The sequence below is a fragment of the Paenibacillus sp. 01T443 genome (genome assembly GCF_056398325.1).
Map to the genome: position 1 here is coordinate 576714 of NZ_JBFTPE010000005.1, position 115343 is coordinate 692056.

104 protein-coding genes (2 of these 104 cut by a window edge) are annotated in these 115343 nt (G+C 47.8%); 34 read left to right on the forward strand and 70 right to left on the reverse strand.

Features of this window, described 5'->3' with window-relative positions:
* Positions 1-824: the 5' portion of an amino acid permease gene (locus AC1DLI_RS10195; RefSeq protein ID WP_477602377.1), read on the reverse strand. Its footprint begins 631 nt before the window's first position; the window shows 824 of its 1455 coding nt (coding positions 1-824); it begins with the start codon at positions 822-824; its stop codon lies off the left edge, out of view.
* 174 nt (positions 825-998) lie between these two features.
* Here AC1DLI_RS10195 and AC1DLI_RS10200 point away from each other — a divergent pair, with 174 nt between their 5' ends.
* From AC1DLI_RS10200 to AC1DLI_RS10215, 4 genes are all read left to right on the forward strand, one after another.
* Complete coding sequence (locus tag AC1DLI_RS10200) at positions 999-1613, forward strand: PH domain-containing protein (protein ID WP_477602075.1); 615 nt, start codon at positions 999-1001, stop codon at positions 1611-1613.
* A 186-nt stretch (positions 1614-1799) separates the two neighbouring features.
* Entirely contained in the window at positions 1800-2516 is a 717-nt protein-coding gene (locus AC1DLI_RS10205) for a winged helix-turn-helix domain-containing protein (protein ID WP_477602077.1), read from the forward strand.
* Positions 2494-4659 carry a sensor histidine kinase gene (locus tag AC1DLI_RS10210; protein WP_477602079.1) on the forward strand — a complete coding sequence of 722 codons (2166 nt, stop codon included), beginning with the start codon at positions 2494-2496 and terminating at the stop codon, positions 4657-4659. Before AC1DLI_RS10205 ends, AC1DLI_RS10210 begins: the two co-directional genes overlap by 23 nt.
* A gap of 373 nt (positions 4660-5032) precedes the next feature.
* Complete coding sequence (locus AC1DLI_RS10215) at positions 5033-5899, forward strand: hypothetical protein (RefSeq protein WP_477602081.1); 867 nt, start codon at positions 5033-5035, stop codon at positions 5897-5899.
* Between the two features lie 115 nt (positions 5900-6014).
* Here the strand turns inward: AC1DLI_RS10215 and AC1DLI_RS10220 are convergent, their stop codons facing one another.
* From AC1DLI_RS10220 to AC1DLI_RS10255, 8 genes are all read right to left on the reverse strand, one after another.
* Positions 6015-8021: a copper amine oxidase gene (locus AC1DLI_RS10220; RefSeq protein WP_477602083.1), complete on the reverse strand. Its 2007-nt coding sequence runs from the start codon at positions 8019-8021 to the stop codon at positions 6015-6017.
* A gap of 261 nt (positions 8022-8282) precedes the next feature.
* Complete coding sequence (locus tag AC1DLI_RS10225) at positions 8283-9158, reverse strand: hypothetical protein (RefSeq protein WP_477602085.1); 876 nt, start codon at positions 9156-9158, stop codon at positions 8283-8285.
* Positions 9159-9266: 108 nt separating this feature from the next.
* Positions 9267-10490 carry a pyridoxal-phosphate-dependent aminotransferase family protein gene (locus tag AC1DLI_RS10230; protein ID WP_477602087.1) on the reverse strand — a complete coding sequence of 408 codons (1224 nt, stop codon included), beginning with the start codon at positions 10488-10490 and terminating at the stop codon, positions 9267-9269.
* Complete coding sequence (allC, locus tag AC1DLI_RS10235; RefSeq protein WP_477602089.1) at positions 10487-11773, reverse strand: allantoate deiminase; 1287 nt, start codon at positions 11771-11773, stop codon at positions 10487-10489. The genes AC1DLI_RS10230 and allC overlap by 4 nt, the downstream gene beginning before the upstream one ends.
* 29 nt (positions 11774-11802) lie before the next feature.
* A complete protein-coding gene (allB, locus tag AC1DLI_RS10240) occupies positions 11803-13173 on the reverse strand; it encodes an allantoinase AllB (RefSeq protein ID WP_477602091.1) in 1371 nt (456 codons plus the stop codon).
* 346 nt (positions 13174-13519) lie between these two features.
* Positions 13520-14605: an ABC transporter substrate-binding protein gene (locus tag AC1DLI_RS10245; protein WP_477602093.1), complete on the reverse strand. Its 1086-nt coding sequence runs from the start codon at positions 14603-14605 to the stop codon at positions 13520-13522.
* A 104-nt stretch (positions 14606-14709) separates the two neighbouring features.
* Positions 14710-15606 (reverse strand): ABC transporter permease, encoded by an 897-nt coding sequence (locus tag AC1DLI_RS10250; RefSeq protein WP_477602095.1) that lies wholly within the window; start codon positions 15604-15606, stop codon positions 14710-14712.
* Positions 15606-16367, reverse strand: a complete 762-nt coding sequence (locus AC1DLI_RS10255; RefSeq protein ID WP_477602097.1) for an ABC transporter ATP-binding protein — start codon at positions 16365-16367, stop codon at positions 15606-15608. The genes AC1DLI_RS10250 and AC1DLI_RS10255 overlap by 1 nt, the downstream gene beginning before the upstream one ends.
* A gap of 223 nt (positions 16368-16590) precedes the next feature.
* On the opposite strand from AC1DLI_RS10255, the gene AC1DLI_RS10260 reads away from it, so the two are divergent.
* Positions 16591-18261, forward strand: coding sequence for a PucR family transcriptional regulator (locus tag AC1DLI_RS10260; protein WP_477602099.1), 1671 nt, complete (start codon positions 16591-16593; stop codon positions 18259-18261).
* Positions 18262-18372: 111 nt separating this feature from the next.
* On the opposite strand, the gene AC1DLI_RS10265 is transcribed toward AC1DLI_RS10260, so the two are convergent.
* A complete protein-coding gene (locus AC1DLI_RS10265) occupies positions 18373-19215 on the reverse strand; it encodes a YheC/YheD family protein (RefSeq protein WP_477602101.1) in 843 nt (280 codons plus the stop codon).
* Between the two features lie 154 nt (positions 19216-19369).
* Here AC1DLI_RS10265 and AC1DLI_RS10270 point away from each other — a divergent pair, with 154 nt between their 5' ends.
* Genes AC1DLI_RS10270 through AC1DLI_RS10280 form a run of 3 tightly spaced genes read left to right on the forward strand, consistent with a single transcriptional unit; the run spans position 19370 to position 22590 of the window.
* A complete protein-coding gene (locus AC1DLI_RS10270) occupies positions 19370-20614 on the forward strand; it encodes a phenylacetate--CoA ligase family protein (protein ID WP_477602103.1) in 1245 nt (414 codons plus the stop codon).
* Positions 20615-20628: 14 nt separating this feature from the next.
* Positions 20629-21576, forward strand: coding sequence for a 2,3-diaminopropionate biosynthesis protein SbnA (gene sbnA / locus AC1DLI_RS10275; protein WP_477602105.1), 948 nt, complete (start codon positions 20629-20631; stop codon positions 21574-21576).
* A gap of 24 nt (positions 21577-21600) precedes the next feature.
* Complete coding sequence (locus AC1DLI_RS10280) at positions 21601-22590, forward strand: 2,3-diaminopropionate biosynthesis protein SbnB (RefSeq protein WP_477602107.1); 990 nt, start codon at positions 21601-21603, stop codon at positions 22588-22590.
* 124 nt (positions 22591-22714) lie between these two features.
* Here the strand turns inward: AC1DLI_RS10280 and AC1DLI_RS10285 are convergent, their stop codons facing one another.
* A complete protein-coding gene (locus AC1DLI_RS10285; RefSeq protein WP_477602109.1) occupies positions 22715-23080 on the reverse strand; it encodes an IDEAL domain-containing protein in 366 nt (121 codons plus the stop codon).
* A 258-nt stretch (positions 23081-23338) separates the two neighbouring features.
* Between AC1DLI_RS10285 and AC1DLI_RS10290 the strand changes: the two genes are divergently transcribed.
* Positions 23339-23746: a DUF1761 domain-containing protein gene (locus tag AC1DLI_RS10290; protein ID WP_308996101.1), complete on the forward strand. Its 408-nt coding sequence runs from the start codon at positions 23339-23341 to the stop codon at positions 23744-23746.
* 105 nt (positions 23747-23851) lie between these two features.
* On the opposite strand, the gene AC1DLI_RS10295 is transcribed toward AC1DLI_RS10290, so the two are convergent.
* Complete coding sequence (locus AC1DLI_RS10295; protein ID WP_477602112.1) at positions 23852-24088, reverse strand: DUF6953 family protein; 237 nt, start codon at positions 24086-24088, stop codon at positions 23852-23854.
* A gap of 199 nt (positions 24089-24287) precedes the next feature.
* Between AC1DLI_RS10295 and AC1DLI_RS10300 the strand changes: the two genes are divergently transcribed.
* From AC1DLI_RS10300 to AC1DLI_RS10315, 4 genes are all read left to right on the forward strand, one after another.
* A complete protein-coding gene (locus tag AC1DLI_RS10300) occupies positions 24288-24737 on the forward strand; it encodes a MarR family winged helix-turn-helix transcriptional regulator (protein ID WP_477602114.1) in 450 nt (149 codons plus the stop codon).
* A gap of 62 nt (positions 24738-24799) precedes the next feature.
* A complete protein-coding gene (locus AC1DLI_RS10305; protein WP_477602116.1) occupies positions 24800-25780 on the forward strand; it encodes an aldo/keto reductase in 981 nt (326 codons plus the stop codon).
* A gap of 134 nt (positions 25781-25914) precedes the next feature.
* Positions 25915-26406, forward strand: coding sequence for a hypothetical protein (locus AC1DLI_RS10310; RefSeq protein ID WP_477602118.1), 492 nt, complete (start codon positions 25915-25917; stop codon positions 26404-26406).
* A gap of 139 nt (positions 26407-26545) precedes the next feature.
* Positions 26546-27040 carry a glutathione peroxidase gene (locus tag AC1DLI_RS10315; protein ID WP_477602120.1) on the forward strand — a complete coding sequence of 165 codons (495 nt, stop codon included), beginning with the start codon at positions 26546-26548 and terminating at the stop codon, positions 27038-27040.
* A 99-nt stretch (positions 27041-27139) separates the two neighbouring features.
* Here the strand turns inward: AC1DLI_RS10315 and AC1DLI_RS10320 are convergent, their stop codons facing one another.
* The 5 genes from AC1DLI_RS10320 to AC1DLI_RS10340 all read right to left on the reverse strand — a co-directional run bounded on the left by AC1DLI_RS10320 (position 27140) and on the right by AC1DLI_RS10340 (position 33766).
* Complete coding sequence (locus AC1DLI_RS10320; RefSeq protein ID WP_477602122.1) at positions 27140-27589, reverse strand: SRPBCC family protein; 450 nt, start codon at positions 27587-27589, stop codon at positions 27140-27142.
* Entirely contained in the window at positions 27586-27930 is a 345-nt protein-coding gene (locus tag AC1DLI_RS10325; protein WP_308996107.1) for a MerR family transcriptional regulator, read from the reverse strand. Before AC1DLI_RS10325 ends, AC1DLI_RS10320 begins: the two co-directional genes overlap by 4 nt.
* A 95-nt stretch (positions 27931-28025) precedes the next feature.
* Positions 28026-28367 carry a His/Gly/Thr/Pro-type tRNA ligase C-terminal domain-containing protein gene (locus AC1DLI_RS10330; protein WP_477602124.1) on the reverse strand — a complete coding sequence of 114 codons (342 nt, stop codon included), beginning with the start codon at positions 28365-28367 and terminating at the stop codon, positions 28026-28028.
* A gap of 273 nt (positions 28368-28640) precedes the next feature.
* The gene (locus tag AC1DLI_RS10335; RefSeq protein ID WP_477602126.1) at positions 28641-29423 is read right to left on the reverse strand and encodes a CPBP family intramembrane glutamic endopeptidase; all 783 of its coding nucleotides are present in this window, start codon (positions 29421-29423) and stop codon (positions 28641-28643) included.
* Between the two features lie 209 nt (positions 29424-29632).
* Positions 29633-33766, reverse strand: a complete 4134-nt coding sequence (locus AC1DLI_RS10340) for a glycosyl hydrolase (protein WP_477602128.1) — start codon at positions 33764-33766, stop codon at positions 29633-29635.
* A 392-nt stretch (positions 33767-34158) separates the two neighbouring features.
* Here AC1DLI_RS10340 and AC1DLI_RS10345 point away from each other — a divergent pair, with 392 nt between their 5' ends.
* The 3 genes from AC1DLI_RS10345 to AC1DLI_RS10355 all read left to right on the forward strand — a co-directional run bounded on the left by AC1DLI_RS10345 (position 34159) and on the right by AC1DLI_RS10355 (position 37138).
* Positions 34159-34866, forward strand: coding sequence for a peptidylprolyl isomerase (locus AC1DLI_RS10345; RefSeq protein WP_477602130.1), 708 nt, complete (start codon positions 34159-34161; stop codon positions 34864-34866).
* Between the two features lie 113 nt (positions 34867-34979).
* Complete coding sequence (locus AC1DLI_RS10350; protein ID WP_477602132.1) at positions 34980-36500, forward strand: glycoside hydrolase family 43 protein; 1521 nt, start codon at positions 34980-34982, stop codon at positions 36498-36500.
* The gene (locus AC1DLI_RS10355) at positions 36473-37138 is read left to right on the forward strand and encodes a DUF6143 family protein (protein ID WP_477602134.1); all 666 of its coding nucleotides are present in this window, start codon (positions 36473-36475) and stop codon (positions 37136-37138) included. Before AC1DLI_RS10350 ends, AC1DLI_RS10355 begins: the two co-directional genes overlap by 28 nt.
* A gap of 923 nt (positions 37139-38061) precedes the next feature.
* On the opposite strand, the gene AC1DLI_RS10360 is transcribed toward AC1DLI_RS10355, so the two are convergent.
* A complete protein-coding gene (locus AC1DLI_RS10360) occupies positions 38062-38694 on the reverse strand; it encodes a hypothetical protein (protein ID WP_477602136.1) in 633 nt (210 codons plus the stop codon).
* A gap of 146 nt (positions 38695-38840) precedes the next feature.
* On the opposite strand from AC1DLI_RS10360, the gene AC1DLI_RS10365 reads away from it, so the two are divergent.
* Both AC1DLI_RS10365 and AC1DLI_RS10370 read left to right on the forward strand, forming a co-directional pair.
* The gene (locus tag AC1DLI_RS10365) at positions 38841-39422 is read left to right on the forward strand and encodes a TetR/AcrR family transcriptional regulator (RefSeq protein ID WP_477602138.1); all 582 of its coding nucleotides are present in this window, start codon (positions 38841-38843) and stop codon (positions 39420-39422) included.
* Between the two features lie 61 nt (positions 39423-39483).
* Complete coding sequence (locus tag AC1DLI_RS10370) at positions 39484-41328, forward strand: alpha/beta fold hydrolase (protein WP_477602141.1); 1845 nt, start codon at positions 39484-39486, stop codon at positions 41326-41328.
* A gap of 81 nt (positions 41329-41409) precedes the next feature.
* On the opposite strand, the gene AC1DLI_RS10375 is transcribed toward AC1DLI_RS10370, so the two are convergent.
* Positions 41410-43590, reverse strand: a complete 2181-nt coding sequence (locus AC1DLI_RS10375) for an asparaginase domain-containing protein (protein WP_477602143.1) — start codon at positions 43588-43590, stop codon at positions 41410-41412.
* Between the two features lie 20 nt (positions 43591-43610).
* Positions 43611-44990: an asparaginase gene (locus AC1DLI_RS10380; RefSeq protein WP_477602145.1), complete on the reverse strand. Its 1380-nt coding sequence runs from the start codon at positions 44988-44990 to the stop codon at positions 43611-43613.
* A gap of 351 nt (positions 44991-45341) precedes the next feature.
* Between AC1DLI_RS10380 and AC1DLI_RS10385 the strand changes: the two genes are divergently transcribed.
* On the forward strand, positions 45342-45536 hold the full coding sequence (locus tag AC1DLI_RS10385; protein WP_477602147.1) for a sporulation protein Cse60: 195 nt from the start codon (positions 45342-45344) through the stop codon (positions 45534-45536).
* A gap of 421 nt (positions 45537-45957) precedes the next feature.
* Here AC1DLI_RS10385 and AC1DLI_RS10390 read toward each other — a convergent pair whose 3' ends face one another.
* Positions 45958-46779: a class I SAM-dependent methyltransferase gene (locus AC1DLI_RS10390; RefSeq protein ID WP_308996122.1), complete on the reverse strand. Its 822-nt coding sequence runs from the start codon at positions 46777-46779 to the stop codon at positions 45958-45960.
* Positions 46780-46989: 210 nt separating this feature from the next.
* On the opposite strand from AC1DLI_RS10390, the gene AC1DLI_RS10395 reads away from it, so the two are divergent.
* A complete protein-coding gene (locus AC1DLI_RS10395; protein ID WP_477602150.1) occupies positions 46990-47415 on the forward strand; it encodes a DUF4395 domain-containing protein in 426 nt (141 codons plus the stop codon).
* A 29-nt stretch (positions 47416-47444) separates the two neighbouring features.
* Here AC1DLI_RS10395 and AC1DLI_RS10400 read toward each other — a convergent pair whose 3' ends face one another.
* From AC1DLI_RS10400 to AC1DLI_RS10450, 11 genes are all read right to left on the reverse strand, one after another.
* Positions 47445-48425 carry a FecCD family ABC transporter permease gene (locus AC1DLI_RS10400; RefSeq protein ID WP_477602379.1) on the reverse strand — a complete coding sequence of 327 codons (981 nt, stop codon included), beginning with the start codon at positions 48423-48425 and terminating at the stop codon, positions 47445-47447.
* Positions 48418-49446, reverse strand: a complete 1029-nt coding sequence (locus AC1DLI_RS10405) for a FecCD family ABC transporter permease (RefSeq protein ID WP_477602152.1) — start codon at positions 49444-49446, stop codon at positions 48418-48420. The genes AC1DLI_RS10400 and AC1DLI_RS10405 overlap by 8 nt, the downstream gene beginning before the upstream one ends.
* 4 nt (positions 49447-49450) lie before the next feature.
* Complete coding sequence (locus AC1DLI_RS10410; RefSeq protein WP_477602154.1) at positions 49451-50428, reverse strand: ABC transporter substrate-binding protein; 978 nt, start codon at positions 50426-50428, stop codon at positions 49451-49453.
* 108 nt (positions 50429-50536) lie between these two features.
* Positions 50537-51343: a helix-turn-helix domain-containing protein gene (locus AC1DLI_RS10415; RefSeq protein WP_477602156.1), complete on the reverse strand. Its 807-nt coding sequence runs from the start codon at positions 51341-51343 to the stop codon at positions 50537-50539.
* A gap of 54 nt (positions 51344-51397) precedes the next feature.
* Positions 51398-52384, reverse strand: a complete 987-nt coding sequence (locus AC1DLI_RS10420; protein WP_477602158.1) for an oxidoreductase — start codon at positions 52382-52384, stop codon at positions 51398-51400.
* Between the two features lie 618 nt (positions 52385-53002).
* Complete coding sequence (locus AC1DLI_RS10425; protein ID WP_477602160.1) at positions 53003-55195, reverse strand: MMPL family transporter; 2193 nt, start codon at positions 55193-55195, stop codon at positions 53003-53005.
* 71 nt (positions 55196-55266) lie between these two features.
* Positions 55267-56643: a sensor histidine kinase gene (locus AC1DLI_RS10430; RefSeq protein WP_477602162.1), complete on the reverse strand. Its 1377-nt coding sequence runs from the start codon at positions 56641-56643 to the stop codon at positions 55267-55269.
* Complete coding sequence (locus tag AC1DLI_RS10435) at positions 56640-57320, reverse strand: response regulator transcription factor (RefSeq protein WP_477602164.1); 681 nt, start codon at positions 57318-57320, stop codon at positions 56640-56642. Before AC1DLI_RS10435 ends, AC1DLI_RS10430 begins: the two co-directional genes overlap by 4 nt.
* A gap of 26 nt (positions 57321-57346) precedes the next feature.
* Positions 57347-58543: a copper amine oxidase N-terminal domain-containing protein gene (locus AC1DLI_RS10440; protein WP_477602166.1), complete on the reverse strand. Its 1197-nt coding sequence runs from the start codon at positions 58541-58543 to the stop codon at positions 57347-57349.
* 162 nt (positions 58544-58705) lie between these two features.
* Entirely contained in the window at positions 58706-59524 is an 819-nt protein-coding gene (locus AC1DLI_RS10445) for a protein-glutamine gamma-glutamyltransferase (protein WP_477602168.1), read from the reverse strand.
* Positions 59525-59676: 152 nt separating this feature from the next.
* Positions 59677-60060, reverse strand: a complete 384-nt coding sequence (locus AC1DLI_RS10450) for a GNAT family N-acetyltransferase (protein WP_477602170.1) — start codon at positions 60058-60060, stop codon at positions 59677-59679.
* Between the two features lie 396 nt (positions 60061-60456).
* Between AC1DLI_RS10450 and AC1DLI_RS10455 the strand changes: the two genes are divergently transcribed.
* Positions 60457-61437, forward strand: a complete 981-nt coding sequence (locus AC1DLI_RS10455) for an aldo/keto reductase (RefSeq protein WP_477602172.1) — start codon at positions 60457-60459, stop codon at positions 61435-61437.
* Positions 61438-61493: 56 nt separating this feature from the next.
* Here AC1DLI_RS10455 and AC1DLI_RS10460 read toward each other — a convergent pair whose 3' ends face one another.
* From AC1DLI_RS10460 to AC1DLI_RS10480, 5 genes are all read right to left on the reverse strand, one after another.
* Positions 61494-62423: a DUF5667 domain-containing protein gene (locus AC1DLI_RS10460; RefSeq protein WP_477602381.1), complete on the reverse strand. Its 930-nt coding sequence runs from the start codon at positions 62421-62423 to the stop codon at positions 61494-61496.
* Between the two features lie 144 nt (positions 62424-62567).
* Positions 62568-63794: an ABC transporter permease gene (locus tag AC1DLI_RS10465; RefSeq protein WP_477602174.1), complete on the reverse strand. Its 1227-nt coding sequence runs from the start codon at positions 63792-63794 to the stop codon at positions 62568-62570.
* Between the two features lie 13 nt (positions 63795-63807).
* A complete protein-coding gene (locus tag AC1DLI_RS10470; RefSeq protein ID WP_477602176.1) occupies positions 63808-64542 on the reverse strand; it encodes an ABC transporter ATP-binding protein in 735 nt (244 codons plus the stop codon).
* 493 nt (positions 64543-65035) lie between these two features.
* Entirely contained in the window at positions 65036-65815 is a 780-nt protein-coding gene (locus AC1DLI_RS10475; RefSeq protein ID WP_477602178.1) for a Cof-type HAD-IIB family hydrolase, read from the reverse strand.
* Between the two features lie 151 nt (positions 65816-65966).
* Entirely contained in the window at positions 65967-66416 is a 450-nt protein-coding gene (locus AC1DLI_RS10480) for an SRPBCC family protein (RefSeq protein WP_477602180.1), read from the reverse strand.
* Positions 66417-66553: 137 nt separating this feature from the next.
* On the opposite strand from AC1DLI_RS10480, the gene AC1DLI_RS10485 reads away from it, so the two are divergent.
* Both AC1DLI_RS10485 and AC1DLI_RS10490 read left to right on the forward strand, forming a co-directional pair.
* Positions 66554-67360, forward strand: a complete 807-nt coding sequence (locus AC1DLI_RS10485) for a DUF6597 domain-containing transcriptional factor (RefSeq protein ID WP_477602182.1) — start codon at positions 66554-66556, stop codon at positions 67358-67360.
* Between the two features lie 163 nt (positions 67361-67523).
* Positions 67524-68345 carry a hypothetical protein gene (locus AC1DLI_RS10490; RefSeq protein WP_477602184.1) on the forward strand — a complete coding sequence of 274 codons (822 nt, stop codon included), beginning with the start codon at positions 67524-67526 and terminating at the stop codon, positions 68343-68345.
* Positions 68346-68580: 235 nt separating this feature from the next.
* On the opposite strand, the gene AC1DLI_RS10495 is transcribed toward AC1DLI_RS10490, so the two are convergent.
* The 4 genes from AC1DLI_RS10495 to AC1DLI_RS10510 all read right to left on the reverse strand — a co-directional run bounded on the left by AC1DLI_RS10495 (position 68581) and on the right by AC1DLI_RS10510 (position 73686).
* Positions 68581-70158 (reverse strand): ATP-binding protein, encoded by a 1578-nt coding sequence (locus tag AC1DLI_RS10495; protein WP_477602186.1) that lies wholly within the window; start codon positions 70156-70158, stop codon positions 68581-68583.
* 213 nt (positions 70159-70371) lie between these two features.
* Positions 70372-71499 carry a copper amine oxidase N-terminal domain-containing protein gene (locus tag AC1DLI_RS10500; protein WP_477602188.1) on the reverse strand — a complete coding sequence of 376 codons (1128 nt, stop codon included), beginning with the start codon at positions 71497-71499 and terminating at the stop codon, positions 70372-70374.
* Positions 71500-71627: 128 nt separating this feature from the next.
* A complete protein-coding gene (locus AC1DLI_RS10505; RefSeq protein ID WP_477602383.1) occupies positions 71628-72761 on the reverse strand; it encodes a bifunctional cystathionine gamma-lyase/homocysteine desulfhydrase in 1134 nt (377 codons plus the stop codon).
* Between the two features lies 1 nt (position 72762).
* Positions 72763-73686, reverse strand: coding sequence for a PLP-dependent cysteine synthase family protein (locus tag AC1DLI_RS10510; RefSeq protein ID WP_477602190.1), 924 nt, complete (start codon positions 73684-73686; stop codon positions 72763-72765).
* Positions 73687-73953: 267 nt separating this feature from the next.
* Between AC1DLI_RS10510 and AC1DLI_RS10515 the strand changes: the two genes are divergently transcribed.
* A complete protein-coding gene (locus AC1DLI_RS10515; protein ID WP_477602192.1) occupies positions 73954-75438 on the forward strand; it encodes an MDR family MFS transporter in 1485 nt (494 codons plus the stop codon).
* Positions 75439-75480: 42 nt separating this feature from the next.
* Here AC1DLI_RS10515 and AC1DLI_RS10520 read toward each other — a convergent pair whose 3' ends face one another.
* The 5 genes from AC1DLI_RS10520 to AC1DLI_RS10540 all read right to left on the reverse strand — a co-directional run bounded on the left by AC1DLI_RS10520 (position 75481) and on the right by AC1DLI_RS10540 (position 81455).
* Complete coding sequence (locus tag AC1DLI_RS10520; protein WP_477602194.1) at positions 75481-76155, reverse strand: methionine ABC transporter permease; 675 nt, start codon at positions 76153-76155, stop codon at positions 75481-75483.
* Positions 76145-77173 carry a methionine ABC transporter ATP-binding protein gene (locus AC1DLI_RS10525; RefSeq protein ID WP_477602196.1) on the reverse strand — a complete coding sequence of 343 codons (1029 nt, stop codon included), beginning with the start codon at positions 77171-77173 and terminating at the stop codon, positions 76145-76147. Before AC1DLI_RS10525 ends, AC1DLI_RS10520 begins: the two co-directional genes overlap by 11 nt.
* A 77-nt stretch (positions 77174-77250) precedes the next feature.
* Positions 77251-78075, reverse strand: coding sequence for a MetQ/NlpA family ABC transporter substrate-binding protein (locus AC1DLI_RS10530; RefSeq protein ID WP_477602197.1), 825 nt, complete (start codon positions 78073-78075; stop codon positions 77251-77253).
* A gap of 295 nt (positions 78076-78370) precedes the next feature.
* Positions 78371-80284 carry a threonine--tRNA ligase gene (gene thrS / locus AC1DLI_RS10535; protein ID WP_477602199.1) on the reverse strand — a complete coding sequence of 638 codons (1914 nt, stop codon included), beginning with the start codon at positions 80282-80284 and terminating at the stop codon, positions 78371-78373.
* 388 nt (positions 80285-80672) lie between these two features.
* Positions 80673-81455 carry an AraC family transcriptional regulator gene (locus AC1DLI_RS10540; protein ID WP_477602201.1) on the reverse strand — a complete coding sequence of 261 codons (783 nt, stop codon included), beginning with the start codon at positions 81453-81455 and terminating at the stop codon, positions 80673-80675.
* 105 nt (positions 81456-81560) lie between these two features.
* Between AC1DLI_RS10540 and pyk the strand changes: the two genes are divergently transcribed.
* From pyk to AC1DLI_RS10555, 3 genes are all read left to right on the forward strand, one after another.
* Positions 81561-82976, forward strand: coding sequence for a pyruvate kinase (gene pyk, locus AC1DLI_RS10545; RefSeq protein ID WP_477602203.1), 1416 nt, complete (start codon positions 81561-81563; stop codon positions 82974-82976).
* Positions 82977-83151: 175 nt separating this feature from the next.
* Positions 83152-83448 (forward strand): hypothetical protein, encoded by a 297-nt coding sequence (locus AC1DLI_RS10550; protein ID WP_477602205.1) that lies wholly within the window; start codon positions 83152-83154, stop codon positions 83446-83448.
* A gap of 154 nt (positions 83449-83602) precedes the next feature.
* A complete protein-coding gene (locus AC1DLI_RS10555; RefSeq protein ID WP_477602207.1) occupies positions 83603-83977 on the forward strand; it encodes a hypothetical protein in 375 nt (124 codons plus the stop codon).
* A 43-nt stretch (positions 83978-84020) separates the two neighbouring features.
* Here the strand turns inward: AC1DLI_RS10555 and AC1DLI_RS10560 are convergent, their stop codons facing one another.
* Together AC1DLI_RS10560 and AC1DLI_RS10565 are read right to left on the reverse strand one after the other, a co-directional pair.
* On the reverse strand, positions 84021-85433 hold the full coding sequence (locus AC1DLI_RS10560; RefSeq protein ID WP_477602209.1) for an MDR family MFS transporter: 1413 nt from the start codon (positions 85431-85433) through the stop codon (positions 84021-84023).
* A gap of 10 nt (positions 85434-85443) precedes the next feature.
* On the reverse strand, positions 85444-85869 hold the full coding sequence (locus AC1DLI_RS10565) for a MerR family transcriptional regulator (RefSeq protein WP_477602211.1): 426 nt from the start codon (positions 85867-85869) through the stop codon (positions 85444-85446).
* Positions 85870-86147: 278 nt separating this feature from the next.
* Between AC1DLI_RS10565 and AC1DLI_RS10570 the strand changes: the two genes are divergently transcribed.
* Entirely contained in the window at positions 86148-86312 is a 165-nt protein-coding gene (locus AC1DLI_RS10570) for a hypothetical protein (protein ID WP_477602213.1), read from the forward strand.
* Positions 86313-86535: 223 nt separating this feature from the next.
* On the opposite strand, the gene AC1DLI_RS10575 is transcribed toward AC1DLI_RS10570, so the two are convergent.
* The 8 genes from AC1DLI_RS10575 to AC1DLI_RS10610 all read right to left on the reverse strand — a co-directional run bounded on the left by AC1DLI_RS10575 (position 86536) and on the right by AC1DLI_RS10610 (position 97043).
* The gene (locus tag AC1DLI_RS10575) at positions 86536-87426 is read right to left on the reverse strand and encodes a carbohydrate ABC transporter permease (RefSeq protein WP_364147555.1); all 891 of its coding nucleotides are present in this window, start codon (positions 87424-87426) and stop codon (positions 86536-86538) included.
* A 12-nt stretch (positions 87427-87438) separates the two neighbouring features.
* Positions 87439-88329: an ABC transporter permease gene (locus AC1DLI_RS10580; RefSeq protein ID WP_477602215.1), complete on the reverse strand. Its 891-nt coding sequence runs from the start codon at positions 88327-88329 to the stop codon at positions 87439-87441.
* A 167-nt stretch (positions 88330-88496) separates the two neighbouring features.
* The gene (locus AC1DLI_RS10585) at positions 88497-90143 is read right to left on the reverse strand and encodes an extracellular solute-binding protein (RefSeq protein WP_477602217.1); all 1647 of its coding nucleotides are present in this window, start codon (positions 90141-90143) and stop codon (positions 88497-88499) included.
* Between the two features lie 254 nt (positions 90144-90397).
* The gene (locus AC1DLI_RS10590; RefSeq protein WP_477602219.1) at positions 90398-91687 is read right to left on the reverse strand and encodes an ABC transporter substrate-binding protein; all 1290 of its coding nucleotides are present in this window, start codon (positions 91685-91687) and stop codon (positions 90398-90400) included.
* A gap of 18 nt (positions 91688-91705) precedes the next feature.
* Complete coding sequence (locus AC1DLI_RS10595) at positions 91706-93475, reverse strand: cache domain-containing sensor histidine kinase (RefSeq protein WP_477602221.1); 1770 nt, start codon at positions 93473-93475, stop codon at positions 91706-91708.
* A gap of 35 nt (positions 93476-93510) precedes the next feature.
* Entirely contained in the window at positions 93511-95121 is a 1611-nt protein-coding gene (locus tag AC1DLI_RS10600) for a response regulator (protein ID WP_477602223.1), read from the reverse strand.
* Between the two features lie 263 nt (positions 95122-95384).
* Complete coding sequence (locus tag AC1DLI_RS10605) at positions 95385-95936, reverse strand: uridine kinase family protein (RefSeq protein WP_477602225.1); 552 nt, start codon at positions 95934-95936, stop codon at positions 95385-95387.
* A 120-nt stretch (positions 95937-96056) separates the two neighbouring features.
* Positions 96057-97043 (reverse strand): cation diffusion facilitator family transporter, encoded by a 987-nt coding sequence (locus tag AC1DLI_RS10610; protein ID WP_477602227.1) that lies wholly within the window; start codon positions 97041-97043, stop codon positions 96057-96059.
* Positions 97044-97274: 231 nt separating this feature from the next.
* Here AC1DLI_RS10610 and AC1DLI_RS10615 point away from each other — a divergent pair, with 231 nt between their 5' ends.
* The 4 genes from AC1DLI_RS10615 (at position 97275) to AC1DLI_RS10630 (ending at position 101316) form a co-directional block, all read left to right on the forward strand.
* Entirely contained in the window at positions 97275-98015 is a 741-nt protein-coding gene (locus tag AC1DLI_RS10615; RefSeq protein ID WP_477602229.1) for an MBL fold metallo-hydrolase, read from the forward strand.
* Positions 98016-98055: 40 nt separating this feature from the next.
* Complete coding sequence (locus AC1DLI_RS10620) at positions 98056-98655, forward strand: CGNR zinc finger domain-containing protein (RefSeq protein ID WP_477602231.1); 600 nt, start codon at positions 98056-98058, stop codon at positions 98653-98655.
* 235 nt (positions 98656-98890) lie between these two features.
* Complete coding sequence (locus AC1DLI_RS10625; protein ID WP_477602233.1) at positions 98891-99292, forward strand: LysM peptidoglycan-binding domain-containing protein; 402 nt, start codon at positions 98891-98893, stop codon at positions 99290-99292.
* Between the two features lie 200 nt (positions 99293-99492).
* Positions 99493-101316 (forward strand): APC family permease, encoded by a 1824-nt coding sequence (locus AC1DLI_RS10630; RefSeq protein WP_477602385.1) that lies wholly within the window; start codon positions 99493-99495, stop codon positions 101314-101316.
* 102 nt (positions 101317-101418) lie between these two features.
* Here AC1DLI_RS10630 and AC1DLI_RS10635 read toward each other — a convergent pair whose 3' ends face one another.
* The 6 genes from AC1DLI_RS10635 to AC1DLI_RS10660 form a co-directional block, all read right to left on the reverse strand.
* Entirely contained in the window at positions 101419-101958 is a 540-nt protein-coding gene (locus AC1DLI_RS10635; protein ID WP_477602235.1) for a MerR family transcriptional regulator, read from the reverse strand.
* A gap of 141 nt (positions 101959-102099) precedes the next feature.
* Complete coding sequence (pyrE, locus tag AC1DLI_RS10640) at positions 102100-102642, reverse strand: orotate phosphoribosyltransferase (protein ID WP_477602237.1); 543 nt, start codon at positions 102640-102642, stop codon at positions 102100-102102.
* Positions 102643-102974: 332 nt separating this feature from the next.
* Positions 102975-103283 (reverse strand): hypothetical protein, encoded by a 309-nt coding sequence (locus AC1DLI_RS10645; RefSeq protein ID WP_477602239.1) that lies wholly within the window; start codon positions 103281-103283, stop codon positions 102975-102977.
* A 192-nt stretch (positions 103284-103475) separates the two neighbouring features.
* Positions 103476-104459, reverse strand: coding sequence for a phosphotransferase (locus AC1DLI_RS10650; protein ID WP_477602241.1), 984 nt, complete (start codon positions 104457-104459; stop codon positions 103476-103478).
* A gap of 482 nt (positions 104460-104941) precedes the next feature.
* Entirely contained in the window at positions 104942-105331 is a 390-nt protein-coding gene (locus AC1DLI_RS10655; protein ID WP_477602243.1) for a hypothetical protein, read from the reverse strand.
* Between the two features lie 212 nt (positions 105332-105543).
* Entirely contained in the window at positions 105544-105843 is a 300-nt protein-coding gene (locus AC1DLI_RS10660) for a hypothetical protein (RefSeq protein WP_477602245.1), read from the reverse strand.
* Positions 105844-106182: 339 nt separating this feature from the next.
* On the opposite strand from AC1DLI_RS10660, the gene AC1DLI_RS10665 reads away from it, so the two are divergent.
* Positions 106183-107049: a phosphodiester glycosidase family protein gene (locus tag AC1DLI_RS10665; RefSeq protein ID WP_477602247.1), complete on the forward strand. Its 867-nt coding sequence runs from the start codon at positions 106183-106185 to the stop codon at positions 107047-107049.
* Between the two features lie 37 nt (positions 107050-107086).
* Complete coding sequence (locus AC1DLI_RS10670) at positions 107087-108097, forward strand: GtrA family protein (protein WP_477602249.1); 1011 nt, start codon at positions 107087-107089, stop codon at positions 108095-108097.
* Between the two features lie 117 nt (positions 108098-108214).
* On the opposite strand, the gene AC1DLI_RS10675 is transcribed toward AC1DLI_RS10670, so the two are convergent.
* The 8 genes from AC1DLI_RS10675 to AC1DLI_RS10710 all read right to left on the reverse strand — a co-directional run.
* Positions 108215-108883: a polysaccharide deacetylase family protein gene (locus AC1DLI_RS10675; RefSeq protein ID WP_477602251.1), complete on the reverse strand. Its 669-nt coding sequence runs from the start codon at positions 108881-108883 to the stop codon at positions 108215-108217.
* A gap of 720 nt (positions 108884-109603) precedes the next feature.
* Entirely contained in the window at positions 109604-109789 is a 186-nt protein-coding gene (locus tag AC1DLI_RS10680; protein ID WP_477602253.1) for a hypothetical protein, read from the reverse strand.
* Between the two features lie 205 nt (positions 109790-109994).
* The gene (locus tag AC1DLI_RS10685; RefSeq protein WP_477602255.1) at positions 109995-111197 is read right to left on the reverse strand and encodes a Ger(x)C family spore germination protein; all 1203 of its coding nucleotides are present in this window, start codon (positions 111195-111197) and stop codon (positions 109995-109997) included.
* The gene (locus AC1DLI_RS10690; protein WP_477602257.1) at positions 111194-112669 is read right to left on the reverse strand and encodes a spore germination protein; all 1476 of its coding nucleotides are present in this window, start codon (positions 112667-112669) and stop codon (positions 111194-111196) included. The genes AC1DLI_RS10685 and AC1DLI_RS10690 overlap by 4 nt, the downstream gene beginning before the upstream one ends.
* Positions 112666-113763: a GerAB/ArcD/ProY family transporter gene (locus AC1DLI_RS10695; protein WP_477602259.1), complete on the reverse strand. Its 1098-nt coding sequence runs from the start codon at positions 113761-113763 to the stop codon at positions 112666-112668. Before AC1DLI_RS10695 ends, AC1DLI_RS10690 begins: the two co-directional genes overlap by 4 nt.
* Complete coding sequence (locus tag AC1DLI_RS10700) at positions 113753-114022, reverse strand: hypothetical protein (RefSeq protein WP_477602261.1); 270 nt, start codon at positions 114020-114022, stop codon at positions 113753-113755. Before AC1DLI_RS10700 ends, AC1DLI_RS10695 begins: the two co-directional genes overlap by 11 nt.
* A gap of 134 nt (positions 114023-114156) precedes the next feature.
* A complete protein-coding gene (locus AC1DLI_RS10705; RefSeq protein ID WP_308996179.1) occupies positions 114157-114387 on the reverse strand; it encodes a DNA-binding protein in 231 nt (76 codons plus the stop codon).
* Between the two features lie 126 nt (positions 114388-114513).
* Positions 114514-115343: the 3' portion of an ATP-binding protein gene (locus AC1DLI_RS10710; RefSeq protein ID WP_477602264.1), read on the reverse strand. Its footprint extends 427 nt past the window's final position; 830 of the gene's 1257 nt are visible here — the last part of the coding sequence; its start codon lies off the right edge, out of view; it ends in the stop codon at positions 114514-114516.

The window sequence follows — 115343 nt, forward strand, 5'->3', positions numbered from 1 at the left end:
TCCCCGCTTGCCAGTTGTTCGTTCGAATACGGGATCAGCATGCCGATCAGCAGGATAGCCAAGATGTAGAATAAGAGGATGCGCCAAAAAATTGAACGGATCGCACGTGGAATATTTTCGCGCGGGTTCTCGCTTTCCCCAGCCGTAACCCCGATCAGCTCCGTCCCTTGAAATGAGAAGCCCGCCGCCATAAACACGCCTAACGTGGCTAGAAAACCTGCGGGAAACGGATTATCCGTCAGATTGCTTATGCCTACGGCTTGTCCGTTCCAAATGCCGATCACCATCAATAAGCCTATCGCGATAAAGATAATAACCGTGATGATCTTGATCATCGCGAACCAATATTCCGACTCTCCATAGCCCTTAACAGATAGGAGGTTAAGGCCCAGCATTAGTAGCAGAAACAGAGCGCTCCACAAAATAGAGGGACTGTTCGGAAACCAAAATTTCATAATAAGCGTAGCAGCCGACAGCTCCGCGGCGATCGTAATCGCCCAGTTGTACCAATAGTTCCAACCTAGCGCAAAGCCAAGCGAGGGGTCGACAAACCGGGTCGCGTAAGTGCTGAAGGTTCCCGATACCGGCATATAGGTAGCCATTTCCCCCAAGCTCGTCATGAGAAAATACACCATGACTCCAATCAGCGCATAGGCAAGCAGCGCGCCTCCCGGCCCCGCGGAGTGAATAGCACCGCCGCTTGCGAGGAAGAGCCCTGTACCGATAGAGCCTCCCAGCGATATCATCGTCATATGCCGAGCCTTTAGCCCCCTGCGCAGCGAGCTCGAGCCTTCCTGTTGTTTACTCAGAGCGCAACACTCCATTCTCCACCATGATTCGAATCGTAAGCACATTTATTCTTTCCTCAGTTTGCTGAAATTTCCGTTTTTTATCCATTTGGTCTAATCGAAATCCTACAATTGTACTAACATAAATGCCAAATTCTAATATATAATGAGTAAGTATGAAATCGATGCGATTATGAAAGGAATGGTACGATGTTTGGAAAATTAGCTGCAGATGCGCTCGGATTAAGCGATATTGGCGCGATTATTAAGCCTGAAGATTTCAGCAAGGCCGATTCTGACGACTATGTCATGCATGAGGATAACGAGAAGATCTATTTTCTGATCAAATCGAAAACCGATGAATATTGCTTTACGAATCTCGCTCTCATCCATTTGGACGGCACAAGCGCACTGAGCAAGAAGCGCACGCTCAAGCGTTATTCATACAGCGCTAATCAGATTTCGCAGGTTGCGCTCGAAACAGCGGGCACCGTCGATCTTGACGTTGAAATCAAGTTCACGATTGGCTCCGTTCCTTTCTCAATCGATGTAAACAAGAAGCATATCGAAGAGCTTAAGGACCTGTACAAAGCACTTATCAAAATTTCCGAAATTACCCGCGAGAATGAAATCTCGCTTGAATATGCAAGACGCAGCCTTGATCTCGCATCCACTACGCTGCAGCAATTCCACAAAGGCGATTTCAATGTTGTCGAGCAATTCGACGGCCTGAACAAATCCGCTTTCAACTGGCTGGTCAACACGCATAAGCAGTATCGCGTGAAGGACTTTGGCGCGATTTTCGAGCGTTATATTAACAACTAATTTTGTCAACGAATAGGAAATACAATTGAAGCAGATCAGCTGTTATAAGCTGGTCTGCTTTTTTATTTGGGCATGGCAGCGTTTTTATGTTATATAACCTGACATTAATATTGCGCAAACCTAACTTTCACGTATATATTAAATGAAAGAGTGACGTTTATATCCCATGCAAAGAGGTGAAGCGACTTGCCAGGAGAACTCATATTAACCGTAGACGATGAAGTTAGAATCGGCGAGCTGGTCGGCATGTATTTGTCCAAGGACGGCTTTCGCCATTTGAATGCAACAAGCGGAAAACAAGCGATCGAGTTAATTGAAAACGAGGAACCCGCGCTCATCGTGCTTGATGTTTTATTGCCCGATATGGAAGGTTATGAGCTTTGCGCCAGGCTGCGCCAAACGACGGATGTCCCCATTGTATTTCTCACCTGCAAGGACACTGAAATCGACAAGGTGGTCGGGCTAAGCGTAGGCGCGGATGATTACGTCAGCAAGCCCTTCAGTCCGATCGAGCTGGTTGCCCGAATTAAAGCACAGCTGCGCCGCAACCGAATCGTCTATAAACGGCAATCCGACGCCATCCCCTCAACGATCATTTCGTCCGCGCATGTACAGCTGCGCATCGACGCGCATGAGGTTTACGTGGATGGCAAGCGAATCGAGCTTTCCGCGAAGGAGTTCCAGCTTCTCGCTTACCTCATGCAAAACGCACGCCAAGTGCTTACGGCCGAGCGCTTACTGACTCATATTTGGGGATACGAAAGCAACCTTGACACCAAAACCCTTCAAGTGCACATCGGGCATTTACGTAAAAAAATAGAGCTAAACCCTTCTTCTCCATCGCGTATCAAAACCATTCGCGGCATTGGATACAAGTTCGATGAACCCATTAAAGAGCATTAGAGCACTTCTTCGGCCGCGCACCTTTGCTTTCCAGATGCTTGCGGCTATGCTGACCGTCTCCCTGATCCCGCTTTTGCTATTATCCGTATTCGCAGGACAAACGGTAACCTCACAGCTCAATCACTTCAATGAGCTGAATACCGCTTTAATCGAAAAAAATTACATAAGCATGTACGAAGCCAATATTGAAGAGCAGGTCCGCGCCATCGATACCGAGCTTCGGCTTGTCGAGGATGCAGTCCTGCTCTCCAAGGCGCTCGCCGAATCTATTTTTTCAGCAGATAGCAGCAAAGATGTACAGCCCATTGCCTTTAGCTATGACCCGGAGAAGAAAAGGTTTACCGAGGCGCATTCCGATGGCATGGGGGTCATTTCCATTCGAACAGATAACCCGCTCCAGTATCCATCGCCAGAGCAGGCTTACGACCTGGCGCTGAGCAAGGCTTTGTTTCCTCTGTTCCAATCGGAATCCTCGCGGAAGCAAAATATCGTGTCCATGTATTATATCCATCCGAAATCAGGTTCCTTTTATTATCCGGAATATACAGGACAGGATTCCGATGCGCTGCCAAAACCTATCAACGAGCTTACATCGTACAACTTCTATTCAGACGCCCTGAACGTTAGGCCAAAAAAGAATCAGGTGGCATGGACAAAGCCGTACCTCGATATCACGCCAAGAGGCTGGATGTTTACCGCGACAACGCCCGTTTATGATGAGAACCGCGTACTCAGAGGCGTGGTTGCCGCCGATGTGACGATTGAACGTTTCGTAAATAATGTGCTCAATACGAGATTCGGAGATGAGGACGGCATCGCGTTGCTGCTCGATACCGATCATGAGCTCATTGCCGCCCAGCAGCATGGCGCGAATGAAATCGAGCAGCTCGATTTAGCCGTCCTCTTCAGCAAGGACACGTTAAACAGCTTCCGCAGCATGCAGCTCGGTGGGCAGCAGAAGGTCGTATTCAGCCGAGCTATCCCGTCTACGAATTGGATACTCGGCTATATCATTCCGGAAAATAAGCTCCTTGAGCCGATTCATTCCGCTACGGAGCAGCTCTCTTCTCAAACAGGAAAGCAGCTCATCATTCAGTTGTCCCTGCTTGGTTTCGTCGCCGTCGCTCTATGCATCCTGCTTTCTTTCTATTTGCGCTCAAAGGTTTCTAGACCCGTCAATCTGCTCGCTGGCGCATTCGCCGAAATGGGCGAGGGCCAGTTCACTTCTGCCCTCAACGATACACGGACGTTGGAATTCAATCAGCTGCTGCGTTCCTTCAATCGTATGTCGCATAAAATTCGCGAGCTCATGGAGCAGCAGACCGAGCTTAACCAACACCTTGAGCATAAGGTAGAGCTGCGCACGGAAGAGCTGCGTGACATGAATAATGAACTGGAAGCGCGCGTAGATGAGCTCCTGCGATTAGAGCATTGGCGAAAGGAGCTGTTCATGAATATTTCGCATGATTTGAAGACGCCGATTACATTAATCCGCGGTTATATAGAGGCGATAAATGACGGGACGATTAGCGGAGAGGATACGGGTATCTTTTTGCGCAGAATCTATGAGGACATCCAAACCATTAATCAGTTCGTTCGCAACCTAAATGAACTGAGCTTATTGGAGACTCGGCAGTTGGAAGCCCAATTTACCGTTTTTGCAGCGGATGTTTTCTTCCATGACATGGCTAAGAAATGGGAGGCTTACATGAAGCTGGAGCAGCGTCCCTTCCAGACGAGGCAGCTCGCAAACGGCGGCCGATTACGGGGAGATCCCCATCTCATCAGCCGAATTATCGACAACCTAATTGATAATGCCATGAAATATTCAGAGGCCGGCAGCCCCATCAACTTCACGCTGGAACTTACAAATCATGCTGCGGTCTTCCGCGTCATTGATAGCGGAGCAGGCATACCGGAGGATGCGCTGCCTTATGTATTCAACTCCTTTTATCGAGTAGATAAGTCAAGAAACAGCGGCATACCGGGGAGCGGACTCGGCTTATCGATCGCCAAGGAAATTGCCGACATTCATGGCGGCCAGCTTACGGTTATGTCGAGTGATCAGAGCGGCCGCGGCTGTATTTTTTCACTAACATTGCCACTAATGGATGATTTACATTCATGTATATCTAATTCGTAATAGCCGCGGATGTCTGATCAAAGATTATATGAATGAAGCTTAGTTACGGTCAATAACCGAACCGCTCAAATGAAGCTCGGTAGCAACTGTCGGATCGTCGAAGTCCATAATCAGCGTAGTGAGTAATGCTATAAACAATAGAAAGAGACTGCCGGCAGCAATGACTCGGCAGTCTTTTTCTATAATGTAAAGTATTTTAAAAAAACAACTGCATTCAAGCTAATAGACACATAACGCCGCTATTGTTCGGGAATGAAAAAAAAACGTTTTGCATCTTATTATAATTTATGGAAACTTTTACCTCGACAACCGCGTCTAAGTATATACTATGCTTTTGGAATTCATGAAGAATATCCATATGGGAGTGAGTGTTATGAATATCATTAAAAAATCGTTAGGCCTAGCCCTCTCCATTTCGATTGTGCTCGCGACGACTGCAGCATTGGCAGCATGCAGCAATGAGGAAATGCCGAGACCATCAATTACGCCCGAGAGCACTGAACCGCAGAAGGTTGCTGAAGAACCAACAGAAACATCATCAATGGAGGAGGCGCCAACCAATGAAGCTCCATCGCTGGAAAACATCGCTACCAAGGATGCAGAGAAGTACCTCGATGCGCTGAAGAAGGAAGACTTACTATTATTGTCCAGCTTGATGGCGCATGCGGAAAATGAATATACCCCTGAAACGATGAAGATCAGCATCGAAGGATTTCGGCTGCATTTCGACAAATTGACGGACCTGAAGCTATCTTTCGAATCCAATGAGCAGAATGAAGATTATTTTATAGAAAATTTCATGATTACCGGCATGAAGAAAGGGGAAGTACGTTCCGTTCCTTTTCAAATAAAGTACTACAAGAATAACGGAACCCCTGCTGCACAAGATGATGATCATCGCGAGCCTTTGTACGTTTCTCCACTGATCAATCAGTACCCACATGTCATTAGTGAAACAGAAAGGTACTTACAAGCCATACTCCAGGAAGATGCGGAGAGTTTAATTTTGCATCTGGGATTATATAATCAAACAGAGGAAGACAAAACCACAGCTCGCAACTTGCTTAAAGCTTATGGAGAACAATTGGACCTAACAACTACGAAGGTCATACCCGTAAATTATAATGAGAAAACGAAGCTATTTCTATTCGACTTTCAGGATAACAAGGAACACTCACACCGCATTCAAGTGGATGCCGATACCTCGACAATCATAGACGACTGGGCTTCAGATCAATGAGTTAACGACTTCTATGAAACATCGCAATAACCACCAGGATGGCTTCAAATCCGAAAAACAGTCCGTTCATCTGCCACAGCGGCAAATAAACGGACTGTTCTTTTAACTACTTCTTTTACTCTACCTTATTCAAATCCAGCGTCGGTGTCTCGTTAAAGAAATTGAACGGTTTAATCATGGCCGTTACCCACTCCGTAGGCATAATCGGGAATTCCTCTGCCCTCATGACATGCGTTGTTCCTGTCGTCAGCCATACGACCGTATCCTTGTTCTCGATGCTGCGGTTTTGCTGCGTCCAGAGCCCAAGCCCGGTATCTTTATTATGCGTGGTATACTTGCCTTCGGAATATTGCTCTTCCTTCTTGTAAGGCGTTACCCAAATATGATTATTAATAAATTCCGCACGCTTTAAGACATAGTCCGTTTTGGTAAACAGCGGCTCTTCCATAAAGGGATGAGTGCCGCCTGCATAAGGCATGACCTGGTATCCCGTTGCATAGCCCAGCTTGTTTTCCTTGCTCGTATTCGTCACGAGAACAATTTTATCCGGGTCAAACTTCTGAATGGCCTCTTGCTCCAGCTTGTAAGTCTTCTCCACCGTAATCATCTCGCTGCGGGCAAATTCCGGATTTTTAACCGTTATGGCTTTCGGCAAAATCTCCCCGACAGAGTTGGACTCGCCGTCCACGTCCAAATCCAATCTGTAGCTGAAAATATGCTGATGCGTCGGTGCGACAATGTTTGCATCCACCAGCTTGCCATTGCGGGTATCACTTACTGCTGTCTTATCATCCATCGTCTTCGTGGTGACGGCTTTGACCTGAGCAAGACCCGTTGCTCCCGCCATAAGCTTAATCGAACCGTTCTGCAGGAATACCCAGTCAAGCACGTAATCATAGTTGCCGATTGTAGCAATTGCGCGCAGCACCAGCTCGCGGCGTTCTCTCGCTTCGCCGTTATGCGACCATTCCGGGTCGGCGTAACGCTCGAACAAGGCAAATGAATTTTTAATGACCTGTGCCTTACCTTCCGTGTTGTTGATGGCTGCATCGAATAAAGTCGCGTTCTTCGGCACATCGGACCCGATATTAAGCGGCCGAGTCGATAAACCGACGCCGTACTCGCCGGCATCCATAAATATTTTGTACAGCCAAGCCGCGTCCGGGTCACCGTAAGGAACCATCATGCCGCCGAGACCGCCTTCATACATGATTTTGCGTTTGTTCCCGTTCTCCGTATAGGAAACGGTCGAAACCATCGGTCCTACGCGGGGATCAAGGCGGAAGTGGAACTTCCAGTTTTGCCAATCAACCATCGTTCCTTTTACCGAGAAGCTTGCGCCCTTCGGCTGGCTGATGATAAGCGGCTTAATCTCGTCCGTCCGCTTCGTCTTGATCACCTTCGTATAATCATTCGGATCGGTTGGAACCGGCGGATTGCCGGATTCGTAAATTTTAACTACTTTTTTGGCATTCAGATCTACTAGGAAGGCTAGACCGTCCATGGGATGCGCGAAGCTGTTAACAGCCCCTTCAATCTTCGGACGCGGAACCGACATGGCGAGCCGCGAGCCCGGCGGCGTCAGCTCTGGGCCGTAGTCGCCTAGCGGTCCATCCGCAAAGGACACTTTGCTAAGATCCGTAATGCCATGCCTTGCGAGAGCGGCTACCGCCTCCTTATCTTTTTCGACGATCGCTTCCGATTGGCCCCATTCCGTATAGAAAGGCCAGCCCTCTTTCACTTCTTTCCAATACACTACTTTATCCGTATCCAGATTCACCGTTCCTTCGTACGGCTTGTTTCCTTTAATGAGCGTGAAAGTCGCTTCCCTTGTAAGCTTAGCACCGCCCGCATCATCCCAAGCCCACACCTTCTGCTTATCCGGCTCCTCCAGCTTAATTTCAGAGAAGTACATATCCTTGCTGCCATATTGCGATTTGCGGATAATAGCGGCCGCTTCTTCGATCTCTTGCGGGCTTAACGGATTAAGCGGATGGTAAACGATCTTGTCGATCTCTGCCGCACTCAATCGGCCTAGCCCAAGCGCACCCGGAAAAATATTAATAGAAGCGATAACGACAGATGCTGCGATAACGGATACGATCAGCTTTTTCTTTCTCATAGTTTCCCTCCAATTATAATTTCTCTCTAAGTCATTTTCCCTTAGTGATGTTATATACTCTAACATGCGAAGGTAATGAAATAAGGCCGAAAAGGTAAAGGCAAATTAATATATTTCCCTGTTTTGGGTAAAGCTTTTGTACCGGCATAACCTAACAATGCTTATAAAAAAATACCTACCCGAGAAAGTAGAGCTCTCCACTTCCCCCAAGGAAGCCGAGACTCACTTTCGCAGATAGGCATTCGCCAATCGCTTATTAAATTAGATTTTAACGACAAACGGCACCACAACCGTCTTACCCTTGTGCTGAAATTGTCCCCAAATTTTATACAGCCCGTTCACCGGGAAGCTTACGCCAAATACCGCTTGCGGACCCTTAGACGCCCAATTAAGCGGATGGATGTGAATGAACTGCCGCATCGATTGATCAATTGCGACGACATGCCCAACTGCGCCGAGGTACAGCTCCAAATCATCTATCGGCTCCCCCGTTTTCGCATCGGTAAAAGTATAGGTCATGCTTAGCTGCGTCTGCGGCAACGGCTCTTCGGCGAATGTAAGCTCCACCTGCACGCCGTCAACCTGGGCAACCAACGTTTCACTCGGCATCAAGATCGACGGTGCAGGCAGCTCGCCCCGTACACTTACCTCGCCTATGCGCGTCAACTCATTCATCCCTTTAGGCAAAAAATCCGCGTACAGCTTATACGCACCACCTGCAGGAAAGACAATCGGAAGCTCGAATATTCCCTGGCCTTTATACACGGGGTGAACATGCTGGAACTGCTGCAGATCCCCGCTTACGACAATGAGATGAAGAAGCTTCTCGTTTGTGACCTCAAAATCCTCGATCAACTCGCCCTTTCCGCTGCTAACTGTCAAGGCAAGCAGCGACGGAGCACCCGCGACCGGCCCGCCTTGCGGCCAAGCCAGCTGTATCCGCACGTCTTTCTCCGCCGCCGATTCCATTCCCGGACCCGCATGCCGATGCGCAAGTGACAAGGCATACGGATCAAGAAAAGGGTCAGACAAATCACCTGAAGCATTCGAGCGGTTCACTCCTTGCAGCAGGAACGCCGCCATTAAAGCAAGCAGCAATAGCGTCATCATAATGGTCCACTTGTACTTTACCAGCATACCTATGCCCCCACCCTAGTAAATTCACTATGAGGTTATTGTAGCGGTCGCGGGTAAAAGTAAAGCAGCAGCAAAGTAAAGTTAAAGTAAAGTCTTTGTGAAATATACCTACATGCCATAGAAATCCATGGCTGCTTGCAGCCCCTTGCCCGCTTCAAGCTTGTGCCCATGGCGCAGCAGCACGGCCTCCAGAGCACCAAGCGTTAGGAGCACATTTCGTTTGCTGCAGCTGTAACCCATTGTGCCAATACGCCATATTCTCCCCTTCAAGGGCCCGAAGGAGCTGGCGATTTCGATGCCGTAATGGTCCAGCAGCATGGAGCGAACCGATTCTCCGTCTACTCCGGCAGGTATTTCAACGCAGGTAACGACGGTCATTTTGCAGGAAGGGTCACCGTATAGCTGCAGGCCCATCGCCTCTAAACCAGCGATCAACGCACCCTCATGTTCGCGGTGCCGGGCAAAACGCGTTTCAAGTCCCTCTTCCAGCACGAGGCGCAGACCCTCGCGCAGCGCATAAAGCATCGAGGTCGCTTCCGTATGATGATTCAACCGCGCTGGGCTCCAATAGTCCTGAAGCTGGCTCAAATCGAGGTAGTTGCTCTGAATCGGGCGAAGCAGCGGATCATCATCATCAGCGAGCAGCAGCCCTCTTTCGATTCTTTTGCGGCTTTGCAGCTTGGCCTCCGCCCGCTTATTGTACGTAATCGGAGCCATGCCTGCCGGTACGGACAAGCATTTCTGCGTGCCGCCGATTACCGCATCAATAAGCAGCCGGTCCGTCGCTACTTCAATTCCGCCAATCGTGGCAACAGCATCCACAACGAACAGCGCATCCGCCTCTCTGCAAGCCTGCCCAATCCCATCGAGCGGCTGCATGCGTCCGGTCGATGTCTCGCCATGAACAAGAGCCACCAGCTTAGGCTGATGCTCCCTTATTGCACTCACAATTTCCTCCGCTGAGAACACGCTGCCCCATTCCTTTTCCAGCGTTACAACGACCGCTCCGCAGCGTTTAGCGATTTCCGTCAATAAATGCCCGAATCTGCCGTAAATAGGCACAAGCACCTTATCCCCCGGCTCAATTAATCCAACGAGTACAGCTTCGATGCCAGATCTCGACGTCCCGTCCACCGGAAATGCCCATTCGTTCTCCGTCTTGAAGAGCAGCCGCAGCATGCTCATAGTTTCATTCATTAAGGCCGTGAATTCCGGATCAAATTGTCCAAGTATCGGATAAGACATCGCCCGCAGCACGCGCGGATCTACTTCAACCGGCCCCGGCGTCATAATCGTGCGCGGCGATGGCGTTAGATCCTTATAAATCTTCATAATTCTTCCCCCTCATAGCCTAGTCGATAAAGCAGCTCCGTCAGAACAAGCACCCCAACCGCAAGCTCTTGCGGCTCCGTATATTCCTCGGGCGAATGCGAAATTCCGCGCCTGCTCGGCACGAACAGCATGGCAGTCGGACAAATATGCTCGAACATCTGGGCATCATGCCCCGCACCGCTGATCATGCGTTTGGAGGAAATAGACAGGCCTCCACATATATCATCCAGATGTCCTTTAAGACTTTCATTCATCGGCACCGGTTCTTCCCGAAACCATTCCGTGCCCTGCAGCTCCAGCTGGCGCTCACCCGCAATTGACGCAAACTCCTGAAGCACCCAGCGGCAAAAGCTATCCAGCGCTTGCTCGTTGGCATGACGCGCATCTACCGTAAAAATCACTTTGCCCGGCACGACATTCGGCACATTAGGCTGCACCTGCAGTCTGCCGACCGTCGCCACAAGCGGTGAGCCCAGACGAATCGTCTCCTGGCGGAGTGCTTGAATCATCATACTCACACCCTCAAGCGCATCTCTTCGCATATGCATCGGGGTCGTTCCCGCATGATTGGATTCACCGATCACCTCAAACTTCAGCCTACGCTGGCCGGCAATCGTGTCGACCACACCGATCGCGATCCCCTCTTTCTCCAGCACGGCCCCTTGCTCAATATGAACTTCGATAAAGGCGCCGATATCATGGCGGCGACTGTCTCTGCCCGTCCCTTCGCCAAAGCCGCAGCGATGCATCGCATCCGCAAAAAAAACTTCATTCAAATCCTGAAGATGGACAATTTGCTCAAAATTCCGTTTGCCGGCAACACTGCCCGAGCCCCAATAAGCCATCGGAAACCGGCTTCCTTCCTCTTCGCAGAGCGACACGATTTCTAGCGTTCGCTTCGGCTTACCGTAAGTCTTCTGCAAATAATCCAGCGCGAGCATGCCCGCCGCAATGCCATAGGCCCCGTCATAAATCCCGCCCTGCACGACGGTATCGATATGAGAGCCCGTTATAATAGAAGGCGCATCCAAATCCTCACCTTGTAATTTCCCAAATAAGTTGCCTACGTTATCAAATTCCGTGGATAACCCATAGCTCGCCATTTTAGCGGAAAGCGCCTGCTGCGTCTCCAGCCATCCTTCCGTATAAAGCAGCCGCGTAATGCCGCCTTCCTCATCCGGACTAAACGAGGCCAGCCAGTTCAAAACCTGCATAACCTGCGTTTCAAAATGCGATAACATCCGCTCCTTCTCTTGCGGTGAGAGACGCAAACCTCGCTCCATAGCTGTTCCTCCTGTCTTGCCTGCAGAATCTACCTCACCCATCGGCCTCGCTTCACTTCAACTAAACCGCCAGCTTCTCCGTATACCTTATGGCCGCGCAAATAAGTTTCTTTTATCCGGCAATGCAGCTCTTCCCCAATATATGGACTGTGCTTATGCTTCTGATACAAATGCTCTTTCTCCAATATATAAGACCGGTTTAAATCAATCAGCACGAGATCGGCATCTGCGCCTATCCGTATCTCACCTTTAGAATCATGAAGACCAAATCGTCTTGCAGGCCCACCCGAGAGCAAGTCGCTGAGCAGCGTAAGCGGCAAGCCGCGCTTTACATGGCCTTCTCCAATAATGAGCTCTACCGAGCTTTGCGCACCGGCAATGCCGCCCCAAGCATCAAAGAAGTTGTCCGCTTCCTTCATGGAGGCGGGACAAGGCGAATGATCCGATGAGATCATATCGACCGCACCCTCCGCAACGACTCCCCAAAGCTTCTCCCGCTCCGCAAAATCCCGCAGCGGCGGCGAGCATTTGGCAACCGCTCCCTTGTCGTCCAAATCAGCCGACGTCAACATCAAATAGTGGGGACAAGTCTCCACCGTCACATTGATCCCACGTTCACGCGCCTGCAAAATAGAGCGAACGCCCGCCTCGCTGCTTATATGCACGAAATGAAGCGCACAGCCCGTCTGCTCCGCATAAAAGAGAGCCCGGTTAATGGCTTCAAGCTCGGCTATAACGGGCCGCGAGGCTATATAATCAGCAGGTGTCAGCCGTCCTTCCAGCCGCATGTCCCGGCCAAGCTTCGATACGATCGGCTCGCTCTCGGCGTGCAGGGCGAGCACCTTATTCATGCCCGCAATGATTTTCATGCCTTCGAGCAGCGTGTAATCATCTACCTCGCGGAACGCATCCTCGCTCGGATCGCCTGGCGATGACATAAACGCCTTGAACCCGACGACTCCTGCCTCATGCAGCGGTATAAGCTCCTGCAGCTTCCCAGGCACCAATCCGCCCCAAATGGCGTAATCCACATACGACCTATCCTTTGCCGCGGCAAGCTTTTGCTGCAGCGCGCTCACGGTAACCGTAGGCGGAATGCCATTCAGCGGCATATCCACATAAGTCGTGCATCCGCCGGCAGCGAGCGCGGCAGAGCCTGTCTCAAAGCCTTCCCAATCACCTAAGCCAGGCTCATTCAAGTGGACGTGAACATCAATCATGCCCGCCATGACCGTTAGCCCGGATGCATCCGCAATCTGAGCGGCATGTCCTGCGTCAAGCGCTTCGCCAAGCTGAACAATCCGCCCCGCTTTAATGCCGATATCAAGCACCCGGACCTCATTCTTCAATACCACGCTGCCGTTTTTTATGATTAAATCGAGCTTATCCATTCCCGCCATCTCATTCTCCGCCTTTCTCGGTACATGGGTTAAATCTGTGTACCCCACACCTAATTCCATCCCCTGTTGCAGTTTATGAGCAAGTTCGGCCAAATAGTGAAGCAGCCTCTACTAAATTTTCAACCGCTACGCAGCCCCTAACCGCCAAGCGTAAACGACTGTCTCCGTCCTCTGGCGGCACAAGCTCGTTTCGTGGTGAAATATAGGCTTGGTATAAGTTTCAAACTTATACTTTCCTACATTTTAAACAATCAGGCCGCGGACAACGAGGTCCGCGGCCCGATTAGCTAGCATCGATTATGAGGGAGCAGGCCTGCTATCGGCCTGCGTTTTGTTACCCTTTTTTCTACTTCAGCTCAGTTACGACCAAGCTTGCGTCTACTTCTTTCAACAAGCTAAGATCATGGTAAGATGCCGCTGCCGGAATAGATTTGATGTTGCCAACCGATTTCAGATACTCGCCGACAGCCGGGCCGTTGCTTCCGTTTACGTAAGTATCGCCAACCTCCATGGAATACACGTTGCGGGACATAATTTGCGTCAGCTCTTCTTCCGTCAAGTGAAGCTCGGGAGCCAGTGTCTTGATCGCCTCTTCACGGTTGTCATTAATGTAATCTGTTGCTTTCTTCAAAGCGCGGAGCACAGCCTTCAGCGTGTTCGGGTTTTTCGCCAGAAAATCATCGGATACTTGAATGGTCGTATGCACGCTCATCCAATTCACATCCCCCTGCTTGTCAGGCAGTTCACTCTTCGTTCCGCTGAAGAGGAACTTGCCGCCGCCTTGGATCGCCTTCGTAATGAACGGCTCCCAAGCAGCCAGCGCATCGATATCCCCTTTCTCCAAAGCGACTACCGCATCGCTTGGCGCAAGGTTCACATATTTGATTTTGCTAGCGTCTACACCAAGCTCTTTGGCCATGTTATTGATGGCAATGGTAACGTCAGCACCGCTCGGGATACCGATCGTTTTGCCTTCAAGATCCTTCGCGCTCTTCAGCTCCAGCTTGCTTGAACCGACAACCGCCTGCGTACCGGCAATTTGAGCGAGCGGTGCAATGATTTTGACCGGAATATCCGTTGATTTCAAAATAATATCCATAAAGTTCGTTTGAATGCTTACAGGAGCGCTGCCGCCGGCTACCATCGGACCGATATCCGGACCGCTTTCGATCAGCTGACTCGTTACGTTAAGCCCTTCCTCCTTGAAGTAACCAAGCTTATCTGCAATGATTTGCTGCGAGGAGATTTGAGCGTCACGGACACCGACCAAAGTCAGATCTACCGTTTCCAGCTCCGTTGAGGCTGGCGCATTCGATGCCGCTCCTTCGTTCACGGCTGCCGGCGCAATGTTATTGCCGCCGCAGGCAGCAAGCACAAAGGTTAGCGACGTAAGTACGATTGCAGATTTGAACCAATTTCCGGATTTCTTCATAGGTATTCCCTCCACTTTTCTCTTTGTAGTTACAATTTGCCACGCCATTTCCCTTGTATCACTTGCAAGTTTCACTTGCTTCCCTCTAGTCCGGGTATACAGCGTTACTTCTCGATGGCATCTCGAAGCCCGCCTTTGCGCCAAACCATAACCCTTTTCTCTACAAGCTTCAGCAGGTAGGAGAACAAGCTATATTCCAAGCCGATCAAAATGATGGCAATGAACATGTTCGTGATTTTGAAATAGTTTCTGGCATCCACGATAATGTAGCCTAGACCCGATTTTGCACCCATCATCTCAGAGACGATAAGAGCGGAGAAGGATAGCCCTAGACTCACCTGCGCGCCGACGAGAAAATTCGGAATCGCCGAAGGAAGCATGACTCTTGTAAAGATTTGGCGTTCCGTCGCCCCCAAACTAAGCGCTGAACGAATCAGGGTGGAAGGCACGGACTTGAAGCCATCCAGCGTGTAAACCAGCACCGGGATAAAAGTCGTCCATGCAATGAGCAGCACCTTCGGAAACTCTCCAATGCCGAACCAGATTATGAACAAAGGCAGCAGCGCCAAGGTAGGGATAGGACCAACCAGATTGAGGATCGGCGAGAACCACCGCTCAACGGTTTTGAACTTGCTCATGATGACGCCGAGCCCTACTGCCACTGCGCTTCCGATCACAAAGCCTAATGCGATTCGGATCGTGCTTGAAAGGAGACTGTCTGTAATCATTCCGGTCTTCGCCAGCTCCCAGCCCTCCGACAGCAGCACGGTTGGAGCCGGAAGGAAGTTTGGGTTAAAAAACTTGGCGGTTTCATTCACTCTGGAGAACAACTCCCAGAACACAAAAAACAGAATCGAGGGGAGGATATTATATTTCTGGAAAAATCGGCTGAATGCCGAGGGACGCTTACCCCTCTCCCGCTTGCTGATGACGGGCGGCCCCGATAAAGCCGGCACGCCCGTCCCTGCATCCTTTACCGTAGATAATTTCGCTCCGTTCATTACGATCCCACCTTTGCTTGCGCTAGCTCCACATGCTCTTCATCCATGAGAATCCGTTCAATCCGACTCATCATCTCGCCAAATCCAGCGGAATGAGAAGAACGGGGATGCTTGATACCCACCTCGAAAATTTCCGCAATCTCGCCATGCTTCATCACAACGACCCGATCCGCGAGATAAACCGCTTCACTGATACTGTGCGTGACGAATAGGATGGTCGGCTTGAGCTGACTGCAAATCTTTTGAAGCTCGACGCGCATCGTTTCCCGCGTTAGAACATCCAGCGCGCCAAACGGCTCATCCATGAGCAAAATATCCGGCTTGCTCGCAAGTGCCCTCGCAATCCCTACACGCTGCTTCATCCCTCCCGACAGCTCTCCGGGATAATGAGAGGCATATTGCTCGAGGCCGACCAGCTTCAGAAACTCCATGGCCGTTTCCTTCGCCTGCGCTTTCGGCATCTTCTGCACTTCGGGACCAAAGGCAATATTGTCCTTTATGGTCATCCAGGGAAATAAAGCATGATCCTGAAATACCATCCCTCTAGATTTCGAGGGTCCTTTAATCTCTTCTCCATCTACCGTAATCGAACCGTCATCCGGCAAAAGGTAACCTGCAATCATATTCAAGAGCGTCGATTTGCCGCATCCGCTATGGCCAAGTATGCAAATAAACTCATGTGAGTTAACCGTAAGATCTACATTTTTCAAAATCGTTCTTGATCCAAAGCTCTTTCCAACCTGATTCACTACCAACTTCATTTCCCCAACCCCAATCCATTTTGTTGTTAGCTTATATTACATGTATCGGTGATGTATAACTACATCATAATTCGTATCACTCCCCTTGTCATTGTGCACAATAGCTAAAAATATCGTGGATTCATTGAATACTACACACAATCATACATTTACACCTTGCGGCATAAGTGATATATTGATGTCATGAAACCTAACATAAAATTCATTGGTGGTGCATGCGGTCATGCTTCTTAAAGAACTTATCTCTCTCCCTATTTATGCGAATGCGAAGGTGGTTGCCGGACATGACGGCATGACAAACAGCGTCCAATCGGTCAACATCATGGACGCTCCTGATATTATTAATTATTTAAAACCGCAAGAGCTGCTGCTTACGACAGGTTATGCGATGAAGGACAATCCCGAAGCGCTTCTGTCTCTCGTAACGAGTATGGCCAAGGTCGGCTGTGCCGGGCTTGCGATTAAGACAAAGCGTTTTTTGCAAGAGGTTCCGGAGGATGTGCTGAAATGTGCGGAGAGGCTGCAATTCCCGATTATCGAGCTGTCGCTGGAGCAATCGCTCGGCGATATTTCCAACTACTCGCTCAGTCATATTTTGGAAAAACGGACCGATGAGCTGCATTATGCGTTAACGACGCATAAGCAATTTTCGCAAATGATTATGCAGGGCAAGAGCACGGAGGATGTCATCGAAGCGCTCGCTCTCCTGATTGATTCGCCGGTCATGCTTATGAACGCGCAAGCGGGGCTGCTCTTCCGTTCGAATTCCATGACAGACGAGCTGTATCTCAAGCTCTCATCCGAGCTTCAAACAGAGCTGGCATCACTTTCGCCGCATGGTTCCTTCACCATTCCGCTTTCCCTGCAGCAATCCAGCGGAACACTCTATTCAACTGCAGAACTCCATCCGATCGTAACCTTCCAGCTCGAAGGCTTCTTAATCGCCCTGACGAGCGATATCAGCAAGCATTTCAGCAATCTGACGAAGCATGCCATGGAACAAGCCGCTAATGTCATTGGGCTTGAGCTTATGAAGAAGCAAGCGGTAAAAGAGCGGTCGCGGCGGTACAAAAACGAGTTTTTTTCCGACTTCGTTGATGGATTGATTACTTCGGAGCAGGAACTTATGCACCGCAGCAAAAACTATGACCTGCTTGGCCATTCCGTCTATATTAGCGTTGTCGCCAAACGCGATACTTCCTTCGATTTGCTTCGCTCCGCAAGCACGCTCGAGTCGGACGGCCGCTTCATATCGGAGCGTGATCGCCATTACAACCTGTTGAAAAGCGAATTTTCGAAGCTGGATCTGCGTTTTGTGCTGTTCACCAAAAACGAATATTTTTGCTTCCTTATCGCCCTGCACGCAAGCCAGCACGTGACGGAAGGCAAGGAAAGCAAGTTTATCGAGCAGCTGAAGCATATGGTCGGCACGTTAGGCGAGCTTCATGGCATTCCCATTTCTATCGGCGTTGGCAATCCGGTATCGCAGCTGCCCCATATCCCCTTGTCCTACAAAGAAGCAGTCGAAGCCTTGCAAACGGGCTATGATGCCCGCAAGAAGCAGTTCGTTCAGCCCTACCGCGCCAAAAACTTTAATAACCTGCTTCGTTTGATTCCGAAGGAGGAGCTAAAGGAATATTACGAGGAAACCTTTAAGGATTTGCTGAGCATCGAAGGTAAAGAGCGCAGCGATTTGCTCAAAACGCTCAGCACCTTTTACAATACGCATTGCCAGCTGGCGGAAACCGCTAAACAGCTGTTTGTCCACCGCAACACAGTAACTTATCGCCTTGAAAAATGTGAAAGGCTCACCGGCCGGGATCTGCGGGATCCTGTCGAGAGCCTCCGCTTCCGCACTGCATTCTCCATGGAATCGTTGTTCATGGCCGATTGAACCCACTGAAGCATCGTAGGTATTATCATGTATTACCAAGTATGACTAACACTTCACCCTCGCTGTAAGCACCTAGGTGTGCTTACAGCGAGGGCTTTTCAGCTGCACTCTCTACCTGATTCCTCGTTTTGCCTTTTTACAGTTTAGCCGGTAGGTCTTGCCGTATGCTTTGGCATAACGCACGATCTTTCGCAGCATCGATTGGTCCTCGAGCAGCGTAAACGGACAGGGATCCGGCCGCGTATTCACCTCCAGTATCCAAGGCTTCAACTGCCTGTCAATCGCAAGATCAAGTCCCAGCTCTTTGATTCCCGGATAGACTTTATGGAGACATTTCGCTGTATTAATCGCCAGCTTATCCATTTGCTTCAGCATTTGGGCCCGCTTCACCTTGCTCGCATAGGGCTTCAGCAAATAATCGGTTGGATAAATGGTCCCGCCTTGGCTTCCGTTCGTCACGATTTTGCGAGGATGAGCCGCTCTGCCTAAAGTGCCGGTCGCTTCCCAAATGCCGCGAGGCGTTTGCTGTATAACGAGGCGAATGTCAAAAGGCCGGCCTTTGTGTTTAAGCAAATGAATACCTTTTTGCACAAGATATTCCTTCCCCTTCGTGCTTTTCAGAATGGATAGGTAAGCCTCTTTGTAAGTACGAAAAGTTAACCGCGTCTCCCCAAGCTGGTACGAATAGCTGCGCGCCGCTCGGCCAGATCCCCTTCCCTCATTCAGCTCCACCTTCATAACGCCGTTCCCTAGTGATCCAAGCGTCGGTTTCACGTACACCATTTTCCACTTCAGCAGCATCTCCCGCAGGCCTTTTTCGGTCATCATCCGCGCCGGGGGCAGGTATTTTCTAACCTGCGGATCAACCTGCAGCAAAACTGTCTTCGTCCACTTGCTCGCAACGGTGCTGCGTACTTTTTTCACAGGCGCCGCCTTGGCTTGCTTTTTATTCACAAAATTCCCCTCCCAGTTACTCACTCCTATTAGCATACGGTTCTTCCTCAAATTGGATGTAGGCATTTGTCGTCATAAGCCGAACCTGCTCGTAATCGCGACATATGCTTTGGTAAGTAAATATATGAGGGATTTATCCATAGGAGGCTAACGAATGTCATCCTCATCCCCGCTGCAGCGGCAAATCATGCGTATATGCCAGCTTCACGTCTGGTACGGCGATTTGCTGGCGCAAAGCGAAATACAGCCGCATGCCTGCGAAATATCTGAGCTGCCGCTTATGACCTCTGCGCTGCTCGAAAAGCATTATTACGCGCAGCAAGCGCGTCAAGAAGCCGGATTGTCGGTATTCAAAACCTCCGGTACCTCGACAGGCGTCCGGAAAGCGATCTATTACTCCGAAGAAGATGACGAAAAGTATATCGCAGCAAAAGCGGAATCCTTCCGCGAATGGCTCGCGGCGACCGACAACGCAGACCCTAATTGCCGTCCTGCCGTTATTAAAAAAGCGTTAGCAGACATGGGAACCGGTCACGCCGCCAGCACTGCGCTCACCATATTCAAGCAGCTGGGCTGGCAAGCGGAATCACTGTCCTTCGAGCTGCCCATCGAACAGCATATCGCGAAGCTCGAAGCCTTTCGGCCGGAGCTGCTTTATACAATGCCTTCGATCTTGGATGCTATCGTCGCCGCTTCGGGAGAACCGCATCTGCTGGGCATACAAAAAATCATTCTCGTCGGCGAGATCGCGCCGCCTGAATGGCAAAGCAACATCGCGGCCCGCTTTGGCATTGAACCACAGGATATTTTGGACACCTACGGCTCTATTGAGATCGGCGCAATCGCCGCTTACTCGCATGAGCTCGGCCAATATGTCATCGACAGCGGCATTCACGCCGAGGCTTTGCCTGCCGAGTTGATTGACGACCGGTTCGAGCCTCTTCAAGCCAATGAAGCCGTTCTCATACTGACATCCTACGTACGCACTTTATTCCCAGCCATACGATACGTGACTTACGATGTCGTACGCGATTTTCGAACCGTCACAATCAATGGCAAGGAGCGGCAATGCTTTAGCTGTATCTCAAAACGAATCGGTACGGATTTGAAGCATGGCGAGAAGATTAGCTTGTACGATATCGAAAGCGTCGTGCACCAATTCGTCCATGATGCCGAGCTTCGCGTAAAGCTCATCCAAAATAAGCTGTCCGTCCATATTCGAAGCAAATCTCTAAAAGACGAGATGCTTGTTCATATTCAGCATGCTATCGAGCATAAAATCGGTGATATTGGGCTCATGATTCAAAACCGAATTTTGGAAGGCATTTCGGTCACACGCGCAGCGGAAAACGAACAGCTCGAACGAGGGGCGGTAAAATCCAAAAAAATTTATTTTTAAGGGGTACTCAACCTATGGAAAAAAGCTTGTTGTCGATTATCGGGAACACACCGCTTGTGCAGCTCTCGAAGCTGTTCGCGAACGATCGCGGGATCAAGGTTTTTGCCAAGCTTGAATTGCTTAATCCCGGAGGCAGCGCCAAAGACCGCTCCGCCGCGCGCATTATTCAAAAAGCTTTGGAAGACGGCCTAATCGGCCCCGGCTCCGTCATCATCGAGTCCAGCTCCGGGAATATGGCCATCAGCCTTGCCGCTATTTGCTCCTACTTCGGCATGAGGTTCATTAGCGTCATTGATCCAAAGACGACGCAGCAGAACATTCGGATCATGCGCACCTATGGTGCCGATATTGAGCTCGTGACTGAAACCGACCCCGCAACGGGAGAGTTTCTGCCAGCAAGATTAAATAGGGTGCAGCAGCTCATCGAACGCATTCCGAATAGCTTTTGGCCGAATCAATATGCAAATGAAAACAACTACATGTCCCACTATGAGGGAACCATGCATGAGGTGATAGAGGAGCTGGGCCACGTCGATTACATAGTCGGCGGAGTCAGTACCTGCGGCACGATGCTTGGATGCGCAAAGTATGCTCGCGACCACAATTTGTCGACCAAGGTGGTCGCGGTTGATGCGGAGGGCAGCGTTATTTTTGGCGGTGCTAACAGCAAGCGACGGTTTCCCGGCCTCGGAACAGGGATTATCCCGCCTTTTGGGCAAACGAAATTTATGGACCTTGCCGTCAAGGTAGCTGATCGCGATATGGTTACCGGCTGCAGACTGCTCGTTGCGAAAGAATCCCTACTCGCCGGCCCATCGTCCGGAGCGGTCATTCACGCTTTGAAATCAATAGAACATCAGCTGCCAGACGGCTCCGTATGCGTTGTTATTTTGCATGATCGCGGTGAGCGGTACATGGATACCGTTTATTCCGATGAATGGGTAGAGCAGCAATTTAAATAAAGTACATTAAGCTCAGAAAGGACAATGTCTGTGTTATATCTCGGCGATGAACATATTCGTGCGATTGGTCTGAACTGGAAAGAGCTTGTCGACAGCATGGAGGCGGCCGTAAGAATTATGGATTCGGGGGACTATACGCAGCCAATTAAACCTTACCTGCGGTACCATCATCCAGCTAACCGAATCATAGCCATGCCCGCTTATGTCGGCGGCAGCGTGCAAACCGCCGGCATCAAATGGATCGCCAGCTTCCCGGGCAATATCGACGCCGGCTTGCCGCGCGCGCACAGCATCACCCTGCTAAACGACGCCAAAACCGGCATCCCTTACGCGATGCTTAATACGACGCTGCCAAGCGCCGCCCGAACCGCAGCCGTCAGTGGCCTGCTCATCCGTCACTACTTGCAAGCGCAAAGCAATGAACGGAAAATGACGCTGGGCATTATCGGGTTTGGGCCTGTAGGCAGGTTTCACTATGAAATGTGCTGCCGATTATTCGGAGAACGTCTCGCAAACATTTATCTTTATGATATAAGGGGCTGCGATCTGGAAAGCTCCGATCTCAGCAGCGTGGATGCCGAGCTTCGCAGCCGTACGCATCTCGCCGACAGCTGGCAGCATGTTTATAAGGAGTGCGACCTCGTTATTACCTGCACGGTGAGCAAAGAACGTTATATTGACAGCCCGCCATTAGCAGGCAGCCTTCTGCTCGACATATCCTTACGGGATTTCAAGTCAGAGGCTATAGGCGGTATCCAAGCGATTGTCGTCGATGATTGGGATGAGGTTTGCCGTGAAAATACCGATATCGAGCTGCTGCACCTTCAGTTCGGTTTAACCAAAGACCAAACCATGTCTTTGACTGATGTGGTATGCCGCAGTGCCTTGATGGCCATGCCAAGCGATGAACCCGTATTATTTTGCCCGATGGGGATGGCTGTATTCGACATGGCACTGGCTGAACATTTCGTAAGACGCGCGAAAACGCTCCAAATCGGATTAGAGCTCAGATGACACCGCTCCTCCTCCTCCTCTTAAAAGTTAGCTAATATGACAAAAAGGATGATGCCGCTTAGAAGCAGGCATCATCCTTTTTGCGTTCATGCTATTATGAAGACTCGGTAAACCCGCTTAACGCTTAAGCGGATTGTCCCAGTCGGTTTTTAGGGAATGGATACACTCTCGAACGGTCTCCAGCCTTACCCGCGGCATCACTTGCTTTCAGTGAGTTTGTCAGCTCCATGAACCATTCCTCATCCCATGTATCTAATGCCAAGTCGATTGAATTTTGAAAAACCTGGGCATCATCTAAAGTAATGTCGGAAACGTTTTTGAGCCAAGACGATCTTACGGCAACGATCTTACCAATGACTTCCTCATTATCCGATTTCACGACATTTACGGTCACGAATCCTTGCAAAATATCGACCGTTTCAACAAATCCATGAATAAGCTCGCCATCTTTCGTTTTACCTTGTACCCAGTCGCTTATGTTGAATTTCATCTTCCAACACCACCTATCTCGATTAGTAAGATCACCCGTTAACTGTAACGTTTTTTAATACATTTACGGCAAGCGTAAACGGCTTTCGCCGGCCTAACGTTTGATTCCGTATGACATCTTTGTTCTCGATTCCATACTGTAAGTTTAATAGTTACAGTTACATTTGTCAAGTTCTTCGCCAAAAATTAGACACTTCTCTTCGAAAGGCGGTTTTCTGATAAAATGATGAAGTCCGATACATAGAGGAGGAAAAAAGAAATGGTCAATTTAGCCGAAATTAATTACTGGGGAGTTTTGATTGCGACAGTTACGACAATGGTACTTGGTTTCTTATGGTATTCGCCTGTTTTACTTGGCAATGCGTGGATGAAACATCGGGGCCTATCCATGAACGAAATGTCAGGCGGCGGAGCAATGACTTATGTGTTAACGGCGTTAACAGCGCTCGGCGGATCGTTTATCCTGGCATTAGTGTTGACACTGACAGACGAACCAACCATAGGGACGGGTCTTGTCGTCGGACTGCTGATCGGGATTAGCGTAGCTCTGAAAATCGGGATGAATTACTTATTCGAGGGCCATAAGCTCGGCCTTTACCTGATTACGATAGGTTATCATCTGATCGCTTACGCGATTGCCGGTCTTATTATTGGATGTATGCAGTAATCGATAGGCTATTTAATAGAACGAGGCGTTATTAGCTAAAGCTAAAGACAAGCAGCTTCAGCCTAATCAGCGACATAACGCCCTTCTATTTATTTTGAAGCAAAATTAGCTCCAGCCCCAAAAGAAGCCGTCTCTCTCCCAAGCAGCTTTTCCCTTATGAAGCTTGCGGAATACCTTCTTCACTTCTTTATCGATCGATTGATTGCCGTGTTCATTCACATAGATAAACGATTCGCCAAATTGGCTTCTAATATGCTCCACGGCAGAGCTTTGATGCAGAATGCCTTTTTCCTTCAATTCATTCAGCATCCAATCCGCAACCTCTTCAGCAGTATGGGACATTGCTCTCACACCTCCACTCGAATAAACGCTGTAACTATAGCACATTTAGGCGTCTTTCTACAATATAAGACGAATTCCCCGCTCATTGACAGCATGTTGTTCATTCCACTATATTATATTTATCACAATTTAATTTTATTAAACTTAGCAGTCAAGCCGGAAACCTCAAAAATTCACCTTCCAAACGGAGGATAACAACATGGATAGCAACGACATTTTGAAGCTGGATAACCAACTCTGCTTCGCCTTCTACGCCTGCTCTCGTGAAATCACGAAGCTGTACCGGCCCATGCTGGAGAAAATAGACCTTACCTACACGCAGTATGTTACGATGCTCGCTTTATGGGAGCAGGATCACGTGACGGTAACCGCGCTCGGCAACAAGCTGTATCTTGATTCAGGCACATTAACGCCCCTGCTCAAGAAGCTTGAAGCGGCCGGTCATCTTACGCGCACACGGGATCGCAATGACGAACGAAGCGTGCTGGTCGAGCTGACGGAGCAAGGCAGAGCCCTGAAGGAGCAGGCCCTCGATTTCCCTTATCAGCTGGCCTGTAAGCTTAACGGTACACCGGAAGAAGGGGCTGCCCTGCTTACGCTCATGCATCAGTTTCTTCATAAGATGCAGCAAAGCACGGCCAAGGAGTAACAAGCAAATTTATATCGTCGAACTATGAACAGCCGTCATCACCTACCCGGGAGGAATTAGCCATGACCCTAACTGTTCTCCGGCCCTTTGGCCCGACTAACCTGCAATTGTCTCCGCTTGGCCTTGGCTGCTGGCAATTCAGCAACGGTAAAGGCCTTGTCGGGAAATTTTGGCCCGTTCTTCAAGACAGTCTTATTAATGACATTGTCAAAACAAGCTATGAAGGCGGAATCAACTGGTTCGATACGGCCGAGATTTACGGAAACGGACAATCCGAGCAGCTGCTCGCACGCGCTCTGCGGGAAACGATCCCTGCAGACGATCCTGTTTTTATCGCAACCAAATGGTGGCCGTTATTCCGCACCGCGAGCAGCATCGGAAGCACAATCGAAGAACGTCTAAGACTGCTCGAGGGACGTACGATTCATCTGCATCAGGTGCATCAGCCCTTCTCCCTCTCCTCCGTAAGCAGCGAGATGAAGGAAATGGCCAAGCTGGCGGCGGCGGGGAAAATCCAGCATGTAGGCGTGAGCAATTTCTCTGCCAAGCAAATGCGCGAAGCTGATCGCGTCCTGCGTGAGCATGGCTTGCGGCTCGCTTCCAATCAGGTGAAGTACAGCCTGCTGGATCGACGCATCGAGCGAAATGGCATCCTGGAAACGGCAAAGGAGCTGGGCTGCGCCATTATTGCTTATTCTCCGCTCGAGCAGGGCATATTAAGCGGAAAGTTCCATCACGATCCTGCGCTTATCAAAGCGATCAGCGGTCCGCGCAAATGGAGCCCCGCTTTTCAAGCCAAGGGAATGAACCGCTCAAGACCACTCATTGATTTGCTGGAGCAAATCTCCGTTTCCTATGACGCTACCGCGACGCAAGTCGCGCTTAATTGGCTCATTCATGCTCATGGCGAGACGGTATTTGCCATCCCGGGAGCTTCGAAAATCCATCATGCCGAGCAAAACGTGAAGGCGATGCGTTTTCAGCTGACGGCGGATGAGCTAAGCGAGATCAACGAGGTTTCACGGTTTGCCGCGTCACGCTAAGCTCAGCTGAACAAATGGCATACCAAAGGAATGTCTTATTGCGTCGTCCGTCCGCTTCTCGATTCAAAGCCGTGAGGAAAGGGTATATGAGAATGTAACCTCATATTGGCTAAGAAACGAGAGGAGGGCTCACCATGACGGTGACCATCGGTATTTTCGAGAAGGAAGAAAGCGTCTTGGAAGCAGTCAGAATGTTTCAGGCAGCGAGGACGGATAAACAAAGCCTGCAAATTGTCGTAAAAAACAAGGAGGCTGCTCCGCTGCTGGCCGGTCAAACCGATATTCCGGTTGATGAAGTCTATGATATTAGGGAAGCTCAGGAACGGGGCGGCGACAGAATCGTGTCCGCTATCGGGGCGGCTCCGCTTGTATCTGATGGGTATGTCGCTGGAGGCGCAGGCGTAGTCGGCGGAAACGGAGCCGGAATTGTAGTAGGGACGGGCGATCTGGATCATAATACCCGCACTAAAAACGTCCTGGAGGATATCGGTATTCAAGGTAAGCATGCCGAGATGGCAGGCGACTCCATTGAACAGGGACGCTTTCTGCTGGCAGCCGACACGGATGACGAAGAAGAAGCCAAACGTTTGCTTATCCAAGCCGGCGCCTTCGATGTGATTTATTAATCGATATAAAATAAAATGGAACGAAGGGGTTGTCCGTATTATAGGACAGCTTCTTTTTTTGCGTGATTGACAGCGTAATTTAAATTGTGTACAATTAAATTATAAAAAATATAAAATTCGGTTATTGGAGGTTTTCATCATGTCCTTGTACGATATTGAAGTGAAGACGATCAGAGGAGAAGCACAGACCCTCGCCCCTTACAAAGGAAAGGTCATGCTGATCGTAAACACGGCAACTAAGTGCGGCTTCGCGGGTCAGTTCAAGGGTCTCCAAAAGCTTCATGATACGTATAGCAAACAAGGCTTCGCGGTACTGGGCTTTCCATCCTCTCAGTTCGCCAATCAAGAGCTCAGCGATGACAGCCAGGTCGCCGAAGCCTGTGAAATTAATTTTGGCGTATCGTTTCCGCTTTACGCAAAAATTGATGTAAACGGCAGCACTGCGCATCCGCTGTTCCAGCGCCTTACGAGTGAAGCGCGCGGTTTTCTTGGCTCAAGGTCGATCAAGTGGAATTTCACCAAATTTCTCGTCGATCAGAACGGTAAAGTGCTGAAACGCTTCGGCTCCAAAGATACGCCGGAGAAAATTGAAAGCTATATTCAGAAGCTGCTTAAGGTGCCTACGCACGCTTAAGACAAAACGAACAGCCTAGAACCTTTTGCTTAAGTTCTAGGCTGGTATTTTGTTGATATGAGATGCCCGTTTTAGAAAACTTCCTCCGTTTACGTCTGCTCACTTCAATGCCTCTTGTTCTACCTTTTTCATAAATTGTTGAACGACCGTATTATTGCTTTTGCTGCTGCTAAGCTTCATCATCGCCCTTCCGACAAAATTAACGCCTCGATTTTGGCCCTCATAAATAAATTTCGTATGCGAAGCATCGATTTTAATTAACGTAAAAGCAAGCGTAATTTCGAAAGCCTTTCCTAACACAAAGCTGATTTCCTTCCGCTTCTTGTTCTCGCTGTCTTCATATGCCAATGTTTCAACCATATAGGTTTCCACGCGTTTGCCTTCGCGGTATTTCTGCTGATGCTTTGCCCCGACTTCCCATTCCTCCTTTTCAATTAGCCGGTGCTCCTCTACTTTCGGCATGATTTTCTTAATGTTTTTATCCAAAAATAGCTCCCACACTTTTTCAATATTTGCCTCAATCGTCGTTTCTTCTTTCCACTGGATCACTCGTTATTCTCCTTCCCTGATGCAAGAAATTGTTCGATCTCTTCAGCCCGAAGACGAAGATCTTCGATTTGCTTCTGTATCTTTTCCCTCTTTAATAGCAACATATCTTCTAAATGCGCGAATGACTCGTCCTCCATCACAGCAATCATTTCTTGTATCGTAAAACCAAACCCTCTTAATTTAACTAAAAGAATAGCAAGAAAGTAACTTCCATCATCATAATAGCGATAGCTGTTTTTCGGATCAATGTAAGCAGGCTCAAGCAATTTAACTTCCGCATAATAGCGTAACGTTTCTTTGCTAATTCCGGTCAACTCTGAAAAATCACTAACCTTATACATTTCAGTCCTCCTGCCCCTATCATAAACCGTGGGGTGCACCACAAGGTCAACCCGTTCTTTCTGTATCATTCTTTTATTTCCATTTGCATGAAGGATTAAGACAGCCTGGTCGAATATTGCTCATATGGCAGCCCTAATTGCTTCTCGATGAGGAAGATCGCTTCATCAACACTCACTTCTCTCTCCAGCCGCTCCTCCAGATCCTTCAAACGCACCCGCCCGGCTTTCCATTCCGTTTCTCCCACCAGCAGGGCATACCGAATTCCGCTGCCGGATAACGATACTAGAATGTTTTCCAGCTTTCGTCCGCTCGTATCCAGCTTCACCCGCACACCGTTAGCGCGCAGCTCGTCAGCCGTTTGCAGCAGTTCCGCCGCGGTTACTCCAATAGGAATGAGAACAACAAAATATTCATAGGTCCCCTTCACATTCTGCATCACGATCAATCCCCTCTCGATTTCTTGGAATAAAAAAAACGCGCAGGACCTCTTGGTCCTGCGCGCATCGTATGCTGCAGGGAGGCCAACGCGAGAAGCGCTAGCCCACCCTGAATGTTGTTCAGGGGTGCTAACGCCTAATGAAATAATGAAGCTGATTCAATTGGAATTTGTACATGATACCCAATCCCTTCGACTGAATTAAAGTGATTATAGCGAATCAAAGCGAAACGCGCAATACCTGCCGGTAAAAGAACGGATTCCAGCGCTGTCTCAAAACTCGTTTCTGTTTGTCGAGTTTATCCGCAAACGGCCATAAACCAGCACGATGACCAGCAGCAAGAGGATAGCCGCAAAGATATGGGCATTTTCGAGCAAAAACGAATGGTCATTCCCAGGCACGATCAAGAACAGACCTTGTTCAGCTTCACGGCCTGGAATACCGTAAACGAGACAATACATCACATTTAAGCCCATATGGATCCCCGTATTCATCCAAATAGAGCCCGATCTTAAAAGCACATAACCGAGAGTCAGGCCCAATACAATGGAGAAAATCGTATTTTGAACGCTAAAGCCTACCAACCAAACATCATCCAGTGCATAGATAAATGCAGATATAAACAATAAATATACATTTCGTATTTTCCCCTTGAGATGGGCGAATACATACCCTCTTACAATGAGATCATTAATTAGCGAGCCAAGAAACATACCCGCAAAGGCTTCTAAAATAAAAACAATCGCTTGAGGCGCTTTCTTTATTCCATCGACATGAAAATCCCCAAAAGCCCATAAAAGCAAATACATCGCTGCCCAAATGCCTGCACCGAATAAAAAACCGATTCGCAGGTTTCTTTTCCAGCCGTAATGAGCCCTGACTCCCAAATCGCTTATTCCCCTCAGACCCGTGAGCTTAGCTACGTGATGGGCTAATACAAAAAAGAAGCACGCATACGTCAGCCATAGAAGGGTATTAAGAGGGTATAACAACGGAATCACATTAAAATATAAATCGATAATCATAAAACCAATAATCGCAAATAACATGCCCATTTGATGAACCCTTCCTATGCATGATAGATAGTAACTTCAAAAATATATTCGCTATTTTCCGATTATCCCCTTCTTATTTTCTCACTTTCACCTGTTTGCCTTCCAATACGCAACGTTCCGGCGCTATAATTACTAGCGCATGCCAAAACCCCGGAGGAGATGAGCAAATGCCCATCTCCTCCAGGGTTTATTGTTATACTTCGTTTTGGTTAGGTTTCGTTTACACTGAGCGTGATATCATCCACGTAGACAGCTGAAGTGCCGGAGCCGCTTGTCGGCTCAATCTTAATGCCGATTGACTTCACGGCATCACGGTCTGCTACGCCGCTTAACGAAATCGTTAAGATCTTGAATTCGGACGAATCAACACTGACCGCTGCGCCGCTATCGTACCAGGCCCAGTTCGTGCCAGTCTTTATATATAACCGCACGTTGGCTGATCCTGCAGACAGCTTCACCTTGACGCTGATAGCATCTACTGCCGATACATCAAGCGCCGATACTTTTGTAAGCTCGAAGCCCGTTCCCGTTAAGCTAAAGGAAGAGCTCAACGAATGCGTACCGCTTGCTGCTGCATCCGTCGTAATAATCGGAGCAGCAGCACTTGCTTCGTTAGCTTCTACGATAAAGCCCGAAGCGTCACTTTCAAAGTCGTACAGGGTTCCGGCAGGTGAAGGAGAACTTCCCGCTCCGCCGCCTCCGTTCGGCACTCCGCCAGTTCCATCATTAATGGCCTCAATATCATCGAAATATAAGCTGCTGCTGAGCGCTGCACCCGATACCGCGTTTACGTAGATAGAGAAATCCTGCACGTTCTTAAGGCTAACCTTATTGATTTTTTTGCCGGCGTTGCCTGTATCCCAAGGCGCAACCGCAAATTCATTAAAGTGAAGACTCACCCATTCTCCGGTGGTGCCTGCCAGAGACGGATACGCCTCATAGGAAACACCATCGATCCGAAGCTGAATAACAAGCTTTTGATTCGAGCCATCCGGTACGATCCAGAACTTCAGCTTGTTAAAGGCAGACCAATCCACACCGCCAAGCCCTTTTGTAATGCCGGCATAGCCAGAACCCGCCAGCGTATAGTCGAATTTCATGGCGTAATTGCCGCCGCTCTCATGTGCGGGATCAAGGCCGACTGCAACCGAGTCCCCGCCAGCTTTCACGAACTTCGCCTGCAGCGCAGCGTTTACGCCTTGATATCCCTCAAAATCATCCACTAATGAAGGGATAACAGGCGGTTCAAAGTAACTGTTAATCAACTGAATATTATCGATATAAATCGGACCGTCAAACTGCAGTCCGTTTCCGATGATCGATAACGCAAGTCCCGTTGCCGCAGCCGACTTCTCTGCGTCATTCATATCAACCGCTGCGGAGTAACGAGCGTATTCTACGCCGTTAACCGTTACTTTTTCTAACTCTGCCAGCTTTTCTTCCGTTGTCAGCATGCCGTATTTCCCCTCATCCGACCAGTCCGGAGGGAGCATAACGACCGTACGCAAGCTTGCATTCGCATTGGCAGAGCCTGCCGACACCGGAATCCATGCGTCCAACTTCACTCGATTAACGGAAGCAAGAGGCACGGAGCTTGCAGCATCTGTCAGCTCCAGCTTAAATTCCTGCCAGCTGTCGCTTTGCACCGCACCGGTCACATTAAGCTTAAGCGCGCCGCTCCCGTTAAAGCTCTCCTGTTCCAACGCGAGAGTCATCGTATCCGGCCAAGTGCCGTTATTTTGAATGCCGTTTATTTGATCGTCAAAGGTATATGTCTTCAATGCAATCTCATCGGCTTTGATAAACGTTGAAATCGACTGCTCTAGCACTACGTCATTTTGTTTGTAAACTTTCACGGTAATGGCTGCAGTTTTCCCGTTTTGCTCCCCTGCAGGAGACCAGCTTGCCGAATAAAAACCCTCACTGTCCAAGCTCATCGGCACTTCAGCTGATCTACCCTCTGCAACATACACGACCTTGGAAGGCGACTCGTTCAGAACTCTCGCACGAACAAGCGTCTCCTTGTCTTTTAGGGTGCCTTGATGAACTGGAGTTACAATATGGAGGTAAGGCTGCTCTGCTGCTGCTTTAATTTGTTTGCTGTAAACATCCCCGACCTCAGCCGCAAACGCGGTAAACGGGTCATTATAGTAAGCAACCAAATCGTTTAACAGCTCATGGTCGCCCAGTGCCGGGGCGTTGCGATAAGGGACAAATAAGTTACCGTTTGCACTGAAATTCGCCCATGTCTGCATGTAAGAAATCCGCTTCGCATCGGGATCGGATTTAATCGCGTTCAACACCCTCGTAAACCACTCTGTATCCGCATTCCCTTGCTGCAGCATACCCTGCGGACTGTAGCCAAATTCGGAGAACGTCGCAATTTTCCCCTTCGAATCAGCCAGCTTCGAGATCATCGCCAAATCATCAACCAATAGATTTAAAAATGTCTCGCTCCCTGGGTTTTGCTGATTATCGTACTGATCCATGCCAAGGATGTCCACGTAATCATCGCCGGGGTAAGTCGTTAAATAGTTGGCTTCGCTGCCGGCAAATGTACCGTTAGGCGAATACACGTACAGCAAGCTGTGAACATCTTTCTGGTCGCGTAAATATTCAACCGTATAGCGGTATATTTCTACGTACTCGCTCGATGTGGTCGTTTTGGCGCCCCACCAGAACCAACCGCCGTTTTGCTCATGGAATGGACGGAATAAAATCGGAATCAGCTTACCATCATCATCCTTCAGATTGCCCGCAAGCAAAGCGATTTGATCGAGAAAGGCGTTATACTCCCCGTTCTTGTCGCCGCCCGGCAAAATATGCTGAACGACCGAGCCTGCCGTATCATTAAAGCTGCCGCCCGTTACGAAGTTTGGCATATGGGCGCTTAGCGTAACGATACCGCCGAGCTCATGCGCTTCTTTCATTTTGGCGATGAGATTGATTCTGCTCTGCTCGTAATCATTAAACACGCCCGGCTTTTCTTTGCCCTCAAGACTAAGCGTATCCCAACCGAATACCGCCGGATAATCACCTACCGCGTTTTTGACATCGGACTGCGTTGCTGTCGTGTTCGTAAAGGACAAGCCCTCTGTCGTCGTGTGCTGATGACCAAACAACACCTGCTGTCCGCGCACATCATCCAAATAAGCAAACAAGGATTTCGTATAATCTGTGGCATCCGGATCCACCAGGTTCTCTACCCGCTCTGTGCTGCCGCCGCCGCTGCCTGAGCCGGAGCCTGCGGAAGCCGCTTCTACGACGCCATTTTTTATCGCTGCCTCTCCTTTTTTAAGCTCACTCCCGTTAAGCTTGACGCCGTCGGCTAAAATAGAAGCTTTTTTCACATCGCCCTGGCCTTTAAGCAGCGTACCGCTTGCGCCTGCATTTAACGTAACGCCGTCAATGCGCGTGCCTGCGTTTAGCTCCAACGTAAATTCGCTGTCCGCCGCTAAATGCTGCGCAGTTGAGCCGTTGCTGAAGAGGACGCGAACGGGACCATCCTCCCGGTTAACCTCTACATCCGCCAGCGTAGAATGATCAACCGTAACGCTGTTTACGCCCCCGCCCCATACGAATGTTTTACCTTTCACGGTAACATTCACGAGCTTCGCATCGCCATCGCCAATGGCCGAGGTCAAATACAAATTACCGGAGATCGTCATATCCTTCAGCACGACATCGGTACCGCCGACAACAACATTCCCCCCTGCGGATATACCTGCAAATTCACCTGCTTGCGGGTAATACCCTGTGACAAGCTTATCAATGACTGCTACAAGCTCGGCTCTCGTTAATTTCCCCTTCGGTTTAAAAGAGCCGTCCTCATACCCGCTAAGCACATCGGATAAAGCGTCAACGGCCGTCTTCGCATAGCCGGCTATGTCATCCTCATCTTTAAAGGAAACGCTGCCATTTTCTTTTAGCTGAAAGGCCTTTGCCAGAAGTACTACCGCATCCTGTCGGGTAACGGCATCCAGCGCCTTGGCCTTATTTGAAGGAAATCCCTCATAGTAGCCCGCCGCCCGAGCAGCGGAAACGGATTTAGCGTACCAAGCCGATGCCTCCACATCAGAAAACGGCTGCCCGGATTGCGCTTTGAACCCAAGCACCGCATTAATAATCGTTACAAGCTCCGCGCGCGTAATGTTCTTATTGGGTCCGAAGGAGCCGTCCGAGTATCCCTTCACAACCCCGTTAGCCTGCCATCTCTCAATTGCCGATTGAGCCCAGTGCCCTTGCACATCCGTCGTCGCTGCTTGAGCGAAAGCAGGCATGACAACCGATAAAACAAGTACAGGCGTAACGATCGCTGCTACCCACTTACGTATTTTCTTCATTCTAAGCCTCCTGTAAATTTGTTATTTTTGTTATTGTTTATGACTGGTTTATGTAAGCGCTTAATTATTAGTATATCGCCTGGTTTTATAGAAAAAAATGGTCTGCACTAGCTTTTATAGGCTTAAAATGATTTTTCATTAATTATTTTGTTATTTTGTTATGTTAATAATTAAGCCTGTTAACCGGAAATGCGGCAATCCAAATGAAGGTTCCCCCTCTACGAGATCGCAAGATATTCGCAATTAAATCAAGCAATATGATATTATACAAGTTGGACAAGCGTAAACGGCTGTCGCCATCCTTTGGTGGCATAAGCTCGTTTCGCGTAGATATATAAGCACATTTATATGTGAATATCTTTTTCATTCGCAAATATAAGGAGGATATTGAAATGTTTTTGAAAAACAAACGCCTTGGAATGATGCTGCTCCTTATGCTTATCCTGGTCATTGTAGCAGGCTGCGGCGGAACCAAAACCCCGAATAACGGCGAGACGACCGGTGCGGGCGGCGGCAATACGAACACAACAACGCCTACGGAAGCACCTGCCGAAGATGGTCCTGCGCTCCTGGGCCCGGAAAAGCATCCTGTCGTAACGATTCAGCTGAGCAATGACAAAATCATCAAGCTTGAGCTTTACCCGGAGGTTGCTCCGAATTCTGTAAATAACTTCATTTCTCTCGTTAAGAAAAGCTTCTATGACGGCGTCATTTTTCACCGCGTTATTCCAGGCTTTATGATTCAAGGCGGAGATCCTGACGGAACCGGCATGGGCGGACCAAGCTACAGCATCCCTGGCGAATTCAACAGCAACGGCTTCGAGAACAAGCTGAAGCATACGCGCGGAGTGCTCTCTATGGCCCGCTCAAACGACCCTGATTCAGGCGGCTCGCAGTTTTTCATCATGGTAGCAGATGCTCCATCTCTGGATAATGAATATGCCGCTTTCGGTAAAGTAACGGAAGGCATGGAGGCTGTCGACGAGATCGTTAATCAAGCAAAAGGCGCTAACGATAGACCGGACAACCCGATTTCCATGAAAAAAGTAACAGTGGACACGCTGGGCATGACTTTTGATGAGCCTACAAAAACAAAGTAAGAGGAGAGAAGGGGATAACCCTTCTCTTTTTTTATGACCTATTATATAATAATTTTATTAATCAGTTAATGTTTATATAACTAATATGGTGCAACGAAGGGGGATTAACGAAATTGAGGAAACCGACGATTATTTTGCTCACGGTATGCATGATGACCTTTATGAGCGCATGCAGCGGCGGCAATACAGGAAACCAAGTGAAAAATACAGAGATCGCACAGCCCACTGCGGCAACCGAGAATTCCGGCCACACAAATTCGGAAGCGGTTACAATAGAAGAACCCGCATTTGCCGATGCCTCCGTACATGATCCATCGATTATTAAAGTGGACGATACCTTTTACATTTTCGGTTCACATTTGGCTGTCGCAAAGTCTAAGGACCTAATGTCCTGGGAGCAGCTCAACTCGAGTGTTTATGAAGGAAATCCAATCATTCCTGATGTATTGACGGAAATGAGCGAGGAGCTTGCGTGGGCCGAAACCGATACTTTCTGGGCGGGCGACGTCATCCAGCTGCCGGACGGCAAATTTTATATGTATTACAGCATGTGCAAAGGCGATTCCCCGCGTTCAGTGCTCGGCTATGCTGTCGCCGATAAGGTAGAGGGTCCTTATACGAATAAGGGAGCGATTCTGAAATCCGGCATGTGGAATGAAGCGAGCGAGGAAGGTACCGTATACGATGCGACGATTCATCCAAACGTGGTTGACCCTAATTTATTTTACGATAAAGACGGCATTCTCTGGATGGTTTACGGCTCTTACTCAGGCGGGATTTTCATTATGAAAATGGATCCGAAAACCGGACTGCCCGAGCCCGGCCAAGGCTACGGAAAACGGCTGCTCGGCAACAATCACAGCCGCATCGAGGCGCCGTATATGATGTACAGCAAAGAAACCGACTATTATTATCTGTTTCTCTCCTACGGTGGACTTGATTCAACTGGCGGCTATAATATCCGCGTCGCACGCTCGAAGAAGCCTGACGGTCCATTCCTCGACTCCGAGGGCAAGGATATGATCAACGCATTCGGCGCTGCCGGAACACTGTTCGACGATGTTTCTATCGCACCTTACGGAGTGAAGCTCATGGGCAACTTCCAGATGGACAATGCGGATGGTGAAATCGCGAATATCGGAACGGGATACGCATCGCCCGGCCACAACTCTACTTATATCGATCCGGAGACAGGCAAAATGTTTATCATCTTCCATACCCGCTTCCCTTCGCGCGGCGAAGGCCACGAGGTGAGAGTGCATCAAATGCTTATGAATACGGACGGCTGGCCCGTGATAGCTCCCCATCATTATGCGGGTGAGACGGCCGAGCCCGTAAAAGCCGAGCAAATAATCGGTGAATATAAATACGTGAATCATGGGAAGGACATTACAGCGGATGTGAAACCAGCCAGTCTTATTGCCCTTGGCAAAGACGGCACGATTTCCGGCAGCGTTAACGGTACTTGGAAAAGCACGGGGGACTTTGCGCTTGAGCTAACCATTGACGGTACGTTATATAAAGGCTCGCTGCTGCGCCAGTGGAATGAAGGCACGCTTAGCTATGTCATGACTTTCAGCGCGCTCTCCCAAGAAGGCATTGCGGTTTGGGGCAGCCACATCTCGAAGGAGTAGCCATTTCTTGCGCAGCTGCGCCATCACTTGGATTCGCAGGCATGTTACCGGAATCTCATCATATGGTGGAGTATAAGCCTGCTGCAAAAAAGGATGGTGAAGCTATGTACGGCTACGGCCCTGTCAGTGTGGTAAATTTACCGAATCCGTTAAATAAGTCACTGCAAGGAAAGTATTTTTTGGGCGAGACCGATCAGCTGAATCCGAACGATTCGAACCGGACCTGGGGAGCGCTAATCAATCCTCCTCAATCCGGTGTTAATCTTTATTTGGATCTTTATGTAATGAGCAACCTGTCGGATGATCATCTTGTGTCGCAAATTTGCTTCTGCTCAAACTTGCCCACGCGTGGAATGCAGTCACATGAGGTCTCATCAGCCAATCTTGCCCTGCACCCGGCGCCGCTCCCCCGGGGACAAGTACAATTTGGCAGCGGACTTGATACGACTGCGCTGGCCGCCGTTCCCGTGTCTACCAGAGTTATCCCCTCTTACTCCAGCATTTCCAGCGAGAAAGCAGGCCACTGGATTATCGGACCTGGCAAAGCCATACTATTTACGTTAACGAGCTCCATGAACCGATCCGCCCCTGCGGTCATCTCCGTCGGCTGGTGGGAAGAGGCTCATGGCGTGTATTAACCTTTGTTATAAGCTAACGCCCTCGCAGTAACCTGCTCTTCTGATACCGGAGGAGCGTTTGGGATGTCACAAACCTAGCCGCTGTGAGCTTGGTGCCCATGATCTTATTCCAAGATCATGGGTTTTTCATGCGCTTAGTGAATATCCCAACCCACCTAATTTTAGTCTCGCAAATCCAGGGCATCCTTTTAGCCGCCAGCCGCTCCGGTACACTGCAGTTTCTGCAGCAGAATGCCGGAATACGCATCTATTTTTTAGCTACAATGCATTTAATGCAACAGAATGGGCACCTCCCGTTACTACCCGTTCGAAAATAGGCACTCCCATTGCATAAACTGCATTGTACGCCTCGATCCAACTCGTTTTTTGTCCATACATTGCAGAAACTACAACGTAGAACTCTGACGGAACTTTTATTACTCTTAGCTTCTGCAGGACCGTACGTCCAAAAATTCCAAAAAACATTTTGACCGAGAACCCCCTTATACCCGATAGAAATCGTTCGCGTTGCTGCAGCAATCGCCGCATGCTCAAACTTTAATCGACGCCTTCCGCAAGCTGCTTGGCAACAACTCCAGATCACCAAGAAACCAACTGCATTGTACACCCCGATCCAACTAGTTTTTTGTCCATACATTGCAAAAACTACAACGTAGAACTCTGACCGAACTTTTATTACTCTTAGCTTCTGCAGGACCGTACGTCCAAAAATTTTCAAAGAACATTTTGACCGAGAACCCCCTTACACCCGATAGAAATCGTCCGCGTTGCTGCAGCAATCGCCGCATGCTCAAACTTAAACCGACACCTTCCGCATGCTGCTCGGCAACAACTCCAGATCACCAAGAAACCATTTGTTTTCATGAAAAAAGGGCTGTCTCTCGGGTCATCAGACCTTTTGAGACAGCCCCTTTATTTTAGCTTCAAATGCCTGTTCGATCATGCGAAACACCTGCCAGCAGCCTTCTTCCTATTAGCCAAATGGCCAGGCCCGTTCCCCAAAGAACAATAGAAGAGCCAAAGCCCACGATAGACAGATAGGCATCGATTGGATGCCCGCCTACCGTAATGCTTTCTGGCACAAACAGCCATGTAATCAAGGCAAGCAAGCACAGAAAGGCGCCTGTAAAATAATAAAATTTAACCCGAAAAAGAGAAGCAAGCGGAAAAAAGTGAATACCTACTATAATTGCGATTAATATCGGTATAAGTTCACTGTGCCCGATAGCGTTACAGACCGCAATGGCTATGAATATCGCTATCCCCTCTGCCGCAAAATTAATGTTAAACCAAAACCTCATTCGTTTACCGGTTCGCGCATCTCCCGTGATTGCCTGAACAGGTAATTTTCTTGAAGACCGTATTAAAGAAACTCCGCTCAAAAACAGCGTGCCCCCAATGACAAGCGCAGCAGCTAAAAACAGAGAAGTTCCCCAGCCTTGCAATCCCATCGTGCCTGTATAGGCCCATAATGTACCGAAAAATGACATGAATAGTACACCAGATGCCGTTCCACGCACCGCGGCTCCAGGCACGCTATTTGCAGCTTGTGTCATGTAAATTCTCCCCCTTCCTGAATAATGAATAAACGTTTTTTTCCGTAAAAGGTTGCCTATCTAATCACTTGTACAATCGCATACGATCTACCCTTCGTAGTCAGTAAATAATTGACAGCAATATTTTAGAACTGTATAGTACTAATATGAACACTAAAACAAAAACTTCCAATCGTGAAACTGCACTGCAAACCGCAGCCAGCTTGTTTTTAAGCAAGGGCTACCTTGTAACCAGCATGGACGATATCGTTGCGGAAAGCAAAGTATCAAAAACCAATATTTACTACTATTTTAAAAGCAAAGAGGAACTCTTGTCTACGATTATCGAGCGAATGACAGATCAGTATGAAGAACTTATCACCCATATCGCCAACCAGACGGAACAGCCTGTCATGGATCGTCTCACGAGGCTGATGCAGGTGCTTATTGAACAAGACGTTGATTGCCTGGGGGGCTGCCCCTTCCTGACGCTCTATACGCAAACTCCAAAAGAGGCAGGTGAGATCCGCGAACAAATCAGCCGTTTTTTCAACAGACAGCTAACGGTTCTTGAGCAGCTTATTATGGAGGGTATCACAAACAACGAATTCAGCAGCAAGCTGCCGCCGCAGCAAATGGCAGCCTTAATTTTATCTACAATTGAAGGCGGGCTATTCCTGCAGCACGCCAACCCGGATTCAACCATTTTGCAGCAATCGCTTCATGCTTTAGCTTCCATGCTAAAGTAATTTTTTTAACCAAATTAGTACTGATTAGTACTACTAAAAAACTTTAAGGAGTGGTTTTCGTATGGCTCATATTTTCATTACCGGCGGAACCGGCTTTATCGGTACCCAGATCGTTAGGCATCTCGCAGCAAACGGGCATCACATTACGGCTTTAGTACGCTCACGCAGCCGATTCGCCGAGCTCGCTAAGCAGTTAGGCGAAGAAGCATCCCGCTTCTTATCTGCCGTTGTCGGAGATTTGACACAGCCAGGGCTTGGATTATCGCCAAGTGACCGACATGCCATACAAGCCGTAGACGTCATTATTCATGCAGGCGGCCCCATGGACATTTCGCTTGATGAACAGCAAGCAAAACAGGTGTTTCTAGATGCCGCTGATTACTTAAGCCAACTAGCCTCCGAGCTTTATCAGAACGGCATTTTTCGCCACTTTATTCATGTCGTTGGCTTTAAGAGTCCCGTGACCGATAAGAATAGGAATGAACCCGCAGCGATTATGAAGCTTTTGGAGCATGAATCACCTTATGAACGAATGAAAATAACCGCCGACCTCCACATACGAGAACAAGCCAAGCAATCCGGCTACCCCCTCTCCGTCGTACACCCAAGCGTCGTCATCGGCGATTCCGCTACCGGAAATACAGAACAAACCGGCGGACTAGGCATTCTAATTGCATCCGCCAGGCGTAAGCTGATGGGTACCGTTCCCGGCGGCAGGAAGCATTGGCTCCCGCTCGTTCACGTCGATCACACTGCAGCTTTCATCGCGGCACTAACGAATGAACGACAGCCGGTTAACGAAACCTATTATTTACTGGATGAGCAAGACAAGAGCCCCAGCATGACTGAGCTTATCCGCATCATTAACAAGGAGCTCCGCGTTCCCGCACCAATCGGTTCGATTTCCTTATCGCTTTTAACTAAGCTGTTAAGCACTTCATTAGGCAGCAAGGTCGGCATACCCGCGCAATCGCTCAGCTTTATTGTTAATACGGATTTCCCTACGGAACCGGCAAAACAAATACAGCAAAAATACAGTCTTCCGGCATCAGTGAACACATCCGTTTTGCCCCATGTTATTGCCGATTTGGATTACCGCCTATCGCATGGCAGTCCGGCTCGCGCAGACTTCGTACGCGGCAGACGCGGGCAGCTCGCTACACTGGAGAAGACGGGCGCCGGCAAGCCTATCTTGCTGCTGCCCGGCACCTTTAGCGGTGCAGATTGTCTTCTCCCGCTAGCGTCGGAGCTGCAAGACAACCCCGTATGGGTTGCCGATCTGCCCGGCTTCGGACGCTCGCCGTATCACCACCACCCGGCAAACGTAGTAGAAGGACACATCCAAGCCGTTATTACGGCCATCATTTCACAGCCGGAGCCCGTTACTTTAATCGGCCATTCTTACGGCGCATTGCTTGCAGCCCAGGTGAAGGAGCGGATACCTGAGCGCATCCACGCCTTACATTTGCTGCAGCCTGTCTTTCATCAGGCGAATGCCCTCTACAGCATTCCTAGCATAAATCGCCTACTTTTAACCATGCTTTCAGAAGACACGCTGCGTAATAAACTCGTATCGCAAGGCTGCTTCGAGAGCGTCGAGGAAATTCCGGCCGGCTATATCCAGTTCATGCGAAATGAGCTCAGCTCACCCCGAGTCAGGGCGACACTTGCCGACACCCTTGCGGCTTTGACGAAAGCTTCACACTTCAAACTCCAGCCCGCAAGCTGGCAAAGCAAACCAATCAGCATCATTTGGGGTACACAAGACAAGATGTTCTCATTGCCACAGGCTTACAATCAATTTTCCACTAAGTGGATTGACCGCGGTCACCACTTTCCCATTTCACATCCGGTTGAAACAGCCGAGCTGATACGTCAAGCAGAGCTATCCTTTTCAATAAAATAGCTGCAGCATAGAAAAAGGCGGCTCCAACAGGTCATCATCGACCTTAAGGAACCGCCTTTTCAAGCTTTATTTCGTTCTTATTTACTTTTTGAGCATGTTCATAATTACCGTAATAGCATCCGCTCTCGACGCCGTAGCTTTTGGAGCAAATACATTGCCTGTGCGCCCTTGAATAATACCTTTATCGCTAACTGCTTTAACAGCTCCCATCGCCCATGCCGGAATATCTTCGTTATCGGCAAAGCTTGTTGCTGCGTTCGGATCCAAGGTTAACCTCGCTCCTTTTGCAATCATCGACACCATTTCCATCCTCAAAATATTAGCGCCTGGACGGAAGGTTCCGTCTGGATACCCGCTAATAATTTCCGCTTTGACCGCATGCGCGACGGCTTCCTTCGCCCAAGCAGCAATTTTGGCTTGATCGGTAAAGGTAAGCGCCGCACCCTCGCCCTCTGCTTTTAATGCACCCATCAGCATTACGGAAAATTCCGCGCGCGTAACGGTATTGTTTGGCTTAAAGGTTCCGTCCGTGTAGCCTTTTACAATTCCGGAAGCAATAGCCTCTTTAATAGCAGCCTCCGCCCAGTGACCGGAAATATCCGTAAAGGCTGTATCCGCTTTATCCACTGCAAACACTGCAAACTTTGTAAAATGATCTGTTTTCACAGCAATGGTGCTGCCACTCACAGTTCCGCCCATTTCGATCCACTGTTTCTTCGTCTCATCATAATAGAATACGGAGGCCACTTTGCCTTCCTTAATGAGTGCCGGATCAAATTTAAAGGTTAGCGTGACAGGAACCAAGAAGTTTGACGATATTGTTTTGAGTATTTCAAAAATCGGTGATACCAGCTGGCTTGTTGACTCTACAATACCGCCCGTACCTGTCAGCTTCGTAATGGACAGCTGCATTTGCTCCTTTGTCGCTCCTGCCGGAACAGATACCGTGACGCTGTCATCCAAGCCTAAGGTGCCCGCACTGCCGGCTCCAATGGTAACTTGTCCCGAATTTGTTTCAGTACCGCCAGATCCGCTGCCTCCTCCAGGAACGGTAGGAGTTTCAGCCACGTCTAACGTAATATCCTGCGTGCCCACTGTCTCAAACCAGTTCTTTACCGTATTGAAATCATTCGAGAATGCGAGCGACAGCATCAGCATAATTCTGGCATGCTGCGGGTTCAGGTTGTCCCCGGCAATAATGCCGCTGCCGCCGCCGGTAATGGTACCGGAGCCTGTTCTTGTCGTCGATACGAATGTAACGCCATGATCTTTAATGGCTGCGGAGCGTGCTGCGCTCATTTTGGAAGAAATCCCAGCCGCTCCCGTACCCGCTGTCACGATTCCTTTTGCTCCATCCTCAACCGATGCCCGAATCGCGCCGCCGCCAGCCTCTTGATAGCTGTACACAATCTCAACCTTCGGCAGGCTTTCCTTCGAAATCGTCTTTAAGTTAAACGGCGTAGCCCAGTCGGCATCCCCCGCCTTTAACGCACGGGCATTCAAACGATAAATCCGTACCGCCGGATCATCGACGTAGCCCAAAGCGCCAAACATAGGCGTCTCAAACGTATCCATACGATGCGAATTACTCTTCGTTACCTCGCGAGCCGCATGAATGACGTCATTTAGCATAACGACCGTACCATACCATTTCGTTTTGCCGCTGCCAGCTACCTTAATCGCCTGATAAAGGTTAGCCGGACCGTCTGTACCGATTGCATCCCAAGGTCTCATTGCACCCGTGACGACGACAGGTTTCTCGCTTTGCACCGTCAAATCGAGGAAGTAAGCAATCTCCTCCATCGTGTCAGTACCCGTCGTCACTACTGCGCTGTCATAAATTTCAAGAGCTGCGTCTACGGCAAGCGATAAATCATAAAGCTCTTTCAAGCTGTAGCCGCCTGATCCCTTGTTCCCGAATTGAAAGGTGGAAACATCGGCTATTTTATCTTTTTTCGGAAGCTGTGCAACCATATCCACTATCTTATAAGTGCCCGCTGCATAGCTTTGAAAGTTGGTAGGATCATTATTTCTCACTTGCCCGGCTAATGTACCGCCCGTTGCCACTACTATAACATTGGGCAGTGCCGATGCTTTATGCTCCTGAGACAATGCCGGAATGTCAAAGGTCGGCAGCACCGGCGCTGCTGCCTCTGCACGAACCGATCGGGTATATCCGACCAGAAGCGTACTGAGGAGCGCCGTAATGAGGAGAGGAATGAAAATCTTCTTCGATAATTTCGATTGGCTTATTATAGTCATAACCGTACTCCTCTCCAAAATTATGGCGTCACCGGTGCTGTTGCAGGCGTAGGCTCTATAGTAACAGGCTCTGTACTCGGAGTAGGCTCGGTAACTACAGGCTCTGTACTCGGAGTAGGCTCAGTAACTACAGGCTCCGTTACTACAGGCTCAACAATCGGCTCTTCAACTGAAGTGCTCAGCACGGTATTTTCATCCACTGATATTTCAACATCCTGTGTACCGAAGGTTGTAAACCAGCTTCTAATTTGGCTCACATCATTTGTAAATGCCAGGGATAGCAGCAGCATCATACGGGCATGTGCCGCATTGAGGTTATCGCCGCCAATGACACTGCCGCTTCCGCTGTCATAGATAGAGCCAGAACCGGTTCTCGTCGTTGATACAAAAACTACGCCTTTATCCCTAATAGCTGCTGTACGGGCTGCACCCAGCTGCGAAGAAATACCGCCCGCCCCTGTGCCTGCCGTTACTATTCCTTTTGCGCCGTCCTCTACCAAGCCGCGAATAGAACCGCCGCCAGCCTCTTGGTAGCTATAAACGATCTCAACAATGGGAAGACTATCCTTAGAGATGGTTTTCAAATCGAACGGTGACGACCAAGCTGTCGTACCTGCTTTAGCCGCTCTAGCGGGAGCACGATAAATGCGTACAGCCGGATCATCCACATAACCTAGCGCGCCGAACATAGGAGCGTCAAACGTATCATTGCGGTGTGCATTAGTTTTCGTTACCTCACGAGCCGCATAAATGACATCATTCAGCATAACCACGGTACCGAACCATTTTGTCTTGCTGCTGCCGGCAACCTTAATGGCTTGATAAAGGTTGGCAGGGCCATCCGTACCAATAACATCCCATGGTCTCATTGCACCCGTTACAACAACTGGTTTCTCGCTGCGTACCGTGAGATCTAGGAAGTAAGCAATTTCCTCCATGGTATCGGTACCCGTTGTTACAACCGCGCTGTCATAGATTTCGAGCGCAGCATCAACAGCTAACGATAAATCATAAAGCTCTTTAATGGTATAACCGCCTGAGCCCTTATTCCCGAATTGAAAGGTAGAGACATCTGCTATTTTATCTTTTTTAGGAAGCTGAGCAACCAAATCCGACATCAGATATGTACCCGCTGCATAGTTCTGAAAATTGGTAGGATCATCATTTCTTGCTTTTCCCGCAAGCGTGCCCCCGGTTGCTACAACAATAACATTAGGCAGGCTGGATGTCTGATGCTCAGATGAAAGAGCCGGGATATTAAAGGTTGGCAGTTGAGGCGCTTCCTCAGCCCGAACAAAGCTATTACTCGCCAATACGCCAACCATTGCCGCTAGCAGTGAAATCACTAACAACGGAACAAGTACCTTTTTAGCTAACTCCCTCTTTACAATCTGTGTCATATTTTTCTCCTCCTATGTTATATATTTCTCTACAACTACTTCAATAGTCTATTACATGTTATATAATCTAACAAACACAAAAATAGCCATAAAAGCGCATTCAGCTTGTATTTACTCAATTTTACTTAGGTTTTTACTTAGTTTCTTACTATATTAAAGTTTCTATATGTTAGTTTTAATTACATAAGTTATGGAATTTCGACTTAATGATACCCACTGTTCAGGCAAATGAGATGTTCATTTATTCAAGTTGACACTCCTAGCCCCCAATGCTATGGTGGACGTGAGCAGGCATTCCGCTACTACGGCGGGATGCCTATCTGTTTATTTTTAAAGGGAGGTGACCTCATTATGATTCAGGTTAAAGAATTTATTGATACGGATACGGTTTTTGCCGAGAAGAGAGCAAACGAGTTTTTGGCGGAGCTAAACGACGACCAAGTCATTAACATTTGTTACGGCTCCATGATCAAAACAGCTACATCCGGCAACGCTTATCAACGAAGCACCATCTTAGTCGTCTATAAACAAAATGCAAAAAAGTAATAAAGAAAGAGGTGATCCATCATTAAGCCCCGTCAGGATCATTTTGAAACACAAGAGAGCCAGGGGAACAAGGAACAGGACATTCGAGGCATAAAAAGAGATAAGTGGGAAATTTTTTTCCGCATTCTGTCTTTCACGGCAGCTATCGGTCTAATCGCCACAGCCATCGGTTATACCGTCTATCTATTCATAAAGCAATAGGAGCAGCTGCCTTAAAACCGATATCACTGATTAAGCACGGAGGTTGGCCATGAAATATTTTACGTACAATCGATTGTTTATGTTGAAGAGTGGAATATTCACTAAGCCATAGTCCCCCCCTGTCCCCTACGGATTAAAAAAATAAGCAAGCTGTTATTGCCTTAAAGGCGTTAACAGCTTGCTTATTTGGTTTATATCCGAATTTTCATTTGAAAAGAGTCTACTTTACGCCGATTCTCATGCGATAGCTAAACCTAACATCCAAGATTCTGCCTGCAAAATAATTTTCTACACTGCTCCGGAATTGCCGCAGCTGTTCCTCGAGCCCCGTTGAACCAAGCTTAAACACCGTTTGAACGCCGCCTTGACTGAGCGCAAGGCCAATATAGCGCTGTGCGTCGCAGGATTCTAAATTATGAAATACGATTTCCTTCGAGAAGCGGAACAATCCGCTGCCCGCGATATGGTTTAAATGCTGCTCTTTGTCACGCTTGCTTGCCCGGTCCTTCTCTGCAATATACTTTCCGATAATTTCCTCGGAACGGTCGATGAGCCGTTTGTACTCCGCTTCAACAGACCAATGCAGCGTCGGAGGCCAGTCGCAATCGTAGGCTGCAAATATACCTTCGGGCTTTAGAACACGCGCGAATTCGCGAAGCGTGCTAACTGGCTCCATCCAATGAAAGGATTGCGAGCAGGTAACCACATCGACACTCTCCGGGTCTAAGGCAAGCTTATCCGAATAGCCCTTAACGAAAGAAATAGGCTCCGCATCGGTCAACTCCGATAAATGGGAAATCGCCTTGCTCCTCATATCGTCGTTAGGCTCAAAACCTATTATTTGCCCTGCATGTCCAAGCCACACAAAGGAGGACAAGCCTGTGCCGCAGCCAACATCGGCCACAACATCGGGTTTTCGGCCGAGGTAACTTGTTAAAATATCGATAACTGCTTTCGGTGCCTTAGGACGATGCTGATCATAATCATTTTCAAATCCGGAGAAACGATCTACATTGTTTTGCGAATGGCTTCCTGTAGTCATTGCACAGCCCCCCGTTTCAACTAAAAGGAGTTAGGCTTATTATCGCCCACTGCTCATAATGATAGCATTAAATTCAGTATCTTGCGCAAGGTAAAATGAAGCCGTGTCAGCCAAATTTTTTTCGGGTAGAATGATTTCAATATTGCTAATTGCACTGTAATTCACTACTATTAAATTAAGTAATTCCAATAAGGAAAGTAGGTTTTTAATATGAAGGAAATTCCGATTCCTTACGTTCGCAGCAATCAGACGGGTATCGTTATCGTTCTCCTCCTTGCATTAAGCCTGCAGCTGCCATGGCTCATCGCGGCGTTGTTCATTATTCAGATCGTCGGATTGGCATTGGGTCCAAAGGCAAATATATTCATTCTCGCTGCCCGTCCTTTTCTAACGCGCTTGCTTCCTTCCGCGCAAACGGAAGCAGCCGAGCTGCAGCGCTTTAACAACTCCCTCGGTGTAGGCTTTCTCACCTTATCGTTGCTTAGCTTTGCACTCGGCTGGGCTACAGCGGGCTATATATTCGCAGGCATGATGGGCGCTGCTGCTCTTGCTGCCATCCTCGGCTTTTGCATTGGCTGCACCATCTATTTTCAATTCAATCAATTTCGCGCACGCCGCCGCTTAAAAAAAAGCTGACGCCCTCGTCCGCCGCTCCGTTAACCCGTTTATTCGCTGCGCACCCTTGCACGGCGAAGCAGATATACAAAGTAGGGTGCGCCAATAATCGCGGTCATAATACCGACGGATACCTCTCGCGGAATAATTAACACGCGGCCTAAACAATCCCCAAGGAGCATCATATCCGCACCAATGAGCGCCGCAAGCGGAATCAGCCATTGATGCCTCCCTCCAACCAACAGCCTTGCGGTATGTGGAGCAATCAAGCCGATAAAGCCGATTGCTCCGACTGCCGCTACTGAAATGGCCGTAAGCGCAACGGCAAGCAGCAGCAGCCAGAGCCGTTCCCGCACAAGATTGAGCCCCAGCGCCACACTCCATTCATCCCCGAGCTGAAATACATTTAACTTAGCAAAATTCCACCATGCGACAGGAAGCAGGACAATGATCCACGGCAGCAGCATAAATGCCTCATCCCAGCTTCTTCCCCACAGACTGCCCGACATCCATAAAAGCGCCATATTAATGTCCGATGGATTTTTAACGAGTAAATACTGAATCCCCGCTTGAAATACCGCGCCGATTGCAATGCCGACCAAAGCAAAGGAAGCCGGCGTTAATGTCATTCTTCTGCTTAATAACAGCAGCAGGAGAAACGCGAACAACGCTCCGGCAAATGCGGCTATCGGAAGCGCATAGCTGGGAGCTCCGGAAAAAACAAAGATGACCAGTGTTGCGGCGAAGCCTGCCCCTTTGGTAATGCCAATGACATCGGGACTGGCCAGCGGGTTGCGTATGATGCTTTGCAGGATTACCCCTGCCACTGCCAGTCCGAAGCCGGCCAAGATGCCTACAACAATTCTGGGCATTCGATATTCGCGCACAATGAACGAGAATGAACCGTCCTTCGTCACCAGACTCTCCCACAGCTCTTGAAAAGGAACAGAAACAGCGCCGACCCGTACGGACAGCACGGCAAGCACAATAAGCAGAGCAAAGGCGATGAAGAGCGGCATACTTTTACGCAGCATGTTCTGCACCTCTTTTTCTGCGGGCTAAATAAATAAAAAACGGACCGCCGATCGCAGCCGTTACGATGCCTACCGGCGACTCGTAGGGAAATGCAATAAAACGGCTGATGAAATCCGCATATAGCAGCAGGCTGCCGCCAAGCAGCGCCGTTAGGGGAATGAGCAGCACAAGCTTTCCGCCCACCAATGCGCGCGCAATATGCGGAATGATCAACCCGACAAAACCGATGGGCCCGCAAATCGCAACAGCCGAGCCAGCCAGTACTATAACTAGCAGCATACAGACCGCTTTAATCGCGGCAACGCGCCCCCCAAGGCCGATGGCGACAGCATCATCCATGGCCAGCAGCTTAATGGATGGAATCATGAGCATAAATACGGCAAAGCCTGCCAAGGAGAAGGGCATAATCACCCGCACCTCTGCCCAGGAGGCATGGTCAACGGAGCCAACGAGCCAGAACAGCATACTGTCTGTGGAATGTTGGTTCAAAATCGTGAGCCCCTCCGTTAAGGAGGAGAGCAGAACCGATACCGCAATGCCTGCGAGGGTGAGCTGAACATGCTGCTTCTGCTGCGTCCCTGCTAGCAGCCACACTAGAAACGTTCCGCATGCAGCGCCGATAAAACCAAATAAGACCGAATGGGCCAATGAAAAGCTGGATAATGTAATCAACGCAATTACCACAGCCAAAGAAGCACCTGCATGAATCCCTAATAAATGCGGCGATGCCAGCGGATTTCTAGTAATTAACTGGGTCAGCAAGCCCGCTAGCGCCAATTGCACCCCGATAAAAAGAGCGGTTAGCGTTCGCGGCAAGCGCAGCGTTTGAATATATAGATGTGTTTTGTCGTTTCCTTGCCAGGTTAGCGCTTCCCATAACACCTTCCATGACGTATGGGCTTGCCCCCATTTTAAGCTGCTAAAAAAACCAATGGCTAAAATAATAAATGACAAACAAAAAAGGAAGAGCAGAACCGGCTTGCGGTTCTGCTGTTTGAGACTGGGTCGCTTGTTCATGTCCTTACTCCCCTAAATATTGAACGATATCCTCGGCCATTTTCTCCGATCCGATTAGGCCGCGTGACAAAGCCCAATTGCGTCTTTCCACAGTAAAGACTTGTTCGTTCTGCACAGCGTCAAGTTCTTTCCAGAGCGGATTTACTTCCCACTGGCTGATAATCGTCTCTTCCGTTGCCGGCAGCAGGAAAATCGCTTGCGGGTTGGTCTCAACAAGCTGCTCCAGGCTCAGCTGCGGATAAGAATCCTCGCTTTTCACCGGATCGGTAAAGCCAAGGCTTGCCAAAAATGAACCCGTATACGAATGGTCGGAATGGGCATAAAAGCCTTTGGGATTCACGACTGCAGGAAGGACGGTCAGGCTTACATCTTTGATTTTCGCTTTGGCTTCGGCTATTTTCGCCGTATGCTCCTCCAAGCGCTTCTCGCCTTCCGCTTCCTTGCCAAGCACCTTCGCAATGGTCTTATAGTTCTCCAGCATTTGATTGTAATCCGCTTGATGATCATCCAGCACAAGCGTTGGCGCTATGGCATTCAACTGATCATACACTGTTTTGTGATGATTTAAATCCGCAATAATCAAGTCAGGCTTCAGCGAGCTGATCAACTCGATATTAGGCTCATAACGGGAACCGATGGAAGTGTACTCCTTCAATTGTTCCTTTACGGTATCCATAAACAAAGAGCTGTCGTCATCATCAGCAACACCGACCGGCTGAACGCCCAGCGTCATTAGCGCATCTGTATAGCTAAATTCCAGTACGATAACCCGCTCAGGTGTTTTGTCCAGCTCAATTTTGCCAAGCGCATGCTCGAATACCGTCTTGGATTCTGCTGGCGCATTCGCTGGCGTATTCGAAGCCTGCTCTACTTCCGCCGCTGGTTGTGAATCATTGTTAGCCGCGTTGCCGCAAGCGATCAGGCTTAATAGGACGATGCTTAAAACCGTAAATCCAAGTACACGATTAAAACCTTGAAACATAATGATTGTGCCCCCTATAGATGAATATGATTATTATTCTCATTTACATTCTAAAGGTAACCCTCCCATTCGAACATATCTTATTTTAAGATTGGGCATGTCTTATTTTTAGATTTCTGCAAGACCTTTTTTGAAGGCCATAGGGGAGCAGCCTACCTCCTTCTTGAACATCCGGCTAAAGTAAAAGTAATCCGTAAAGCCTGATTTTTGGGCAATCTCTTTGGCCGTTAAGTCCGTTTGCTGAAAAAGCTGCTTAGCCTTCTCGATGCGAAGACGTCGCATGTAAACGGTCATCGTCTCCCCCGTATATTTTTTGAACAGGACGGTAAAATGGCCCTCGCTTATACCCGCGCGCTTTGCGAGCATCGGCAGGGTCAGCATCAGCATATAGTGCTCGTTCATATAAGAGATCGTATCTTCCAGCGCCTGCTCCGCTGATTTATCTTCCTTCTTCATTCCCGATTCGTACAAATAGATGTACAAAATCCGCTCCAGCATAAGACGCAGCCGAAACCGCAAAGTGACATCCGGTTCCTCCTCGGCAGCAGGCAAATCCGGTACGGTTATGCGCAGCATTTCATCCAGCATATAATGAATTTTCACCTCGCTGAACGTACTGAGCGGACCCGCGAGCGTCCACTCCTTATCCTCGGGAATCATGCGGTAAACAATAATGCCGTACTCCGCTTCCCTTGTCTTTGGCACTTCAATGCTATAGCTGCTCTGTTGAGGATGGCATGCATAGCCTTGGGAGCAGATGACAGCATCCGCCCCGCCCGTTTTCACCGTAACATGCCCCTTCCGAACGATAACCAAGGCATACTGGCCGGCTTGCAGCTTCAATTGCTGCGATGTCTGATAGAGCTGTACATGCTCCATGCTGGGAATAAGCATAATGAGTTGCTGAAAATCCAATTTTCTCTAATCCTTTCTTCTACAGCGTCTTCTATACCTTCTTCTACAACTCCCCTAAAGCTTCACGACCGTCCTGCCCTTGGACTGTCCCTTCAAAAGCAACGCCGTCTGTTCCATTACCTGCTCCAGCCCAATTTCGTTGCATAATTCATTTAGGATTTGCGGCTTATAAGAACCTGCTAACAGCTCCCAAACCTTGCCCCGCTTCTCCATGCCAACCATAACCGAATCAATGCCGATGAGCCGGACTCCTCTGATAATAAACGGAAATACCGTAAGCGAAAGCTCAGAGCCGCCCGTTAAACCGCTCGCCGCGACTACGCCGCCGTATTGCATTTGCGGAAGCAGCGCTGCCAGCGTCTCACCGCCGACACAATCGATAGCCCCTGCCCAAAGCTGCTTGTCCAGCGCCCGCTTCGTGCCTGCCGCAAGCTCCTCTCTGGAGAGGATCCGCTTCACGCCAAGCTCGCGTAAATACGCATGCTTATCCGGCTTGCCCGTGCTTGCCGCCACCTCATAGCCAAGCTTCGCGGCAATAGCGGCAGCCACGCTGCCTACGCCGCCTGTCGCCCCGGTAACCAGAACAGGGCCATCCTCCGGACGCACGCCATTTTGCTGCAGCTCATAAATGGATAAAGCAGCCGTAAAGCCCGCTGTTCCAAGAATCATTGCCTCTTTCATCGATAACCCCGGAGGCAGCTTAAGCGCCCATTCCGCGGGCACTCTTGCATAATCGCTGTAGCCGCCGAAATGGCTGACTCCCAATCCATAGCCGGTCACCACTACCTGATCTCCCGGCCGAAACCGCTCATTTTCACTGGACACGATGGTACCTGCCAAATCAATGCCTGGAATAAACGGATAGCTTTTTATGATTCCGCCGTTTGCCAAGCAGGCTAACGCATCCTTGTAGTTTACGCTGGAATACGACACCTGAATGAGCAGCTCGCCCTCCGGCAGACCCGCTACCTCCATCCGCTTCGTTTCACCAAGGATTTGGCCATCTATTTTATTAATCATAAACGCTTTAAAGGATGACATGCACATTCCTCCATTCATTCCCCATTATTAGGTCTTGGAATACAACGGTTTACATCACTTTCTGATGTAATTAGCTTATCGCTCAGTGCCAATTAACGCCCGTTAAGGCAGAGTATTGCTGCGTCCTAAACGAAAGGGTTCATCTTCTACAGTAGCAGTTTTTCCTTCGAATTGCGATATGGACTCCGAAACGTAAAAAGGGTGCCCGCAGCCCTTATGCCGCGAGACATCCTCAATTTACGATACACTCCAAACATCTGCTAAGCAGCTTCTCTCTTTTGTTCATTTCTTTTGTTCATTTCTTTTGTTCATTTCTTTTGTTCATTCTAAATAACTGGAAATTCTCCTGTTGATTTGGTGAAAATGGCAGCACAGTTATATTTAACAGGAAATTCCCCCTTTAATTTCGGGCAAACCACCGTCTCAACGGGAAACGGACTGAATTAACGGTAATAAATCCTGCTAATTCAAGCCCGAACGTCAAATCGGTTATTTTAACGGTAGAAAATCCCGTTAAACGATGCCGAATTAACAAACGATCCGTCTAGCAGTACGTTTTCCGTTGATTCTTGCGCGTCCTAATGAATTCCAGAGCCTATAAACAAAAAAGAGCATCCGCTAGGATGCTTCATTCTTGTTTTTATGGATAAGTAAGCTCATTAATGCAGGCAGCAGCATCCCTCTAACGAGGAATGTATCCAGCAAAATGCCTGCCGCCATCATAAAGCCGAAGAGAAACAGCTCCTGCAGCGGCTGCGTCATCAGTACGGCAAAAGTCGCCGCAAGAATGATTCCTGCTGATGAGATGACGCCGCCCGTCGATGCCACCGCAAGCTGAATCGCCTTTCGCCACGGATGGCGAGTCGCTTCCTCCTGCACGCGTGAGACGAGCATAATATTATAATCGACGCCCAAGGCAACCATAAAGACAAAGCTGTACATCGGCAGCCGATAGCTGATTGATTCATAGCCAAACAGACTGTGGAACACGCCCCAGCTCATTCCCAGCGTCGCCGCGTAAGATAACAAAATCGTAATCATCATATAGAAGGCCAGCTTAACGGAGCCTGTTTGCCAAGCAAGCATCATGGTGATGAAGAGAATAATCAGCGTGAACACAACCGCCATATCCTGCTTGTTCATTGCACGCACATCAACCTGCGCCGCTGTCTGACCAGCGAACTGCAGCGATTGGAGCGATGGGTCAAAACCGCTCTCGCGGAGTAATGAGCTGCTGTCCTTTTTCCACTGCTCTACCGTATCCAGCGCCTTATTCTCATAGGGATTCGTTCGCAATACCAGCTGAAGCCGCGCCGTGCGCTTATCCTTCGATATGGCCTCTGCAGGCAATGACTCTCCAAGAAGCACATCCGGATTTACGGAAGCTATGCTTCCTTGTCCTTTCATTTTTTGCGTCAAGGCATGCAGCTTATTCGTGAAGGAGCCGTCCGCTTCAATATCAGCTCCATTGTTTACGAGCAGTGTAACAGGGGCCAGCTCTCCCGGCGGATAATGCCGCTCCAACAGCTCAAATCCTTGGCGTGATGCCAGCTTCTCAGGGAAGGATTCCATGAGATTAAAGGAAAAGCTGACCCCAATGCTGTTAATTGCCGCTAACAGCAGCAGTACGAGCAGAATTCCCGCAACCCGCTTCGGCTTACTCGTAACAAAGCTTCCAACGCGGGTCCATAAGCGAGTGCGAGTCCTCGTTCCCAAAGGCTGTGTCTGCGCTTTCGGCACGAAGGGCCAGAAGGCTTTGCGGCCAAGCAGGGCAAATACAGCGGGTACAAGCGTAAGGCCAGCCAGCAAAATAACGGCCACCGCAGCCGAGAATACTGGTGCAAAGCCCCTATAAGGCTGAAAGGTTGCAGCAAACAAAGCCAGCATCGCCAGCAGAACGGTTCCCCCGCTGAATAAAATAGGCTCCGCAGCATGCTTCATGGCCGCTCCCATCGCCTGGTGCTTGCTTTCAGCTTGGAGCAGCTCCTCGCGGTAGCGTGAAAATACGAATAAGCAATAATCGGTGATCACGGCGAATAACAGGATCATCATAATCGATAATGATTGCTTATCGATAACGAACAAGCCCGCTTTGCCCGCGAGTCCAATCAATCGGTCCACCACCGCATAAACGAGGCCTGCAGCCGCTAGCGGTATAATCGCGAGCAGCGGCGAACGGTAGATCGCGATGAGCAAAATAAGAATAAGAACAACCGTCGAGAACATCAGCACCATATCCGCATTCCGAAAGAGCGTAAGCGTGTCAGCGGCTATCGCTGCCGGACCCGTCAGCTCAAGCCGAACCCCCGCAGTCCCAAAATTCTCCCAATTCTCTCTTATCGCCTCCAAGGTTGTCAGCACCTGATCCGATTCCGTGTGTGCCTTCAGCGAAACAGGCAGCAGCAGCGTCGTCCGATCCTCGGATAGTTGCTTGATTTGCACAGGCTCTGGCATGTCATGGAAAGGCATTGCTTTATCCACCTGTACAGGCTTCGAATCCGAGGCAAGCCACTCGCTGAACTGCGAGATGCTCTTTCGTTGCTCGGCTGTGATTGCTTGCTCGTTATGGAACACGAGCAGCACAGGCATCCCGTCCGAGGAGGGAAATTGCTCATCCAGCAAACGCTGCGCTTGCGCAGCCGGATTGCTGCCGCCGGCATTGCCTTCTCCCGCACTTATCGCATACTCCTTCGCGCCCGGGGCTGCCAGGCTGAGCGCAATCGCAAGCAGCACCCAGCAAAGCAAACTTATTTTGGCCCCGCGCGGGCTGCACACATATTGAATTACCTTTTGCAACGGCTTTACATTCATGTTCTTGTCCTCCTGTTCTGTCCTTCTCCCGTATTATCGAACAGGAAGATGAACGAACGATGAACAGAACATTACAAACGCGGAAGCGTTACGATAACCGAGGTGCCTTCTTCAGGCCGGCTGTGAACCGTGATGCTCCCTTGATGGAGAGCCACTATTTTATGCACGATCGAGAGCCCGAGTCCACTGCCTGCCGACTTGTGGCTCCGAGCTTTATCCGCCTTATAAAAACGGTCAAAAATATACGGTAGATCCTCCTCTGGAATGCCGACTCCCTTATCACTTATCTTTACTTCAATAACATCCGATTCTGCGATGGATATAGAAATGGCTTCTCCCGGCTGCGAAAACTTTATGCTATTGGCAATTAGGTTCAACCATACCTCATAAAGTAGCTGCTGATCCGCATGAACGGACGTGTCGGGCAATTCAAGCTCCAATTGGAGAGACTTTTCAGTCCATTGCCATTCCAGCGTAATTAAGATTTGGCGAATTTGTTCATCCAAACGAAAAGCCGTTTTATGCAGCGGCTTGCTCTCTTTATCCAGCGCTGCCAGCATCAGCAGCTGCTTGCTTAAGCCGGATAGGCGCTTGCTTTCCATTTCGATTATGGATAGATAGCTATCCGTTTGCTCCGGCGTGGTCTCCTTATCGAGTACGGCCCGTGCCAAGCCCTGCATCGAAGTTAGCGGCGTTTGAAATTCATGCGACACGTTAGCCACAAATTCTTGGCGCATCTGGTCCAGCTGCTTAATCGCAAGCGTCATCGCCGAGAAATTGCGTGCCAGCTCGCCTATTTCATCCCCTCTTGAGAGCTGAAGGCCCGCATCAAAATTACCGGCAACCATCTGCTGGGTCGCTCTCGTCAGCTCATTAACTGGTTTAACGATCAGCCGCGATAAAATAATGATTAGCACGAGACTAATCACAAAGGTCATGCCGATTAATATGCCGGCAATAATGCGAACCTCTCCAATCTGCTGCTGCAGATCCGGCCGAATAAATAGGGCCGCTTCGCCCTCATCCGTCTGAATAGGTAAACCAACCGTATTCAGGATACTATTTTTAAAATAGGAGAACAGCTGCAGCCGGTCCTTCTGTTTCTCCATGCCGAGGTATACTTCTCCGTCTTGAACAGCCTTTATTTGCTGCTCGTTCAGCTGTCCATGCTTGAATGGCGAACCGTAAATTCGGCCCACCCCGTCCCTATTCACATAATAAATCTGGTAACCAAGCTTAGCCGTATGCGCCAAATAAGTATCCAGATCCAATTGCGGATTCTGCTCATATTGATCGCGAATGCTTTGCGCGGTAGCGAGCATCTTTTGCTCATTGCCGGATTGCTGCTTATATTGATAATACAAGCTCGTTAACAGCAACCCCAGCAGGCCGCTAATCATCGCGACCATCACAAACGTGAAAACAATGCGCACATATAACGATTTCATCCTTCACGCACCTCCAGCTTATAGCCAAGACCCCGAATCGTCGTGATGGTGAAGTCGCCTTGCCGGTCTGCAAAACGCTCACGCAGCCTTTTGATATGAACATCGACGGTGCGGCTGTCGCCCTGAAAGTCCGCGCTCCATATCAGCTGAATCAGCTGCTCGCGCGTATAAATACGGCCCGGATGGCTGGCTAATTGGGATAACAGCTCAAATTCGCGCAGCGGCAGCGTAAGAACGGCTTCGCCTATTTTAATCTCATAGCCTCTTCGGTCGATAACAACGCTGCCCAGCTGAATGACCTCCGAGGACACAAGCCGATATCTGCGCAGCAAAGCTTTCATGCGGAAGAGCAGCTCTTTCGGCTCAAACGGCTTTACGATATAGTCATCCGTTCCGGCGTCGAAGCCCTTTTCTTTATCCTCCATCTCTGCCCTCGCTGTCAGCATTATGACAGGAATATCATAATGAAGCCTAATCTCCTGGCAAAGTTCGAAGCCATCTTTCCCCGGCATCATAATATCTACGACTGCCAAATGGACCTGCTCATTCTCCAGCAGCTGGGATGCAGCTTGTCCATTTTCCGCTTCAAGCACGACATACCCGTCCTTTCGCAGCACAAACCGCAGCAGCTCACGAATAGACGGATCATCATCCACGACTAATACATGCATTCTCATCGACTTTCTCCCTGCAAATGGCCAAATTAATAATCACCATTAATATCAAGCTCGCTATTATAGGTCCATCTTTTACCATCGATTAAATCCATACTGATGATGAGTTCGTATTCATAAGGCTCTTCTACTTCGTCCTCCCCGTCCAGCTGTTCACTGTTAAGAATTCGCGCATGAACAGCAGCATAGGAATCATCCATATAGAGAACTCTTGCTTCTAGCAGTTCTTCCTTTGTCTTTGTATTCTCAAACCGGTTTTTTAAAATCTTTTCATATTTATACCAATCCTGAGCTCTGCTGTTCCAATCCGCTATATACAAAGGTGATGTAAACGACATAGCCTGATCATAATTCTCTTCATTCATCGCTTTATAATAAGCATGTAAATCCTGTAAAACATTCTGCACGGCTGCAGGCTTATTCTCCTCTAGCTCAATAACCGTATTGTTCACATCACTCGGCAGCTCCATTTGAAAATGCCTAGGATTAACCTTGTATATTTTCCAAGCGGTACCGACCTTAATTAGAAAATATTCGGTTTCAACGGATTCATACAGCACCTGCGTTTCTGAACGGTAGCCCGCGGTGACAACCGCTCTCGTGCTTGATGGATATTCGATTACCCCAACCCATGTTTCAAAACTTTGATAAGGACCATACCCCTCGTACAGTTGTTCATCCAAATAAATAAGCTCCTCATAACCGTCAATAAAAACATCCTGCAGCGGCTGCTTCAGGCTGCGTTCCATATAACCTTCCAGAAGCCGCTCGATACTCTTATCCTGTCCAAAGCCGTATTTCGTCAAAGTAACCGTTAGGCTCTTCTTCTCGAAAACCACCTCGTAGCCAAGTACCTCTGCTGCGGACCGAATCGGCAAGTATGTCCGGTTCTGAATAATTCTAACCGGGCTTGATAAATAGTAGCCTTTCTGTTTGTACTCCATTATCTTTTCCCCAGCCCATACCTTCAGCGTCTCTCCGTTCAGCTCGCCAATCAGTGCGTCTGTTTCCGGGTCACTGCCCACTTTGCCGCCAAGCCCTTCAATAAATGCGCGAAATGGCAGCAAGGTTTCACCGTTCTTTAATATCGCTTTGGCATTTGGAAGCTTCGCTCCATTGACAATGACTTGCATATTTTCATTAGAAGCCGTTTCTCCGTAAACTGGAGCTATACCGCATAAAAACACAATAATAGCCGTTAATGCAATCTTGCTAATCTTACTCATATTCACCTCTCCAGTATGTATAAACTACTCAAGTTATACCATTTCACCCTATCTTTGAAAAGGATATGACTAATCAGGAAGGCAAGCAAAACACCCGTAATTGAAGCGGTTCCCGCCTCACCTACAGGTGCTTATTGCACCAATCTGACCTTGCCGCTTTGCTTAATATCTTATTGTACCTGATCCGATTCTCCCCGCGATTCCGATTTGCTCGGCCGCGCTTTCCTCTTCCCACCAAGCATCCCTCATCGAAAGCCCCCGCAAATACTCGAAGTCGGGGTGTACGACCAAGTCCTGCAAATAAGCCGAGATGGTGCTGTTCTCCCTTCTCATCCGATTCAGCGCGTTTATAATTTCCTGGCCGGATTCAATGCCGATGCCGTGCCCAAAATATAAATTATCATCCAGCATGATGACGTTTTCCCCCTGCCACTCAGGTGTTTCCGGGTCATGCTCGGGGTTTTTGAAATACAGCACATCTCCCGGATATGCTTCGTTTTTATTATAGGTCGTAATTAAGTTCAAATCGCGGTCATATTGCCAAGACCGCAGGAACAGGTTTTTAAAATATGCGTTAAATACCGCGTCGCCAACCGTCTCAAGCACCGCTTTATACAAAATAATGATGATGGCGCCCGCGCATTCAAAGCCGTACAAATGCCCGTTTTCAAAAATATCGTTTATCCCAACGGAAGGCAGCACGCCCCCATTAAGCTGAAACCCGCCGTTTTCCGTACGCGTCCAGTATTGCTCATTGCATTTGGACCCTTCAAAGGTTGCAAAGTTTACGCCGCTGGCATAAAGCGCTTTGGCCGCTTCAACAATATGTGTTCGCATCTTGAGCTCAAATTCCAGCGCATCAACGGACGGATACCGATAAACGACCTGGCTGTTCCGCTTAGCTTGCAGCATTCTTCTCTCCAGCTCCGTAAGCGTCAGCGGATTCATCGAAAACTCCGGACTGCCCGATACAATTATCACCCTGATGTTCCTCCCTTTCATCCCACATCTATTGGGTTATTGTACGTGCAAAAAAAACTTTTGTGAGTAGTGATACATAACTATACGGAACTGAAAAAAGAAGAGAGCCGCCAACCCTAGGGTTGGCGGCTCTCTTCTTTTCTAATGACCTATTATTCACGCATATTCCCGCTTGTGGTACCTGTTCCGCCAGAGCTATACGTATCGGAGTACTCCGTATTTGTTTTCTCCCATACATCCTCATAAGCGGAATTCCGCTTGAATTGCGCCAAAGCATACGAGCAGGAAGGAATAATTTTTCTTCCCTTTTCTCTAGCCTCATCAACAACGAAACCAAGCAATTGCTTTCCCAAATCCCGTCCGCGGTATTCTCCATCTACATACGTATGGTCAATTACCCACGTGTCCACGTCAACAAGCGTGTAAGTAATCTTGCCGATCGTTCCCTTTGTCGTTGTTAGAATATAACTGTTTCCTTGTTTTCGCGCCCTAATTTCCTCTTCCACCGCACCATACATGTCCCTGTCTGTACTCATAGCTGCTTGCACCTCCATGAAAGTTACCCAAAAACCCTCTTCGGTCAAGCATTGGGTTTATTGTTACTTACCCCAATGAGCCAGGCTTGAACCTTCATAGGCGGTGCCTGCTTCCCTAGCCGATAGGTTGATGGGAACTTTGGGCGGCGGTATCATTGCCCAGTTTATTGGATTTCGTTATGTGAATTGGGTGTGTCTGGCCGTTGCGATTTTCGCGTTTCTTATCTTACGGAAAACAAAGCAACATGAGAAGAGTGAAATACAGGCAGGAAATACCCATTCCGTATAGTTGGGAGAATGGGGTTCTTATTTATAGCTTGACTTGGAGTTAACTCCAAGGAGTAAACTACATTTGAAAGAAACAATATATCGATTGGAAAGTGAGGAATCCATCAAATGGAATACGTGAAACTTGGAAATACCGGCTTGGATGTGTCCCGCCTTTGTCTTGGCTGTATGGGCTTTGGTGTAGCAGAGCGTTCGTTTCATCAATGGGTACTCAATGAAGAAGGCAGTCGTCCAATTATAAAAAAAGCACTAGAGCTTGGAATCAATTTTTTTGATACGGCGAACGTATATGCCGACGGAACAAGTGAGGAAATTCTTGGCCTCGCACTCAAGGATTATGCCAAACGAGATGAAATTGTCCTAGCGACAAAAGTTAATGGCCGCATGCATGAAGGTCCCAATGGCGCCGGACTTTCCCGAAAGGCAATCATGAGTGAGATTGATAAGAGCCTAAAGCGTCTGGGAACAGATTATGTGGATTTGTACCAGATTCACCGCTGGGATTACAATACGCCAATCGAAGAGACGATGGAAGCCTTGCATGATGTGGTGAAGGCGGGGAAGGTAAGATACATAGGTGCTTCTGCCATGTATGCATGGCAGTTTTTGAAGGCCATTCATGTGGCCGAGAAAAATGGGTGGACCCGGTTTGTATCGATGCAAAATCATTTAAATCTCATATACCGTGAAGAAGAGCGCGAGATGCTGCCGCTCTGTAAGGCTGAGAAAATCGGTGTGATTCCATATAGTCCGCTTGCAGGAGGACGATTGACAAGAGATCCGCAGGAAACAACACATCGTTCCGAAACCGATCAAATAGCGAAACAGAAATACGATAAGACTGCGGATGCCGATCGATTAATCGTAGATCAGGTTGCGGCTATCGCGGAAAAACGTGGCGTACCCCGTGTTCAAATCGCAATTGCCTGGTTGCTGCAGAAAGAACCGGTCACAGCTCCCATTATCGGTGCTACAAAAATATCCCATCTCGAGGATGCGGCGGCTGCTCTTTCAATCACGCTGACACCTGAAGAAGTTACGTCGTTGGAAGAACCTTATGTACCTCATCGGATAGTTGGTCATCAGTGATGAGCAACTGAGTCGGACCACTGAATGAATCAGTGGTCCGTTTTCTCTCCAAGGACTTACTTGTTATCATTATTTTTTTCATTACGGTTATTATGATGTTCTTTCTGTTCCTTAATAATCTCTTCTTTCTTCTCTTTCTTCGTTTCCTTACTCTTTGCTGCGTTAATCTTTTCTTCTTTAATCTTTGTTTCTTTCGTTTTCACTTCCTTGAACTTGGAGTCCAATTCCTGCTTCATTTCCTTGTCTAGAACCTTTTTTTGCTTCGTTTCGTTTTTAAGTGTAGAGGTTACATTAGCGTCACTGGAAACAGCGGTATCCGTTTTTGATTGAGCTGAATCTTCCGCCTGCTTAGTCATGGTCTCAGAGGCTTGCTCTTCTGGAGCCTTGTTTTCGAGCTTCGCAAGCTTTTTCTCCAACTTGCCGAAAGACTTTATAATATTTTTCAAAAGCGATTTCTGGGCTTGCGGGTTTTCAACCTTTTCCAGCGCTGCAGTTAGAGCTAAAATATTATGCTGCAGGTCGGATTTCACCTTTACCGCCTGTTGTGCATCTTTTTCCTCAATTTCATCTTCCGCCTCAGAAGCAACCAATTCTATTGCATTCTGTTGGTTTTCAAAAGACTTCTGAAGAGCTTGCTCCGACTCCGTCGTTTCTCCCTTAGCATGCAAGGCAGCCGCTTCGGAAAGACGCTCCTGAGCGAATTCCGCAAGCAATCCGGCCTCCTTTACATCGTCAGCCTCAATTGATAGTCTGATGTTTTCATATACGACTTTTATAAAATAAAAGAAATCACCCGGCAAAAGGGTTGGCGTTTTTTCTTTGCTTTCCGAAACGGCCTTCTCAGCCGGCAAATCTATTGCCACCGCAGAAGTGGATATCGGAGCGGAGGCCTCCCCCGATGCAAATACACTACCTGTCCCGACGCCTATTACAAGCATGCCAATTAAAGCGCTCTTTGCAACAAAGGCATTTCTTTTTGATTCCATTATTCGTTTTAGATTCAATTCGCTTACCACCCTCGTATAATTTTCTTAGCTGCAGCTATGTATAAACAATACGACATCGTGAGATGTTTTAGGGGGGTAGACGGATCACACCCGTTTGGCAAGCAGTCTCCTATTGGATTCTAATTATTTTCTAATTCGATTGTCATACTTGCTCACAGCCATCCATACGGCAGCGCAGATTAAAGCGGCAGCGGGCAAACCAACCGGACCCGCAATTTTATGGCCGGCAATAGCCGACCAAACGAGTATTGGCGGCAATAGCAGCCAGAACCGCGATAGAACAGCCCCTTTCTGAGCGGCATTCCTAGACCAGGGGAATTGCGTGATAAATGCTTCCGCAAACCATTGCTTCCACTGGAGATGCAGCCAAGACATTCCGATTACCGTTAAAGCAAGCACTAGAAATGCTGCAATCAGTCCAGGGACAAGCGATACCGCAAACGTAGCCACCGAAATAAAGCCAAGCCAGATGCGAATATGCGTCATGCCTCGCAAGAAGGCTTTCAGCCTCATTTCCGCCAGCATCGTCCCCGCATCAGACTTACGGAATATACGCTGGGAAAAACGGAACAAATACGGCCGTTTCACGCGAAGAAGCGGCTTCGATTCGATAACCTGGCTCATTAATAGCTCCGTGCTGCGAAGACGCGCCGCGTTCTCTATTTTTACTTCCGCTTCGAATTGAATAGGCATTCGCAGTCCGAAGCGCAGCAGCAAGAAAAAAACGACAGTGCCCGCAGCCAAGGACATACTCAGCAAACCTATGTCTCTCGCCCACGTAATCATCGGAATCAAATAGGCTGCTATAAACAGCAGCGTGATCAATGTTTCAAGTGACCGCTTTCGCATGCCCATTAGCCTGCCATTTAGCAGCTGTAAGCTAAGCGCCAAAATCATCCCCATCACAATCGTAAAGCCAAAGGCCAATCCAAGCTGAAGCCATGATTGCTCCTCCGCTCTGATTAAGAAAGGCAGCAGCAGCAGATAAGGAATTGCGATTATAATTATTTTCGTAACCAGCGTGTAGCCAATTCCACACCGCTTTAACGTCTGCAGCCACTCCGGACGCTGAAGCAAAAATAACCGGTCAGCTTCCTCCACAAAAACACGAATCTGACCGAATAACAAAAGGAAAAGCAGCAAAATCGGATATAACGCGGTCCAAGGCATCTTGATGGCCCACTCCGGCATATCAAGCAGCGCCTCGCGGTATAGGCCGCCCCCAATAAATAGTCCCGGTATAAGCAAGTAGAGCCATACCGTCCAGTCAAGTACGCTATTCCAAGCACGAAGCTGCTCTCTCTGATTGCGTTTCAACCGTATCCAAAATAATTGACGCGGTGTCATCATCACGTCCCGCCCCCTAGGTCAATGCGTGAAAGCACTCGAACAATGTCGCGTCATCCGCGCAGCCAGCATCATCTCTTACCTGCTCCAAGCCGCCTCGTGCAACGACCGAGCCATTGTTAATGAGAACGAAACGATTGCAGATACGTTCAGCGGTGTCCAGCACGTGAGTGCTCATGAGAACGCCTGCACCGCGCTCCCGCTCGCCCTCAAGCAGCTTTAGAAAATCAGTTGTCGCACGCGGATCAAGTCCGACGAATGGCTCGTCCACAATATAAACATCCGGTTCCAGCAGAAATGCGATAATAAGCATCAGCTTTTGCTGCATACCCTTGGAGAAATGAGCGGGGTAATGATGCTTCTCTTCCAGCAAACGAAAGCGCTCCAGAAGTTCATCCGCTTTGACTGCAAACTGCCGCTCTTCAATACCAAATGCCGATGCCGCTAAATGCAAATGCTCCCACAGCGTCATATATTCATAAAATACCGGCTGCTCCGGAACATAGGCATAACGTTTATTTTTACCGCCAAGCACAATTTCTCCGTTCACATGCGCCATTAAGCCGAGTATCGTTTTGATCGTCGTGCTCTTGCCCGCTCCGTTGGGCCCGATTAATCCTACAAGCTCTCCCGGCGCTACCTCCAGCAAGATCTGACGAATGATCGGTTTGCCTTCCTCGTAGCCGGCCTCCGTTATCGCAGCCCGCAGCACATAGCTTGGCAAGCTTGTATTTTCCTTTTGAGAATCCACCCGTAATCGACCGCCTTTCCTAACCTAGTCATTACTATGCTTCTACGTTTAAATCGTTTAGAGAGTACCACTGTTTTGTATCGGTTCAAGGAAAATTAAGTATTAAACTGACTTATTAAACGACAATCGACAGTCTTGGACTTGATAATAAAGTCACAGACTGCCGATGTTTTATGGCGTGCTAGCTAATATGGATTGGCATGGCTATACTCATAACCTCCCTATGCAATCAGAAGGATTTTTGTATAATAATTCCAATAAACATTGTATCACGGAAACATTAGGAATTGAAATCCGCTGTCCGTTAGTCAAGCGTAAACGGCTGACACCGTCCTTGGCGGCAAAAGCTCGTTTCGCGGTGAAATATAAGCAACGTATAAGGTTGAATTTTATACTTTCTTATATTTCAAAAAAAGCTGACACCGCAGCGTGCGGTATCAGCTTTTTTATAGTTTACATTTTTGCATATTTGCACACAAAATAGAGACGCCGCTTATCGCTCTAAAAGGCCCGCTTCCACAAGCCCGTTACGTATGCCCTGCTCGTCAACATGCGTCGTCACATAGTCGGCAAAGGGCAGCAGCTCGGGATGCGAGTTGCCCATAGCAATGCCAAAGCCAACCGTCTCCAGCATTTCTTTGTCATTCAGGCCATCCCCGAATGCAACGGCATCGGCAGACGTTAAGCCCAGCTTATCAAGCAGTGCTTCGATACCTTGCGCCTTTGAACCCCCAGCCGGAAGGACATCAATAGCCTGCGGATGCCAGCGGATCAGCTTTAATTCGGAATGCAGACCCTCATAGAGATGCTCCTCATGGCTCTCGCAGTGAAGGAAGACTTGATAAATGCCATCTGTTTTCCAAAACTCCGGATTGAAACCAGGCAAATCAACCTTTAAAGAGTTAACGGACTCTATAATAAAAGGATGGTCCTCTTTATCCGCAAAAAAGTTATGCTCGCCCTCAAAGACAAGGCCGTGGTTATGCTCAGCAGCAACCTTAACAAGTGCTTCCAGACGATGCTTTTCGATCTCGCGTTTATATAGCGGCACTCCCTTGTAGACGACATAACCCCCGTTCAAACAGACGAACGATTCGATGCCAAGCTGCTCAGCAAGCGGTTTAATAAAATAAGGCGCGCGCCCCGTGGCAATTACTGGTTCAACTCCGCTTTCCTTCAGCTCCGCAATGGCTTTGACCGTATCTGCAGGGATTTCCTTTTGCTCGTTGATCAACGTGCCGTCAATGTCGAAAAAAACAATTTTATAGCTCATTCTGCTCTCTCCTGTCCGTTGTCGCAGACGTTTTACGCCTGTCCTTTTTTACAGTATAAAGAATCGAGCCCAGAAAAGAAATCGTTACACCCTTTATGCAGCAAAAAAAGAGCATCAACTGCTGCTGATGCCCTCACGAATACGGCTGTGCCTACCAGCCAAACGCTAAACCTTTGCCTGTCTCGATATAAGTTTTCAAATTGCTGAGGATCATCCACCACTGGCTGTCCACCGTTTCCAAAGACGGGTGGTTCTCGGTAAACCGGTCATTAGTAAGGACAAGCTTGGTTGTTTCGCCAACAGCCTCAAGCTTAAAGGTAATGGTCGATTCCAGCTCCGCATGATTGGGGCGATACGAAGGGCCTGGATGCTCTAAAACGCTAAATATTTTATTCTCCTCATATGCTAGAATAGTACCATAAATATGCACCGTCTCATCACCATCCGTACCCGGACCGACATAGCGGAAGGAAGAGCCTTCTTCAAATGTAGAATCGATGACGCAGCCAAAAAAAGTAGCCCGCGTGCCTTCCGGCGATACAAACGCAGCCCACACCTTCTCGGGCGCTGCGCCGATATAAAACTCATATTTAAACTCCATGCGATACACTCCTTCTCATCATAAAATATAGGGTTTGCCGCTGTTAGCGGCTGGCGCTTTCTTTGCTAAGTATAACGTTGTCCAACTGGCCGGTATTGTAAAAACGCGACAAATCGATCAATAGGAGAGATTTATAGATGCCAAATACAACGCAAAAACGCAGCATGGGTATACTTCAGCTAAGCGAGGGCGAAAAAAAATACCAGCTTTCCCGCTTCGCTCCCTCAGAGCCGCTCCGACATTTTGTAAAACACTACTGGGTCGTAAGGTGGGATTTGACCGGCCAGCCTCCTTTTTTGCAGGATGTGATCCCTAATCCATGTGTCAACTTGGTGATGGAGGACCACAGGAGCGGTATTTATGGCGTTGCCAGCCGAATGTATACGAAGAAAATTGAAGGCAAGGGACAAGTATTCGGCATTAAATTTCACCCTGGCGGTTTTTATCCCTTTATACGCACGGCGCTCTCCAACCTGACGGATCAATCGCTAGCTATCGAAGAGATATTTGGCGCGGATGCGGCCGAATATGAGCAGCAGATGAACGCTGAGACTGACCCCGCGGACAGGATCGCACTTACCGACGCTTTGTTAGTAAAGCATCTTCCGCAGCAGGATGGATCGATTACCCTCATCAATCAGATTATCGACCGGATCCTAATCGATCCCGAGCTGACTAAAGTGGAGCAAATTTGCGATTCTTTTCATCTCAACAAAAGAAAGCTGCAGCGCTTATTTAACCAATATGTCGGAATAAGCCCCAAATGGGTCATCAAGCTTTATCGGCTGCAAAACGCGGCAGAGGCTATGGACACAGGCAAACACTATGACACGCTCAAGCTCTCTGTCGATCTCGGCTATTATGATCAATCGCATTTCATTAAGGATTTCAAATCCATTATCGGCAAAACGCCAGATGAGTATGCGAAGCCGGCTGTCTTGTAGATCAATCGCTTGACGGCATTCGGAAGCTTCCTGTATATTAATGGAATCAACAAAATAAGTTCGGCTTACGATGGAAGCACCCGTAAGAGATGGCGTATACCGCCTATCTTACTGGTGCTTTTTTTGTGTTGTATTGCCGAAACCAAAGGAGGCTCCATTGTTCATGAAAACCGCTTCAAGGTTAGCCGTATTCGGTCTCGTCCTCTTGTTCCTGCTAGCCGTTCCGTCCGTCCTTTCAGCCGCATCGTTTGAATTTAGCGCCACCGCCAAAACTGCTTTTGACAAAATGAAAAGCGCGGCAGATAAGACGACAGCCGCCAAGTTAACCTCGCAGTATGCCGAGCTTCAAAGCGTGCAGAAGCAGACCATCGACTGGGATAGCCGCATCGACAAGCTTCATTATCAAAACGAGGAGGCCGTGCTCGCAACCCGCAAACGAATAAAGGAAATTGACGCGAATAAGCTGCTGCAGCTTGAGTCCGCCGTCACGCAAACCAAGAAGAAATACGAGCCTTTATTCAGACTCTACGACTCATTGAATCAGCAGCTAAGCATTGCGAAATCATTTAAGGATAAACTCGCTACGAGCCTCTTGAAGCCGCAGGTCGAAACGACAAGAGCAGCCGTTCAGCTTGCCAAGCTGGATATTCGAAGCAAGGAAGCAGCGCTTAAGGAGGCCAAAGCGAATACGGCTAAGTCGATAAAAAAGCTTCGCGACCAGCTGAGCGGTATCGATGCAATCAAATTGAAAATAAAAGCATCCAAAAGCTCGATCAGCAGCATCAAGAAATATTTCACAACCGAAACCTCCATCTTAAAGCAAGCGGTAAAAAAAGGAGATGCGGCCGCGTCATCCAGCTCTTTAACAAGAATGCTTGCCTATATTAAGCAAATTAACGAGCATAAACAAAAAACCTATGCCTATGAGCAGCAAACGACAAGTATCATTGCCAAGGTCGAGGCTCAGATTTCCAGCTACAAGTAATCGGATGAAAGCAAAAGCGCGCCCCGGATTCCGAAGCGCGCTCCCGCTTGCAACTTAAAGACTTAACGATTCGCACTCACAGCAGCACAAGCGTAAACGGCTGACGCCGTCTTTAGCGGCAGAAGCTCGTTTCGCGATGAAATATAAGCACTGTATAAGGTAAAAATTTATACTTTCTTTTATTTTAAAAAAAGACGGCCCGTCGGCTGAATGCCGATTATAGCCGTCTCTTCTTTCATGAAGCAGGAAACCAAACCTCGACGATCGTCCCTATACCCAGCTCGCTGGATACGACTAGACGCCCATTATGAGAGGATACTATTTTATCCACCATCATCATGCCTAGTCCGTTCCCGTCACGTCTTGTCGTATGAAAGGGCTGCCCGATGCGCTGCTTTACTTCTTCTGTCATGCCAACGCCGTTATCCATAAACTGAATCCGTTGGTAATCATCGACGATATCCAGCAGGACATTTATCTCGCCTCCGAATGGCAAAGCTTCCATCGCGTTTTTCAAAATATTCAAAAACACTTGCTTCACTTGGTCACGATCGCATGGAATCGTCGTCGATTCAATAAATTGTGTACGGATTACAATCCCGTTCATCTCGAATTGCATTTCTAATACGGACAAGACCTCTTGCAGAATTACAGCGCATTGCTCATCCTTGTATTGTATCGCCTGCGGTCTCCCTAATATCAAAAACTCGCCCACAATGGCATTCATTCGCTCCAGCTCCGACATCATCAGGTTGTAATAATGAGGATTGGTGGTCTTGCTTGATAATTGAAGTATGCCCTTTACCGTGGTCATCGGATTACGGATTTCATGTGCGATGCTTACCGCGAGTTGACCTGCAAACCCTAGCTTCTCGCTGTTGCGCAGCAGCTCTTCCGTCATCTTCATTTCGGTAATGTCCCTCAGGCTGCCAACGACCCGAATAAGCTGCTCATTGTCATAGATAGGTACTACATCAAGCATGTAATAATTAAGCTTATTTTCTACCATAATAGAAACTTCTTCACCCACGCATGACTCACCGTGCAGGATAACTCTTTCAAAATACTGCCCAATTCTGCTCATGTGAAAAACGCTTGTACCTACGACGAAACGTTTCTCGTGGATTGCCATGCCCAGTATGAATGTGCTGTTATCATTTATTTCTAGGATGGATCCCCTTGCATCGGTAATAATGACGCCGTAATAATTAGTCTCGAGCAGCACCTGATTCAGGATTTGAAGCTGGGTGTTCTGTTTGTGTAACAGCAGCTCACGCTCAATCGAATCGACGATTGTACATAAGAGGGCAAGTAAATGGGGATGAGCGGATTGTATATCTGTCATGAGCGAAAGCGTTCCAAGGAGCTGACCATTGTCTTCCGCGTGAATAGGAGCCGTGTAGCATGCAAGCTGGTGCAATACCTTATGGTAGTGGTCCTCTCCTAGAAGCTGAACCGGAAGATCGTTACGCAAGCATAAATCAATCGCGTTCGTACTCAGCTCTTCCGAGAAACGAACTCCCTCCGTTATTCCCAATTGACGCACCTTGCTTATAATAGACGGGTTCCCTTTGAATTCAAGAATAAAACCCTTGTCGTCCGTGATAGCAACTAAAAAAGGATCGCCAGGGACAGAGGATAAAAACTTATCTACAAATAGGCTGATAACCTCGATAACGTCTTTGTAGTGTGCTTGCCGGGATTCCAGCTCCTCTTTAGAAAACCATTCTGTATATTTAGGAAGCTCGTACGGGTTTAAGCCCCGCAACCGGCATTGATTATGTGATTCTAGGACCATATTATTATTTATCATTTTGTTTTACCAACTAACCTTTCCAGGACCTTTTGCTTCCATATTGTTGGACATTATCCAAAATTCTAGCTTAACTCCTCACAATCCTTCCCATATTTATTAAAAATCGCTTATAATTGCCGAATTCATGCAATTTCGTATCGGGAACAACAAAAAAAGCGATGCTTAACGGTAAGGAACCCTTAAGCAAACGCTTTTCTATGATTATTTCTATTACGCTTTAGGCAAAAGCTTAATCTTCATATCATCGAGATAAAAGGTCGTCAATCCCTCGTAACCGGAGTCGCTTCCGACAATGACATAAATCTCGCCTTGCTCATTGGATTGGAGCGTTGTGCTGTATTGCATTGCTACCGGCTGAAAACCTTTAAGTGAACTATTGGGCTGTACCATATTTCCGACGATTTTCATATCATCGCCTTCTGTTTGCTGGTTGCCTTTATCAATATTCATGCGGTAGTACGTCTGCCCCTCGGTATCCGACTGTAAGGTTCTAGGCTCTTTGCTCACGAAGCCCGCTTTAATGCTTACCGCTTCCCCAGGCGCTCCGCCAACTCCCACCATGCCGCCTGCTTGGTCCGTATAAAGCTGGAAGGATAATGATGCTTGATACATGGTATGTGGTTCAAGTCCTTCGATTTTCTTCGTCACAAACATAAACAAGTCGTCGCTGCGATTCATTCCGTTAAGCTTTAGACCGTAGTTTGTTTTATTATTAGCCGTGGGCAGCAATTCCCTGGCAAATTTCAAATCATAGATAGACGGATCATAGTCTACAGGCAAATCGGCAAAGGCACCCTTCCAGCCTTCTTCGCCTTGGTTAAAGGTGTAGTGAAAAGACTGCCCCATCTCGCTCGCCTGTATCGTAATTGTTTTTTTCTTCGCTTCCCAGGCCGTTTCCGCCCCAAGCAGCTGCGCTACCATTTTTGCGGGAACAAAGGTTGTGCCTTTCACGACAGCTACCTTTGCAGGCAGCTTCACATTTTTTATATAAGTGCCAACCACCGTATCGCTGTTGATCGTCAAGCTTACGGTTAATCCGTCGCGGCTTAAAGTAATTTTTTTCGTTGCCGCATCCAAATGAATAGCAGCTTGCAATCCCTCCGCCAATGCTCTTACTGGAACCATAGTTATGCCGTTTAGAATATAAGGAGCCGCATCTAACGTATGCTCGCCGCGATAATCTATCGATTTGTTGCTGCCGATCTGAAATTGAAGAGGGGCAGACGGATTACCTGCAGCGCTGTATGAAATTCCTCCTGGAGCTATAGTACTTAGAAGTACGGCTGTCGAGAGTGAAGCTACGATTATTTTTCTGTTCAGCAATTGTTTTAAGGTCATTTTTCTACCGTCCTTTTCTCGCAAGTCATTTAGTATACTTTACTAACGTGACGAGGACGATATATGTTGCGGAGAAAATGATCCTTAGTCCAATCTTAGCTCGGTGAGGGCTATTTGGGTGAGTGGCGCTAAATCAAGCTCTGCTCCAAATCCTCAATCAGGTCCTCGCTATCCTCGATGCCTACCGAGATACGGATTAACCCATCGGTAATGCCGAGTAATGCTCGCCTTTCGCTCGGTATCGACGCATGCGTCATTCGAGCGGGCACGGAAATGAGGCTTTCCACAGCGCCCAGGCTTTCGGCAAGCGTGAAGTATTTCAGCTTTTTGATGACCTCAGCCGCTTTCTCCCCGCTCCCAACGTCAAACGAAATAATGCCCCCGAATCCGCGTGCCTGCCGTTTGGCCAGCTCATGCTGAGGATGGCTCGGCAATCCGGGATAGTGAATATTTTGAATCGCTGTCTGCCCTGATAAATAAGTGACGATTGCCCGTGCATTTTCTTCATGGGCTTCCATTCGCAGGCCCAGCGTCTTTAATCCGCGGATGAGCAGCCATGAATCCTGGGGAGCAAGCACGCCGCCGATTGCATTTTGCACAAAATGCAGCTCTTCGCCCAGCTTATCGTTATTCACGACTGCAAGCCCCGCAACCACGTCGCTATGTCCGCCAATATACTTCGTAGCCGAATGGAGCACAATATCCGCTCCGAGCGCCAGCGGCGTCTGCCAATAGGGCGTGCTAAACGTATTATCTACGATAAAGAGCAGCTGCTTGGTTTTGGCCCATACCGCTACCGCCGCAATATCTGTAACCTTAAGCAGCGGATTTGTCGGTGTTTCTACAAACAGCGCTTTTGTATTGGGCTGGAGAGCCTTTTCCATTTCCTCCAGGCTTGTCGTATCTGCAAAGGTTGCTTCAATACCGAGCCGGCTCAGCACCTTCGTGACGATGCGATACGTTCCTCCATAAACGTCATCGGTCAAAATAATATGGTCGCCAGTGCTCAGCAAGGAGAATACAGCATGGATGGCAGCCATACCCGAGCTGAAAGCAAAACCTCTCGCACCCTCCTCCAAATCAGCAATATATTGCTCCAGCGCATGACGCGTTGGGTTGCCGGTGCGCGAGTATTCATAGCCCTTGTGAACGCCGATATCCTCCTGCTTATAGGTGCTGACCTGATAAATCGGAACGCTTACAGCGCCTGTATGGGGATCAAATGGAATGCCTCCATGAATAAGCTTTGTTTTTCGCTTCAGCTTACTCACCCCCATTATAGATCTGTTTGCTTAAATACCGCTCGCTGCCATCCGGAAAAATGGTAACGATCCGGCTGCCTGGCGCGGCAACCTCCGCCTCCAGCAAAGCCGCATGCAGCGCTGCGCCCGAAGAGCTTCCGACAAGCATGCCTTCAAGCTGCGCCAGCTCCTTCGCCCTTGCAAAAGCATGCTCATCCGATATGGTATGGATGGCATCAAAATACGAGCAGTCCATGAATGGCGCCAGCTTCTCCACACCGATCCCTTCCGTGCGATGCGGTCCCGGTGTTCCGCCGCCTAGTATGGAGCCCTCCGGCTCAACAATGACCGTCTTTACAGCCGGATTTTGCTCCTTCAAGTATCGCGCCGTTCCCATAAAGGTACCTCCAGAGCCCGCGCCGGCCACAAATACGTCAATGGCGCCATTCAATTCATGCCAGAGCTCTGGCCCCAGCGTTTTATAATAGGTTACCGGGTTAGCTTCATTAGAGAATTGCCTAGGGGAATATGAGCCCGGTATTTCCTTCAACAGCTCTTCCGCCTTCTGGACAGCGCCTGTTATACCCAGCTCGGTAGGCGTATTTACGATTTGCGCGCCAAGTGCCCGCATGAGCTGCTGCTTCTCGGTACTAAACTTACTTGGAACGACAAATACCGTAGATACGCCGCGCCCGATTGCCGCAAGGGCGAGTCCGATGCCTGTATTGCCGGCCGTTGCTTCTATTATGGTGCCTCCAGGCGCCAGCTGCCCGGTTGCGAATGCGTGATTCAACAGCTCAATACCGAGTCGGTCCTTGACGCTCCCGCCCGGATTTTTGTACTCTAGCTTGGCGTAAAGCTTAACGCCTTGTGGAAGGGTATAACCCGTAAGCTCAACCAGGGGCGTATTGCCAATCAGCTCATGAATATTTTTATACAAAGCCATCCGCAGTCCCTCCTACGACATTCCATCTCTTCTCATGCCAGTCGGTTTATGGATCCATACCCTTCATCATATGAAGCTGCTTCTGCATGTGTTTCGTTGTTCCGTGATTATTCCCATAGGATGGGCATGTATCTCTACTATTAAAAATAGTTCTATCGTTTAATACAATTATTCAATAATAACTGATAATTCCCATGTGATATGCTGGTTTTATGTTTTTAAGCCCTTTAAATCAGGTTTCCCGTCATGGATAAAGGAGGTTTACGCTTGTTAGCCGGATGGACAGAAAAATTAAGCAAGCCCCTTTTATCTAAAACGTCATTCTGGCCTGCTCTAGCGACCCTCTTTTTCGGTTCTTTTGTTGGCATGTACCATGTTGTTTCGCTTAACGTATCCTTGCCGGGTTTTATGGGCATTTTTCATACCGATCTTGGTAGGGTGCAATGGATCGTTACCGGGTTTTCACTTGCATGCGGCGTTATCGCTCCTGCCGCAGGCTATGCGGAAAATCGCTTCGGCGGAAAAAAGGTTTTTTTATCGTGCCTGCTCGGGATTACAGTCACTTCCTTGCTTTGCGCGCTGTCTTGGAATATTTATGCGCTCATTGCATTTCGCATCCTGCAGGGCTTGTTCTGCGGACTCATCCAGCCTGTATCCCTAGCCTTTATTTATCGGACCGTCCCAGTTGAAAAGCAGCCAATGGCAGTGAGTATCTGGTCGTTTTCAACCATACTCGGAACGGCGCTGGCTCCTTCCGTAAGCGGCTGGCTGCAGGGCTATGATTGGCATTGGATTTTTCTTGTAACCGTACCGATTGGGATACTGGCTTTCATTATCGGTATTCGAATCCTTCCATCCAGCCCGGTCAATAAGGAAACCAAGCTGGACCGCACAGGACTTGCGCTGGCAGCTGTAGGCAGCCTTTCGCTATTGCTGCTGTTTGGAAACATTTACGCATGGGGCTGGCATTCCGCCGCTTTTTGGGTATGCCTGGTCACAGGCCTTGCCTGCGCAGTTCTGTTCGTCATCCATCAGCTGCGCTCGGATGCGCCCCTGCTGCAGCTGCGTCTGTTCCGCAATCGAACGTTTGCGGTAAGCCTGGTCATATCGCTCATTCTCTCCGTAGCGCTGTATTCGGGTATTTATTTCATCCCTCTTTACTTAGCAGAAATTCATGCCCTTAGTTCGTTCCATATCGCTCTTTTGTTTTTGCCGGGGGCGGCATGCCTGACCTGCGCAACCTTCTTCTCGGGGCGCTATTACAATAAACTCGGTCCCGCTGCGCTCGCTATTGCGGGCTGCATTATTCTCATTGCCACAACCTATCTGTTCAGCCGTTTGCAGCTCAGCACAAGCCTGCTGACGATTATGATCATCATTGCGATCCGCAATACCGGAACCGGCCTGGCCCTAACTCCCGTTACCAATGCGGGAATGATGGCAATCCCCAAAGAGCTGAGCGGCCATGCCTCTGCTCTCATTAATTGGCTTAGACAAATTTTCAGTTCGATGGCTTTAGGCTTGTTTACCTCCTTGTTCTATGCAAGGCTTGCCGCTCATCAAGCCCGCATCGGTGAGGGGGAGGAGGTTTTTCCAAAGGCTTATACAATGAGCATTAATGATGCCTTCTTCATCTCCTGTGTGTGCATTTTATCTGCACTGCCGCTCGCCTTCCTGCTGCGCAAACAGCAAGCAGGCTCCAAGGAAGCTGACCCGGCCAAACTCAAAAAGACTGTCCCGACAGAAGGGTAACTTCTGTCGGAGCAGTTTCTTTTGATGCCAATATGCGTCTGTTCAATGCTTTCTTAGCTTTTTTGAAACCCAATTCCCGATGGATTGCATCAGCTGCACGAGTAAAATAAGAATAATGACACATACGTACATGACATCGGGCTCCCAGCGCTGATATCCGTAACGGATGGCCACATCCCCGAGACCGCCGGCCCCCATTACACCTGCCATCGCAGTCGCTCCAATCAAGCCGATTGTGGCAATGGTCAGACTGAGCACGATGCCTGGTCTCGCCTCCTTCAGAATGACCTTCCAAATAATTTGCCGCCTTGATGCGCCCATCGCTTGAAAAGCCTCAATGACACCGGGATTGACTTCGAGCAAGGCCGATTCAATAAGTCTCGCAATATAAGGCGCCGTATAGAATACAAGCGGCACGATAGCTCCTTTTACCCCGATTGTCGTATGCACAATCCATTTTGTAATCGGAATAATAGCAATTAAAATAATAATAAAAGGGACGGAACGAAGGATGTTTATGACCGTGTTGAGCAAATGATACAGCGAAAGGCTGGCGTAGATATGGTTTGGGCGCAGCACAACTAAGCAGATGCCAAGAAATAACCCGATTAAGGTCGAGAAGAGCAATGACCAGCCTACCATGGCTGCCGTTTCTCCCAGAGCCTCCGTATAAAGCACACGATTTTCAATTAGGCTGTCAAAGAAGCTATCCAGCATGATCAAGCACCTCCACCTGCATGCCGTTTTGAATCATATACGCAATTCCTTGCTGGATGACCCCCGAGTTGCCAGTCAGGCTGATAATGAGGAAGCCAAACACGGTGTCTTTTATTTTTGTAATATTCCCGTACAGAATACTTGGCCGCAGCTGGTAGCGCAGCGTTAAGTCCGCTAGAATCGGCTCGCTTACCGTTTCTCCAACGAATGAAATGCGAAGCAGCTGCCCTTCGCCAGCTTGGTGCCCCCCTCTTTCAAGCAGCTCCAGTGGCAAATCGATATCAAACACGCTTTTTGTAAAATTTTTCGTCGTATCCGTGCGCGGATTTATAAATAGCTCCAGAATGGTGCCTTGCTCCACTATGACGCCATCCTCCATGACGGCGACCCGATCACAGATTTTTTTTACAACATTCATCTCATGGGTAATGAGCACGATCGTAATCCCATAGGCACGTTGAATGTCGAGCAGCAGGTTCAATATCGAATCGGTCGTTTGCGGATCAAGCGCCGATGTTGCCTCATCGCATAATAAAATTTCCGGTTCATTGGCAAGCGCTCTTGCAATAGCCACGCGCTGCTTCTGGCCTCCCGACAACTGAGCGGGAAACGCCCCTCTCTTCTCCTCAAGACCGACGAGCGACATTAACTCATTTACCCTCGCTTCGATTTGTTTTTTTGGAAGGCCTGCCAGCACGAGTGGCGATGCAATATTTTGATAAACGGTACTCGACATCAACAAATTGAAGTTTTGAAAAATCATGCCGATTTTACGCCGCATCATTCGAAGCTGCTGCTCGTTCAGCGTTGCAAGCTCCGTTCCGTTCACCCTTACCGTACCTGCTGAAGGCCGCTCCAAATAGTTGATGCACCGCAGCAGCGAGCTCTTTCCTGCGCCGCTGTAGCCGATAATACCGAATATTTCACCTTTGCGGATATGAAGATTAGCGTCTTTTACCGCATGGACTTCCTGCTTGCCCTGTTGATACGTTTTGCTCACATTTTCGATCCAGATCACAATAAAACCACCGCCTCTGCTAAAATGTTAAAAAGGTCCCTTCATCTAAGAAGAGACCTAAGCTTTTATCCAGCTACCTACCAAGATGCAACAATATAAGTGCCGTATTTTTCTTCCACGAATTTCTTGACTTGATCGGAATGATACGCTTTAATCAGCCGTTTGAATACCGGTTTATCCTTGTCTTCTGTTCTTACCGCGATAATGTTAACCCAAGGAGAATCCTTAGGCTCGATAAAAATGGCGTCCTTTGTCGGTACGAAGCCGGCTTCCACCGCATAATTCGTGTTAATGACCGCTGCGGTCAAATCGCCAAGCGCTTTCGGAATAAACGCCGCGTCGAGCTCCTCGAATTTCAAATTGAGCTTATTTTCCGCGATATCGCGTACGGTCGCTTTGATGCCCACGCCTTCCTTCAGCTTGATGAGGCCTGCATTTTCGAACAGAATTAATGCTCTGGCGCCATTTGTCGGATCGTTAGGCAAACCGATAACGTCGCCTTCCTTAATTTCAGAAACCTCTTTAATTTTCTCGGAATAGAAGCCAATTGGAAAATTAAGCGTATTGGCGATCTTTGCGATATCAAGATTGTTATCCTTCTTGAATTGATCGAGATAGGGCTCATGCTGGAACGCATTGGCGTCTAACTCACCTTCAGCCAGCACCTTATTGGGCTGTACATAGTCGTTGAATACGACCAGCTCGATTTCAAGGTCATCCTTCGCCGCGACCTCCTGCACTTGCTTCCAGATCTCCTCCTCTACGCCCGCCGATATTCCTACCTTCAGCTTCGCCTTCTCTCCATCTCCTTCTGCTTCAGTGGAGGCTGGCTTGCTGCTGCATGCCGCAAGCACGGCTGATAATACCAGTGTCAGCACAATCAACACGAATTTTTGCTTCATTTTACTTTCCCCCTGCTTCATGGTTTTTTTCCAGCTCATGAACGGCTAAGAACAAAGAAAAGCCCTTATTCTACAGAAAACGGCCTCCTGCGCCGCCGTTCCGTAAAATAAGAGCTTTTAGTCGTCTAATCAGCTCAATAGCATATAATTCCGATGAAATTACTATAGATTAAATTTCGGCATTCTGTCAACGTATTTATTTGTTATTGTAATGACAGCATTCCCATGAATGACCAATCAAAAAGAACGGCTATGTCATTATCAAAATGAACATAGCCCTTTTCTTATTATTCGCTTATGACTTTGCCAAAATCTCTTCCTTTAGCCGCTTTACGACTTCACGAACAGCTTCCGAACCGAGGTCTCCCCCGCCCCTCTTCCGGATGGCGGCCGTACCCACATTTTTCTCGTTCTCGCCGAGTACCAGCATGTAAGGGACTTTCTCTAGCCCGGCTTCACGGATTTTATAGCCCAGCTTTTCATTGCGTATATCAACCTGCGTGCGTATGCCCGCTTCAGCCAGCTCTTGCTTAACTTGTAGAGCATAGTCAACATACTTCTCCGACACAGGCAGCAGCTTAACCTGAACAGGTGCCAGCCAGAGCGGAAACGCACCCGAGAAATGCTCTGTCAAAATCCCAATAAAGCGGTCTATCGATCCGTATACTGCACGGTGGATGACGACGGGACGATGCTTCTGATTGTCCTCACCGATGTAGGACAAATCAAACTTCTCCGGCATTTGAAAGTCCAGCTGAATCGTCCCGCATTGCCAGCTTCGCTTAAGAGCATCGAGAATGTGGAAGTCAATTTTCGGACCATAAAAAGCGCCGTCGCCCTCATTCACGCGATATTGAATATTGCGGCTGTCCAGCACGCTGCGCAGCGATTGCTCAGCTTCATGCCAAAGCTCCTCCGAGCCCATGGAATCCTCCGGCCTTGTCGACAGCTCGATTTTGAACTCGAAGCCAAAAACCTTGTAAATATGGTCAATCAGCGCGATTGCCCGGCTGATTTCCTCTTCAATTTGATCAGGTCTGACGAAGATATGAGCATCGTCCTGGCAGAATGTACGGACACGCATCATCCCATTCAGCGCCCCCGAATACTCATGCCGGTGCACCTGGCCGAATTCTGCCATACGGATCGGCAGCTCCCTGTAGGAATGCAGACTGTTTTTGAAAATCAGCATATGCCCCGGACAGTTCATTGGTTTAAGCGCATAAGGCGTATCGTCAACATCCGTGAAATACATGTTGTCTTTGTAGTGGTCCCAGTGTCCCGATTGCTCCCATAACCGCCTGTTCATCATGAAGGGCGTGCGTACTTCCTCGTAATCCCGCTGCCGCTGAAGCTCGCGGATCAGATTCTCCAGTTCCGTGCGGACAGTCATGCCGTTAGGCAAATAGAACGGCATGCCCGGCGCTTCCTCGGAGAACATGAAGAGCCCAAGCTCTTTGCCGAGCTTGCGGTGATCGCGTTTCTTCGCTTCCTCAAGCAGATGAAGATGCTCCTCCAGCTGCGTTTTCTTCGGAAATGACGTACCGTATATCCGCTGCAGCATTTTATTGTCGGAATTCCCGCGCCAATAAGCCCCAGCTACATTTTGCAGCTTAAACGCCTTGATGCGTCCAGTGGACGGCAAATGCGGACCTCGGCAAAGATCAACAAATTCGCCTTGCTCGTAGAGCGTAATGTCCGCATCCTCCGGCAAATCGCGGATCAGCTCCAGCTTGAGCGGCTCTTCCTGCTGTACAAAAAACGTAGCCGCTTCCTCACAGCTCACTTCACGGCGCTGGATCGGCAGATCTTCTTGTATGATTCGGTTCATTTCCGCTTCAATGCTGGCAAGATCGTCAAGGGATAACGGCTTTTCGATATCGATGTCATAATAGAAGCCGTCTTCGATTACCGGGCCGATTCCCAGCTTAACTGCCTTATTCCCGTAAATCCGCTTTATGGCTTGTGCCATGACATGGGCTGTACTATGCCTGTAAATCTCCAGCCCGTCTGCTCCGTCAAGCGTTACGACCTCCACCTCGCCATTTGCTTGAATCGCCTCGTGCAAACCGACGAGCTTACCATTCCATTTGCCGGCGACAGCCTTTTTGCTGAGGCCGATGCTGAGCGATTTCGCGATTTGCTCCATGGTCGTGCCCTGCGGATACTCCTTCACTGTTCCATCTGGTAATGTTAATGCAATACTCATTATGCAGCCTCCGATCGAATGGATTGAACGCAAAAAAAACACATCTCTCCCACCAAGGGACGAGTGCGTTCAGCTCGTGGTTCCACCCTCATTCGATCTGCTGCTCTATACTGCTGGCTGACCGCCAGACATTTAGCTCATGCAAGATCCTTATTGAGCATCCGGTAACGGGGATGAAACGGTGCTATTTACAACCGCATAATCAAACTGCGGGTTCAACAGCACGGCTGCAAAGGGGTAATTATACAATCGGTTACTGGGGAGGCTCTCAGCAATCGCCTCTCTCTCTGGACAGCCCGTATTGATAATCATGTCTTTGGTCTAAGCCTATTTCTGGGTAAATTGTAAATCGAACTCGCCAAATAGTCAACTACAATAAATCCCCGCTTTAAACCGTTGAAGAACGCTCATGCAAAAAATCCGAAGGCGAGCTTCCCGTGCTGCGTTTGAAAATGCGATAGAAATAGGAGACGTCATTGTAGCCCAGGTAGTCGGCGATCTCACTGATCATCAGCTGCGATTCCGTCAGCATATAGACCGCCGTTTTCATCCGTTGATTATGAACATATTCGCTGATGGTTTGATTGGTGACGGCTTTGAACAGCGTTGCCGCGTAATTAGGCGTCGTGTTGATGACATCGCCCAGTTCCTCCTTCGTCACCCTCTCACGGTAATGCGTCGAAATATACTGCTTCATGCTGTCCACCCGCCGATGCTTCTCGGAGGTTATGGTCCCTCGGTCCGTCTCTTGATTGATGAAGATTAACGCTTCCGTCAGCAGCGCCTCGGCCATTAATTCGTAATAGGCTGGCCGCTCCTTGTACTGCGTCAAAATCGCCCGAAGCCGCTCCTGTATAACCTCGAAGCAACCGAGCCTCCGCCGTAGCGGCTCTTGCAGCCGAAGGAGCGGAAGCGCGCACTCTGCTGCGGTTTTTCTAAAGTTGATTACGTACTTTGTATGCACGACCGTGGGAATGCTTTTTCCATAATACGGGATATGTCCCGGTATGAGGAGCATATCGCCTTTTTCCAAAATGACCTTCTCCTCGTTCACCCAATATACACATTTCCCGTAGGTAACCAGCAAGAGGTGAAAGGTTAGCTTTCGCCCCTCTCCCTCCTCGTACCAACCCGCCCCATTGTCCTGATGCACATCCAAAATTGCCAGCATAATGAACGCCCCTTAACGCTGTACTATTGTACATCTATTGTACTATAGTTCTTATTACGTTTCGAGCTTCCACGTTACAATGGAAAAAACGAGGAGGCCTACAACATGCTAAAAACAAAAATTATTTGTACAATGGGTCCCGCTTGCGACTCCGTTTCGACGATAAAAGAAATGATCCAGGCAGGAATGACCGTTGGTAGACTGAATATGGCTCACGGCGAATTAGAAGATCACGTCATGCGAATGAATAATATACGGCAGGCTGCGCGCGAGCTAAACACTTTCGTGCCTATTATGATGGATATTAAAGGTCCTGAAGTGCGGATCGGCAAGCTGAAAGAAGCTTCCTGCGAGCTTGTTATCGGCGAGGAGCTTATTCTGACCACTGAAGATGTGCTGGGCGATGCGACCCGTCTGCCTGTTAACTATAACGAGCTTCCTTTGGTCGTAAAACCAGGCGACCGTATTCTTATTGACGATGGGCTCGTCGATCTTACGGTGCTTTCCGTAGAAGGAGCCGATATCCGCTGTAAAATCATCAGCGGCGGTACGCTGAAGCCGCGCAAAGGCGTTAACCTGCCAGGCATCAAAACGACGCTACCAGGCGTAACGGAACGCGATGTCGTGCATATCCATTTCGGCATTGAGCATAATGTCGAGATCATTGCCGCTTCTTTCGTGCGCAAAGCAGAGGATATTTTGGAAATCCGCAACATCCTGGAAGAAGCAAACGCGAGCCATGTACAAATCATTTCCAAGATCGAAAATGAAGAGGGCATGCTCAATCTCGATGCGATTATCGAAGCGTCCGACGGTATCATGGTCGCGCGCGGCGATCTTGGCGTAGAGGTGCCGATTGAGGATGTACCGATGATGCAGCGCGAAATGATCAACAAATGTAACCTTGTAGGCAAGCCGGTTATCGTTGCTACCCATATGCTGGAGTCGATGCAGGTTAACCCGCGCCCTACGAGAGCAGAGGTAAGCGACGTAGCAAATGCCGTTATCCAAGGAGCGGACGTGGTCATGCTCTCAGGCGAGACTGCAGCTGGTAAATATCCGATCGCATCCGTACAGACCATGGCTTCTATCGCGAAAAAAGCGGAATCCATGATCGATTACAAAGAGCAATTCGATAAGAGAAGAGCGCAGCAAAGCACAAACATTACCGAGGTGATCAGCCAAGGCGTTGTGAGCTCCTCGCTTGAGCTGAGTGCTAGGGCGATTCTTACGTCAACAGAAAGCGGCTTTACGGCGCGCATGGTATCCAAATACCGTCCAAAAGCGCCGATTATTGCGATTACCCAGCATGATCATGTCCTGCCGAAAATTTGTTTGCTCTCCGGCGTTATTCCGGTGAAGGGCGATGCAGTTACCACTACCGACGAAATGTTCGAATCCGCTACGCGCAATGCGAAGCTGACTGGGCTTATCGACACAGGCGACATTATCGTTCTGTCGGCTGGCGTTCCAATCGGCCAAGCCGGCGCAACCAACCTGATCAAGGTGACGGTGGTTTAAGCATTTTCAACATACAGAAAATCACAAAAGCTGCACCGTCATCGGACGGTGCAGCTTTTGTTCAATTTTTGCGGATTTTTTCAAGAAGGTTTCACAATAGGCATGCTTTCACATCGCTTTTGGGTCATATTATAATAATAACAATCATTCACTTGGAAGTACGGGAGGAATTGCAATGAAAAAGGAACATACGGTCCATTTCAAAATTATTCATGGCACGGAAACGAGGCTGCTGACCGGCCTGATCTATCTAGAAGAGAATACCCAGCCTACCCTTCAGGACTATGAAGCTTGCCTGAAGCAGTGCGGGCATGATGTACATATCGAGAACCATGAGCAATTTATTTTCCGCTCCAACGATCCGAATAACGATTACATTATCGACGTGCTTGAAAAATACAAAAAAAACGACAAAGATTTACATGCCGACCATCTGGCTCAAAGCTTCGTAAAGAGAACGCCTTTCCTTTAATTAGGATATAACAGCTGCTAAAGTACCTATTCACTAATAAGACCTTGGAAATATTTTCTTAATGAATGTATTATGCTATGCTTTTTATAGAACTAATAAAATGTAAAAGCAGCAAGCAAATATGTTCATTGAGATCCATGAAAGTTGGTGATTTGTGAGTACAGGCGAGAGCATCTCATTAGTGGTCGTCATTCTTATATCCTTGCCTCTTTTCCTGCTCGCCTTCATCGTCATTCGGCAATCGTTCCAGGATAATCGGGAAATCAAACATATTTTAAAGAACGGTGTATCTTTTGATGCGACCGTAAGCTCTATTCGGCAAACCAATACCGAGATTAACGGTCATCCTGAGGTTTTCATAGGCTTAACGATTCCGAGAGAGCATGCGGAGCCCTACCGCACCATAATTAAGGCCGTCGTGTTTATGGTCAATATCCCCCAGTATCAGCCGGGCCGCAAAGTAAAGGTGAAAGTGCTGGAGACGAACGGAAAAATCAAGGTAGCGCTCGAAGGCGTACATGTATTTTAATCATGAATATAAACGGAAAGAGCGCCGCAATGGGCGCTCTTTCTTATGTTGTCGCAACTGCTTTCGGTTTCCGAAGCAGCAGGGTGAGCGGTAAAGAAACGATGATAATCATTGTCCCCACATGAAAGACATCCTGTACGCTAAGTGACAAAGCAACCGTTTGGGACACGTTCCTCTCCGTCAAATGGGCAATCGTCTGCGATGACAATATCGAGCTGAACAAGCTGATTGACAGCGCGGAGGTTCCTTGCCTAATCCAATTCATCACCGCCGACGCATGGCCCGAGTTCACGCTCGGAACCGCAGACATCGCTGCATTCGTCACCGGCATATTGCTAAACCCGATACCCATGTAACGAATTGCGACCCATACCGTGATAAATAAAGCGCTCGTGGCTACACCCGCGTGACTAAGCTCCCATGTCGCTATTCCCATAAGAATCAGGCCGATAAAGATTAACCGCGAAGGACCGATTTTGCCATAAAGCTTGCCGGCTGCAAGCGACACCAGCACCATCGCAATCGTACCGGGCAGCATGACGAGGCCCGTTGTAAAGCTCGATTCCCCTTTAATATTTTGCATGAAAATAGGAACCAACAGCGTGCCGGCATATAGAGATATCGTTATGCAGCAGTTTACGATCAAGCCGTACGTAAACCGCGGAATTTTCAGTACGCGCAAATTGAGCAAGGGATTTCTGACCCGCAGCGTCCTTCTTACAAAATACGCGAGAACAACGATCCCTGCCGCAATCATGCCGAGCGTCTGCCAGCCTGCCCAGCCCCAGTTATGCGCTTCGCTAAAAGCAACCAATAACGCGCTGGTCCCGATAAGAACAGCGCCAAACCCAATCCAGTCGAGTTTAATGCCGCTGCTTAAACGATAGTTAGGAATATACTTAGCCGCCACAATGACCGCAATAATGCCAATTGGAATATTCAACAGGAACAAGGATTCCCAACCGTAAATTTCAGCAAGCCAACCTCCGATGGTCGGACCAAGCGCAGGGGCGAGCATCGCAGACACGCTCCAAAAGCTTACGGCGACGGCTTGCCTCGACTTATCAATCGTTTGATAGATGATCGTCATCGTCGTCGGCATAATAATACCGCTGAAGAAGCCTTGGAGAATACGGAACGCGATAAGCGATTCGATGCTCCAAGCAAAGGTACAGAGCACGGAAGCTAAAGTAAAGCCGGCCAAAGCAAATACGTAAAGCTTTTTGTAGCTCCATTTGTCACCCATAAAACCAATAATCGGGGCAATAATGCCCGTAGCCATCATAAAGCCTGATAACATCCACTGCACGGTATTCAAGCTGGCATGAAAATCATCCATAAAAATAGGCAATGCCACATTAATCGTAGTCGTACTCAATGAGGCCATAAAGTTACCGAAAAACACTGCTATCATAACGGTCCAAAATGACGTAGCTGCTTTTTGCGAGGTATCCACTTTTATGCTCCTAATCTTGTAGTTTTTCGAGGGCCTTACTTATTCTAATCTCATAACCGGTCAGTTCTTCTTTGAATTGCTCCATGCGTGAGATTTTCGTGTCGATCATCGCCTTTTCCTTTTGCAAAATCTCACCCATATCGATCAGCTTCAATCTGCGCGCTTCAAGGTCCTCTGTGGTATGGTATTCGCTCTTTTGCTGCTCGATCGCGGTCTGAAACTCAATATACTGCTGAAGCTCAGCAAGCGAGAAGCCAAGTACTTCTTTCGCCAAAATAATTTTATTAATCTTCGCAATATCATCCTCTGAATATAGCCGTATACCGCCCTGCGTTCTTTCCGGCGCAGAAATTAAACCGATATCCTCATAGTAACGAATGGCTCGTTTGGTTAAGCCCGTACGTTTCGCTACCTCTTCAATTTTTAGCAAATGCAATTCGCCGCACCTCCGTAATCTTATAAAATAAGCATACTCTTAGTGACAGTTAACGTCAACGTTAACTTTTGATTTGAAAAAAAGGAGGGCTCCTGCCCTCCTGCATCAACGGAAACTTATACGGAACGTAGTTTTACCACTTTACGGAACTTCATGTACGAGACGATGCTCCACGGCAGTACATAGCTGCGACTTTACACAAAAGATTGCTCGAAGGCCGTGCCAGCCTCGTCATCGCGCATCGGCTGTCGACGATCCAGCAGGCCGACACCATCTATGTGCTGGATAAGGGCGTCATCCTCGAATCCGGCACGCATGACGAGCTGCTTGCAGGGCAAGGCAGAGACAAGCAACTCTACGAGCTTCAGTTCCCACAGAAGGAAGCTGCAGCACCCGTTTCCGAGCAGAAGCTGGAGCAGCCGAAGAAACAATATACAAAGTAGCTGCACTGTTGCATGAGGCGGATCGCAAAGCATGAGATCTATCGAATATTCTTGTAATAACAGCTGGGCTTGAGCCATTTCTGTAACGTAAATTCGAATAAATAATCAGCTCAATTTCGCACCTTTCTTATCCGTGCCTGAAGGGGCGAGCAGAGCGCCATTCACATGTCTTTACTACTAGGCGACCGGCTTTATGAACGCATAACGCGTGTAACGTACAAGTTTAGCCTTTGACGCTGCCAAGAACGAGGCCAGTCGTAAAATATTTTTGCAGAAAAGGATAGATTGCCAAAATCGGTATCGCCCCGAGAAACATTTGGGCGGCGCGACCGGTGCGTACGTTCATCATCGCCAGCAGCTGAGTATAGTCGGTACTTGCTCTCAACATAATTTGTTCAAAGTTGAGAAGCAGCGTCTGCAAATAGCTTTGCAACGGATAATTCGCCGTATCGTTCATATAAATAATACCGTCAAACCAAGAATTCCAATGGCCGACGATGCTGAACAGACCGACTGTGGCCAGCGCCGGCTTCAGAAGCGGCAGCAAGATTTGGACCAATATTTGAATGGGCCCCGCCCCGTCAATTGTTGCCGATTCTTCAATTTCTTCCGGCAGCCCTCTGAGGAAGTTCATCAGAATAATCATGCTGAAGACGGGGATCGCTCCTGGCAAAATCAAAGACCAGATGGAGTCGATCAACCCGGTCTGAACCACGATCAAATAGGTAGGAATCAATCCCCCATTGAACAGCATGGTGAAAACAAAAAAGCCCATGTAAATACCGCGGCCCAACACTTTCTCCTTCGTCTTCGAAAGCGGATATGCCGCGAGCACCATCAAAATAAGGTTAACCAGCGTACCTAATACGACACGTTGGAGCGAAACCCACATTGACCGAAAAAATTCATCGCCTTTAAGCGCGTACTCATAGGCTTTCGTATTGAAGTCGACGGGCCAAAACATGACTTCGCCCGCCGATACCGAGGCGCTGCTGCTGAACGAGACGGCCAACAGGTTAACGAACGGCAGCACGCAGATAAGCGAAACCAAAATCAACACCGTGTAGTTAACGATATGAAACATCTTCCGCCCCAGGCTGTTATCTTGAACCACAATCATCCCTCCTTAGAAGATACGGTATCCTGCGACACGATAAGCCAATATATAGGATAAGACAACTAAAATGCAGGAAACAATCGACTTGAAAAACCCGACGGCAGCGCCTACCGAATATTGCGCCTGTTGAATGCCTAGCCGATACACATAAGTATCGATGATATCGCCTGTCTCATAGACGACGGGCGAATATAAGTTGAATATTTGGTCGAAGCCCGCATTCAAAATATTGCCGAGCGATAGGACTGTCATCAAAATAATCGTAGGCATAAGCAGCGGCAGCGTAATATAGAGCGTCTGCTTCCATCGTTTTGCGCCATCGATCAATGCCGCTTCATACAGTCCCGGGTCAATGCTCGTCAAGGCCGCCAGGTAGATGACAGTGCCGAAACCAAAACCTTTCCAAATGTCCGTCACGATCATAGTCCAAGGAAACATGGAGGGACTTCCCAGAAATGAAATAGGCTCCGCTCCCAAAAAGACGAACAAAGAATTGACGATGCCGTCCGAACCCAAAATATCGATCATAATACCCGCCATAATGACCCACGATAGGAAATTAGGAACATAGACCAGCGTCTGAATCGATCTCTTCAGCGCTGCACGCGCGACTTCGTTCAGCAATAAAGCGAAAATGACCGGTACGACGATGCCTCCGATCAGCTTGAAGACCGACATATACATCGTGTTCCAGATCGTTCGCACAAAATTAGGCTGTCTGAAAACGTGTTCGAAGTTATCCATTCCGACCCAATGCGATTTAAAGCCGAGACCAGGATTATAGTCCTGAAACGCTATAATCATTCCATATAGCGGAAGGTAACTGTAAATAAAAACGAGAATAACGCTCGGAATGAGCATAAGGTGGAATGCTCGTTGCTGTTTTAATTTTGTTAACATGTCCCGCTCCTCCGTTCACGTAAAGGAGGCGAGCGCATCCCCGCCTCCCCGTTTTCAAAATATAGGAAGGTAAAAGTTTCATACTTATACTTAAGCCTATATTTCACCGCGAAACTTTGCTTTTGCCACCAAGGACGGCGTCAGCCGTTTACGCTTTTTCGGATATCTTACTGCTGGCCATACATAGCGTTGACGGCTGCGGTCGCTTCCTCACCGCCGGCTGCATGCCAATTTTTGACGAGCGTATCGAAATAATCGATGCTTTCTGAGCCCATAATGATCTTCGTGAAGCCTTCAGTCAGGATGTCATCCAGTGTGGAGCCGTATTTGGCAAGCTCTTTCGGCGGCGCACCCCACATCGCGGTCTTTATATACTGGTCATTGTCGAGAATGGACTTGGCAAGGCCGTAAGCAGGCTTCTGCGAACCTTGCTGCAGATAGTCGCCGGTAGCCGCAGGAGTCGCATTCGTCATAAATTCAACGCTGTTATTGTATTTTTGCCACATGCCGCTTGTCGTAAATTGACTCGTATCTTTCGATTTCAGCGCTTCGCTCACTCGTTCGTACTGTTCATAATCCGTCATCGGATTAATGATCTTGAAGGCGCCTGTGACATGCGCGATGTCTTTGTCCAACATGGCGGACAGCGTCTCAGGCGTTTCCTTTTCGGTTCCTTCATCGAGAATGTAAGCATAGTAGTTAAGAAGCTTAATGGCTGCTTCCGGGTGTTTCGATTTTTTGTTCACTACCGTGTAAGAGCCGTTAGCGAAGAAGACGGATTGCGTCGCCACTTGGCCATCGACAGTCGGAATCAGATAAGGATAGAACACCGCGTCTTTGCCCTGATTAGTTACGGTATCGACGCCTGGATTATAACCCCACCATTGATAATACGGCTGCATGCCGGACTTGCCGGATACAATCCCGGAGTTCATGGCGCTGAAATCTTTTATCGGAAATTCCGGATCAATAATGCCCAGCTTGAACCATTCGGCCCATGCCGCGAGCGCATCTTTCATTTCCGGCTGCACCGAGCCGTACACCAGTTTGCCGTCATTGCCCGGAATCCACATGTCCGGATGAGCTCCCCAGCCGATTGCGAGCAGATTCAAGTAGTCTAGCGTCTGATCGACCGCAATGCCGTAGCCGCCATACGCCTCCTTGAACTTCAGGGCAATGTTCTTGATATCGTCCATCGTTTTCGGATCCGAAAGGCCCAGCTCTTCTTTCCAATCGTTTCGAATCCAGATATAGTCGGGCTGGTCGATGAACCCCCAGTGCATTTGCGGAATGCCGTACAGCTTGCCATCTTTCTTGCCCGACTCATAACTGGCACTATCGGCCTCCATATAGCCTTTCAACCGGTCGGAACCATAAGTGTCGAGCACTTCCGTCAAATCCATAATCATGTCCGCTTCGATCAACTGCTGCAGCTGCGTTGCGTTGACATGGAACACGTCGGGCAATTGATTAGACGAAATGGCAAGATTAAGCTTCGTATCGTATTCGTCGGTTACCCAATCTGTTACGACATCAATATTGAACCGTTCCTTGTAAGCGCGAGTCCATACGTTACTGGTCATATTATCCCCTTCCGGGAACTGCGCCGAAGAATATTCAGCTCTTACCGTGTGGATGGTGACCGGTTCGGCATAGGCTCCGAACGCGTAATCGACCACGCCTTCTGCATTCACCGACTGCTCAGGTTCTGGCGCCGACTTCGGATCATTTTCCGTATTCCCATTATTTCCGCTGCATGCAGCCAGCAAGACGAGCGACAGCACCATCACGATAGACAATAACTTTTTACTCATACTAACCCCCCATTTATCCATTGGTTGATACGAGTTTATTGTAAAAAAAAATGAGAGTTGGAGCTATCAACTTAATTGACAAGTTCCTGTTCCTTTCTTGACACGTCGAAACCAGACTGCCGCGATGACTGCCCAAAAGTAAAAATAATGCCTGTGGATTAAAAAAAAGTGCAAGAAAATGGGCATCCTTCATGTTACGCACGACAAATAACCCTTCCCGGGCGGGAAGGGTTACAGTCGAACAGGAAAGCTGGTTACGTTTTCGGTTGCGCTTCACGATTCCCGGCTCGGTCAATCGCGAGCTGTATTTTCGCCAATTCGCGGACCAGATCGGCTCCTCTCAGGTACTCATTCAGAGCGTCGATTATTTCCAACTGAAGTGACTCCGTCGACACGATATGCGGCCAATAAATCATCGCTTCCTCGCTGGTAACTAATTCGAAGATGCGGCGGACAATGGGATCATGGAGCAAGGCACCGCTGACGGAGGGAACAGCCATGACTTGATTCGCCAGCTTTTCTTGCATTTCTTGTCCGTTCATATAGGCCAGGAATCGTTTCGCTTCTTCAGGATGCGCACTGTTCGCGCTAATGACTTTGTAGGAGCCAATATTCAGGTTTGGTACGGTGCGCTCTTCTCCGGGCACCATCATAAAGTCGATTTCCTGTCCGGAATTGTTGGCGTTCAGCTCCGACAGATCCCAGGTGCCGGTAACAATCATGGCGGCTCTGCCATTGCCAATCAGATCTCTTGACTGTTCATACTTCAACTGCTCCCAGCCCTCCGGCACGAAGCCTCGATCGATTATTTCCTTTGTCATCGACATAGCTTTGACAATCATCGGATGATCCGCTCTCACCTTGCCCTGTTCCAGCATAGCCGTCCAGGTTTCGTCCGCTCCAGCATTAGACATGAGCGAGCCAAACAAAAATTGCGGCACCCACCATTCGGAATTAAGCGCGATCGGAATAATCCCTTGATCTTTCAGCTTCTCGCACAATCGAATAAATTCGGTCCACGTCCGAGGGATGGAAAGTCCAAGCTTCTGGAACATCGTCTTGTTATAGAGAAAGCCGTCCGTATGCATCAAGCCGGGAACGCCGTATACATGGCCGTCTTTCGTGACCGGCTCCAAAGTTGCCGGAAGGAAATCGTTCAAAAAATCCTCTTTGCTCAAGTCTAAGTAGACATGATCATCCAGCCGCCGGAGTTCCTCGAACAGACTGGGCGACCAAACGTCGAACACGTCCATTTGCTCGCCCCCGAGCAATCTCGTCTTTAATCCCGCCGTATAATTGATGTTCTGAATATGGTCCACCTCTATGCGTATATCCGGATTCATCTCTTCGAATTTGGCGATAGCTTCAAAATAATGGCTTGCTGTCTCTGACGAATCCAGCATGAAGGTTGTATATCGCAGCACAACAAATTTTGACGACGATGCCGTATCGGGCCGCTCTGCCGAATCGTCCGCGGCACAGCCAGCCAACAGAACGGCAGCGGCCACGCCTATCCACCACAAAAACCTTGCTCCTCCCGCCACCGAGCCCTCCCCCTTTATTTATGCGCCGAGATGCTTCATTTCCTGCGAATTCTCCTCCTCAGGCAAACAAATGCGAAACGTCGTGCCGGCTCCCTGAGCGCTATTGCACTCAATTCCGTACTTATTTCCGTAATAAAGCTGTATGCGGCGCTGCACGTTGTGCAGGCCGATACTCTCTCCATTTTCCACCTCTCCCGCGAGAGAGGCCTTAACGAGCCGAAGCGTTTCCTCGTCCATGCCTTCCCCGTTGTCATGGACGTCAATAATAAACCCGTTTTCACCCCGTGCAATGCGAATCGTGACAATGCCGTCTTCTTCCTTTTCCGCAAGTCCGTGAAAAATCGCGTTTTCGACAATCGGCTGGAGAATTAGCTTTGGCATGCGCTGTTCGATCAGCGTATCATCTGCAAAGACATCCATGCGAATCCGGTTATAGTAACGAACCTTTTGAATGGTCATATAGTTTCGCAAATTATCGAGTTCTTCGCGTACGGACACCATCGCGCCCTCTGCCCGGGCGGCATACCGCAACATCGCAATTAGCGCTTCGGTCATGACCACAATGGTGTCCGCTTGCTGCATGGAGGCGATCCACTTCACAGATCCCAGCGTATTGTAAAGGAAATGCGGGTTGATCTGGGATTGCAGCGCGCGAATTTCAGCGGCAGCTTTCTTCATTTCTTCCTGTTGGATTTGAGAGACAAGCCCTTTCAGTTCGCGGGACATCCGATTGAACCTTGTCGATAACAATCCGATTTCGTCACGTGAATGTATGTCCTCCACCTGCTCGAATTGCCCCTTTTCCACATGCAGAATGTTGGTCATCAGCTTCTTGATCGGCCGCGTAATGACGCTTGATAAGTAAATCGAGATAATAACTAGAAATAGGAGCATCAGGAACGCCAGGAGATAAATGTTTTGCCGCAAAATATCCCCTTCCGCCGACAGCTCGCTCATCGGCATATATAAATAGGTCGTCCATCGTTGCCGGTCAAACCGGCTTTCCACGATGATATGGTCGCGCTTATCCGGTCGAACGGTTTCGGAAAACTTTTTTCCGATCAGACCGGTATTGGCATTGAAGATAATGTTATCCGCCTCGTCCACAATCGTGAACCGCGAACGCAGCGCTCGCTGAAGCCTGCTGTTCACAACTTCGATGACGCTGAGATCGATTCGCACAACCATGATGCCGAGCAACGTTCCACTGTCCATGTCCAATATTTTCCTGGCGTGAGCAATTGCGAGCTTCTTGCTTTTCGTCTGTTGGTCGACATGCGTATCGAGCGTCATCATCTTGCTGTTCGACACCTGAAAAAACTTGAACCATTCTTCTTCCTTCGCCTTATAACTGTAATCGTAAGGGAGATCGGTACCGACGAACAGATCTTGTCCGCCGTTCAGGTTATAGATATAAAAAGAAATTTCACGGTCTTTCATCATGATATAGTTCATCAGCATGCCATAAGCCGTGTTCTCATTTTCTTCGTTATCGTCGCGCAAATATTCCTGAAGAGGATAATTGTCTTCGGCTGTCGCTTTTACACTGCTGTTCATACCAAAGCTGGCCACCAGCGATATTTTCTCTACTTCTTTCAAATATGCGTCGATGCTCACGTTCGTCTGATTAGAGATGTCCATCAGCAGCTCCGTATATTTTTGTTCCAGCAGCTGCTGGGAAGAGGCGTAAGAAATGACCGTCATAACGAAAATCGGCACGATCACGACGGTCAGGCATATAATCAACATTTTCGCTTTGATACTAATAAATGTAATTTTTCTCCGCATACATCGTCTCCATTCCAAGGCCGTGCCTTGCCTCATTACCCTCGATATTCTTCCGGGCTGACTCCGACGACCTTCTTGAAAATTTTGCTAAAATATGTGTAATTATGATAGCCTACTTTGTCCGCCACTTCGTACACTTTATATTTACGGCTCTCTAAAAACGACTTCGCCCGGTCAATCCGGACGCGGGTTAAACATGAAATAAAATTTTCACCCTTCTCTTGCTTGAACAGTCGGCTGAGATAAGACGGATTGACGTTGATTTGACTGGCTACGCTCTGGAGGGAGAGATCTTCCGCATAGTATCGGTGTATCATTTCGACAGCCATATCCGCATAGCTTCTCTGCTCTGCCGACCGACCTTCCGCCGCCAAGCAAAGCCTCGCATAATCAAGCACAATACCATGAACATCATCCCACGTCTCTGCAGAAAGGACCGCTTCGTAAGGCAGTTTGTCCGAAACCTGCAGGCGGGACCTAACCATATAGGACATGTATGCGCCTACAATTTCAGTCATCCCAATATACGCCTCGCGGATCATTCGTTCATTCGCCCTGTTAGCCGCCAATTCGCCTCGAAAAGCGTCGAAGAAGTCCGTAAGCTTTGCTTCATTGTTGCTGTCAAGGACGTGGCTCAATGCATGAGCGTTTGCTTCATTCGCCTCTTTTGGCGCAGGTTCCGCAATCTCGTCCCTCGGATAGTCCTCCGTGTCTTCAAAGAATATAATACGTCCGCCCCCTGCAAAAAAACTGCGCCTGAGTGCGTAATCCGCTTCCCGGTATGCCGCTTTCATCAATCGAAATCCCGAAACGACGGAGCTTACGCCGATAGTAATGGACATATTCATAAAATCTTTCATCGTTCGCTGAATGCCGCCGCAGAGCTCTGCGATCTCCGAGCGAGCGCTCAACATACCGTCTCCCTTGGTATTGGCAATAAGTAAATATTCGGATGAGCTTTCGACGACTAGTTCTTTGTTCCACTTGCCCGGTATAATTTCCTCCAGAATATTGAGAACGGAGAACCTTAACAACTTCTCATCTTTCTCCACATACTTCTGACGCACTTTCGCAAAACCGTCGAGGCGAAGTTTGATGACCGTCAGATTTTCCGAACGCACACATGCCTGCAATTGCTCCACCTTCGCAGCCGCTTCCCTCTCACCCAACAAGCCGCTGATCAGGTCTTTGAACAAGCTTTCCTTCAGATGGGAGAGGCTTTGTGAAATGTGCGCGGTCAACATCACGGTCTGGCTCCCGCTGCCGCCGAGCTCCCTTTTCCGCCTGATGCCGGCAAGCAGTTCAGCTAGAACTTCCGGCGTTATCTCGCTTTTGATCAAGTAATCGATTGCGCCAAGCTGCAACGCTTCCTTCACGTACCGGAACTCGTCAAAGTTGCTCAGTATCACGTATTTGCAGTCGGTGAAAGTTTTCGACGCTTCGCGGATCAACTGCAGTCCGTCCATGACGGGCATCTTGATATCTGTAATGATTAAATCCGGCTTCACCGATTGAGCCATTTCGATTGCTTCCCTGCCGTTCGCAGCCTCGGCGGCGATCCGGAATCCGTGCGCTTCCCAATCGATCATGGAACGAATGCCAATACGCATTAATAATTCGTCATCCACTATCATCAGCTTAAACATTTCGATCCCTCTTCGTGTGTTTGAGATACATTCTGAAATCGCTTTCAAAAAATAATAATATAATAACCTAACTTGATCTTTGATCACTAATATATTCACTATCACTATACACCCTGTTCCTTATGCAGTAAATTATTCTCTCTCAAAATAGAAAACGGGATGGATCAGATATAGCAACTGAACCATCCCATTTTCATTTATAATCTGATTATCCTCGCGAATCTCGTAGTTGGTTGTCCATATCAGCGGAATCGATAGAGCTTTTATAAATTGGCTTTCAGCTTCTGCAAAACCCAGTCCAGCAGCATTTGGCTGCCCTTTTCCGAGCGCAGAGAGCCGTTGACCACCATATCCGCATACCACCTGGTGGGTTCCACGTACACATCATGCCTATGTCTAACTAGATCCAAATATTCGTTTACCACTTCTTCTTGCGAGTAGCGGCCGGCTTTAAATTTGCTCAATCTCCTTGCGAGCCTTTCGTCCGACGGGCAATCCACATAAACTTTATAGTCGAGTCGTTCTCTAAGCCCAGAGAGATGAAACAGCAAGAAACCTTCAATAATTACAATGTCTTCCGTTAAGATAGCCTGATTAAAATCATCCATCAGCTTATCCATGTCTATAGCATCGGGATGATTAAAATCTTCATATTCCTTCCCGGAGATCGGATCTGTCGTTATCGGACGAATCGCCTTATAATACTTGTCCATATGGATGGATTTCACCTTATGCCCGCTCAGTCCACTTGCCAAAAATTTGCTTAATGTCGTTTTGCCGCTGCCAGACCCGCCAGCGATGCCGATTGAAAGCATGGAACGTATGACCAACCTTTCTATTCTATGATTTACTTTTTAGTATATTTCGTTCATTTGGGTGAAATTCCCTCTAAAAAAACCGCCACATATTTTGGCGGTTATTATTTTGTGATTTTGCTATCGCTTATTTATCGGGACCCAGCTTTTCACCCCGTCATCCTCAATAATGCCTAGAATAGCATCCGTAATATCTGTGTCCCGAAGAAGCATATCGCGCACTTTAAATTTAATGTCGTCCGCATCTGCAAGCGATAATCCTTGCCTTAACTCCATAAGAGCTTCTACATGATAATAACGCCCTTCTTGCAAAATACGCATTTGATAAATATCGGTAACGAGCGGCTCAGAAAAAATGATTTTCGAAACCTTTTCTTCCACTTCTTTCGGAGCGGAAACGCCGATAAGACCGATCATGTTATCATACCCCACCCGAAAAGCGACACCGACCATCAACAGCCCAATCAGCACCGTTACGACGCCATCCATCTGATTAAATGCCGTAAATGAGACAACGATGACTGCAATCATGGCTAGAAGCGCTCCCGTTACGGCCACGATATCCTCGTAAAAGACCAGTCGAGTGGCCGGTGCTGAACGTCCTACATTTTTAAAAGCAGCCGAAAAAAGCTTAAACCCCTGCGCTTCAGCTTTTGCTTCATGCAAAATTTCTTTCATCGCTTTTATTAATATGAACCCGTCCACAATCAAATTAACAATTAACACAATGATATTAAGCCAAATGCCTTCACTTTCAACAGGATGGTTAATTAAATGCCAGCCTTCATGTATGGTTTCATAAGCCATGATGGTTACGACAATAACGGCAACCATGCAAAAAATATTAATGACACGTCCAAAGCCGGTTGGAAATCGCGGGGTGGGTCTCTTCTCGGAGAGAATGCTTCCAACAAAAACAAACCCCTGATTAATCGCATCCGCCAAGGAATGCATGGCAGAAGCGAACATAGCGCCGCTGCCGCTGAATGCAGCTGCGAATGCTTTGATAGCAGCAATAATCGCATTACCTATCATCGCAATTGCGGAAGACTTATTGCCCTTCTTGATTAGTGCCATAAGACCTTGTCGCTCTAGTTTAGACTCCATATGCTCCTCCTGAGGTACAGTTTTTACAGTTACCTTACCACCATTATCCAACTTTGATTCACGTCATGTTAATATAACAGGCTTTTTCTGCTTAGAGCTGCTGATACTCTTTTTTGTATAACCTTTAATTTGTCTATTTACAGGTTATATATTAACTGCTATCATTGCATTATATAACCACTATAAATCGATTATACAGGTTTGAAACTCAAGCGAGAGGATGATTTTCAAATGGACATTCAACGTTTGCCGTGGGCAGGAATTCGGGTTTTAACAGGAACTACAACGATTGTTATTGATCCCATTTCGCGTATTCCTCAAAAGTTTGGACAATCGCTGGAGCCTATGTATCCGCTTGATCAGTTTGGGAATATGGACGCCGTCTTCATTACACATCTGCATGATGATCATTTCGATCCAGACGCCATTATTCAAGCATACGGCGCATCAATTCCCGTCTATGTACCGGAGGAGATGGCTGAAGCCGCTAAGGCCTCCGGCCTAAAGAAGATCATCGGCGCAAAAATCGGTGTGCCCTATGAGATTGGAGCAGATGTGACGGCAACCGCGGTTCCATCCGTTGACGGAGTAGGCGATATTCAGGTAGCATGGGTGATAAAGGGTGAGGGACGAACCCTCATTCATTGCGGAGACACTCTCTGGCATGGCTATTGGTGGAACATTGCAAAGTCTTACGGTCCTTTTGATGCAGCTTGCTTACCGGTCAACGGCGCTGTACTAGAGCTGCCCGGAAGAATTCCAAGCGCTCAACCCATCTGCCTGACACCTGAGCAGGCGGTCTCGGCAGCGTCTGTTCTTCAATCCGGTACACTCATACCGATCCATTATGGCGCTATCCATCATCCGCCAATCTACAACGAAACAGCGGATATTATAAATCGTCTTACAACTGCCGCCAATGGCAAAGTAAAGCTGGAAATCTTGAAAGCACTCGAAAGTATAACCTTGTAATACACATGGATATGACTTCATTGATCAAGGGGATTTTATCATGGAAAGACATCGGTTTACGATTGGCGGAACTATGTGGATTAATCTTGCTAATACCATCATGATGCGCGACAAACAAAAGACCGATATGCTTGAAGAGCTTGATTATATTAAGCAGTGGCTGAGTGAAAACGATTTGGCTCTGGAGGGAAGTCTGTCTCCCTCAGATTTAAGGCTCCTGCAGCTTGAATTATTTTCACTCAGGGCGTTCTGCATCGATGCGTTAGCCGATCTGCTTCAGGAAGGCCAGCTATCCGTACAAACCTACACCCTGATCGCGAAAAAGACGGCAGATATAACCGTGGATGTCCGAATGGAACAACAGGAGGGCCGACCGGTAATGATTTATGACGGTCATGGCCCTCTTGACCGAATACGGTATGCGGTACTAAGCTCTCTCGCGGATACACTCGGCAAGCATTCGCCGGAGCGTATCCGAAAGTGCGAGCATGATGCTTGCATTCTGCATTTTTTGGATACCTCAAAAAGCGGAAAACGCCGCTGGTGCAGTATGGACCAATGCGGCAACCGGCAAAAAGCCGCGGAGTTTTATGCAAAGAAAAAGAAAAAAACGGGAGAGGATCCTGATGCAGAGGATTGAAAACCGTATCCATCAACAAAAAAAACAGCGGCAGCTTTGGACTGAAATATAGTCTGAACTGCCGCTGTTTTTTTTGAAATATCATATGCCACCCACGTTATTCCAAGCTGCATGCTGCGCAGCAAAAGCTGTTCAGAAACACCAAACAAGCCTAAATTAAGAAGCAATAGGCACCTTTTTTTCTTACGTTCATAATTTAAATAGTCAAATGACCATACACAATTGGAGGTTTATTATGAATCGCGCATTTATTCCACAGGGCGGGGCTGGATTCCGTCGACCTTTCCGACCGATCCCTCATCCATTTTTCCCACGACGTTTTTTATTTCCGTTTTTCTTCTTTTCCCCGTTTTTCTTTCCTTTTTTCCGGGAGGATGGTGAAGGGGATCGTAACGACATGTACTTTGCTCAACACCAAATGCAGGCAGGAGATACCATGGATAAGGTCGCTCACATGTATAATATGCCCCTCCCTATTCTTGAGGAGGCAAATCCGCACATAAACCCACAACAAATGCAGCCAGGCTCAACCGTCTACATTCCGCGCATCTCCCATATGTATTGTCACAAGACATATATGGAAAATGAAGTTGAGACACAGGCACCTAGGTACCCAGGTCAACAAATGCCGTATTAATAAGCATCTTATTACGCGGATCCTATAAAAACAGAATCGGCAGCCTAGGATATGAAAATCATGTCCTAAGCTGCCGATTTCATTTATTGTTCTCCAAAAAAACTGTCACTAAGGTTCATGTTTTTTATTTCATTTACAGGGTAATTTAATGGAACAGGTAGTTTAATAACAATAAATGCGGAGAGAACGGAGTGAAACCAATGACTTCTTTAAAAAGATTTTTAATCGGTCGACCATTAAAATCAAATGAATTAGGCGAGCAGAAACTTAATAAAACGAAAGCTCTTGCCATTCTTTCTTCAGACGCATTATCTTCAGTTGCCTATGGTCCTGAGCAAATATTGATCGTTTTAATTACAGTCAGTGCCGCTGCGTTTTGGTATTCGATACCGATCGCAATCGGGGTATTAATTTTATTATTAGCGCTTATTTTATCATATAGGCAAATTATCTTTGCATATCCGCATGGCGGAGGCGCTTATGTGGTGTCAAAAGAAAATCTAGGTAAGTACCCTGGCTTAGTAGCCGGAGGCTCCTTGTTGGTTGATTATATTTTAACCGTGGCAGTAAGTGTATCCGCCGGTACGGATGCCATAACTTCCGCTTTTCCAAGTCTGCATGAACATACGGTAATCATCGCTGTGATATTTGTCGTTTTCATAACTATTCTGAACCTGCGGGGAGTAACCGAGTCCGCTTCGATTTTGGCTTATCCGGTATATTTGTTTGTTATAGCCTTATTCATTTTAATTGGAGCAGGTCTCTACAACATAATAACTGGTTATGTTTCTCATGAATTACATACTCCAATCGGTACGCCAGTAGCTGGTATCAGCTTATTTTTGCTCTTAAAAGCATTTGCCTCGGGCAGCTCTGCATTAACAGGAGTCGAGGCCATTTCGAATGCCATCCCGAACTTCAAAAATCCAGCTCCTAATAACGCTGCTAAAACATTAATGGCGATGGGAATCTTGCTGGCTTTGTTATTTTCGGGAATCGTATATTTAGCCTATTATTACGGGATAACACCTAACCTCGAGGTAACCGTAGTCTCCCAAATCGCCGAACAGACCTTTGGGCGAAATTTTATGTATTTCTTCATTCAAGGAACAACAGCTCTGATCCTTATCCTAGCCGCCAACACGGGATATTCGGCTTTCCCTTTGCTTGCAGTTAATCTTGCCAACGATAAGTTCATACCAAGAATGTTTACGATTAGAGGAGATCGGCTTGGTTATTCCAATGGCATTATCATATTAGGCATTTTATCCATCATCTTAATTATTGTGTTTAAAGGTCAAACCGAACATTTAATCCCGCTTTATGCTGTAGGGGTTTTCATTCCCTTCACCCTGTCCCAGACAGGAATGATATTAAAATGGATTCGCCAAAAGCCTACCGGGTGGATTTCAAAACTGATCATTAATGCAACAGGGGCTCTTATAAGCTTTATTGTCACCCTGATGTTTTTCTTAACGAAATTCGTTCAGGTTTGGTCGGTCCTCATCTTTTTACCGCTTATCATTTATGCTTTTCATCGAATTAGAAAGCATTATGAAGCGATAGCCGACCAACTAAGAATAACAACTTGTGAGCCAGCCATTCCGATTGAGGGGAATGTAATTATTCTTCCTGTGGCCGGAATAACGCATGTGGTGGAGAACTCACTGAATTATGCAAAATCGCTATCCGCCCACCAGATTATTGCGGTTCATATTCCTTTTGAAAGAGAAGATGATGAGTTGTTTCAAGAAAAATGGAGCCAGTGGCAGCCTGACGTGAGGCTGGTAACTCTGCATTCTCCTTATAGAAGCATCATTCATCCGTTGACTAAATTTATTGATACCGTTCAACGCAAAGCGAGTGAATCCAATTACCAGGTTACTGTTATTATCCCGCAGTTCATTCCAAAGAAAGGTTGGCATAACATCCTGCACAACCAATCCAGTTTACTGATCCGTGCACACCTGCTATATCGGAGAAATGTGATTATCACGACGGTGCCGTACCATTTGAAGAAATGATTTAGCTTATTTGTTATATAGTTATTTGTGAAAATAGAAAATGAAATCGAGGCTGTCCCTAAGATCATCACTGATTTAGGAACAAGCCTCGATATCTTCACTTTACAAAAAGGAGAAAAAAGAACGCAAACGGCTTTTCTTCTTTGATGGAGCTTGAAGTTTGGCGACAGCAGCTGGGTGAATTTCATCGCGTGGCGGGTAGGCTTTGCTGCTTGAAATCTGAATAGATTCTAAGGACGCGGCTAATTGTCCGACCATTTGGCGCAGCTCCTCGAGTTCCTCGCGCTGCTGGAGCAGCTGAATCGAGACAACTTCGTCGGCTTTCTGATCAAGCGACCGTTCGACATGCTCGACGCGGGCCAGCATATCTTCCATAGATGGATCATGTGCGTGCAGGAGAAGCTCATCTTGCAGAGGTTCTGATGACTCCTTGTTAGTCATGAGAACAATGCGATCCAATGTTTCCCCATTATTGATTCGGTCTTTAATGTGATTGAGCAGGCCAAGATCCTGCTCCGAGAATATATAGTGACCAAATCGGTCTTTTTGAAAAAAATCCGGAAAAGCTGAAGCCCAACGTTTGATCGTTGTTTGGCTGACAGAAAGCAGATCTGCGGCATCCTTCGTTTTCGAAATACCCATATCGATCCCTCCGCTTCAGGTGTTCTATTATGGATAATTCGCTACCAATAAGCGACTCCCTGCACGGGTGACAAAGGTAGTGCTGATTCGATAAACAAAGTGTTTTTACGAGTAATCATGCGGCTGATCACTGTCAAAATGCTACCTTAATGAGCTATTGAAACTTGCCTCAATGAGTTCCTCCATTTTAAACAATGAAACAAACGTCAAGCCTGCGTTTTCAAGATTATCTCTTCCTTGCTGTTCCCGTTCTATTACACTTAAAACATGGCTTACATTAGCTCCAAAATCACTCAAATCTTTTGCACTCAATAATATTTGTCCACCCGTTGTGACAACATCCTCAATAATACAAACATTTCTTCCCTCTATCTCAATTCCTTCAGCCAGTTTACATGTACCATATTCCTTGGCCTTTTTTCTAACAAAGGCAACGGGTATGCCTGTTTTTAGCGATAATGCTGTTGCAATAGGGATACCTCCCATTTCGAGCCCCGCCAATATTTCCGTACCTGCCGGGATTAATTTCGATAAATGTTCAGCGACCTCGTTTAACAGCTTTGGATCGGATTCAAACAAATATTTATCAAAATAATCGTTCGATACCTTTCCTGACCTTAATTTAAAGGTTCCTGTTAAATGCGCCGTTTTATAAATTTCATTTGCTAATGCGACTTTATCCATATTTTAACCGCCTCTAATTTTCCCTTAATTTTACCATATGCATTTGTTGAATATAACTGCTAGTTATCTGTGCGGCAGCTAATTTTGAAAGGCTTTTATAATAACCATTATCCGCGAAGATTGAACTGCTAAATATAATCGTGGAAAGCAACGATGCTAGGATAAGTATTTTAAACCACAATGGCTCTATCACAAATTGTCTGTACATTGCTTTTATCCAACGCATAATGGCACTGACCCTTTCTGAATCACTCGTTAGCAGGGGAAAGGCAGCCGACCCATTCGGCCGACTGCCTTTTTCTGTTTTCCACTAAACTTTCGATACTTGTTAATTACCCTTCCAGCACATCCGCCTCTAATTCGCTCGCAACCTCAAACATCTTAGGGATCACAGCTTCATTGGTGCCGGATACGTAAATATCCCCCTGATAATGCCTGAATGGAATCTTTATATCGCCGTAACTCCACATAAAAAAGTCACCCTCAATGGACATGCTGGTAGAGCCTGTAACCGTAAAAACTGATGTATAGGAAAAATCAGGCTTAGACATAAAATACCGTTTGCATTCTTCCAAAGATATAGTTTGCGCCGAATCTCCATTTTCCTGTAATGCTCTTGTAATTCGATAGCGATGACTCATTTATATGCCTCCAATATTTTAAATTTTGTCGAAGCTTGTCTCAGGTTGTTGAACTAAAATTATCCGTTACTTCAACAATCATGCGTTATCAGAAATATTAGTATCAGACTTATTGATGTCTAATTCTGAGACCATGCGTAGGTATCCAATGATCAGCCTTGGTACTATGAAGATCATAACTCATAGAAACCATTATACACTGTAAAATATCCGATTCCCCGACAAAAAAGGTAAGCAGTACTTTGCACATAATCCCGGCATCCGTTCTTGAATCCAAGGATGTACCTCCTCATTTTCCATATGAAAAGCGTAATATCCGAATATAGCCACTAACATAAATCCCTCCAATGTGGCAAAAACATCATCAAGCACTTCGCCAGGACCGTAATACACTGCAAGAAATGATCTTCTATGCTCCGACGGCATCATTAAAGCCCCCATTGCAACATCCAATAAATAATAACCGAATCCGAATAAACCAAAATCTAGAAAGCATATTTTTCCCTTACTAGTTACGATCATATTGCCCATGTTTAAATCCCCGTGAATAATTCCCCAAGAATCTTTTGCCATGCTGCTGCTTTCGAGGCGAGAGTTAATCAACTGGATCGTTTTCTCTACAATATGAAAATCTGAAGAGAGAATTAATCCCTTCCCAACACCGCGTTGAATTTGCAAAAGCATCAGATTATTTCCTTCAATTCCTTGATGGGGTCGTGTGTTAGGATTGATGCGATTATTATGCTTGCGGAAAAATCGGTGAAGCTCTGCCATTTGAACGCCAAGTTTCATGGCAAATTTCTCGGTAGATACGTTTTCCTTTTGCAAATCCGTTCCTTCTACCCATGAAAGCAACGTACAATTTATACCCTTTCCATCAAGCTCTATTTTTGTAATATAATCTCCGTGGCCGTTTCTTACAGGTTGTTGAACGGTAAGCTCCGTTTGGTCTGCAATTTCCTCTAAAAGCTGCAGCTCGCTTAATAACCCCTCGCGGGTATGCTGCAGCCCAGCCATATTTTCCGTAACGGGTTGATGGATTCGAAACAAAAATGACTTTCCTTTGGCTAGATCATTGACTTTGTAAGTCCTATTTTCATTATGTCTAATAAACTTAATATCGGGTTGGTCAATTCCATATTTGGAGAGAACATCGCGAATGGATTCATCCGTCATTGCCGCTTACCTCCACTACATAATTGTATATTTCAACCTTATCATAAATAAATTCTCAAAAACTATATTTGGTCGACCTATTATACATCTTTCTATTGATGTAGTTCGTTCCTGCATGGTAGATAAAAAGCTGTCATCTCTGTAAAATGTGTGTATCTCTCCCCTCTCTGCCACCCTCCATCATGCTATTCCGATATTTAAGTTGAAATCTGTCCACCCTATTTTAAATTATTAGAATTTATAAAGCGCTTTCAGTTCGATATGATTGAACTGTTCCAATCGCCGGACTAGTCGCCGGTAATTATAAAGTCCACCCAGGAGGGGTCCTATGAAAAAAAGGTTGATTACTACATTGGCGCTTATGCTCACATTCGGCTGAAAAATTGAACATCAGGTTCAATTAAATTTCAAAAATCTCAGCCGCTGCCGGGCAGCAGCGGCTAAGGCTTCCGTTCTCCATCCAGGCGGGAGCCCGGATCGTTTTATTTTTTTGTCAGCCTCATGACGAGGAATACCCCTTCAACGATCAAACCTAAGATAAAGCCTGCCGCCACTGCTTCTAAAAAGACAAGGAAGCTGACCAAATCCTCCCAGCCCGTCACATCCCGCGAATAAATGGCCATCAACAGAAGACCTATTACCGTGCCGAGGTTTGAAAGCAGCCAAAGTCTTTTCGCTCCGACCCAGCCCGTAAAGCTGAATAAAAAGGACAGCACAATAGCTAGCACCATAAAGCGAAAAGCGTGCATGCCGGTAAACGGCTGGCCTAGAACAAGAAAACGTATGATCCATAACAAAACGCTGAATAACAATGAGGACGCTCCGGCTAACAGCCACCAGTGGGCGCTTCTTTCTGCGGGAATAAAGCGCATATAAGATAACCCCTCTCTTCTAAAGCCTTCTTGCTTATATAAACGCTTTAAGCGCTTACTTTGTTTCTTTGATTAACGATATAGGGTAAAAGATAGGCGATTCGGAACGACGTCTGTCTTAACATGCTTAAGTGATAGCCGGTTCAATAACACCAAAAGAGAGCACCCGTCGAGGTGCTCTCTTCTTTTTTTTCACATCGGGCATGTGTAATTTACTCTACGCCGTCCTTGAAGTTTTTATTATAGTTTTTATCGCCTTTGTGCTCAAGATCGTTCAGCGTCTTCTCCAGTGTGGCCACAATTTCTTCCTTGACCTGCGTCAGCGTTTCATAGAACAAAGCCTCTTCGGTGCCTACGATTTTGACGCCGCTAATCGCCTGAATGGACTGGAATTTCCTGTGCTGATCAGCAAGATCATCAATCGCCTTAAGCGTATGCTTCGTTTGAAGAAACAAATCTTTGTGATGCTGTTCGGACAGCCTGTCTTCCAGATGTTGCATTCTTGCATTCATGGGCACTATTCCTTTCGTAACCGCATATTTATGAGGCGTTTCCTTACAGCTTCTTCCATCCCATTGTACAATCATTTCCCCGTCAAAAACAAATCGCGCTAAGGTCCGCGTCCTCTCTCGCTTTCCCCGCTTCGCGGCTTTCAGTAAACGTTCAGTCCAGCTTCATATCACCTTAACATTACGATAAGACAATAGCATTATTCGAATGAGCCTTTGCGATACTCCTCGACGCCTACTTATTACTTATTCCCTTTATAGGAGCTGATCAACATTATAAATCTAACGAAAAGAAAAAAAATCTGGCTTGTCCTTACCCTGCTGTTTCTTTTAATCGGCGGTGTGCTGTACTCGCTTGCTGACCGTTATCTCATCGAGCATGTTGAAGTTAAGATTGCCGCTGAGGAAACACCCGTTGCCGACACGAATAATTCCACAGTCGATACCGAACAAGTACAGCAGGATGACTGGAATTACAGCAGCGCGGATACCACTATTCAAATTACGAAAGTAGAAACAGGCTCAGGAAGCGATAAAATCACTTATTACGTCGCGGATGTTCAGCTGGAACAGGCTAGCTTGCTGCAATCCGCTTTTGCTAAAAATGCATTCGGACGAAACATTACGGAAAACACATCGACAATCGCAGAAGCAAACAATGCCATATTTGCCATCAATGGGGACTATTACGGTTTTCGCGACGATGGCGTCATTATTCGTAATGGTACTTTATACCGGGACGAGCCCACACGCGACGCTCTCGCGCTGCTCTCTGACGGCACCATGAAATCGTATAACGAAGAGCAGCTTTCCTCCTCGGATCTGCTCGCTGAAGGCGTGACCCAGACGTATTCGTTTGGCCCCACACTCGTGAAGGACGGAGCCATTGCCGACGATTTCGACAAAGTCGTTATCGACACGAATTTCGGGAATCGCTCCATTCAAGGCTCTAATCCCCGCACAGGCATTGGGATGATTGCCCCTAATCATTACGTATTCGTCGTCGTTGACGGACGCAAAGAAAATTACAGCAAAGGGATGACCCTATCCGAATTTGCTCAGGTATTTCAAGATCTAGGGACAACCGAGGCCTACAACCTCGATGGCGGCGGCTCCTCCACGATGTATTTCATGGGAAGAGTCGTAAACAACCCGCAGGGCAGACAACAGGAACGCGGCGTCAGCGACATCCTTTACATCGCAGAGTAACAAGCTTTTTCAACTTTTACAAAGGAGGCTCACCGCCATGAATATATTAATTCCTTCTTATGAACCGGACGAGCGGCTTCTCTTGCTCATCAAGCAGTTGAGGGATATCGGCTCATTCCCAATCGTCGTTGTCGATGATGGAAGCGGAGAAGCTTACAGCCAGCTGTTTATTACAGCAAGAGAATTAGGCTGCACTGTCATTACCCATAGCGAAAATAAAGGGAAAGGACATGCCTTGAAATCCGGCTTCCGCTATTTTATGCAAAATGGCGTAACCGACGGCATCGTATGCGCTGACAGCGACGGACAGCATCTTCCGCAGGATATTATGAAAATTGCAAGCAGCATAGAGGAGCATAACCATTCTATCGTACTCGGATGCAGACGTTTTACGGGCAAGGTGCCGCTTCGCAGCCGCTTTGGCAATGCTGCCACGAGACTCGTCTATACTTTTGCGACCGGCAAACGCATTTATGATACGCAGACCGGGCTGCGCGGCTATTCCGCCGATATGCTGGACTGGCTGTGCCAAATACCGGGCGAGCGCTTCGAATATGAGATGAACTTGCTGCTGGAAGCGCCCGCGGCAGGCTTCTCCTTTCATGAGGTGCCCATTGATACCGTCTATCTCGATCATAACAAATCATCGCATTTTCGGCCGATTATCGATTCCGCTAGAATCTATGCTCCTTTCCTTAAGTTCAGCATTTCCTCTTTATCATCTGCGGTCATTGACATCCTGCTGCTCGCGCTGATTCATTTCTTTAGCTCAAGCCTCCTGCTCGCTGTCATGGGAGCAAGGCTTACGAGCTCGATCTTCAACTATACAATGAATAAAAGATTCGTATTCGACAGAGGCAAGCCCTCCGCCATCCGCACCTCCATGCCAAAATATTTTGCGCTCGTCATTGTCATTTTTTCATTAAACTATGGTCTCATGCATGTTTTCAATGAACGCTTGGGCGTGCCTTTGCTTATAGCCAAGCTGCTTACGGAAGCCGCGTTATTTGTGTTCAGTTACTGGGCGCAGCGTAAATTCGTATACTGAGCGTATAAGGATAACAATTATACTTTCTTATATTTCAAATAAAAACCGGGCGCCGCCCACCGCGATGATTACATTGCGATGGGCGGCGCCCGGTTTCTTTTTTGGCATAAGATTACACTAGACCGCTGCGGCAGGCTGACTCATTTCCCTCGGAAGCTGAAAGCCAATCCCCTTCGTTAACAGCCTGTCTAGGAGAGCTTTGAACGGTGTGATCGCTATCCAATCGTGGATCAAAATAATCTCATTACCCGCAGGGTTCCGTTCTTGATTCTCCTCGCTAGAGGCTTCCACACCCAAATCAAACGTATCCAGCGTGCATACCAGATGGAGACCCCGCTTCAGATCCGCTTCGTCCTGCGCAGCATAATGAATATTTTCAAAGACGGGCTGCTGATAGCCCAGCTGCTCCAGAACAAACTGAATGCCGGCAAAATGCTCCTGATTTGTCTCGTTCTCCATAAAAGGAAAACGAAAAACCTTAATGGGCCTGACGATATCCGCCCTAGCGTAAAGGTTATCTATAATGCGGTCCGTTTGCTCAATCTGTCCTCGCACGTCCATTAAGGATATTGCCGAGAAGTCTGTATGGTCATAGCCTCGATTTCCGATAACATGGCCCGTTTGGATAGCATATAATGCCTCTTCCGAAAATCTCTCCAGTGCTTCGCCAAGACAAAACCAAATCGCCCGAATGCCTTTTCCGTTCAAATAATTGACTTTTTGCATAAAATCCTCGGCAGGACCTTCATCAATCGTAAGGTACGCCGCTCTTTCCACCGCTAACATAACCAGAAACCTCCGTTTATCTTTTACTGCCAATAATCATCATCTATGTATTATACCTTATATTTAAAATTATGTTCTATCAACAATACTCCCACTCCACCTTCTACAGGCTTCTACAGTAACCATTTTTCACCAACCACATAATTCCACTGCAGAAACTACAATAGAAAGCTCACATTACACACATCCGTACAGGCTACACTGCAGAAAATACAACAGAAACAGCCTCCGATGCGAAAATGAGCCCTAATCCGGGGTTTCTATTGTATAAACTACAACGTAGCTTAAATGACCACCTTTTTTGAGTGTTTACGTTGCACAAACTGCAATGTAGCTTGGTTGCTCGATATTCCTATGCAACTCCGCTATAGAAATCACAATAGCTTGGCTGCCCGATATCCCTATGCAACTCCACTATAGAAATCACAATAGCTTGGTTGCTAACTCTTCCTAAGCAATCACACCGAAGAAACTGTACGCCACATGTGTGCTCGCCCTTGGTGTGGGTTTACGTTGTTAAACTGTACGCAGTCTGTCTGCCGCTCTTCCGATCCATTTACAGCTGCTTGCACAACCGCTAACCCCGCAGTATCCATCTCCTATGACTAGTGGAGGATATACGCACTATCCGAACCGCTTCTTTTTAAAACGGGCGGCCGCCCGAGCAGCGCTATCACTGCTTGAACGGCCGCCCGTTTATATGGTCTTCTCAAGAATTCCTCAAGAAAGCTTTCTTGCGGAGTTCAATTCATTCTCGTTTTGATGCCATTCCTTCAGCATGTTTTGATAGAAGCTGCTCTCCTGCGAGCTTAGCCCTTGCTTGTTTCCCTTAATGATCAAATTCCCAATATTCCGTTTCAAAATAATACTCCGACGTCCTAACATGTCCATGTAAGTCAATGTCATTCACCCTCCAGCTTATGTTTTCCAATCGGTCTATTTAAGTATAACGAATACTAAATCGATTGAAAAACAGCAGCAGGCTGCGCTATTTCGGGTAATTCCGTCTAAGGAGGAGTGAGCGGAAACCACCCCTGCCCGTTCGGAAACATCCTGCCGTATCCTCCATATAACGCCCTTATCATTTCTTGGCAGGTCATTCTTGAGCAGGCTATGGCCCAATTCCCTCGTTTTTAATATGGTTCGTTTTCAATTCGGAGCGGCGAAGCTTAATATTTGCTTTTACGGTTACAGGGGTGTTCGCAAATATTTCATTCCATCTGCCCGCGAGCGGCAAAAATTGTGCATAGTGCTTACGGTACATTTGCTCGCCGAACCCAAACACATCCATCCCAAACTTCTTCTGGATCCGTTTAATTGTTGCCGTCATTTGCTGCTCCAGATATTCGTTGCCGAGCTTCTCCAGCTGCTCGTAGCCCGAAACCTTCGTTATATTAAAGGATTCATCAATGTCCCCAACAAAACCATTCCCCTCCAAGTTAATCCGGATCTTCACCTTTCCCTTATCCATGGAAGCATGAATGTCAGATTTAATATGATTAAGACGAATAGCTACAACGTGCTTATGAACTGGAATAGAGAGCAAAGTTCCCCTAACCTGGTCCCTCGCCATCAACACCATCCTGCTATCCTCCACAGAAATAAAGCCCATCAATTTGTCCTCCGAGAATACACCCGCTCCGGCAATGACTATGGACGCCTTCGGCGTGACCGACTTGATACTGTCCAGCGTATTCGCCTCCTTGAAAGAGCCCTTGAGCGAGATTGAGCCGAGTGTCAGTTCCCTTCCCTCGGCAAGGAGAGCTTGCGATACATCGTACAAACGGGATTCTGGTATTCCTCCCCATGAATCACGGTAGCTTTCCACTTGGGAGATAATTTTCGACGAGGTTCGCGCTCCTCGAGGATAAAGAACCTTCAAGATTTGAGAAGCATGAACACCTTCCGAGATTAGGATTAGCACATCCTCCCGGATGTATCTTGTTCGCTGCAGCGGATCTAAAATATTCTCAAGACCATGACGGGCGAGCCGTTCGTCGACGATTATAACGCCAATGTGTGAGATGAGCATGGATCGATCCATGCTTTCGTTAAAGCGCGTGAAAATTTCAGACAAGGTATTTCCTTCCATTGACTGAACAACAGAGGGCACCGTATCCTTGTTCCCCTCTACTTTGGCAGCGATCATCGTCTCAACGGTTAGACGCAGCAGCTTCCCGTTATTGCCAGGCTCCAAGGCTGCTCCTGTAATCAGAGAAGATTTATTCAACTCCGTACTATCCCAACAGCCGGACAAAGCCAGAGAAAAAGTCCCCAGCAAAAAGCAAAGAACAAGCCTGATCGCTTTATTCACGTTTCCCCCCTCCCTTTTTCCTCATTTGACAAAGGGGTCTGAAAAATCAATAGCGCATCCTTTTGTCGGCCTACACGAAAAGGAACAAACGGAGAAAGGTAAGCAACCCCAAAGGAATGCATTCTGACCAAATGAATCAGCAGAAATACAGCGCCTAATATGACCCCATAGAAACCAAGCAGCGCAGCTAGAAAAATAAAGCCAAATCGGAGAAGCCGAACATTGGCACCAAAGGTGTAGATGGGAGCAACAAACCCTGAAATGGCGGTTAAGGATACTACGATCACGTTGATATTGGAAACAATGCCCGCTTGAACGGCTGCTTCACCTAACACTAAAGCTCCGACAATGGATATCGCCTGGCCAACGACCCGGGGCATCCGAGTGCCAGCCTCACGCAAAATTTCAAACGTGATTTCCATCAATAAAATTTCGATAACTGCTGGAAAGGGGACGCCTTCCCGCTGAGCCATAATGCTTGTTAACAGCACTGTGGGTACCAATTCGGCATGAAAGGTCGTTATCGCTATATAGAGGGAAGGGACAAATAGCGAGAAGAAAAAAGCTAAGTAGCGCAATAAACGCGTAAAGGTGCCAAAAGCAAACCATTGGTAATGATCCTCTGGTGACTTAAAGAAATCGTTCATGACTGCCGGAACAACCAAAACAAACGGACTGCCGTTCACTATAATGGCGGCCTTCGCCTCCATAATCGCAGTGCAAATCGCATCAGGACGCTCGCTGCTGTATACGGTAGGCAGCAAGGAAAAGCGGATCGGTCTAAGCAGCTCAACTAAATTTCCGGAATCAAGCACGCTGGACATGTTGTTCGTTTGCAGTTTTTTTCTGATCTTTCGAAGCACCTCAGTATCTACTGCGCCCTCCAGATAGGCAATATAAACGGGGGTTTGCGATTTATCGCCCACTATGTATTTTTCAAAGCGGAGCTGCTCATTGATCAGACGCCTTCGGATTAAGCTCATATTCGTATCCGCTGATTCCGTAAATCCATCCTTTGGCCCTCTTACAACCGTTTGAGTGGTCGGTTCGGCGACGGATCTGGTATCCAGCTTCTTCACGTCCAGCATGAGCATGAAGGCAGCTCCGTCTAACGCTAGTCCCGCATGACCGGTGGTCAGCTTTTGCGGGATCTCCTTTAAATTGTTTATAAAAACGGCAGACAGCCCTCCGTAATACTTCTCTCTCATATTTTCCAACATTGCAGCGCTGCTAAGCTCCGGGCCCATATTACTATGGGATGCCGGTCTTACGATGTTGTCCATAATAAAGGGGACGCTCGTCATCGTCTCCAAATAGCAGAGCAGCCCAACAGTTTCGCCAACCCGAATCGGCACTACCGCGAGATCCTCCGTATGGCCGAATACTTGCGTCAAATAGGATCGTACATGTTCAAGCGACTGGATAGACAAGTTTTTTGAATCACTCTGTAAAGAATTATTTGTTAGGTTCACCCGCTATCGCCTCTCTTTCGCTTGGTACGAATCCAAATCAATAAACCCGTCATAAGAGGAATGACAAATTGAAACGGAATATGCAGGCAGCGGATAGCCACATGAAGCCCTTCTTCCGTGTGCTCGGCAAAGTTGTGCGTAACCATTAACGACATGGCCCCAATCAACAAGGCCAGAGGGTAGATATAGGTTTTACTTGCCTTTCCGAAGATAACCCAAATCCCTTTGCTTCCTGCATATAAAAAAACAGCACATTTCAGAAAAACGACAACAATGATGATCAGCGCGACAAAAGCGTCCATTCGGTTTATAAAATCCGAAACATTAATGAGCCTTGCTGCATCCAGCAAGGGAAACGTGGAGTACTTCTCATATTCCATTCCCATCGCCCATATCTGAAGCAGGTCGGAGAAGCACAAAATAACGCCTCCGGATATAATCGCTATTACTCCCGCTTTGCGAAAAGGACGCTTTCCCGCCACATGCGGGTACATCACTAGACAAATGACCAATTCTCCATAAGGAACCCACAATGAGCTTGTAAAGCTCGTTTTGATCACGGGAGCAAAGCCTTTCGACAAAAAGGGAAGCATTCTTCCCAGCTCAAGCGACCCGCTCATAAGCAAAAGCACAGCTATGCAAATAAAAAAGAAAAGTAACAGCCCGATGATGGCCTCCGATAATCGTCCTAATGTCTGTGCACCGCCATATGCCGCATAGGCGATAATCAACACAAACAGGATAACAACGACCTCCTGCGGGGTAGTACGCAACAGGGTCGTCATAACCAGCTCCAGCATATCCCGAATGTTACGGGCCGCAGTATAAAGAAAATAAACGGTGTAACATAGCACGAGTGATTTTCCGATCACATTTCCCCATGCGTTGACGAGCAGAGCATACAAGCCTCTCTGCGATTCAGAGGAAACTAAGACCGAATAGAATAGAAACAACAGGATTGCTGGAAGGATCGTAATGAGGGGTGCCAGCCATACATCCGGCACCACCTTTGGTGTCCCAAAGATAATAGACGTCCCTAATAGTATAACCATCATGAGGCTATAGATTTGAAACCCAGTCATTTTATTCGTCATCGCTTGTTCCTACTGCTGAGCGTTCACCGCTTGCGAGCCGTGGCCTTTTACGTACCCGAGCTCGTTTTAGCCCTCGTAAATCTCGAAATAATGCCACAATAAAGGCTGCTGCAATCATGAGATAGGCTGGCCAACCAACATCATTCAGCGACTGCTTGCTGAGAGCAGCTCCAAAATTTCCTTTAAATACATCCATATCCAAAAGAGCAATAAGCAGCGATGCCAAAATAGAAACTGCTAAAACGCCTATAGTCGTCATTTTGAACAGCTCCATTTCGAATTCATTTATTTTCCTTTATACTTTTCACGTTTACAGCTGGAAATATGTAAGGAATACGTTTTTAGACAACAAAAAACCACAACCCTCTTCAGGGCTGTGGTTTATCGTAAAGATTAAGCTTTACCTAAGATCTCATCTATTTCGCTTTTCAGTAATAGATATCTGTGGACGCTGCGATTAATCGCAACCTTAGTCAGGTTATGCTTTAGCACATATACCTTCATCTGGTCCTTTGTTAGGCCTAAAAGATCGCCGGCTTCGGTAACCGTTAATACCTCCTGCTTACTCGTCGCATTAAACGTCTTCTTCACCTTTTGATCCCAGTCTTCAAATACTACCTGCATATTTCCGACTCCTTTATCATAGTCAATGATCGTTATTGACTGCACGACTTAATTATAACACGAACAGCTGTATAATCTTAACCTGACAAAAAATTTAAGGGAAATAAATTAATAAATGACGAATGTTCAGTTCGCCTTCGGGAAAATAAGATTAAACTCCGTTCCCTCCCCAAGCTCACTCTTGATCGTTATTTTGCCATTCATCTTCTTGATAATGCCGAAAGAAACCATCGTTCCAAGGCCTGTCCCTTTCTCCTTCGTGGAATAATATGGCGTACCCAGCCTCTTCATTTGCTCGGTAGACATGCCGCTGCCGTTATCACTCAAGATCACCCACGCATGATTATCGCGAATAATCGTCTTAAGTTCTAGCAGGCCTCCATTTTGCATCGCTTCAATGGCATTTTTGCCGATGTTGATTAATGCCTGGCGAAATTTGTATCGGTCTCCTTGAATATGAAAAACCTGTTCTTCCTCCGTCATGACCTGGATTTGAATATTATTGTAATTCGCATAAGTCATAAGCACGTTCGCTAAATAATGCATTTCCTGATGGATATCAATCGCTTCAACGATCTCAGGATCGGGCTTGGCGAGCGAGAGGTAATCCGCAATGATCGACTCCGCACGATCTAATTCCTCAAAGCAAACTTTTTGGTAAAGTATCCTCTTGTCCTTATCGAGATCAGCCGTAGCAAATAGTTGAATAAAGCCTTTTAAGGTTGTAAGCGGATTTCGTATTTCATGCGCTACGGAAGCCGCCATATCACCGACGATTTTCATTTTCTCGCTTCTTACGATCTCCTCTTGCATCATAAAGAACCGATGCTGCATTTCGATTACATACACGGATACACCAACAATGAACCCTTGTAAAACATAAGTTTGCACAGTGGCCCATGGTTTATACATGAGAAGTTCCAATAACCCCGTAATGGACAGGTAGATGCCAAAGG

What these genes read in the sequence shown, in the direction of transcription:
- AC1DLI_RS10380 (WP_477602145.1), bottom strand. Translation starts at nt 44,990, where the DNA reads ATGACACAGATTGTAAAGAGGGAGTTAGCTAAAAAGGTACTTGTTCCG.
- AC1DLI_RS10600 (WP_477602223.1), bottom strand. Translation starts at nt 95,121, where the DNA reads ATGTTTAAGCTGATGATAGTGGATGACGAATTATTAATGCGTATTGGC.
- AC1DLI_RS10425 (WP_477602160.1), bottom strand. Translation starts at nt 55,195, where the DNA reads ATGAATGTAAAGCCGTTGCAAAAGGTAATTCAATATGTGTGCAGCCCG.
- AC1DLI_RS10450 (WP_477602170.1), bottom strand. Translation starts at nt 60,060, where the DNA reads ATGAGTACAGACAGGGACATGTATGGTGCGGTGGAAGAGGAAATTAGG.
- AC1DLI_RS10390 (WP_308996122.1), bottom strand. Translation starts at nt 46,779, where the DNA reads ATGACTACAGGAAGCCATTCGCAAAACAATGTAGATCGTTTCTCCGGA.
- AC1DLI_RS10680 (WP_477602253.1), bottom strand. Translation starts at nt 109,789, where the DNA reads ATGACATTGACTTACATGGACATGTTAGGACGTCGGAGTATTATTTTG.
- AC1DLI_RS10200 (WP_477602075.1), top strand. Translation starts at nt 999, where the DNA reads ATGTTTGGAAAATTAGCTGCAGATGCGCTCGGATTAAGCGATATTGGC.
- AC1DLI_RS10280 (WP_477602107.1), top strand. Translation starts at nt 21,601, where the DNA reads ATGTCTGTGTTATATCTCGGCGATGAACATATTCGTGCGATTGGTCTG.
- AC1DLI_RS10440 (WP_477602166.1), bottom strand. Translation starts at nt 58,543, where the DNA reads ATGAGTAAGATTAGCAAGATTGCATTAACGGCTATTATTGTGTTTTTA.
- AC1DLI_RS10520 (WP_477602194.1), bottom strand. Translation starts at nt 76,155, where the DNA reads ATGCTGGATAGCTTCTTTGACAGCCTAATTGAAAATCGTGTGCTTTAT.
- AC1DLI_RS10310 (WP_477602118.1), top strand. Translation starts at nt 25,915, where the DNA reads ATGACGGTGACCATCGGTATTTTCGAGAAGGAAGAAAGCGTCTTGGAA.
- sbnA (WP_477602105.1), top strand. Translation starts at nt 20,629, where the DNA reads ATGGAAAAAAGCTTGTTGTCGATTATCGGGAACACACCGCTTGTGCAG.
- AC1DLI_RS10345 (WP_477602130.1), top strand. Translation starts at nt 34,159, where the DNA reads ATGTTTTTGAAAAACAAACGCCTTGGAATGATGCTGCTCCTTATGCTT.
- AC1DLI_RS10490 (WP_477602184.1), top strand. Translation starts at nt 67,524, where the DNA reads ATGAAAACCGCTTCAAGGTTAGCCGTATTCGGTCTCGTCCTCTTGTTC.
- AC1DLI_RS10385 (WP_477602147.1), top strand. Translation starts at nt 45,342, where the DNA reads ATGATTCAGGTTAAAGAATTTATTGATACGGATACGGTTTTTGCCGAG.
- AC1DLI_RS10635 (WP_477602235.1), bottom strand. Translation starts at nt 101,958, where the DNA reads ATGGGTATTTCGAAAACGAAGGATGCCGCAGATCTGCTTTCTGTCAGC.
- AC1DLI_RS10215 (WP_477602081.1), top strand. Translation starts at nt 5,033, where the DNA reads ATGAATATCATTAAAAAATCGTTAGGCCTAGCCCTCTCCATTTCGATT.
- AC1DLI_RS10695 (WP_477602259.1), bottom strand. Translation starts at nt 113,763, where the DNA reads ATGACGAATAAAATGACTGGGTTTCAAATCTATAGCCTCATGATGGTT.
- AC1DLI_RS10435 (WP_477602164.1), bottom strand. Translation starts at nt 57,320, where the DNA reads ATGAGAATGCATGTATTAGTCGTGGATGATGATCCGTCTATTCGTGAG.
- AC1DLI_RS10585 (WP_477602217.1), bottom strand. Translation starts at nt 90,143, where the DNA reads ATGAGTAAAAAGTTATTGTCTATCGTGATGGTGCTGTCGCTCGTCTTG.
- AC1DLI_RS10510 (WP_477602190.1), bottom strand. Translation starts at nt 73,686, where the DNA reads ATGGCTTTGTATAAAAATATTCATGAGCTGATTGGCAATACGCCCCTG.
- AC1DLI_RS10330 (WP_477602124.1), bottom strand. Translation starts at nt 28,367, where the DNA reads ATGCAGAATGTGAAGGGGACCTATGAATATTTTGTTGTTCTCATTCCT.
- AC1DLI_RS10645 (WP_477602239.1), bottom strand. Translation starts at nt 103,283, where the DNA reads ATGAGTCATCGCTATCGAATTACAAGAGCATTACAGGAAAATGGAGAT.
- AC1DLI_RS10295 (WP_477602112.1), bottom strand. Translation starts at nt 24,088, where the DNA reads ATGTCCCATACTGCTGAAGAGGTTGCGGATTGGATGCTGAATGAATTG.
- AC1DLI_RS10465 (WP_477602174.1), bottom strand. Translation starts at nt 63,794, where the DNA reads ATGATGACACCGCGTCAATTATTTTGGATACGGTTGAAACGCAATCAG.
- AC1DLI_RS10540 (WP_477602201.1), bottom strand. Translation starts at nt 81,455, where the DNA reads ATGCTGGCAATTTTGGATGTGCATCAGGACAATGGGGCGGGTTGGTAC.
- AC1DLI_RS10705 (WP_308996179.1), bottom strand. Translation starts at nt 114,387, where the DNA reads ATGCAGGTAGTATTTGAAGACTGGGATCAAAAGGTGAAGAAGACGTTT.
- pyk (WP_477602203.1), top strand. Translation starts at nt 81,561, where the DNA reads ATGCTAAAAACAAAAATTATTTGTACAATGGGTCCCGCTTGCGACTCC.
- AC1DLI_RS10675 (WP_477602251.1), bottom strand. Translation starts at nt 108,883, where the DNA reads ATGTTAGCGGTGGAAAGAGCGGCGTACCTTACGATTGATGAAGGTCCT.
- AC1DLI_RS10315 (WP_477602120.1), top strand. Translation starts at nt 26,546, where the DNA reads ATGTCCTTGTACGATATTGAAGTGAAGACGATCAGAGGAGAAGCACAG.
- AC1DLI_RS10360 (WP_477602136.1), bottom strand. Translation starts at nt 38,694, where the DNA reads ATGACACAAGCTGCAAATAGCGTGCCTGGAGCCGCGGTGCGTGGAACG.
- allB (WP_477602091.1), bottom strand. Translation starts at nt 13,173, where the DNA reads ATGGCGGGAATGGATAAGCTCGATTTAATCATAAAAAACGGCAGCGTG.
- AC1DLI_RS10340 (WP_477602128.1), bottom strand. Translation starts at nt 33,766, where the DNA reads ATGAAGAAAATACGTAAGTGGGTAGCAGCGATCGTTACGCCTGTACTT.
- AC1DLI_RS10405 (WP_477602152.1), bottom strand. Translation starts at nt 49,446, where the DNA reads ATGAACAAGCGACCCAGTCTCAAACAGCAGAACCGCAAGCCGGTTCTG.
- AC1DLI_RS10410 (WP_477602154.1), bottom strand. Translation starts at nt 50,428, where the DNA reads ATGTTTCAAGGTTTTAATCGTGTACTTGGATTTACGGTTTTAAGCATC.
- AC1DLI_RS10620 (WP_477602231.1), top strand. Translation starts at nt 98,056, where the DNA reads ATGGAAAGACATCGGTTTACGATTGGCGGAACTATGTGGATTAATCTT.
- AC1DLI_RS10335 (WP_477602126.1), bottom strand. Translation starts at nt 29,423, where the DNA reads ATGGGCATGTTATTTGCGATTATTGGTTTTATGATTATCGATTTATAT.
- AC1DLI_RS10670 (WP_477602249.1), top strand. Translation starts at nt 107,087, where the DNA reads ATGAATATATTAATTCCTTCTTATGAACCGGACGAGCGGCTTCTCTTG.
- AC1DLI_RS10370 (WP_477602141.1), top strand. Translation starts at nt 39,484, where the DNA reads ATGGCTCATATTTTCATTACCGGCGGAACCGGCTTTATCGGTACCCAG.
- AC1DLI_RS10225 (WP_477602085.1), bottom strand. Translation starts at nt 9,158, where the DNA reads ATGCTGGTAAAGTACAAGTGGACCATTATGATGACGCTATTGCTGCTT.
- AC1DLI_RS10630 (WP_477602385.1), top strand. Translation starts at nt 99,493, where the DNA reads ATGACTTCTTTAAAAAGATTTTTAATCGGTCGACCATTAAAATCAAAT.
- AC1DLI_RS10700 (WP_477602261.1), bottom strand. Translation starts at nt 114,022, where the DNA reads ATGACGACTATAGGCGTTTTAGCAGTTTCTATTTTGGCATCGCTGCTT.
- AC1DLI_RS10255 (WP_477602097.1), bottom strand. Translation starts at nt 16,367, where the DNA reads ATGAAGTTGGTAGTGAATCAGGTTGGAAAGAGCTTTGGATCAAGAACG.
- AC1DLI_RS10480 (WP_477602180.1), bottom strand. Translation starts at nt 66,416, where the DNA reads ATGGAGTTTAAATATGAGTTTTATATCGGCGCAGCGCCCGAGAAGGTG.
- AC1DLI_RS10625 (WP_477602233.1), top strand. Translation starts at nt 98,891, where the DNA reads ATGAATCGCGCATTTATTCCACAGGGCGGGGCTGGATTCCGTCGACCT.
- AC1DLI_RS10305 (WP_477602116.1), top strand. Translation starts at nt 24,800, where the DNA reads ATGACCCTAACTGTTCTCCGGCCCTTTGGCCCGACTAACCTGCAATTG.
- AC1DLI_RS10300 (WP_477602114.1), top strand. Translation starts at nt 24,288, where the DNA reads ATGGATAGCAACGACATTTTGAAGCTGGATAACCAACTCTGCTTCGCC.
- AC1DLI_RS10550 (WP_477602205.1), top strand. Translation starts at nt 83,152, where the DNA reads ATGAAAAAGGAACATACGGTCCATTTCAAAATTATTCATGGCACGGAA.
- AC1DLI_RS10290 (WP_308996101.1), top strand. Translation starts at nt 23,339, where the DNA reads ATGGTCAATTTAGCCGAAATTAATTACTGGGGAGTTTTGATTGCGACA.
- AC1DLI_RS10365 (WP_477602138.1), top strand. Translation starts at nt 38,841, where the DNA reads ATGAACACTAAAACAAAAACTTCCAATCGTGAAACTGCACTGCAAACC.
- AC1DLI_RS10655 (WP_477602243.1), bottom strand. Translation starts at nt 105,331, where the DNA reads ATGCGCTTTATTCCCGCAGAAAGAAGCGCCCACTGGTGGCTGTTAGCC.
- AC1DLI_RS10650 (WP_477602241.1), bottom strand. Translation starts at nt 104,459, where the DNA reads ATGACGGATGAATCCATTCGCGATGTTCTCTCCAAATATGGAATTGAC.
- AC1DLI_RS10230 (WP_477602087.1), bottom strand. Translation starts at nt 10,490, where the DNA reads ATGAAGATTTATAAGGATCTAACGCCATCGCCGCGCACGATTATGACG.
- AC1DLI_RS10375 (WP_477602143.1), bottom strand. Translation starts at nt 43,590, where the DNA reads ATGACTATAATAAGCCAATCGAAATTATCGAAGAAGATTTTCATTCCT.
- AC1DLI_RS10285 (WP_477602109.1), bottom strand. Translation starts at nt 23,080, where the DNA reads ATGAAATTCAACATAAGCGACTGGGTACAAGGTAAAACGAAAGATGGC.
- AC1DLI_RS10270 (WP_477602103.1), top strand. Translation starts at nt 19,370, where the DNA reads ATGTCATCCTCATCCCCGCTGCAGCGGCAAATCATGCGTATATGCCAG.
- AC1DLI_RS10485 (WP_477602182.1), top strand. Translation starts at nt 66,554, where the DNA reads ATGCCAAATACAACGCAAAAACGCAGCATGGGTATACTTCAGCTAAGC.
- AC1DLI_RS10260 (WP_477602099.1), top strand. Translation starts at nt 16,591, where the DNA reads ATGCTTCTTAAAGAACTTATCTCTCTCCCTATTTATGCGAATGCGAAG.
- AC1DLI_RS10325 (WP_308996107.1), bottom strand. Translation starts at nt 27,930, where the DNA reads ATGTATAAGGTTAGTGATTTTTCAGAGTTGACCGGAATTAGCAAAGAA.
- AC1DLI_RS10500 (WP_477602188.1), bottom strand. Translation starts at nt 71,499, where the DNA reads ATGACCTTAAAACAATTGCTGAACAGAAAAATAATCGTAGCTTCACTC.
- AC1DLI_RS10210 (WP_477602079.1), top strand. Translation starts at nt 2,494, where the DNA reads ATGAACCCATTAAAGAGCATTAGAGCACTTCTTCGGCCGCGCACCTTT.
- thrS (WP_477602199.1), bottom strand. Translation starts at nt 80,284, where the DNA reads ATGAGTATTGCATTAACATTACCAGATGGAACAGTGAAGGAGTATCCG.
- AC1DLI_RS10395 (WP_477602150.1), top strand. Translation starts at nt 46,990, where the DNA reads ATGAAGGAAATTCCGATTCCTTACGTTCGCAGCAATCAGACGGGTATC.
- AC1DLI_RS10455 (WP_477602172.1), top strand. Translation starts at nt 60,457, where the DNA reads ATGGAATACGTGAAACTTGGAAATACCGGCTTGGATGTGTCCCGCCTT.
- AC1DLI_RS10250 (WP_477602095.1), bottom strand. Translation starts at nt 15,606, where the DNA reads ATGAACGGAGCGAAATTATCTACGGTAAAGGATGCAGGGACGGGCGTG.
- AC1DLI_RS10245 (WP_477602093.1), bottom strand. Translation starts at nt 14,605, where the DNA reads ATGAAGAAATCCGGAAATTGGTTCAAATCTGCAATCGTACTTACGTCG.
- AC1DLI_RS10460 (WP_477602381.1), bottom strand. Translation starts at nt 62,423, where the DNA reads ATGGAATCAAAAAGAAATGCCTTTGTTGCAAAGAGCGCTTTAATTGGC.
- AC1DLI_RS10475 (WP_477602178.1), bottom strand. Translation starts at nt 65,815, where the DNA reads ATGAGCTATAAAATTGTTTTTTTCGACATTGACGGCACGTTGATCAAC.
- AC1DLI_RS10420 (WP_477602158.1), bottom strand. Translation starts at nt 52,384, where the DNA reads ATGTCATCCTTTAAAGCGTTTATGATTAATAAAATAGATGGCCAAATC.
- allC (WP_477602089.1), bottom strand. Translation starts at nt 11,773, where the DNA reads ATGGAGCGAGGTTTGCGTCTCTCACCGCAAGAGAAGGAGCGGATGTTA.
- AC1DLI_RS10615 (WP_477602229.1), top strand. Translation starts at nt 97,275, where the DNA reads ATGGACATTCAACGTTTGCCGTGGGCAGGAATTCGGGTTTTAACAGGA.
- AC1DLI_RS10660 (WP_477602245.1), bottom strand. Translation starts at nt 105,843, where the DNA reads ATGAATGCAAGAATGCAACATCTGGAAGACAGGCTGTCCGAACAGCAT.
- AC1DLI_RS10595 (WP_477602221.1), bottom strand. Translation starts at nt 93,475, where the DNA reads ATGCGGAGAAAAATTACATTTATTAGTATCAAAGCGAAAATGTTGATT.
- AC1DLI_RS10220 (WP_477602083.1), bottom strand. Translation starts at nt 8,021, where the DNA reads ATGAGAAAGAAAAAGCTGATCGTATCCGTTATCGCAGCATCTGTCGTT.
- AC1DLI_RS10580 (WP_477602215.1), bottom strand. Translation starts at nt 88,329, where the DNA reads ATGTTAACAAAATTAAAACAGCAACGAGCATTCCACCTTATGCTCATT.
- AC1DLI_RS10530 (WP_477602197.1), bottom strand. Translation starts at nt 78,075, where the DNA reads ATGAAGCAAAAATTCGTGTTGATTGTGCTGACACTGGTATTATCAGCC.
- AC1DLI_RS10605 (WP_477602225.1), bottom strand. Translation starts at nt 95,936, where the DNA reads ATGCTTTCAATCGGCATCGCTGGCGGGTCTGGCAGCGGCAAAACGACA.
- AC1DLI_RS10610 (WP_477602227.1), bottom strand. Translation starts at nt 97,043, where the DNA reads ATGGAGTCTAAACTAGAGCGACAAGGTCTTATGGCACTAATCAAGAAG.
- AC1DLI_RS10430 (WP_477602162.1), bottom strand. Translation starts at nt 56,643, where the DNA reads ATGAAATCGTTATATGTGCGCATTGTTTTCACGTTTGTGATGGTCGCG.
- pyrE (WP_477602237.1), bottom strand. Translation starts at nt 102,642, where the DNA reads ATGGATAAAGTCGCATTAGCAAATGAAATTTATAAAACGGCGCATTTA.
- AC1DLI_RS10495 (WP_477602186.1), bottom strand. Translation starts at nt 70,158, where the DNA reads ATGATAAATAATAATATGGTCCTAGAATCACATAATCAATGCCGGTTG.